102 protein-coding genes and 2 pseudogenes (2 of these 104 only partly in view) are annotated in these 115,343 nt (G+C 47.3%); 66 read left to right on the top strand and 38 right to left on the bottom strand.

Features of this window, described 5'->3' with window-relative positions:
• The 9 genes from M988_RS04675 to M988_RS04715 all read left to right on the top strand — a co-directional run.
• Nucleotides 1-78 carry the 3' end of an alpha/beta hydrolase gene (locus M988_RS04675; RefSeq protein WP_064573060.1) on the top strand. Its footprint begins 1,059 nt before the window's first position, so 78 of the gene's 1,137 nt are visible here — the last part of the coding sequence; its start codon lies off the left edge, out of view; it ends in the stop codon at nt 76-78.
• A 195-nt stretch (nt 79-273) separates the two neighbouring features.
• Nucleotides 274-1,458 carry an MFS transporter gene (locus M988_RS04680; protein ID WP_064573063.1) on the top strand — a complete coding sequence of 395 codons (1,185 nt, stop codon included), beginning with the start codon at nt 274-276 and terminating at the stop codon, nt 1,456-1,458.
• A 244-nt stretch (nt 1,459-1,702) separates the two neighbouring features.
• A complete protein-coding gene (gene cbpA, locus M988_RS04685) occupies nt 1,703-2,620 on the top strand; it encodes a curved DNA-binding protein (RefSeq protein WP_039188417.1) in 918 nt (305 codons plus the stop codon).
• The gene (cbpM, locus tag M988_RS04690; protein WP_008814432.1) at nt 2,620-2,925 is read left to right on the top strand and encodes a chaperone modulator CbpM; all 306 of its coding nucleotides are present in this window, start codon (nt 2,620-2,622) and stop codon (nt 2,923-2,925) included. Before cbpA ends, cbpM begins: the two co-directional genes overlap by 1 nt.
• 189 nt (nt 2,926-3,114) lie before the next feature.
• On the top strand, nt 3,115-3,387 hold the full coding sequence (locus M988_RS22280; protein ID WP_071887105.1) for a YtcA family lipoprotein: 273 nt from the start codon (nt 3,115-3,117) through the stop codon (nt 3,385-3,387).
• A 6-nt stretch (nt 3,388-3,393) separates the two neighbouring features.
• On the top strand, nt 3,394-4,422 hold the full coding sequence (gene mdtN / locus M988_RS04700) for a multidrug transporter subunit MdtN (RefSeq protein ID WP_008814431.1): 1,029 nt from the start codon (nt 3,394-3,396) through the stop codon (nt 4,420-4,422).
• Between the two features lie 9 nt (nt 4,423-4,431).
• Nucleotides 4,432-6,384, top strand: a complete 1,953-nt coding sequence (locus M988_RS04705; RefSeq protein WP_064573065.1) for an FUSC family protein — start codon at nt 4,432-4,434, stop codon at nt 6,382-6,384.
• 5 nt (nt 6,385-6,389) lie between these two features.
• Nucleotides 6,390-7,826, top strand: a complete 1,437-nt coding sequence (locus tag M988_RS04710) for an MdtP family multidrug efflux transporter outer membrane subunit (protein WP_008814429.1) — start codon at nt 6,390-6,392, stop codon at nt 7,824-7,826.
• A gap of 111 nt (nt 7,827-7,937) precedes the next feature.
• Nucleotides 7,938-8,258, top strand: a complete 321-nt coding sequence (locus tag M988_RS04715) for a YnfA family protein (RefSeq protein ID WP_367882867.1) — start codon at nt 7,938-7,940, stop codon at nt 8,256-8,258.
• Between the two features lie 70 nt (nt 8,259-8,328).
• On the opposite strand, the gene M988_RS04720 is transcribed toward M988_RS04715, so the two are convergent.
• From M988_RS04720 to exbB, 6 genes are all read right to left on the bottom strand, one after another.
• A complete protein-coding gene (locus M988_RS04720) occupies nt 8,329-10,593 on the bottom strand; it encodes a TonB-dependent receptor domain-containing protein (RefSeq protein ID WP_061059693.1) in 2,265 nt (754 codons plus the stop codon).
• A 56-nt stretch (nt 10,594-10,649) separates the two neighbouring features.
• On the bottom strand, nt 10,650-12,755 hold the full coding sequence (locus tag M988_RS04725; protein ID WP_156518153.1) for a S9 family peptidase: 2,106 nt from the start codon (nt 12,753-12,755) through the stop codon (nt 10,650-10,652).
• Nucleotides 12,756-12,853: 98 nt separating this feature from the next.
• On the bottom strand, nt 12,854-13,642 hold the full coding sequence (locus tag M988_RS04730) for a TonB family protein (protein ID WP_064573070.1): 789 nt from the start codon (nt 13,640-13,642) through the stop codon (nt 12,854-12,856).
• Entirely contained in the window at nt 13,639-14,532 is an 894-nt protein-coding gene (locus M988_RS04735) for a ChaN family lipoprotein (protein WP_064573072.1), read from the bottom strand. The genes M988_RS04730 and M988_RS04735 overlap by 4 nt, the downstream gene beginning before the upstream one ends.
• A gap of 54 nt (nt 14,533-14,586) precedes the next feature.
• Nucleotides 14,587-15,021 carry a TonB system transport protein ExbD gene (exbD, locus tag M988_RS04740; RefSeq protein ID WP_064573074.1) on the bottom strand — a complete coding sequence of 145 codons (435 nt, stop codon included), beginning with the start codon at nt 15,019-15,021 and terminating at the stop codon, nt 14,587-14,589.
• Between the two features lie 6 nt (nt 15,022-15,027).
• A complete protein-coding gene (gene exbB / locus M988_RS04745; protein ID WP_074388428.1) occupies nt 15,028-15,873 on the bottom strand; it encodes a tonB-system energizer ExbB in 846 nt (281 codons plus the stop codon).
• Nucleotides 15,874-16,254: 381 nt separating this feature from the next.
• Here exbB and yddG point away from each other — a divergent pair, with 381 nt between their 5' ends.
• Nucleotides 16,255-17,151, top strand: a complete 897-nt coding sequence (gene yddG / locus M988_RS04750) for an aromatic amino acid DMT transporter YddG (protein ID WP_008814421.1) — start codon at nt 16,255-16,257, stop codon at nt 17,149-17,151.
• Nucleotides 17,152-17,184: 33 nt separating this feature from the next.
• Here yddG and M988_RS04755 read toward each other — a convergent pair whose 3' ends face one another.
• From M988_RS04755 to M988_RS04810, 12 genes and pseudogenes are all read right to left on the bottom strand, one after another.
• Nucleotides 17,185-17,697 (bottom strand): 4-hydroxyphenylacetate 3-monooxygenase reductase subunit, encoded by a 513-nt coding sequence (locus M988_RS04755; RefSeq protein WP_004095473.1) that lies wholly within the window; start codon nt 17,695-17,697, stop codon nt 17,185-17,187.
• 20 nt (nt 17,698-17,717) lie between these two features.
• Nucleotides 17,718-19,280 (bottom strand): 4-hydroxyphenylacetate 3-monooxygenase, oxygenase component, encoded by a 1,563-nt coding sequence (gene hpaB, locus M988_RS04760; protein ID WP_004095476.1) that lies wholly within the window; start codon nt 19,278-19,280, stop codon nt 17,718-17,720.
• A 209-nt stretch (nt 19,281-19,489) separates the two neighbouring features.
• A complete protein-coding gene (gene hpaA / locus M988_RS04765) occupies nt 19,490-20,377 on the bottom strand; it encodes a 4-hydroxyphenylacetate catabolism regulatory protein HpaA (protein ID WP_064573076.1) in 888 nt (295 codons plus the stop codon).
• A gap of 76 nt (nt 20,378-20,453) precedes the next feature.
• A complete protein-coding gene (gene hpaX / locus M988_RS04770) occupies nt 20,454-21,830 on the bottom strand; it encodes a 4-hydroxyphenylacetate permease (RefSeq protein ID WP_004095486.1) in 1,377 nt (458 codons plus the stop codon).
• 23 nt (nt 21,831-21,853) lie between these two features.
• Nucleotides 21,854-22,670: pseudogene (hpaI, locus tag M988_RS04775) on the bottom strand (4-hydroxy-2-oxoheptanedioate aldolase).
• A 10-nt stretch (nt 22,671-22,680) separates the two neighbouring features.
• On the bottom strand, nt 22,681-23,484 hold the full coding sequence (gene hpaH / locus M988_RS04780) for a 2-oxo-hept-4-ene-1,7-dioate hydratase (protein WP_008814418.1): 804 nt from the start codon (nt 23,482-23,484) through the stop codon (nt 22,681-22,683).
• A gap of 25 nt (nt 23,485-23,509) precedes the next feature.
• The gene (locus M988_RS04785) at nt 23,510-24,988 is read right to left on the bottom strand and encodes an NAD-dependent succinate-semialdehyde dehydrogenase (protein ID WP_064573080.1); all 1,479 of its coding nucleotides are present in this window, start codon (nt 24,986-24,988) and stop codon (nt 23,510-23,512) included.
• Between the two features lie 87 nt (nt 24,989-25,075).
• A complete protein-coding gene (locus M988_RS04790; protein WP_008814416.1) occupies nt 25,076-25,459 on the bottom strand; it encodes a 5-carboxymethyl-2-hydroxymuconate Delta-isomerase in 384 nt (127 codons plus the stop codon).
• Nucleotides 25,460-25,468: 9 nt separating this feature from the next.
• Nucleotides 25,469-26,326, bottom strand: a complete 858-nt coding sequence (gene hpaD, locus M988_RS04795) for a 3,4-dihydroxyphenylacetate 2,3-dioxygenase (protein ID WP_008814415.1) — start codon at nt 26,324-26,326, stop codon at nt 25,469-25,471.
• 68 nt (nt 26,327-26,394) lie between these two features.
• On the bottom strand, nt 26,395-27,861 hold the full coding sequence (gene hpaE / locus M988_RS04800; protein ID WP_061059698.1) for a 5-carboxymethyl-2-hydroxymuconate semialdehyde dehydrogenase: 1,467 nt from the start codon (nt 27,859-27,861) through the stop codon (nt 26,395-26,397).
• Complete coding sequence (locus M988_RS04805; RefSeq protein ID WP_008814413.1) at nt 27,858-28,622, bottom strand: fumarylacetoacetate hydrolase family protein; 765 nt, start codon at nt 28,620-28,622, stop codon at nt 27,858-27,860. The genes hpaE and M988_RS04805 overlap by 4 nt, the downstream gene beginning before the upstream one ends.
• The gene (locus tag M988_RS04810) at nt 28,619-29,263 is read right to left on the bottom strand and encodes a fumarylacetoacetate hydrolase family protein (protein WP_064573082.1); all 645 of its coding nucleotides are present in this window, start codon (nt 29,261-29,263) and stop codon (nt 28,619-28,621) included. Before M988_RS04810 ends, M988_RS04805 begins: the two co-directional genes overlap by 4 nt.
• A 371-nt stretch (nt 29,264-29,634) precedes the next feature.
• Here M988_RS04810 and hpaR point away from each other — a divergent pair, with 371 nt between their 5' ends.
• The 5 genes from hpaR (at nt 29,635) to yjjG (ending at nt 33,722) form a co-directional block, all read left to right on the top strand.
• Nucleotides 29,635-30,105 (top strand): homoprotocatechuate degradation operon regulator HpaR, encoded by a 471-nt coding sequence (gene hpaR, locus M988_RS04815; protein ID WP_064573083.1) that lies wholly within the window; start codon nt 29,635-29,637, stop codon nt 30,103-30,105.
• Nucleotides 30,106-30,330: 225 nt separating this feature from the next.
• Nucleotides 30,331-30,969, top strand: a complete 639-nt coding sequence (locus M988_RS04820; RefSeq protein ID WP_064573085.1) for a hypothetical protein — start codon at nt 30,331-30,333, stop codon at nt 30,967-30,969.
• 448 nt (nt 30,970-31,417) lie between these two features.
• Nucleotides 31,418-31,630, top strand: coding sequence for a transcription antiterminator/RNA stability regulator CspE (gene cspE / locus M988_RS04825; RefSeq protein ID WP_004095506.1), 213 nt, complete (start codon nt 31,418-31,420; stop codon nt 31,628-31,630).
• Between the two features lie 307 nt (nt 31,631-31,937).
• Nucleotides 31,938-32,882: a kdo(2)-lipid IV(A) palmitoleoyltransferase gene (gene lpxP / locus M988_RS04830; RefSeq protein WP_048797551.1), complete on the top strand. Its 945-nt coding sequence runs from the start codon at nt 31,938-31,940 to the stop codon at nt 32,880-32,882.
• 165 nt (nt 32,883-33,047) lie between these two features.
• Nucleotides 33,048-33,722 carry a pyrimidine 5'-nucleotidase gene (gene yjjG, locus M988_RS04835; RefSeq protein ID WP_008814408.1) on the top strand — a complete coding sequence of 225 codons (675 nt, stop codon included), beginning with the start codon at nt 33,048-33,050 and terminating at the stop codon, nt 33,720-33,722.
• A 291-nt stretch (nt 33,723-34,013) separates the two neighbouring features.
• Here yjjG and M988_RS23235 read toward each other — a convergent pair whose 3' ends face one another.
• The 3 genes from M988_RS23235 to M988_RS04845 all read right to left on the bottom strand — a co-directional run bounded on the left by M988_RS23235 (nt 34,014) and on the right by M988_RS04845 (nt 35,191).
• On the bottom strand, nt 34,014-34,145 hold the full coding sequence (locus M988_RS23235; protein ID WP_255999972.1) for a hypothetical protein: 132 nt from the start codon (nt 34,143-34,145) through the stop codon (nt 34,014-34,016).
• A gap of 302 nt (nt 34,146-34,447) precedes the next feature.
• Nucleotides 34,448-34,873, bottom strand: coding sequence for a GNAT family N-acetyltransferase (locus M988_RS04840; protein ID WP_008814407.1), 426 nt, complete (start codon nt 34,871-34,873; stop codon nt 34,448-34,450).
• A 114-nt stretch (nt 34,874-34,987) separates the two neighbouring features.
• A complete protein-coding gene (locus tag M988_RS04845) occupies nt 34,988-35,191 on the bottom strand; it encodes a hypothetical protein (RefSeq protein ID WP_004095514.1) in 204 nt (67 codons plus the stop codon).
• A gap of 301 nt (nt 35,192-35,492) precedes the next feature.
• Between M988_RS04845 and M988_RS04850 the strand changes: the two genes are divergently transcribed.
• From M988_RS04850 to M988_RS04860, 3 genes are all read left to right on the top strand, one after another.
• Nucleotides 35,493-35,807, top strand: a complete 315-nt coding sequence (locus M988_RS04850) for a DUF2623 family protein (RefSeq protein ID WP_008814406.1) — start codon at nt 35,493-35,495, stop codon at nt 35,805-35,807.
• Between the two features lie 101 nt (nt 35,808-35,908).
• Nucleotides 35,909-36,337, top strand: coding sequence for a TOBE domain-containing protein (locus M988_RS04855; protein WP_039188449.1), 429 nt, complete (start codon nt 35,909-35,911; stop codon nt 36,335-36,337).
• 4 nt (nt 36,338-36,341) lie between these two features.
• Nucleotides 36,342-36,821: a GNAT family N-acetyltransferase gene (locus M988_RS04860; protein WP_008814404.1), complete on the top strand. Its 480-nt coding sequence runs from the start codon at nt 36,342-36,344 to the stop codon at nt 36,819-36,821.
• A gap of 65 nt (nt 36,822-36,886) precedes the next feature.
• Here the strand turns inward: M988_RS04860 and M988_RS04865 are convergent, their stop codons facing one another.
• Nucleotides 36,887-38,248, bottom strand: a complete 1,362-nt coding sequence (locus M988_RS04865) for an APC family permease (RefSeq protein ID WP_064573086.1) — start codon at nt 38,246-38,248, stop codon at nt 36,887-36,889.
• Between the two features lie 664 nt (nt 38,249-38,912).
• On the opposite strand from M988_RS04865, the gene M988_RS04870 reads away from it, so the two are divergent.
• A complete protein-coding gene (locus M988_RS04870) occupies nt 38,913-39,518 on the top strand; it encodes a DUF1003 domain-containing protein (RefSeq protein WP_248846491.1) in 606 nt (201 codons plus the stop codon).
• A gap of 86 nt (nt 39,519-39,604) precedes the next feature.
• Here the strand turns inward: M988_RS04870 and yegD are convergent, their stop codons facing one another.
• The gene (gene yegD, locus M988_RS04875) at nt 39,605-40,957 is read right to left on the bottom strand and encodes a molecular chaperone (RefSeq protein WP_064573088.1); all 1,353 of its coding nucleotides are present in this window, start codon (nt 40,955-40,957) and stop codon (nt 39,605-39,607) included.
• 195 nt (nt 40,958-41,152) lie between these two features.
• On the opposite strand from yegD, the gene alkA reads away from it, so the two are divergent.
• Both alkA and M988_RS04885 read left to right on the top strand, forming a co-directional pair.
• On the top strand, nt 41,153-42,586 hold the full coding sequence (gene alkA / locus M988_RS04880) for a DNA-3-methyladenine glycosylase 2 (protein WP_064573096.1): 1,434 nt from the start codon (nt 41,153-41,155) through the stop codon (nt 42,584-42,586).
• Nucleotides 42,586-43,068 carry a methylated-DNA--[protein]-cysteine S-methyltransferase gene (locus tag M988_RS04885; protein ID WP_064573100.1) on the top strand — a complete coding sequence of 161 codons (483 nt, stop codon included), beginning with the start codon at nt 42,586-42,588 and terminating at the stop codon, nt 43,066-43,068. The genes alkA and M988_RS04885 overlap by 1 nt, the downstream gene beginning before the upstream one ends.
• 10 nt (nt 43,069-43,078) lie before the next feature.
• Here M988_RS04885 and M988_RS04890 read toward each other — a convergent pair whose 3' ends face one another.
• From M988_RS04890 to M988_RS04900, 3 genes are all read right to left on the bottom strand, one after another.
• Nucleotides 43,079-46,066 carry a PAS domain S-box protein gene (locus M988_RS04890; protein ID WP_064573101.1) on the bottom strand — a complete coding sequence of 996 codons (2,988 nt, stop codon included), beginning with the start codon at nt 46,064-46,066 and terminating at the stop codon, nt 43,079-43,081.
• Between the two features lie 214 nt (nt 46,067-46,280).
• Nucleotides 46,281-47,717 carry a magnesium transporter gene (mgtE, locus tag M988_RS04895; RefSeq protein ID WP_008814397.1) on the bottom strand — a complete coding sequence of 479 codons (1,437 nt, stop codon included), beginning with the start codon at nt 47,715-47,717 and terminating at the stop codon, nt 46,281-46,283.
• A gap of 65 nt (nt 47,718-47,782) precedes the next feature.
• Nucleotides 47,783-48,025 (bottom strand): YfgG family protein, encoded by a 243-nt coding sequence (locus tag M988_RS04900; RefSeq protein ID WP_008814396.1) that lies wholly within the window; start codon nt 48,023-48,025, stop codon nt 47,783-47,785.
• Nucleotides 48,026-48,566: 541 nt separating this feature from the next.
• On the opposite strand from M988_RS04900, the gene M988_RS04905 reads away from it, so the two are divergent.
• From M988_RS04905 to proY, 3 genes are all read left to right on the top strand, one after another.
• Nucleotides 48,567-50,771 carry a sensor domain-containing phosphodiesterase gene (locus M988_RS04905; protein WP_064573102.1) on the top strand — a complete coding sequence of 735 codons (2,205 nt, stop codon included), beginning with the start codon at nt 48,567-48,569 and terminating at the stop codon, nt 50,769-50,771.
• A gap of 640 nt (nt 50,772-51,411) precedes the next feature.
• Nucleotides 51,412-52,731, top strand: a complete 1,320-nt coding sequence (gene brnQ / locus M988_RS04910; protein ID WP_064573105.1) for a branched-chain amino acid transport system II carrier protein — start codon at nt 51,412-51,414, stop codon at nt 52,729-52,731.
• 144 nt (nt 52,732-52,875) lie between these two features.
• A complete protein-coding gene (gene proY, locus M988_RS04915; RefSeq protein WP_039188460.1) occupies nt 52,876-54,270 on the top strand; it encodes a proline-specific permease ProY in 1,395 nt (464 codons plus the stop codon).
• A 62-nt stretch (nt 54,271-54,332) separates the two neighbouring features.
• On the opposite strand, the gene M988_RS04920 is transcribed toward proY, so the two are convergent.
• Nucleotides 54,333-54,617 (bottom strand): hypothetical protein, encoded by a 285-nt coding sequence (locus M988_RS04920; protein ID WP_008814392.1) that lies wholly within the window; start codon nt 54,615-54,617, stop codon nt 54,333-54,335.
• Between the two features lie 159 nt (nt 54,618-54,776).
• Complete coding sequence (locus M988_RS04925; RefSeq protein ID WP_004847716.1) at nt 54,777-56,027, bottom strand: mechanosensitive ion channel family protein; 1,251 nt, start codon at nt 56,025-56,027, stop codon at nt 54,777-54,779.
• Between the two features lie 405 nt (nt 56,028-56,432).
• On the opposite strand from M988_RS04925, the gene malZ reads away from it, so the two are divergent.
• Nucleotides 56,433-58,259: a maltodextrin glucosidase gene (malZ, locus tag M988_RS04930; RefSeq protein ID WP_064573107.1), complete on the top strand. Its 1,827-nt coding sequence runs from the start codon at nt 56,433-56,435 to the stop codon at nt 58,257-58,259.
• A gap of 79 nt (nt 58,260-58,338) precedes the next feature.
• Here malZ and M988_RS04935 read toward each other — a convergent pair whose 3' ends face one another.
• Together M988_RS04935 and M988_RS04940 are read right to left on the bottom strand one after the other, a co-directional pair.
• Complete coding sequence (locus tag M988_RS04935; protein ID WP_004847724.1) at nt 58,339-58,941, bottom strand: peroxiredoxin C; 603 nt, start codon at nt 58,939-58,941, stop codon at nt 58,339-58,341.
• A 222-nt stretch (nt 58,942-59,163) separates the two neighbouring features.
• The gene (locus M988_RS04940; protein ID WP_064573108.1) at nt 59,164-59,745 is read right to left on the bottom strand and encodes an ACP phosphodiesterase; all 582 of its coding nucleotides are present in this window, start codon (nt 59,743-59,745) and stop codon (nt 59,164-59,166) included.
• A 188-nt stretch (nt 59,746-59,933) separates the two neighbouring features.
• Between M988_RS04940 and queA the strand changes: the two genes are divergently transcribed.
• From queA to secF, 5 genes are all read left to right on the top strand, one after another.
• The gene (gene queA / locus M988_RS04945) at nt 59,934-61,007 is read left to right on the top strand and encodes a tRNA preQ1(34) S-adenosylmethionine ribosyltransferase-isomerase QueA (RefSeq protein ID WP_008814389.1); all 1,074 of its coding nucleotides are present in this window, start codon (nt 59,934-59,936) and stop codon (nt 61,005-61,007) included.
• Between the two features lie 154 nt (nt 61,008-61,161).
• Nucleotides 61,162-62,289, top strand: coding sequence for a tRNA guanosine(34) transglycosylase Tgt (gene tgt / locus M988_RS04950; RefSeq protein ID WP_008814318.1), 1,128 nt, complete (start codon nt 61,162-61,164; stop codon nt 62,287-62,289).
• A gap of 166 nt (nt 62,290-62,455) precedes the next feature.
• Entirely contained in the window at nt 62,456-62,788 is a 333-nt protein-coding gene (gene yajC, locus M988_RS04955; RefSeq protein WP_004096758.1) for a preprotein translocase subunit YajC, read from the top strand.
• 27 nt (nt 62,789-62,815) lie between these two features.
• A complete protein-coding gene (secD, locus tag M988_RS04960; protein WP_008814317.1) occupies nt 62,816-64,672 on the top strand; it encodes a protein translocase subunit SecD in 1,857 nt (618 codons plus the stop codon).
• A gap of 10 nt (nt 64,673-64,682) precedes the next feature.
• Nucleotides 64,683-65,654 (top strand): protein translocase subunit SecF, encoded by a 972-nt coding sequence (gene secF, locus M988_RS04965; protein ID WP_008814316.1) that lies wholly within the window; start codon nt 64,683-64,685, stop codon nt 65,652-65,654.
• Nucleotides 65,655-65,767: 113 nt separating this feature from the next.
• On the opposite strand, the gene M988_RS04970 is transcribed toward secF, so the two are convergent.
• Nucleotides 65,768-66,301, bottom strand: a complete 534-nt coding sequence (locus M988_RS04970; RefSeq protein WP_064573110.1) for a DUF3251 domain-containing protein — start codon at nt 66,299-66,301, stop codon at nt 65,768-65,770.
• Between the two features lie 315 nt (nt 66,302-66,616).
• Between M988_RS04970 and nrdR the strand changes: the two genes are divergently transcribed.
• From nrdR to pgpA, 6 genes are all read left to right on the top strand, one after another.
• Nucleotides 66,617-67,066, top strand: a complete 450-nt coding sequence (gene nrdR / locus M988_RS04975) for a transcriptional regulator NrdR (RefSeq protein ID WP_004096754.1) — start codon at nt 66,617-66,619, stop codon at nt 67,064-67,066.
• 41 nt (nt 67,067-67,107) lie between these two features.
• Nucleotides 67,108-68,229 carry a bifunctional diaminohydroxyphosphoribosylaminopyrimidine deaminase/5-amino-6-(5-phosphoribosylamino)uracil reductase RibD gene (gene ribD, locus M988_RS04980; protein ID WP_064573114.1) on the top strand — a complete coding sequence of 374 codons (1,122 nt, stop codon included), beginning with the start codon at nt 67,108-67,110 and terminating at the stop codon, nt 68,227-68,229.
• A gap of 172 nt (nt 68,230-68,401) precedes the next feature.
• A complete protein-coding gene (gene ribH, locus M988_RS04985) occupies nt 68,402-68,872 on the top strand; it encodes a 6,7-dimethyl-8-ribityllumazine synthase (protein WP_004096750.1) in 471 nt (156 codons plus the stop codon).
• A gap of 20 nt (nt 68,873-68,892) precedes the next feature.
• Nucleotides 68,893-69,312 carry a transcription antitermination factor NusB gene (gene nusB / locus M988_RS04990; RefSeq protein ID WP_004096748.1) on the top strand — a complete coding sequence of 140 codons (420 nt, stop codon included), beginning with the start codon at nt 68,893-68,895 and terminating at the stop codon, nt 69,310-69,312.
• 137 nt (nt 69,313-69,449) lie between these two features.
• Nucleotides 69,450-70,427, top strand: coding sequence for a thiamine-phosphate kinase (gene thiL / locus M988_RS04995; RefSeq protein ID WP_008814313.1), 978 nt, complete (start codon nt 69,450-69,452; stop codon nt 70,425-70,427).
• Complete coding sequence (gene pgpA, locus M988_RS05000) at nt 70,414-70,935, top strand: phosphatidylglycerophosphatase A (RefSeq protein WP_074388429.1); 522 nt, start codon at nt 70,414-70,416, stop codon at nt 70,933-70,935. Before thiL ends, pgpA begins: the two co-directional genes overlap by 14 nt.
• A gap of 91 nt (nt 70,936-71,026) precedes the next feature.
• Here the strand turns inward: pgpA and M988_RS05005 are convergent, their stop codons facing one another.
• Nucleotides 71,027-72,001: an aldo/keto reductase gene (locus M988_RS05005; RefSeq protein WP_064573116.1), complete on the bottom strand. Its 975-nt coding sequence runs from the start codon at nt 71,999-72,001 to the stop codon at nt 71,027-71,029.
• 366 nt (nt 72,002-72,367) lie between these two features.
• Between M988_RS05005 and tssB the strand changes: the two genes are divergently transcribed.
• The 27 genes and pseudogenes from tssB to M988_RS05130 all read left to right on the top strand — a co-directional run bounded on the left by tssB (nt 72,368) and on the right by M988_RS05130 (nt 105,821).
• A complete protein-coding gene (gene tssB / locus M988_RS05010) occupies nt 72,368-72,877 on the top strand; it encodes a type VI secretion system contractile sheath small subunit (RefSeq protein ID WP_008814310.1) in 510 nt (169 codons plus the stop codon).
• 56 nt (nt 72,878-72,933) lie between these two features.
• Nucleotides 72,934-74,417: pseudogene (gene tssC / locus M988_RS05015) on the top strand (type VI secretion system contractile sheath large subunit).
• Between the two features lie 3 nt (nt 74,418-74,420).
• Nucleotides 74,421-74,849: a type VI secretion system baseplate subunit TssE gene (tssE, locus tag M988_RS05020; RefSeq protein ID WP_008814307.1), complete on the top strand. Its 429-nt coding sequence runs from the start codon at nt 74,421-74,423 to the stop codon at nt 74,847-74,849.
• A 12-nt stretch (nt 74,850-74,861) separates the two neighbouring features.
• Nucleotides 74,862-76,637 carry a type VI secretion system baseplate subunit TssF gene (gene tssF / locus M988_RS05025; protein ID WP_008814306.1) on the top strand — a complete coding sequence of 592 codons (1,776 nt, stop codon included), beginning with the start codon at nt 74,862-74,864 and terminating at the stop codon, nt 76,635-76,637.
• Nucleotides 76,634-77,596, top strand: a complete 963-nt coding sequence (gene tssG, locus M988_RS05030) for a type VI secretion system baseplate subunit TssG (RefSeq protein ID WP_008814305.1) — start codon at nt 76,634-76,636, stop codon at nt 77,594-77,596. The genes tssF and tssG overlap by 4 nt, the downstream gene beginning before the upstream one ends.
• Nucleotides 77,597-77,618: 22 nt before the next feature.
• Complete coding sequence (gene tagH / locus M988_RS05035; protein WP_224451916.1) at nt 77,619-78,908, top strand: type VI secretion system-associated FHA domain protein TagH; 1,290 nt, start codon at nt 77,619-77,621, stop codon at nt 78,906-78,908.
• Nucleotides 78,905-79,414, top strand: coding sequence for a type VI secretion system lipoprotein TssJ (gene tssJ, locus M988_RS05040; RefSeq protein WP_008814303.1), 510 nt, complete (start codon nt 78,905-78,907; stop codon nt 79,412-79,414). Before tagH ends, tssJ begins: the two co-directional genes overlap by 4 nt.
• Before the next feature lie 2 nt (nt 79,415-79,416).
• Entirely contained in the window at nt 79,417-80,757 is a 1,341-nt protein-coding gene (gene tssK / locus M988_RS05045) for a type VI secretion system baseplate subunit TssK (protein ID WP_008814302.1), read from the top strand.
• Nucleotides 80,758-80,762: 5 nt separating this feature from the next.
• Nucleotides 80,763-81,587 carry a type IVB secretion system protein IcmH/DotU gene (gene icmH / locus M988_RS05050; RefSeq protein ID WP_064573119.1) on the top strand — a complete coding sequence of 275 codons (825 nt, stop codon included), beginning with the start codon at nt 80,763-80,765 and terminating at the stop codon, nt 81,585-81,587.
• Nucleotides 81,588-81,661: 74 nt separating this feature from the next.
• A complete protein-coding gene (gene tssH, locus M988_RS05055; RefSeq protein WP_064573123.1) occupies nt 81,662-84,262 on the top strand; it encodes a type VI secretion system ATPase TssH in 2,601 nt (866 codons plus the stop codon).
• Nucleotides 84,262-85,782: a sigma 54-interacting transcriptional regulator gene (locus M988_RS05060; RefSeq protein WP_064573124.1), complete on the top strand. Its 1,521-nt coding sequence runs from the start codon at nt 84,262-84,264 to the stop codon at nt 85,780-85,782. Before tssH ends, M988_RS05060 begins: the two co-directional genes overlap by 1 nt.
• A complete protein-coding gene (vasI, locus tag M988_RS05065) occupies nt 85,779-86,459 on the top strand; it encodes a type VI secretion system-associated protein VasI (protein ID WP_064573125.1) in 681 nt (226 codons plus the stop codon). Before M988_RS05060 ends, vasI begins: the two co-directional genes overlap by 4 nt.
• Nucleotides 86,460-86,510: 51 nt before the next feature.
• Entirely contained in the window at nt 86,511-87,956 is a 1,446-nt protein-coding gene (gene tssA / locus M988_RS05070; protein ID WP_064573126.1) for a type VI secretion system protein TssA, read from the top strand.
• A 6-nt stretch (nt 87,957-87,962) separates the two neighbouring features.
• Nucleotides 87,963-91,661 carry a type VI secretion system membrane subunit TssM gene (gene tssM / locus M988_RS05075; RefSeq protein ID WP_064573127.1) on the top strand — a complete coding sequence of 1,233 codons (3,699 nt, stop codon included), beginning with the start codon at nt 87,963-87,965 and terminating at the stop codon, nt 91,659-91,661.
• Between the two features lie 51 nt (nt 91,662-91,712).
• Nucleotides 91,713-93,077, top strand: coding sequence for a VasL domain-containing protein (locus M988_RS05080; RefSeq protein WP_064573129.1), 1,365 nt, complete (start codon nt 91,713-91,715; stop codon nt 93,075-93,077).
• A gap of 54 nt (nt 93,078-93,131) precedes the next feature.
• A complete protein-coding gene (locus M988_RS05085) occupies nt 93,132-93,542 on the top strand; it encodes a molecular chaperone (RefSeq protein WP_064573131.1) in 411 nt (136 codons plus the stop codon).
• Between the two features lie 11 nt (nt 93,543-93,553).
• The gene (gene tssI, locus M988_RS05090) at nt 93,554-95,608 is read left to right on the top strand and encodes a type VI secretion system tip protein TssI/VgrG (RefSeq protein WP_064573133.1); all 2,055 of its coding nucleotides are present in this window, start codon (nt 93,554-93,556) and stop codon (nt 95,606-95,608) included.
• 10 nt (nt 95,609-95,618) lie between these two features.
• Complete coding sequence (locus tag M988_RS05095) at nt 95,619-95,897, top strand: PAAR domain-containing protein (RefSeq protein WP_064573135.1); 279 nt, start codon at nt 95,619-95,621, stop codon at nt 95,895-95,897.
• A 7-nt stretch (nt 95,898-95,904) separates the two neighbouring features.
• Complete coding sequence (locus M988_RS05100; RefSeq protein WP_064573136.1) at nt 95,905-96,837, top strand: DUF4123 domain-containing protein; 933 nt, start codon at nt 95,905-95,907, stop codon at nt 96,835-96,837.
• Nucleotides 96,834-99,245, top strand: a complete 2,412-nt coding sequence (locus tag M988_RS05105; RefSeq protein WP_064573138.1) for a hypothetical protein — start codon at nt 96,834-96,836, stop codon at nt 99,243-99,245. Before M988_RS05100 ends, M988_RS05105 begins: the two co-directional genes overlap by 4 nt.
• Before the next feature lie 102 nt (nt 99,246-99,347).
• The gene (locus M988_RS05110) at nt 99,348-100,325 is read left to right on the top strand and encodes a hypothetical protein (protein WP_248846492.1); all 978 of its coding nucleotides are present in this window, start codon (nt 99,348-99,350) and stop codon (nt 100,323-100,325) included.
• A gap of 282 nt (nt 100,326-100,607) precedes the next feature.
• Nucleotides 100,608-100,754: a hypothetical protein gene (locus M988_RS22795; protein ID WP_156518154.1), complete on the top strand. Its 147-nt coding sequence runs from the start codon at nt 100,608-100,610 to the stop codon at nt 100,752-100,754.
• A 102-nt stretch (nt 100,755-100,856) separates the two neighbouring features.
• Complete coding sequence (locus M988_RS05115) at nt 100,857-101,843, top strand: hypothetical protein (RefSeq protein ID WP_248846493.1); 987 nt, start codon at nt 100,857-100,859, stop codon at nt 101,841-101,843.
• A gap of 282 nt (nt 101,844-102,125) precedes the next feature.
• On the top strand, nt 102,126-102,272 hold the full coding sequence (locus M988_RS22800; protein WP_156518155.1) for a hypothetical protein: 147 nt from the start codon (nt 102,126-102,128) through the stop codon (nt 102,270-102,272).
• Between the two features lie 102 nt (nt 102,273-102,374).
• A complete protein-coding gene (locus M988_RS05120; protein WP_248846494.1) occupies nt 102,375-103,352 on the top strand; it encodes a hypothetical protein in 978 nt (325 codons plus the stop codon).
• Nucleotides 103,353-103,716: 364 nt separating this feature from the next.
• Nucleotides 103,717-104,988, top strand: coding sequence for a RidA family protein (locus tag M988_RS05125; RefSeq protein ID WP_008814287.1), 1,272 nt, complete (start codon nt 103,717-103,719; stop codon nt 104,986-104,988).
• A 314-nt stretch (nt 104,989-105,302) separates the two neighbouring features.
• Nucleotides 105,303-105,821, top strand: coding sequence for an Hcp family type VI secretion system effector (locus M988_RS05130; protein ID WP_008814286.1), 519 nt, complete (start codon nt 105,303-105,305; stop codon nt 105,819-105,821).
• Between the two features lie 85 nt (nt 105,822-105,906).
• On the opposite strand, the gene dxs is transcribed toward M988_RS05130, so the two are convergent.
• The 3 genes from dxs to xseB form a co-directional block, all read right to left on the bottom strand.
• Nucleotides 105,907-107,772, bottom strand: a complete 1,866-nt coding sequence (dxs, locus tag M988_RS05135; RefSeq protein ID WP_008814285.1) for a 1-deoxy-D-xylulose-5-phosphate synthase — start codon at nt 107,770-107,772, stop codon at nt 105,907-105,909.
• Nucleotides 107,773-107,957: 185 nt separating this feature from the next.
• On the bottom strand, nt 107,958-108,863 hold the full coding sequence (gene ispA / locus M988_RS05140; RefSeq protein WP_039188484.1) for a (2E,6E)-farnesyl diphosphate synthase: 906 nt from the start codon (nt 108,861-108,863) through the stop codon (nt 107,958-107,960).
• Nucleotides 108,864-108,865: 2 nt separating this feature from the next.
• Nucleotides 108,866-109,123: an exodeoxyribonuclease VII small subunit gene (gene xseB, locus M988_RS05145; protein WP_008814283.1), complete on the bottom strand. Its 258-nt coding sequence runs from the start codon at nt 109,121-109,123 to the stop codon at nt 108,866-108,868.
• Nucleotides 109,124-109,370: 247 nt separating this feature from the next.
• On the opposite strand from xseB, the gene thiI reads away from it, so the two are divergent.
• Nucleotides 109,371-110,819, top strand: coding sequence for a tRNA uracil 4-sulfurtransferase ThiI (thiI, locus tag M988_RS05150; protein WP_004096669.1), 1,449 nt, complete (start codon nt 109,371-109,373; stop codon nt 110,817-110,819).
• A 7-nt stretch (nt 110,820-110,826) separates the two neighbouring features.
• Entirely contained in the window at nt 110,827-111,477 is a 651-nt protein-coding gene (locus M988_RS05155; RefSeq protein WP_082919411.1) for a YiiX family permuted papain-like enzyme, read from the top strand.
• Between the two features lie 2 nt (nt 111,478-111,479).
• Here M988_RS05155 and yajL read toward each other — a convergent pair whose 3' ends face one another.
• Both yajL and panE read right to left on the bottom strand, forming a co-directional pair.
• Complete coding sequence (gene yajL, locus M988_RS05160) at nt 111,480-112,070, bottom strand: protein deglycase YajL (RefSeq protein ID WP_064573150.1); 591 nt, start codon at nt 112,068-112,070, stop codon at nt 111,480-111,482.
• The gene (gene panE / locus M988_RS05165) at nt 112,033-112,944 is read right to left on the bottom strand and encodes a 2-dehydropantoate 2-reductase (protein WP_008814280.1); all 912 of its coding nucleotides are present in this window, start codon (nt 112,942-112,944) and stop codon (nt 112,033-112,035) included. The genes yajL and panE overlap by 38 nt, the downstream gene beginning before the upstream one ends.
• Before the next feature lie 187 nt (nt 112,945-113,131).
• Here panE and M988_RS05170 point away from each other — a divergent pair, with 187 nt between their 5' ends.
• Complete coding sequence (locus M988_RS05170; protein ID WP_004096658.1) at nt 113,132-113,623, top strand: YajQ family cyclic di-GMP-binding protein; 492 nt, start codon at nt 113,132-113,134, stop codon at nt 113,621-113,623.
• A 542-nt stretch (nt 113,624-114,165) separates the two neighbouring features.
• Here M988_RS05170 and M988_RS05175 read toward each other — a convergent pair.
• On the bottom strand, nt 114,166-115,343 hold the 3' portion of the coding sequence (locus M988_RS05175) for an MFS transporter (RefSeq protein ID WP_008814279.1). Its footprint extends 190 nt past the window's final position; only the last 1,178 of its 1,368 coding nucleotides appear in the window; its start codon lies off the right edge, out of view; the stop codon is at nt 114,166-114,168.

Raw genomic sequence — 115,343 nt, forward strand, 5'->3', positions numbered from 1 at the left:
GTCGATTTATACGACAACGCTGCTGGTAAGATCCCGTTCGCCAAATTTGAACAGTTTTTCAAAACTAACTTAAGATAAGTTATTGAATAATATCTCTTAGTAAAGCCATCGGTCATTCGCAGATGGCTTTTATTCTGACCTTTTGTCGCATGTTGCGATGCAAATCCATCACATTCTAAGCCATTATCAGCTTCGTTTTTGCTGTTATTCCATGAATATCGCCTGCCTCAGTTAAACAGAGGTTGTTGAGGGCAATATTCAGAGAAATTAATTATGTCTGCACTGAGTTTTAAAACATCGCACAATAAAATACACGCACACTGGAGCGGCGTTTTTGCCATGACGCTCTGCGTTTTTGTACTGATCGCGTCAGAGTTTATGCCGGTCAGCCTGTTGACGCCAATTGCTAGAGATTTACATGTCACGGAGGGACTCGCTGGTCAGGGGATTGCTATCTCTGGCGCACTCGCTGTGCTGACCAGTCTGATAATTTCTAACGTTGCAGGAAGCCTGAATCGTAAACATCTTCTGCTTGGATTGACGCTTCTGATGGCTGTTTCAGGAATGATTATTGCCTTGGCGTCCAACTATCAGGTCTACATGATAGGTCGAGCTTTGATTGGTATCGCCATTGGTGGATTTTGGTCAATGTCGGCAGCAACCGCTATCCGACTGGTTCCACAGCACCAGGTTCCCCGAGCACTGGCTATATTTAACGGTGGGAACGCACTGGCAACCGTAGTAGCAGCCCCTCTGGGGAGCTATCTAGGGGCAACTGTTGGCTGGCGTGGGGCCTTTTTATGTCTCGTTCCTTTTGCAATAGCTGCGTTCATTTGGCAATACATCGGTTTGCCAGAGATGAAAAGCGATAAGGCAAATAAGCCGAGCCGGTCTGTGCTTCGTCTGCTCAGACTTACTACGGTATCAACTGGCCTTCTAGCATGCGGATTATTCTTTATGGGGCAGTTTGCATTATTTACCTATGTACGACCGTTTCTGGAAACGGTGACTAAAGTCAATGCTTCTATCCTCTCCTTAATATTGCTTGCTATGGGCCTTGCTGGTTTTGCTGGCACACTATTAATTACGTTATTTCTCAACACAAGATTTTATCTGACGCTAATGATAATCCCTCTGGTTATGGCCTCGATTGCCGGAACGTTACTTTTAGTCGGGCAGAATCTCTGGGGGGTTACCGTACTTTTAAGCCTATGGGGGATGATTGCAACGGCAGCTCCAACGGGGTGGTGGACATGGATCGCACGAACACTTCCTGAGGATGCTGAAGCTGGGGGAGGGCTCATGGTGGCGGTTATTCAACTCTCGATCGCGCTGGGTTCAACAGCCGGAGGGTTGGTCTTTGATAGTTTGGGATGGCGAAGTTCTTTTGGACTGAGTAGTGTATTACTTCTTGGTGCGGTAGGTATGACGTTTATCACTTCTCGTCAAAACAGATAGTCATATCTGCGACATTTTAGTTGTTAATTAGAGTGTTTTTGCCATGGCTCTTGGTAGAGAGCCCAATGTACATACCAATATCAGGGATTAATTATCTCTATGTTATATGCAGTGTAGACTCTGAATCTTGCGAACCTAGCTTATTTCTAATGACTGTAGGTTTTTTCGGGGTTAACCTAAGCTTAATGATGATATTTATCTAAAGGTTCCCTTCAGTCTGATTTGATTTACGCGAGATAACGCTATGGAATTAAAGGATTATTACGCCATTATGGGCGTGAAACCGACAGACGATCTCAAGACAATCAAGACCGCCTATCGCCGATTGGCCCGTAAGTACCATCCCGATGTCAGTAAAGAGCCTGATGCCGAAGCCCGATTTAAAGAAGTGGCGGAAGCGTGGGAGGTTCTGAGTGACGAGCAGCGTCGAGCCGAGTATGACCAGTTGTGGCAGCACCGCAACGATCCTCAGTTCCAACAATTCCAGCAACGAGAGGGCCAAAGCTACAGCCCTGAAGATTTTGACGATATTTTCTCGTCGATCTTTGGCCAACATGGCCGTCAATCGCGGCAGCGTCCTGCTGCTCGTGGTCATGATTTGGAGATTGAAGTTGCGGTATTCCTCGAAGAAACGCTAGAGGAACATAAACGCACAATCAGCTATAACCTACCTGTATACAATGCTTTTGGCATGGTTGAACGGGAAATCCCTAAAACGCTGAATGTTAAAATTCCTGCCGGCGTTGGCAATGGCCAGCGTATTCGCTTGAAAGGGCAGGGGACGCCGGGTGAGAACGGTGGGCCAAATGGCGATCTGTGGCTGGTGATCCGTATTGCTCCGCATCCATTGTTTGATATCGTCAATCAGGATTTGGAAATTGTGGTTCCTCTCGCCCCTTGGGAGGCTGCTCTGGGCGCTAAAGTGGCCGTACCTACCTTGAAAGATAGCATTCTGCTAACGATTCCTGCGGGGAGTCAGGCTGGACAGCGGTTGCGTATCAAGGGTAAAGGCTTGGTCAGTAAAAACCATACAGGCGATCTGTATGCCGTCATCAAAATTGTGATGCCGCCAAAACCAGACAGCGCAAGTGCAGCTTTGTGGCAACAATTGGCGGACGCTCAGTCGTCCTTTGATCCACGCAAAGAGTGGGGGAAAGCATAATGGCTAATGTCACCGTCACTTTCACCATTACCGAGTTTTGCCTGCATACCGGAGTCTCGGAAGAAGAACTGAACGAGATTGTTGGACTAGGCGTAGTTGAACCGAGTGATTACGAATCAACAACATGGCTATTTGATGACCATGCCGTTACCGTTGTACAACGAGCTTTACGCCTGCGGCAAGAGCTGGCACTAGACTGGCCGGGTATCGCAGTTGCGCTAACGTTGTTGGAGGAGAATACCCAACTACGTCAGGAGAATCGACTGCTGCGGCAGAGACTGTCACGCTTCATTGCACATCCGTAGTAAAAGCATTGAAGATTAAGGGGGCGCATATTACCGCCCCTTAACGATTCTTGGCATTAAAACTTGCCAGTTTATAAAAGCATAAAAATATTCCCAATGGTTACTATAAATGAGCAAATGTGTAGCGGTGAAAGGATCAGTTCGTTAAACTTGCTTTCAAATACGGAATAAATGCTCAGGTAACATCCTTTGAATTGCTTTATAAAACTGATACGACCCGCACTGTTATTATCACCACTCTTAGCATCCGGTTGTTCATTATCACCCGTTATTCCCGTATTTGGTGCGGCGTTTCCTAGCTGGTTTTTTTGCTTATTGGTCGGTGCCTTTTTGCTGATCCCTTGCCATATATTCATTGTTCGTAAAGGCTGGCAGGCACGCTTCTCTCCTCTGGTATTCAGTTATCTGGCGCTATTATTCCTGTTTGCCGCAATCTTGTGGTTTCTATTCTTTGCTCACTAAATACCTATGACAAATTCCAGCTCAAGCTTATTACGGAAAAAATGGCCACTGTTGGCTCTTGTTCTCGCTGCTATTTTGGCGTTGATCGTGGTTATTTGGCAGTTACAAACATCGCCGGAAACCAATGATGCCTATGTGTATGCCGATACCATTGATGTCGTGCCGGAAGTGAGTGGGCGAATCGTGGAAATGCCGATTCGTGACAACCAGCGCGTGAAAAAAGGCGACTTGCTGTTTCGTATCGACCCGCGCCCTTATCAGGCCATGCTGGATGATGCTAAGGCTCGACTGACTACGCTAGATGCACAGATAGCACTGACTCAGCGAACCATCAAAGCGCAAGAATATAACGCGCAGTCGGTTACCGCCGCGGTAGAGCGTGCTAAAGCACTGGTGAAACAAACGACTTCGACGCGTGCCCGACTTGAACCGCTGGTGCCACAGGGTTTTGCTTCGCAAGAGGATCTCGATCAAGCGAGAACCGCAGAGAAAGCGGCGCGCGCTGAGCTGGAAGCGACGCTATTGCAGGCCAAACAGGCCTCCGCCGCAGTGACGGGCGTGGATGCGATGGTGGCACAGCGAGCGGGTATTTTGGCGCAGATCGCGCTGGCGGAACTGCATCTCGAATTTACTGAGGTTCGCGCACCTTTCAACGGGATCGTGGTGGCGCTGAAAACAACCATCGGCCAGTATGCGTCGGCGTTAAAACCGGTCTTTACGTTAATGGATGACGAGCACTGGTATGTGATCGCTAACTTCCGTGAAACTGACCTTAAAAATGTGCACTCTGGCGTTCCAGCCCGAGTGACTGTGATGACCAACCACGGTAAATCATTCAGCGGTGTTGTGGACTCTGTTGGCTCCGGCGTTTTGCCCGACGGCGGCAGCGTATTTGAAGGCCTTCCGGTGATTCAAAAAACGATTAACTGGGTTCATGTTTCACAACGCTTCCCTGTGAAAATCGCAGTGAAAGACCCCGATCCTAATGTGTTCCGCATGGGTGCCTCCGCCAGCGCCGTTTTGCAGCCGGAATAAGAACTCGGTATGTGGAATTTCTGGCAGTTTCTTACGAGAGAACTTAGCGCAGCTCCGGGGCGGGGAAACTATACCCTGCGCCTGACGCTTAGTTGTGCCGTGCTGATCACGCTGTTTATGGCTCTGCAGATCCCATTTTTAGCGGTTGCGCTGATTGTGGTGTTTTATGTCAGTCAGCCTAACGTGTTGATGATCAAACTGGTTAGCGTGGTGTTTTTTATTACGGTCAGCGTTGCGCTTGGCGGGGTCATTCTTATCATCAAGTGGACCTATGATTATCCGTTGATCCGCCTAGTGGCCTCGGTTTTTCTATTTTTCTGCTCGATGTACCTGATGCGGATTCTGGGCAAACTCGGGATGGCTTTTTTTGTTATGGGGTTGGTGGTGATCTACGCTCAGACCTTCCCATCGATGACGAGTCAGAGTGAAGTGCTGGTTCGTTTGCTGCTTTGGCTGTGGGTGGCAATTAATACCGCTATTTTGGTGACGCTCTTGGTGAATGCGTGTTTTCTACAGGCGTTTCCAGGCTACCAGTTTAAAAGTCGGCTCGCGCTGATGTTCCGTGAAGCCGGGTCACTGCTAGCGGGGAACCATGCGGATACAAAGCGACCGACGCTAAAAGATATTGCCGATCAGTTTACCCAACTGCAATCACTGTATAAACAGGCAAACCGTTCTAGCTCTGACATTGCGGCAAGGCCGCAGGCATGGCAATCGATGATGGGGGCTGCGGTGCGCTGCTATCATCTTGCGGTTCTTCTTCAGCCTATGAATAGCGCTTCTGAGAACCACGCACACGCCCAGCAATTATCTGCAATGCTCGGGGAACTGGCTTTGCATCTAGACGATGGCAAATTGCCTGATATTCAGCCTTTTCCACTCACTGACGATATGGCAAACGGCGCTATATTGCGGGAAATATCGACTATCGTTGGCAAACTGGCGCGCGGTGAAGAGGTTCCACTTCCCGCAGGAGAAGTTGAGAAAGAACCCTTATTGGCGCCAGATGCATGGAGTAATCCGACCTATTTACATTTTGCACTCAAGACGTTGCTAGCGACCCTCTTGTGCTATGTATTTTATACGGCGGCTGATTGGCAGGGGATTCATACCATCATGCTAAGCTGCGTTATCGTTGCTCAGCCGGGTCTAGGCGCAACGATGCAAAAAACGTGGCTACGTATCGGCGGTGCGTTAATTGCGACGCTGCTGGCGCTACTGTTACTCGTATTTATACAGCCCTATACGGATTCGATTATCGGTCTATTGGCGATGAGTCTGCCAGTGATGGCGCTTTCTGCTTGGATCGCCGCAGGTTCGGATCGTATCGCCTATGCAGGGATCCAAATCGGCTTTACCTTTTCACTGGCGTTCCTGAACTGGTTTGGCCCGCTGACTAATTTAACCGAACTACGCGATAGGGTGATTGGTATCCTGCTTGGTGTACTGGTCTCGTCAATTGTTCATCTTTATCTGTGGCCTGAGAGTGAAGCGCCGAAGCTCAAATCGAGTTTGGCTCGCCTCTATAATCAGGCTGCGAAGTATCTGGCGGCTAGGGGCGAGGAGGTCAAAATCCTTCCTCTATTTCATGCGTTGGCGACGACGGAGTCGCTTATCAATCGTGTTGCGGCCGAGCCCATAAATACCTATGCCTATCCGTATCCAGAAGTTAGACGGTGGCCGGTGAAGTCTTGTTTTAATCAGGTGCAAGAAGTGGTGCGTTTAAGTGAGGGCTACCGATTGTATGCTCCGCAAGGGGACGATTTCCTCCAGCGTTGTGCCGCTCGGTTGCAGGACTATGCCAACAGCATCGAGCAACCACAGGTAAAAATACCAAGCTCGTTTACGGCGACCGGAAGCGCAGGGAATCCGTTCGGCCCTCCATTGACGGCAGCGCTGGCGATGCTACCACATTGGCATTCTGCAACTTCCGACATTCAGCAACAGGCAAATCAGCAATGAGAAAAATGGAATCCGCGGCACGCTTTTGGCGTTATTCATCGATAGCTTTTGCACTGTTCCTGTTGTCTGGATGCGCTTTGATTCAGGACGATCCAGGTAAAGTGCCGATAGTAAACCCGCAACAGGCGCAGCTTTCACAGGTTATTCATTTGGCAAATAGCGACTGGCCAGCGGCTCGATGGTGGGAAGGCTATCATGATGCCCAGCTCAATATGTTGGTGAACCGTGCGTTACAAAATTCACCGACGATGCAGGCAGCGCGACTGAGGATTTCTCAGTCGCAGTCCACCGTTGAATTAGCCCAGTCGGCGATGGGCATACAGGCCACGGCGGTTGCGGCTCAGAATCGGATGCGGGTGACGAATAAAGAGTTTACTTGGCCTTATTCATACTCTCTGCCAATTGATAAGAACGGCCCTTGGTATACGTTAAATACAGTTGGTGTGGGCGCGACGCTAAATATTGATCTATGGGGAGCTGACAGGGCAAGGGTGGCTGCGGCTATCGGTGAGAAAAATGCCCGTTTGGCAGAGACTGCGGGTATTGAACTGGATATTGCCAGCAGCGTGGCACAGCTCTACTTTGCTATGCAGAGTACTTACCAGCAAATTGCTTTGCTCAATCAGCTGCAAGACATTGCCAGTCTTTCGGTTCAAGCACACGAACAACGAACCCACCGCGGTTTGGAAGACAGCGTTGCTATTGCTAACGCTCGCTCGGAATTATTGGCTGCTCAGCAACAGGTTATTGCGGCCAACGGGACGCTGACTCAATATCGAGAAACGTTGCGAGCGCTGATGGGGGCAGATGCCCATAGTATGCCTGACATTCATCCGGTAGAACTTCCAGCGGTGCAGCAAACGTTGCCAGACTCACTCTCTTTTGAATTACTGGCGCGTCGTCCAGATCTCCAAGCATTGAGCGGTTATGTGACTGCCTCTATGAGTCAGGTTGATGCCGCTAAAGCAGCGTTTTACCCACATTTTGATATTAAAGCATTCTGGGGGTATAACGCGCTTAACGTCGGCGATCTGTTCAAATCTTCATTCCAACAGATTAATTTGCTGCCCGGCTTGTATCTGCCGATCTTTGACGGCGGACGCTTAAATGCCAACTTAAAATCGGTACGTACCGCGAGCAACATTCTGATTAAACAGTACAACCAAGCGGTGCTGGATGCGGTGCGCGATGTGGCAATGAGTTCGAGCCAATTAAACGATCTCAACCAGCAGGTTGCGCTACAGAATCAAAAAGTGACGGAGGCAATGACCGTCACTCAAAGCGCCAGCGCCCATTATCAGCGTGGCCTACTCAGTCGTTATGCGGCGCAAGAAGCGCGTCGTAGCACCATTACTCAGCAACTGCTATTGCTTGATATGCGAGCACAGCAGCTCAGCACCGATATAACGTTGATTAAAGCTCTCGGTGGCGGATATCGTTAATTGAGCGGTGAGATGGAGAATCCATACCTAAGGTCGAGCTGATAATATGGATATGGCCTTATTTGTGAGTCCCCACGTTTTTGCTTTTAGTTAAAGGGTTCAGCCATGCTGATTTTTAAAGCACTCATCTTATTTAGTCTTACTGCGCTTGCTGAGATCGTCGGGTGCTACCTGCCTTATTTAGTGATCAAACAGAGCAAACCGCTTTGGCTCCTTATTCCTGCGGCGTTCAGCCTCATTATTTTTGCTTGGTTGCTCACGTTACATCCCACGGCAGCGGGGCGTACCTATGCGGCATACGGCGGCGTTTATATTGGCGTGGCATTAGTCTGGCTGCGATTTGTTGATGGTGTCGCACTGACGCGTTGGGATATTACTGGCGCCTGCGTGGCGTTAGTTGGGATGGCAATCATTGTTTTGCAGCCTTCTTAGCTGAATTTGCTTTTCGCCCATTGATAAAGGAACTCCGCCATGTCGAATCATCAACATGGCGGTGGGGTTTTTAGAAGCGAATCTCTCCACCAAAGATATAGGTTCTGCCGCGTGCGGTATTGGCCGCGGTGCTTTCATCACCTTGCATTGGCATCATATTGAGTTTATTTAACGCTTCGGAATAATTTTTGTTCATCAGGTTTTGTACGCTGAATTTAAGCATAAAATTACGATTAAACTCATAGGTGCTGTAGAGATCGATAATAGTTGGAATTTGCGGCATCTCTTCTTTCACAATAGCCCCCGTTTTCTCATCAAAATCGAAGTTGGGCGATAGACGACGCGTTTTCCCGGTGTATTTGATCACGCTGCCGACGGTTAAAGATTGGTCGAAGAAACGTAAACCGGTGTCTAGCGTCATATATTTTCGTGGCAACTCGGTAATATCCCCCGCACCAAAATAGGTACTGGCAATGGACGTTGGCTGGTCGGTGTGTTGCTGGCTGTATGCTAATCGAGCAAAAGCATATCCCGCATCGTAGTCCATCTCTAATTCAAAACCTTGGGCGCGAACCAGAGAGTCTGAGTTAACGTAAATGTACATGTTATCGCTATAGTCGCTAACGTCTTCCCAGTCGTTGGCGTTCACTTCCGTCATATTACATTTACGTCCATTCGTGCAGACTAAATAAGATTCGCTGAAAATGTAGTTCTTAATTTTACTGCGATATACCAATGCTTTTAGTCGTAGCGAATCTTCCTTCAGCAATAGGTCTTGGGTATTGATATTAAAACCGGCCTGATAGGTTTCTGCTCGCTCAGGTTTTAAGAACGGATTCATGGATGCGCCGCCGGAATTGGAGAAAAACATCTCCTGAATATTTGGGGCGCGCATCGATTTGCTATAGCTAACGAACGGCTGTAGCCAAGGCGTGACCTGAGCTGAAAGCAGCACTGACGGGTTGAAGCCGCTCTCTTTTTCGTCGACGTTGTATTCCCCTTGAGGTACGCAGGTCACGCGTGGATCGCAGGCCGGTTTGAAACCGCTGATCTTATTCTGAGTGTAGTTAAGATTTAAATTAGCCTGATAGATACCGCGCGTGATTTCTAGTCCGGTATATAGCGCTGAAATATCTTGATTGCCGGAAGGGGCAAACGGATTGTTTTCTATGGATTCTTGTGACGACTGGGGATCGCCTGCGTTTGATTTAATCAACTTATCATAGCGGGTACGCATCAGTTTTCCGCCTAGGCTAAAGGCGAGATCGTTATTACCTAGCGTGAAACGGCTGGTGTTATTGATATCGAGTGCATTGGAGCGGTTACGTGCCGAGGTACTGTAAAACGTATAAAGCGAGCCATCTTGGTATTGCTGTTCGCTGCGGCTGGTACTGGCAGTAACATTTAAATCAATTAATTCAGAGAACGGTGAGTAGTGATATTTAATATAGTAATCATCGCTGGTGATATCACGGCGTGAAAACTTATTCTGATAGGTACGAGCAGAAAGTTCGAAGCTTGTAAACTCGTTAGGCTTAATATCAACTTTATATAACTGGGATTTAGGGTTTTGCTTCATGAATTTGTCGTAGCCAAATTCTTCGCTATTAATTCCATCACCGTTATCAAAGTTGGAATAGACCGAGCTGCCGCTGATCGCTGCCATTGCACCAAAGCTTCCGGTATCGGTAAAGGCATTGGTTTTGCCTGCGGCGGCAATCATGCCACTGCGGCCAATGCCGTTACTGCCTACAGAGAATCGTGAGCGAACGCCAAAAGGATTACCGGTAAAGACGACATCATCGACGCCGATGGTACGCAGGTTTGCGCTTCCTGCTAACGCATTGACGCCAGAAGAACCACTGCTGTCTCCGCGTGTAACGTCAACACCCACCAAGAAGTTGGGATCAATGAGCACGCCAGCCATGCTGTTGGTTGAACCATGTATGGCAGTACCCGAGGTTGAAGTGCCGTAGAAGCTCTGTGTAATGCCATCGACCATGGTATTCACTCGGCCAAATCCGCTCATGCCGCGGATATTGACGCTTACCGAGCCCTGGCCCGGATCGATCTGGGTATAGGTGCCGGGCATACTGCGCAGCGTGGAGTCTAATGATTCCAGATTTTTGTCCGTGGCTCGTGAGCTGGTGGCTCCGGGTTTATCGAGTGCTTCTTGCTCACTGGTCATTTTCCCCGCGGAAACATTGAGTGGGGAAAATACCGCTGAGCCTTTTTTATCTCCGCTGGTTTCTTCGTTGGTTGATTGTGCATATGCGCCCGCGCTGAGCAATACCATGCCTGAGCCGATCAAGCCGGCTATTTTATTAAGTTTCATAAACACCCTTAGAAGTATCACAATGTACAAATCAATTTATTTTTATTTTGTTGCAGCTACTGCTGCCGATCCGCGGCCAAAATAAAGCTGTATTCCAGCGCGGTATTTTCCAAACGTTTAAGCCGTCCTGATTTTCCTCCGTGGCCAGCTTGCATATCTGTTAACAGCAATATTTTTCCTGAACCCAATTGATTAGCGCGCAGCTTGGCGACCCATTTAGCGGGTTCCCAATATTGCACCTGTGAATCATGTAAACCGGTAGTTACTAACAGGTTTGGGTAATGCATAGGTTTAATGTTGTCGTAGGGGCTGTAGGATTTCATTCGCTGGTAGTCAGCCAGAAGGTGTGGGTTTCCCCACTCTTCATATTCACCTAGCGTCAGCGGCAATGAGTCATCCAGCATGGTGGTAACCACATCGACAAAAGGCACTTGGGCAACCACGGCGTTAAACAGCTCGGGGTGTTGATTCATCACCGCGCCGACGAGTAGCCCTCCCGCGCTGTCGCCCATGGCGTATAGACGGCCGGGCTGACCAAAACCGCGAGCAACCAAGCCTTGGGTCGCATCGATAAAGTCGTTGAAACTATTTGGCTTATTCGCCAGCTTTCCTTGTTGATACCACTGTTGTCCCAACTCCCCGCCACCGCGTACGTGAACCATGGCGAACACAAAACCGCGGTCTAACAGGCTGAGACGATGAGCGCTAAAAGCGGGATCCATGCTCATGCCATAGGCACCATAGCCATATACCAACAGTGGGCTTTGTTTTGCTTTAAACATTTTCTGGTTATAAACCAATGACACTGGCACTTTCACGCCGTCGCGTGCGGTGATCCAGAGGCGCTCGCTGTGATAATCCGCCGGATGGCTATTTTTAACGTCCTGACGCTTGAGTAGCGTCCGTTGCCCACTGTTCAAATCCCATGCATAGGTGCTGGTTGGCGTGGTCATGGATGAGTAGCCGTAACGCAACTGATGGGTTTGCGGATCGGGGTTGTAGCCTAACCAAGCCATGTAACTGGCGTCGTCGAAATCCAGCGTTTGCTCGGCGTGGGTTTTCCAATTGATCTTACGAATCTGGCTCAACCCATCACGGCGTTCAGCAACCACCAGCCAGTTCTGAAACAGGGCAAAACCTTCGACCATGTTATCGTTCTGAGGCGCCACGAGTGGCAGCCACACATCGTGGTTGTTCTTGGCCTGATATAAACCAAAATTGGCATTTTCATGGTTGGATCGTAGATAAAACGTGGAGTTAAAGTGATCGAGGTAATACTCCACGCCTTGGCGACGGGCGGCAAACAGCACGGGCTGTGCGTCTGGATGATCGGCATCCAACAGATGTACTTCCGACGTTGTGTTTGAGCCGAGCGTTATTGCTAAATAGCGATCTGACGTTAGGCGCGACAGGGTGAGGTAAAACGCACCGTCATTTTCCTGATAGATCAAACGATCTTGCGCCAAAGGCGTTCCTATCCGATGTTGATACACCTGATAGGGCATTAGCGTTTGCGGATGATTGCGCACATAAAAAAGCGAGCTGCCGTCATTGGACCACAGCATGTTACCGGACGTATTTTCAATGACATCGGTTAGCCACGCTCCGTTGTGCAGATTTCGCAGCGACAGGCGATATTGGCGTCGCCCCTGAAAATCCTCGGCGACGGCCATCATATGATTATCTTGGCTAATGGCTATGCCACCCAAACGGTAATAAGCATGCCCCGCGGCACGCTGATTACCATCGAGCAACGTTTGCCAAATTAGCTTGCCGCCTAGGGGTTGGCGTTGGGTAAGCGCAAAATCTTTTCCGGCCAGATAGACATCCTGATAGCGATAGCCATTGCGTTGATAGGGAACGGAGCTATCTTCAGGCTTCATGCGAGAAACCATTTCCTGATACAGCGTTTCTCGCAGCGCTTGATAAGGCCGTAGGACGGCATCGGCATACTGATTTTCAGCCTGTAAATAGCGCAGTACTTTTGGCTCGCTACGGCTGTCATCGCGCAACCAAAAGTAGTTGTCTATGCGTCGGTCATTGTGTTCGGTAAGCACCTTCGGCACGACAGCAGCCACAGGCGGTTGAGGTTCGGCGGCGGTCTGCCAAGACAATATCGTTGCTAGCAGGGCTAGCAAAGCGTGATGCCATGATCTGAACATGGTTGATCCTTTTGGTTCTACGGGCGAAAAGGTGCCCTGCCGGAGTATTTCCAGCATCGAAAATGGAATAGGTTTTTGGCCGTGTGAGCAGCGCTAACTCATGGTTGTCTGAGCTCGTTCAAGTCGAAATTGATGGGCATGGTTACGCTATATCGCCCATCGCTTAATATCTCAGCCGGAGGCTTAGGCAGCGGTTGAGCACGCTCCAATACGGCTAGTGCTTCGCGATCTAACGAAATCGTCCCCGATGATGTATGGAGCTGATTACCTTGCACTCGCCCTGAGGCATTGACGGTAAACGTCACTATGGCTTGCCCGGTTCTGGCACGACGGCGTGCATCCGTGGGATATTTTTTATAACGATTCAGATGGCCTTTGACCAAGCTTTCCCATGTCACTTTTTCGCTGTTATGGCGGCTAGCATCGCTATTAAAGGGGGCTGCGATGCGTGACGATAGCGTGTTGGCCTGTGGCGCAGCATTGCTTGCCACCGCAGCCTGACTCGCGTCGCTGGTTTGGTCTTTTATCTTGCGCACCGGACGTGGTTTTTTCTTTTCACCCTCGGTCGATTTTTTCTGCTTAGCCACTTCGATTTTGGCATCTTTAGCCAGAACAAGCTTCGGCTGCTCCTTATCTTCTGCCTGCTGTTTCTCTTCGGCTGCCGCAGATTGCTGTTGCTGAGCGATACCGATAGGAAGCGGAAGTGGAGAGGCTGGCGCTTCAATGGCCTCTGACCACTGCAACATCACTGCTGGAGGTGGCTGGTAAGGCTGATAGGCATCGGCATTACGCCAGACTAGTGCCAGCAAAATCAGACCGTGTAGGGTCAGTGTAAAAACAAACCAGCGGCCCCATTTAGGTTGCGTACTGTAGAGAATATCCATCATAACCCCGCGAGTGAGTTAGCCTCTGGCAGTGGTACGTACCAAACGTAGTCGGCCTGGGCGAAGGTGATATTCATCCCCGTTTCTGCCAGCATCAAAACGACGGGGCGTGACGCAGGGGCTAAATCTTGCATGTGCAAAGGAACCCCCATCTGTTTTGCCGCATGATACCCACCGGCGATCAGCAGGGCAGGAGCCGGTGCTGCCAGTAACTGTTGTGCCATAAAACGGTCGCGCTGCTGCTGAATCGCTAACATGGCGTTGAGCTGTGTTTGATCGATTTTTCCATCATGCATGTTAGTGATGGTTTCTCGTATGGCGTTTTGGACGTCAGGTGCGGTCGAGATTTTTCCAACGGGAATACGTGGGTTTTTGTATAAATCCTGCACCCGATCACGGTTGATATTGGCGACCAAAAGCGGGTAGGGCGCGCGCAAGGCTTGCATTACAACACCGTGATACATCTCCCACGGCCAGCCTTGTTCCCAACTGAGTAAGTGTTGAATACGTCCTTCGCGTACCATGGGATCGTCTTTTAGCCATTGCTTTAGCTGATCCACACGCGGCTGTTGATTAGCCGTCAGCATTTCTAGGAGCACACTACCCTGTGGGCGCTGTTGGGGCAGGTTTTTCATCAGCCACATTTCAATCAGGTGGTGTTTCTCATTATCGTGTTTTTCACCCACGATGAGCCGTGGTGCGCTCGCTAACTGTGTGAGCAGTTGTTGGCTGGTGAGGCTATCTCCACTGCGTAAATCGATGATTTTGCCCGTGGTTTCAATCTCTTTCAGCGCCGATGGGCGTGAGGGAAGTGTCAATGTTGGTTGGCTGCATGCACTGAGTGCTAATGTGGCTAATATAATCAAAGACTTAAGGCTAAATTTTGTGCTCATTGTTTTGCCTAATGCGGCGAGTCATCACCGCTATTCTTGATAATTAAACGAAAATTAGGATGTTGCAGATTCCAGACTGACCAACCCTACCTTGAGATAACCCGCGTTACGCAGCGCATCCATGACAGACATCAGAGTGGCGTAGTCCACGGCCTGATCGGCCTGTAGGAAGATCGTGGTGTCTTTATCCGCCTTTGTCTGCTCATCGAGCTGCGCGCTGAGGTTATCGCTGGTGGTCAGCGTGTCACCAAGATAGAGCTGCTTATCCGCTTTAATCGTTAGGTATACCGGTTTATCTGGGCGTGGCTGCGGCTGAGCCGAAGAGGCCGGTAAATTAACGCGGATGTCCACGGTGGCCAGAGGTGCCGCCACCATAAAAATAATCAGTAGAACCAGCATCACATCGATGAAAGGTGTGACGTTGATATCGTGGAGTTCTGCGTTATCGTCAGAGCCGCCGTTGGCATAATCATTGATTTGCAGTGCCATAGGTTTTTACCCTTGATGCTGGTTGGCGGCGTTCAAATCCAGATCGCGGCTTAGCAGCAAGAGCACTTGCGCAGCGGCGTCTCCCACCTGTGCTCGGTGTTCGCCGATCAGACGGTTGAACAGGTTATAAATGACCACGGCAGGAATGGCGGCAATTAGACCCATTGCGGTGGCGAGCAATGCCTCGGCAATACCTGGGGCAACTACGGCTAGATTGGTTGTTTGTGAATGGGCAATACCGATAAAGCTATTCATAATGCCCCAAACAGTGCCAAAGAGACCGATAAACGGAGCTACGGCACCGATGGTGGCTAAATAGCCGTTGCCTTTCGCGAGTGAACGTCCATACGCCGCCACTCGGCGATCGAGGCGGAAATTAGCGCGGTCTTTAATTCCGTTGAGATCCAGCATCTGTGCAGAGAGCTGCTTTTCATCCTGTGCATCGTTGAGTAGAGCAGCACTGATGCTGTCTTTCTCGAAGGATTGAGATAACTCACAGGCGGTAGTTAATGAAAGTGAGGGAAATAACAGGCGATATTCTTGCTGTAATTTGCGTTTGGCGCGCAGTAAGACGATGCCTTTGGCAAATAGGATCGTCCAAGTAATGACGGATATCACCAATAAGCCAATCATGACACTTTTCACCACAATGTCAGCCTGTTGATACATGCCGAAAATAGAAAGGTCCAGCGATGAAATTTCCCCTGTTGAAACGTTGGGCGGCATGTTTTCAGCTGTATTAATAAGTGTATCTGCATATGCAAATCCGGCCGTTCCCGCACTCAATAAAATAGTTCCGGCGATTTTTTGCATTGCGCTTAGTTTGCTGTAAAAAGGATGTACCTGTGCCATAAAGTTTTCCGCAAATGCTATGCGGAGCCTCCGTTTTATTTTTTTCATTGGATTGAACTGCATTTGTTGCGGATAGAATGCTAGCAAAGAATGAGATCAAATGATACTCATTATCATTCTCATTTAATTAGTAAGGTAATGATTTTGTAAGTTAGGAATTTATTTAGGTTAATTCATTCGCGTGGGTGTACGGATGATAATGGGTGGCCATTTAAGTAAGGGATGAGTAATAACCATAATAATGGTGTTGGATTTATGGATAAGAATGCGTGAGAATGGAGGATTGTTGTAGCGGGACATGACGTATATAACTATTTCTTTATCAAGAAAAAATTGGCTATAAAGCAGAAGTTACTCTTTATTGAATACAGGGTGGAAAGCATGGACAGCACGAGAACCAAGGCAAATTTGTGTGGGATTTTGGCCATTTTGCTCTGGAGTACTATCGTCGGTTTGATCCGTAACGTTAGTGAAGGTGTGGGTGCCGTAGCGGGGGCTGCCCTGATTTATACCGCAGGCTCGGTGTTCCTTTTTCTTCTTCTGGGATCACCTAAACTACGAGCGTTTAAACCCGCCTATTTGTTTGCCGGTGGCGCCCTATTTGCCAGCTATGAAATATGTCTATCACTGGCTCTTGGCTATGCCACGACGCGCGCCCAATCTATTGAAGTTTCAGTTATTAACTATTTATGGCCGAGTTTTACCGTATTGCTTTCTTTCTTATGCAATGGAGGAAAGTTAAAACTTAGCCTACTGCTCGGGGTGCTACTTTCACTCTTAGGCGTGACTGTCGTGATCAGCGGTGGTTCGCTCACTTCACTTTCCGGTATGGCTGACAATATTATTGCTCATCCCGTTAGCTATATATTGGCGTTTGTTGGCGCTATTCTTTGGGCGGTATATTGTGTCGTGACGAACAAATATGCCAACGGTCAGAACGGCGCGGCGTTATTTTTTGCCCTAACGGCACTATGTTTGTGGATCAAGTGGTTATTCGGTGGTGCGCAGAGCTTTACTATTTCTTTGCACAGCGCGTTTTATATCGCGATGGCTGGTGCTGCAATGGGGTTTGGTTATGCCGCATGGAATATCGGCATGATTAAAGGGGATATTAATCTATTAGCGACGCTGTCTTATTTCACACCTATTCTTTCTGCGTTATTCGCTTCGTTGATTTTATCCTCGTTGCTGCCTGCAACGTTTTGGCTTGGTGTATGTGCAGTAACGGCTGGGGCACTTATCTGTTGGTTATCTACCAAAAAAAGAAAAGCGCAGTAGCTTGCACTCTGCGCTTTTCTTATTGGCAATAATTTACACCGCGACCGCTTCTAGCATGACCGGATGAAAGTGGCGCTTAAAGTAAATAAGCCCGTGCCCGGCTTCGCTGAGGGTAATTTGTTTAATTTGTACCAGATAGACCAGATGAGTGCCGATGGTTTGCACTTGCTCGATTTCCCCTTCCAAGCTGGCTAGCGTGCCACGCAGCATCGGTTGACCCAGAACGCCTTTAGTCCATATGTCCCAGCTAAAACGCTCTTCCATACTGGTTCCCGTCATGCCGGCAAAATGGCGCGCCATCAGCTCCTGTTCATGGTTAAGGACGTTAACGCACAGCTTACCGTTTTCTTGAAATACAGGGTTCATCGCGCTGTTGCTATTGATACAAACCATTAGCGACGGTGGCGTATCGGTTACCGAGCAGACGGCGGTTGCGGTGATACCACAGCGGCCAGCAGGGCCATCGGTGGTAACGATATTGACGGCAGCCGACAGGCTGGACATCGCATCGCGAAAACGCAGACGGTGTTCATTTTCTAAAGACATACAGGCCTCCCGCTACTGAACTATTTCAGCAGCTTGTCTAACATATTAATGTCGTTATTGTTGTGCAGGTGTGGAACTGTCCAGCCGTGCTGGTCGTATTCAGACAGGCAGCGATCGACCATGGCCATCATGCGATCCATGTTGCCGGAGGATTGCGCCTGACGTAGACATTGCAGACGGATTTCGTCTTGACTGCCAGAGTAGTTGATTTCGTATAGCTCATGGCGGCCACCAAATTCACTGCCGATGGCATCCCACATCAGTTTTAAAATTTTGATGCGTTCGACGTGATCCATACCGTTTGAGCCGCGAACATAGCGAGCAAGGTATTTGTCAATTTCGGGATTATTCAAATCACGGGCGCTAGAGGGCAGATATATCAGGCCACTGGTGACGTTGCGCTCAATAATATTTTTGATCTTGGCATAAGCCATCGGTGCCATCACGCGGTAAGTTTGCAGAGCAGCGTGATCTGGCAGATAGGCTCCGTTAACCCATGGTGTTGCTTCGGAGCACATCGAGTCACTCAGTGCCCAGAACATATTACGCCATGCGACCACTTCACCCAGATCGGCCTGAACGCCACGGAATTCAGAGGTTCCGGTACATTCCAAGCTTTTCTTCAGCAATGCGGTAATGAAATCAAGTTTAACCGCTAAACGCACGCAGGCCTGTAACGGGTACATACGGGCGAATCCGCCTTCCATTGTCCAGCGTCGGCAACGGTCGAAATCACGATAAATCAGCACGTTTTCCCATGGGATCAGCACCTTATCCATGACTAAAATCGCATCATTTTCATCAAAACGACTGGATAGCGGGTAGTCATACGGCGAGCCGGTGGCGCCTGCGACCATTTCATATGATGCACGAGAGATAAGTTTGACTCCGTCGGCGTCCATTGGGGCGACGAACATCAGCGCGAAGTCAGGATTTTCCCCCATCACCTGTGCCGAACCGAAACCAATCATGTTGTAGTGGGTCAGCGCTGAGTTGGTTGCAACCACTTTAGCACCGCTAACGATAATGCCTGCGTCGGTCTCTTTTTCCAGCTTGATATAAACATCTTTCACTTCATCAGCAGGCTTATGGCGATCAATCGGTGGATTAACGATGGCATGGTTGAAATAAAGACCGGTTTCTTGAATGCGCTTATACCAGTTGCGGGCGTTGTCCTCGAACTGACCATAAAACGCCGGGTTTGCACCTAGGGCGCTACCGAACGCGGCCTTGTAATCAGGCGTACGGCCCATCCAGCCATAGCTCAAACGTGACCATTCGGCGATGGCATCGCGCTGTTGACGTAAGTCATCGCTGCTTTTGGCGAAACGGAAGAACTTATGGGTATAACCGCCGCTGCCGGTATCAGTTCCCCAGCAGAGTTTATCCTGCATCTCAGGCTTATGCAGTGCATCGTAAAGCTGACCTACTGAGGCGGCGGCGTTGCGGAAAGCTGGATGAGTGGTGACATCTTTTACACGCTCGCCGTAGATATAGATCTCGCGACCATCTTGCAGGCTTTTCAGGTACTCTTCACCGGTTAACGGGCGCTTGTTGTCGGCACGAAAATCTTCTGGTTTCATGTTTACCTCGGAGTAAGGGCAGAGAACGATGGCTGCTCTGTATTAGGCATTCTATCGTTGTTTGTTAATTTATTGTTTTGTTTTTGTTTCTTAATTGAAGCGTTTATATCAGCTTTCGGGAAGATACTTTTGAGGTAATTGCTGGTACTTTTCGGACGAGGAGCAGGGTTTGTCTGAGGAATGTGATCCAGCACAAATTTTGAGCTGGATCAGTGGGAGACGGCAATCTGCTCAGCGCGATAGGCACTCGGTGAACTACCGACTAACCGATTAAAAAATCGGGCAAAATAGGCCGGATCTTTAAATCCGAGCTGATAGGCAATTTCGCTGACCGCGTAGTCGCTGAACAACAGCAGGCGTTTGGCCTCGCGCAGTTGTCGATCGAAAATGAGGCGCTTGGGGGGACGATTGGCAAAACGTCGACACATATCAGTGAGTCGGGATTCGGTTACGCCGAGCTTGTTGGCATATTCTGGCACTGACCAGTGCAGTCTAAAGTTATCGTCAATGAGCTGATTAAAACGCTGAAACACGCGCATTTCTCCACGCATTCCGCATGATGCCTGTTCATCCAGAGGGACGTTCCTGAGCAAAAGGGTAAAAACGGCTTGGGCTAAAAGTACCAGCGTATGTTCACGCCCACCTAAATCGTTGACCGATTCACGCGCAATCAAGGTCCAGTAGTGTTCAAGTGCCACCAGCTCCTGTGGTTTGTCAGACAGCGATAGGCAAATACCGGGCAGATCGAAAGCATCGCGCTTACCGGGATAGAGTACTTCCAGCAGCGGCCAGATTAACTCTTGCCGTACCGTGAGTACGTGACCATCGCTGTCAGGCTCAGTGAAGAACGCATGGGGCACCGAAGGTGGCGTGAGCACAAATAGCGGGGCCTGTACCGAATAGCGGTGATCGTCTAGCTGTAGCTCGATTTGGCCTGTATTCAGGAAGTGCATCTGAAAGAAGCTGTCGTGACGGTGTGGCTTCATATCACGACCAAAAAATGCCGCCATTCGGGCAAAAGACTGATAATGAACGTCGTCTGAGCCCTGTGTTTCGTCATAGTCTTTGCTGATATCGATATTGGTAATTTGGCTCATGGATTTCTCCTTTTACTCTTTGGCTTTTGCTCCCCCAATGCCTCAAGAACCTTTTCATTAGGGGAGCAACAGAAACCTACGGCGTCGCTCTTGGACGTGATCCTTTCATCGGGATCAGCCAGATAATAATGGCGCCGATCACGAGTAGCCCTGCGACAAAATAGAGTCCCGAATTAAAGTTTCCGGTTTGATCTTTCAGCCAACCAATCAGCAGCGGGCTCACTGCTGAGCCAACGTTGCCGGTGGCGTTAATCACGGCGATCCCCACGGCGCGGGCGCGGAAGCTGATCGATTGATCGGGCGTTGTCCAGAAGATTGCCATGGCGCTAAAAGAGCCGGTAGACGCCATTACGATCCCCAGTAGTTGGATCATGCTGTGATCGGTGGCAGACGCGAGCAGCCAGCCTACGGCTGCGAACAGGAACGGAAGCGCGGTATGGTGCTTGCGCTCCTGCATGCGGTCTGAGTGTTTGCTCCACCAAATCATTCCGGCGATGGTACAAAACTGTGGAATGGCTGCCAGCAGACCAATCGTGATATTGCTACTGGATTGGTTAAAGCTCTGCATGATCTGGGGTGTCCAAATGCTGATAGCGCTCAGCGTATTGGTGAGGCAGAAATAAGCCAGCGTATACATCAGGACGATAGGGGTAAAAACTTCGCGCCACATGCTGGGCTGCTGCAAGGCGCTATGGCTACGGGCTCCTTCTGGCTGTACTAACTGGAGATTATCGCTGTCCATCATTTCTTGTAGGCAGTCTTTATCTTCTTTGCTTAGCCACTTCGCTTTAGACGGTTTGTCATCCAAATAGAACCAAACGACGATACCGAGCAAAACGGAGGGAAAACCTTCCAATAAGAATAGCCACTGCCAGCCTTTTAAGCTCATGATGCCGTCGAGCGATAAAATATAGCCGGAAACCAGTGAACCGAGCGCAGTGGTGACAGGCATAGCAATCATAAATAACGCGTTAGCGCGTGCGCGAAAATAGGCAGGAAACCAGTAGGTGAGATACACCAGCACGCCAGGTAAAAAGCCCGCTTCGGTGATCCCCACAATCATGCGCAGAACATACAAACTGTGAGGGCCAGTAGCAAACATGGTTGCGGTAGAGGCGATCCCCCATAGCACCATAATTGTGGCTATCCAGCGCCGTGCGCCGACGATGCCCAGCATGATATTGCTAGGAATACCGAAAATTACATAAGTGGCGTAAAACAGGGTGGTTGCCAGCCCGAACATGGTGGAACTCAGTCCGAGATCTTTCCCCATCGTCAAACCGGCGAAGCCGATATTGATGCGGTCGAGGAATGAAAATACAAACAACACGAATAAAAATACGATCAGGCGGCGAAACAGTTTGTTGATAACGCTTTGCTGCTGTGCGGTCAGGTTTTTATGCCGATGAGCTGGGTTGGCCTCATGGGTTACCGCTGATGATGAATCGCTCATTTGTCTTTCCTCTCAGAATGAACTCAGTACACGCTAGCGGGAGCCGGAGGCTCATTACCTTTACCTGCGCCAAACCGTGCCGCTAATGCTTCTGCGGCGCGAGCGAGTAAGGTGGTGTCTACCCCCACGGCGACGAATAGCGCGCCGAGTTTGAGGTAATGTTCGGCCACATCAGGTGCCGCCATCAGAATTCCCGGCGCTTTGTTTGCGGATTTAATCTGCAAAATGGCATGTTCGATGGCGCTTTTGACTTCGGGATGCTGAGGATTTCCGGCAAACCCCATATCCGCGCTGAGATCGGCAGGGCCGATAAATACGCCGTCAACGCCTTCAACGTCCAAAATCTGCGGCAGGTTACGCAGGGCTTCACGGGTTTCGATTTGCACCAGAACGCACATTTGTTCGTTAGCCAACTGCAAATAATCGGGAACGCGATTCCAGCGTGAAGCTCGAGCTAGCGCGCTGCCTACGCCGCGAATTCCCTGTGGTGGATATCGTGTGGCGCGAACGGCGGCACGGGCTTCATCGGCATTTTGTACCATCGGCACCAACAGCGTTTGCGCACCAATATCAAGCAGTTGTTTGATCTGTACGGCATCATTCCAAGACGGACGCACTATCGGTTGGCTAGGGTAGGGCGCGATAGCTTGCTTGAAGTTGGGTCAACACGGTCTGTACGTTATTAGGGGCGTGCTCACCGTCAATTAATAGCCAGTCGAAACCGGCCCCTGCCAGTAATTCCGCGCTATAGCTGCTGCACAAACCAAGCCATAAACCAATCTGCGGGCGCCCTTCTTTGAGGGCTTGTTTAAAGCTGTTATGTAGGGAGGCTGAGGACATGACATTTTCCTTATACAAAGCGGCAGCTAATGCAGCCCATATTGCCGTAGTCAACGTGGAAGGTATCACCGCGACGCGCCGGAACAGGTCGAGTGAAGGAGCCCCCCAGAATGATTTGTCCTGCCTCAAGCTGAACATCGTGGGCGGCCAGTTTGTTTGCCAGCCAAGCCACGCCGTTGGCCGGATGATTAAGCACCGCAGCGGCGACGCCCGATTCTTCAATCACACCGTTGCGATACATCAGCGCGCTAATCCAACGGAGATCGAGTTCATCCGGCTTAATTGGGCGACCGCCAAGAATCACACCGGCGTTGGCGGCGTTATCTGAGATGGTGTCGAATACCTTGCGCGGACGCTGGGTTTCGGGGTCAATGTTGTGGCAACGTGCGTCAATCAACTCCAGTGCAGGGATGACGTAATCCGTTGCGTTGTAGACGTCAAACAGCGTGCAGTTGGGGCCTCGGAGCGGTTTTGCTAAAACGAATGCCAGCTCGACCTCAATACGTGGCACGATGAAGTTGTCGATGGGAATATCGCTACCGTCTTGGAAGAACATGTCATCGAGCAGAGCGCCATAGTCGGGTTCGCTAATCTGTGAGCTAGCCTGCATCGCTTTGGATGTTAGGCCGATCTTGTGACCCTTGAGTACACGCCCTTGGTCGATTTTCAGATCAACCCACTGACGCTGGATCGCATAGGCATCTTCAATTGTGATCTGCGGGTGATCGAGTGAAATTTGGCGGATCTGCTCACGGCTTTGCTCAGCCCGATGTAGGCGATGCGCGATCTGGCTGATTGTTGCTTTATCTAACATTGCGTTTTTTGCCGACATAGGCACCTCAGTTGTTCTCAATTCCGCCAAAGCAGAGATATTTCACTTCCAGATAATCCTCGATGCCGTAGCGTGAACCTTCACGCCCAAGCCCGGATTGCTTGATACCGCCAAACGGGGCGACTTCGTTAGAAATCAGCCCTTCGTTGATGCCGACCATTCCGCTTTCCAGTGCTTCAGCGACGCGATAGATGCGTCCGATGTCGCGCGAATAGAAATAGGCAGCGAGACCGGATTCGGTTTGATTCGCTAACCGAATCGCGTCGGCTTCATCATGAAATTTGAAGAGTGGGGCTACGGGGCCGAAGGTTTCTTCGTGTGCCACTCGCATGGATTCATTAACGTCGCGGAGTACCGTGGGTAGGTAAAAGAGTCCGCCCAACGGATGCTTTTTACCGCCGGTAAGGATGCGGGCACCGTGAGAAAGCGCATCAGTCACATGCGCCTGCACTTTGTCGATAGCCGCCTGATTAATCAGCGGCCCTTGCTGTGATGCGGGCTCACTGGCAGGGCCTACGCGAAGCTCATTTACCGCACGCGTCAGGCGCTGGGCGAATTCATCATAGATGCCGTCTTGCACCAGAATGCGATTGGCGCAAACGCAGGTTTGTCCACTGTTACGAAATTTTGCCGCGAGAGCGCCCTGTACGGCGGCGTCGAGATCGGCATCGTCAAATACGATAAACGGCGCGTTGCCACCGAGTTCCAATGACAGTTTTTTTACCGTCGCAGCGCTTTGTTCCATCAGTAACTTGCCGATACGGGTAGAACCGGTGAAGGACAATTTACGAACGATAGGGCTTTGGGTTAGCACGTTGCCAATGGCGGCGGCATCGGTGCCGGTGACGATATTAAGCACGCCAGCAGGTAGGCCTGCTTCGTGTGCTAGCACCGCCAGCGCGAGTGCTGATAACGGCGTTTCCGGTGCTGGCTTCAATACAACGGTACAGCCTGCCGCCAGCGCTGGGGCGACTTTGCGGGTAATCATCGCGTTGGGGAAGTTCCATGGTGTAATGGCAGCCACCACACCCACTGGCTGTTTAATCGTGCTGATTCGTCGGCCGGGCAACGGTGACGGAATTGTTTCGCCGTAAGTTCGCTTTCCCTCTTCGGCAAACCATTCGATAAAACTGGCACCGTAGGCGATTTCCCCCATCGCCTCGGCCTGTGGTTTTCCTTGCTCTAAGCTTAATAGCTCCGCAAGTTCGGCCTGATTTTGCATAATCAATTGGAACCAGCGTTGCAAAATCTGGCTACGTTGCTTAGCGGTGTGTTTACGCCATGCGGGCAGCGCTTCAGCCGCGGCCTGAATAGCCTGTTCGGTTTCAACGCCAGATAAATCGCTGACCTCGGCGATGGTGTCACCGTTGGCGGGATTGAGCACTGAAAAGGTGCGTCCATCGGCCGCGCTTTGCCAATGCCCGTTGATATAGGCCTGATGGCGCAATAATCCGCGCGATATGCCGGTGGTGAAAGGCGATGTCATGGTTGATCCTTTTTGCTTTTATCGTGCCTTCAAGCCCCGAACCTTCAGCCTATCAACGCAGTGGCAGAGTGGGGCGAGTGCTTTCAACTAAGACTTAAACAGCGCATGCACGTTGTTTTGTTTGTAATTTAGCTGTGGGTGCAGCTCTTCAATTTCGAACGACAGTGCTAGATAACGACTTTCCATCAGCGCGGCGAAGTGGGTTTTAATGAGCTCGAATAGCATTTCGCCAACCTGCTGGCGGCTTTCCAGACTGCGTCCGCTGCCGATTTTTAGCGTCATATGCACAAAGGCGTAATCATGCTTCCCATCCGCCATTTGCCAAGTGTCTAACCAGATTGCGCGACTGCGGATCCCGCCGATGGGGAAAATACCGGTATCGGCCAGTGCGGCGTTCACCTTGGCAAATAACGCCGGAAGATCGGCCTGTTGGCGGATATTGTCGGTACATTCAGCGTAGAAATGTGGCATAGCAGCTCCTTATGCCTGTTCCGGCAGAGGGAAAACGGCGTTGACCTGCCCCGTGCCTGAGCTGGCAAATAGGTCAGTAATGAATTCGACTTTGCCGTCGTATTTGTCCCAGCCCAGCATGCCAAGCAGCATCACGGTGTCATGCATATTGCCCTCGCCGTAACAGTAATCGGCGTACTCCGGCAGCATTTCGCAGAACTCTTTGAATTGGCCTTCGCGCCAGAGCTTGACCACGCGTTCATCCATTTGGTGGTCAAACTCGCGGGTATAGCTGTTCATGCCCTGTTCTGCGCGCTGATCGTCAATGAAACGGTGAGAGAGCGATCCGCTGGCGAAAACGGCCACGGTACCGTCGTATTGTTCAATGGCTTTGAGAATGGCTTGACCCAGTTTGCGGCTGTCTTCAAAGGCGTGAACGGTGCAAAACGCTGAGATAGAGATAACTTTGAAATGCTTATCGCTGTTCATATAGCGCATCGGTACCAGCGTGCCGTATTCAAGTTTCAGGCTTGGAATATTGTGAGCCTGAGCGCGAACGCCCATGGCACAGGCCTCTTTAGCGATCAGTTGCCCCAGTTCGGGGTTGCCGTCGTAGTCATAGGTCATGTCCCGAATAAAATGCGGCAATTCGTTGCTGGTATAGACGCCGCTGAAGTGATCCGCGCAGTTAATGTGGTAGGCGCTGTTGACCAACCAGTGGGTATCGAACACGATAATGGTATCTACGCCCATTTCACGGCAGCGCTTGCCGATTTCTTTATGGCCATCGATGGCTCCCTGACGGCAACCATGGTTTTTACCCGGTAGCTCTGATAGATACATGGATGGAACGTGCGTGATCTTGGCTGCTAAGGCTAACTTTCCCATACATCCTCGCTTGAATAATTTTATATAAGCTGGGGATTTCCCTGCGGGTTAACGCAGGGAAACAGGTACTACACACCCCATTTAGGGATGGGGTGATCGCCCATCGAAATACAGACGTTTTTCATTTCAGCAAATACTTCAAAGCTGTATTCGCCGCCTTCACGCCCAGTACCCGATGCTTTTACACCGCCGAAGGGTTGACGCAGGTCACGAACGTTTTGGGTGTTCACAAACACCATGCCGGCTTCGATACTGCGTGCTAAACGTAGTACTTTGCTGACGTCCTGAGTCCAGATGTAGGACGCCAAACCATATTCCACGTCGTTTGCTAAGCGCAGGCCTTCGGCTTCATCTTTGAAAGGCATCAGGCAGGCTACAGGGCCAAATATTTCCTCCTGCGCCACCCGCATGCGGTTGTCTACGTCGGCCAGTACGGTTGGGCGAAGGAAATTACCGTTTTTCAAATGTGCAGGCAGATCGCTAGGTTTATCAGGGCCACCGGCCAGCAGCGTTGCGCCTTCTTCAATACCTAAGCGGATGTAGCCGGACACTTTCTCCCAGTGCTGGCGACTGATAAGCGCACCGACTTGAGTGTTAGGGTCTTGCGGATCGCCAACACGCAGGCGGTTGGCGCGCTCGGCAAAACGTTTAACAAACTCGGGGTAGATGCTTTGTTGAATGAAGATACGTGAGCCGGCGGTGCAGCGTTCGCCGTTGATAGAGAAAATCGTGAAGAGCGCTGCGTCCAAAGCGCGTTCAATATCCGCATCTTCAAAAATCAGCACAGGAGATTTGCCGCCCAGCTCCATTGAATATTTTTTCAGCCCCGCGTTTTTCATGATGTTGCGGCCGGTTGCTGTGCCGCCGGTAAAGGAAACTGCGCGGACATCATGATGGCGAACCAGAGCGTCACCCGCTGTGGCGCCGTAGCCTTGTACTACGTTGAGCACGCCGGCAGGAATACCGGCTTCTAACGCGAGCTCCCCTAAACGATCGGCGGTGAGCGGCGAAAGCTCAGACATTTTCAGCACTGCGGTATTCCCGAGCGCTAAGCAAGGCGCAACTTTCCACGTTGCGGTCATGAAGGGCACGTTCCACGGTGAAACCAGCGCACACACACCGACGGGCTGTACCAACGTGTAGTTGAGCATTTTGTCGTCAACAGGATAGGTTTTGCCGTTCATCTGCTGACATACTTCGGAGAAGAACTCAAAGTTATGTGAAGCGCGTGGGATCAACACGTTTTTGGTCTGATGAATCGGCAAACCGGTGTCTGCGGTTTCCATAGCCGCAATATCTGGCACGTTTTCATCAATTAAATCGCCCAAGCGACGCATCAGACGGGCGCGCTCTTTCATTGGGAGATTGGCCCATTTGGGAAAAGCTTCTTTGGCTGCAGCGACGGCCTGATAAATTTCGACTTCTCCACCTGAGGCAACTTCGGCTAATACTTCACCGGTGGCTGGGTTGGTGGTTTCAAAATACTGCTTGCTGGTAACGTTTTTACCGTCGATCCAATGATTTACCTTTTTCATCTCAGGCTTTCCTCATAATCGGTTTGGCTGATAATGCGGTTGACCAGACGAGCTACGCCCTCAACCTCAACAATCACTTCGTCTCCCGGTACTACGTCTGACAGACCTTTGGGGGTTCCGGTGGCGATCATGTCGCCGGGTTGGAGTGTCATAAATTCGCTTAAATAGGCGATCAAAAACGGGATATCAAAAATCAGATCGGCAGTGGTACCCCGCTGGCGGAGCTCGCCGTTGACGTAGGTGCTTAGCGCTAAACGATGTGGATCGGGTATTTCTGATTTATCAATAATCCACGGGCCAATAGGCGTGAGGGTATCGCGGCTTTTTACCCGCAAATTGGGGCGATAGTAGTTCTCTAAATAGTCGCGAATGGCGTAGTCGTTGCAGACGGTATAACCCGCCACGTAGTCCATGGCTTCATCCGGCGTTACCTGATGCGCGGTTTTTCCGATAACCACCACCAGTTCGGATTCATAGTGCATGTATTCAACGTTATCTGGGCGTACCGAGATCTGCTGGTGGCCAGTTAATGAATTTGGCGCTTTGATGAAGATCAGCGGTTCTTCCGGTGCTTTAAACTCTAATTCAGCGGCGTGATCGGCATAGTTCAGGCCGAGCGCAAACAGGGTGCCTTCGGCAGGGGGGAGCCATTCCACTTGTTCGGCCGTGAGTGTGGTTCCGTCGGGTAAACAAACCCGCAGTTGTTCATCCACGGTGACATCAAATTTTTTCCCTTGATAGCGGATACGAGCGTGTTTCATGCTGTTTCTCCCGTCCTTTTGGGTTGTAAACGCACGCTGTTCTCCAGCGTAGGAAGACCGGCGGCTTTGATAATGATGTTATCGCCCGGTTTGATGCTGACGCGCTGCTGAGGTGTACCGAGTAGGATGACATCGCCAGGCTGTAGGGTGGCAAAATCGCTCAGGGCGCAGAGTAGCTCGGCGGCAGAACGATTCAGATCGGCGGTGCTCCAACGATTGGCTTCTTGACCGTTGATTTCAGTCACGATTTCAATGGAGTCTACGTTGGCAAGCGGCGCTAGCTCGCCTAACGGACAAAATCCATCACGGCATTTGGCTTTGATCGCGGGGCGATAGAATGAGGTTTCCGGCAGACTGACATCGTTCGCCAGAGCATATCCGGCGATGTAATTTGCTGCATTAGAAGCTGAGACTTTGCGCGCCGTTTTGCCAATCACCAAGGCAATGGTTGCGCCGCTACACACCTCTTCACCCTGAGGAAAAGGAATGGCATCACCGCTGCGGATCACGGTATTGCGCGGCTTGATAAACCAAACCGGCGTTTGAGGTGGTGTTTTATAGGGCGGTTGCAGAAATGCATCGTGCCAAGCTTCTGTCTGGCTACGGTGATTGAGCGCAACGGCAAAGACGGTGCCTTTCATAAGCGACTCCTTTGAAAACGGTCGAATTAGTGCGATAAATGGTTTTTATTAATATGTTAATGATCATGTTTTAATCCTTGTTTAACATTTAGGCAACTGAATCAACTTGAAGTGTGATCTTGGTAACAATGTTTTTACATATGAAGATATTATTTGTCTATTAATCAGTTTGTTATGATTCTTTATAAGAAATTAATCATCTGTGGTGTAACCTTTCATAAACATATGATGTTCGCTAAATAAAATTATTTAGTTATTAATAAGATTCAATTTAAACTCATGGTAAGTACATGTAGAATGCCGAAATGTACCTATAATCAAATTTATGGTTGCCACCTGATGTTGGCTGATTTTGTGAAGAGTGCTCCGTTATGCATGAATCTTTAACTATTGCTTTGCTGCAGGCTCGGGAAACGGCGATGGGTTTTTTCCGTCCGATTTTGAAAAGTCACAATTTAACTGAGCAGCAGTGGCGTATAATTCGCGTTTTGGCCGATGGTCAGTCAATTGATTTTCATGAGCTTTCATGTAAAACCTGTATATCGCGCCCTAGCTTGACGGGGATCTTAACGCGTAAGGAACGCGATAGACTGATTCTGCGACTAAAGCCGGTTAGCGATCAGCGTAAGCTGTATATTTCACTGACGCCTGATGGAAAGTTGTTATATGAAAAGGCGCGGTTGCAGGTCGAAGAGGGCTATCAAGCCATTGAACAGGCATTTTCGAGCGAGAAAATGACGCAGTTGACGCTGCTTTTAGATGAGCTGATTGCTTTGGGGGATTTGGCTTCAGTTTCAGAACATGATGAGTCACCGAGCAGAAGTCTTCAAATGGAAAAGTGATATATTGTTATACGAAATGTGCTTTATTTATTTCTGTGTATGAAAATAAGGCTATTTAATTTTAATTAGTTGTTTTTGGATGTTTTTATTTTTTACCAAATTGTGCGGTAGTTTATAATCATATATTATATATGACATGAGTTTAATGCTAAGCACAAATTGAAAAATATGATGATAGTATCGTTGTTAAATTAATAGGATCGCCATTTTAGATGTAGAAATCCTATGAAAATTAATAAAGCGCTTTCACCTGCGACAGCGATTCTAGCTATTATTGTTGCTACTTTTCCTCTACTTGCTATCTTAAAATTACCTCTTGCTCATGGGACTGTGGTTCAGGTCATTGAAGATGCACAGTCTGTCTGGCTGCTTTTTGGCGCGATTTTTACTTGGTGTTATATGAAGCCATTAACCCTTCCTTCGCGACAGAAGGTATTTTGGTGCTGGGCTACAGTATGGTGGATGGTTCTTTTGGGACGGGGTATTAGTTGGGGACGTGATTTTTTTCCAGAGGTAAATAAGATTTACTTTAGGACTATTTCAGTCGTTCTTATTGGTACGCTATTACTTATGCTTTTAATCCCTGCATTACGTAAAGACATTGCCATAAGGTTTAAATACCAAAGTATTCCTCTATGGACAGTATTACTGATGGTCGTAAGCTTCCTTATTTCTGATACGATTGAACATCATCGTTTATTATCTCCGCTTTTTATTAGGGATCGACAGTATCAGGATTTGTTAGAAGAACTCTATGAGCTCCCGTTTATGCTGTGCTTATTTAGTGTTGCTTATGGCATTATGCGGTCAGATAAAAAATTGCATCGCAAGGAACGTCTTGCGCTTATCGAGTCTTATCACTAAACGTTCTCGTATGAAGAAAGCCTTCAAAAAAGTAGAAGAGTAGGAAAAATGTGCGCCGAAGGTTTAGGCGCACTATGTTGATGAACTTTCATGTTGATGAACTTTCCTAAATTTTTCTGGCAATATAATTTCATAGAAAATTATTTTTTCTGATACGATATCCTTGCAATGCAAATGGTATTTTTTGCTTTGATTTTGTTACCTTTTTTTTATATATGGCAAATTATCATGATAGTGCTTGCGTAAAAGTACCAAACATGAGTTAATGCCTACGGTTTGTAATGCAGAACCAGTATGAAAGACATTTTAGTAAAGCAGTTCTTTGTTTAGCGATGTGTATCACTTCGCTCATGAATTTCCTTCTTTAGTGCTCCCGTACGTCCTCTGATAGAACAGACCTTTTTCGCCCGAGAGCGGCGACTCTACTTTAAATAAATTAGGAAATATCATGTCTGATAAAATGACTGGCTTAGTAAAATGGTTTGACGCTGGTAAAGGTTTCGGCTTCATCACTCCAGACAACGGCAGCAAAGACATTTTCGTTCACTTCTCTGCAATTCAGAGCACCGCATTCAAAACTCTGGACGAAGGCCAGCGTGTTGAGTTCACTGTTGAAAATGGCCAGAAAGGTCCTTCAGCAGCTAACGTTGTAGCTCTGTAATATTGCTAAGTGACCACCAGAGTTTGTGATTTTAGGAAATCCTAAATTGCTAAACCGGTAATCATTTAATTAGAACGGGTCCTGTATATTCAGGGCCCGTTTTATTTTGTCTGCTAATATCATTAAAAGTTATTATTTGTAAATTTAGTATCTTTCTGAAAAATAAGACAGATAAGATAAATCTGCTATGCGACACTGTCGCGATTTATTAAGTTTTAATTTCGCTGCAACTTAATCGAACACGGCGAGTCAAATACAATAATGTACCGCTATAGATAAATTTTTCTTTATGCGATACGCCATGGGTATGTGTAAAGAAAGAAGGTCTATCGTGAAACATTCTGCTTTTTCTAAAAGCTTGTTACATCCGCGTCATTGGTTTCTTTGGTTTGGATTAGGTATTTTATATTTATTGGTTCAATTGCCTTATCCGATCATTCGCCGTCTTGGCGGAGCTATGGGACGAATCTCTAAACGTTTTCTAAAACGCCGTGTCACCATTGCACGCCGTAATCTTGAATTGTGCTTTCCCGATCTCTCTCCAGAAGAATTAGACGCGCGTGTCACGGACAATTTTACCTCGCTAGGTATGGGATTGTTAGAAACGGGCATGGCGTGGTTCTGGTCTGATGAGCGTATCAAAAAGTGGTTTGACGTCAGTGGTATTGAAAACCTGAACGCAGCTCTGGAAGAGAAGCGGGGCGTGATGGTAATTGGCGTACACTTTATGTCTCTTGAGCTTGGCGGGCGCGTGATGGGCTTGTGTCGACCAATGATGGCCATGTATCGCAAGCACAACAACAAAGTTATGGAATACGTGCAGACTCGCGGTCGTTCTCGTTCTAATAAAGCAATGATTGACCGTCGCAATCTGCGCGGTATGGTTCATGCTTTGAAGGCCGGTGAAGCCGTTTGGTTTGCACCAGACCAAGACTTTGGGCCAAAAGGAAGTTCGTTCGCGCCGTTCTTCGCAGTAAAAAAAGCGGCGACGACCAACGGGACCTTTACTATTGCTAAATTAGCCAAGCCCGTTTTGCTGACTACCGTTCTGATCCGTAAACCAGACGGCAGTGGTTATCATTTGATTATTCAGCCTGGTCTAAAAGACTATCCTTACGATAATGAACAAGCGGCTGCGGAATTTATTAACGCGGTAATAGAAAAAGAAATTTTGCGGGCGCCAGAACAGTATCTTTGGTTACATCGTCGATTTAAAACGCGACCTATTGGGGATATTTCTCTCTACGCATAGTTTTCTTTTGCAACGCTAATAATAATTAAATCTTAAGCCCCGAATATTTTGTTAAGAAAATGTTCGGGGTTTACGCTATTCTAAGCGGCAGATTTTAATGTAAGACGAACTATTTGAACGTTTGGATAGGCTTTAAAGAGTGAAATGACGAGAGAGGCGAGCGTAATGAAATACAGTTGGGTTCTTTTTGATGCGGATGAGACATTGTTCCGGTTTGATGCTTTTGAAGGCTTAAAGCTGATGTTCTCTCGTTTTAACGTTGATTTTACCGATAGTGATTATGCTGAATATCAGTCAGTGAATCAGCCTCTATGGGTTGATTACCAGGACGGGCGCATCAACGCAGAGCAGTTACAGACAACTCGTTTCGAGCTGTGGTCTCAGCGTCTGGGCGTGACAGCCAATCACATCAATGAAGCGTTCCTACAAGCGATGGCTGATATTTGTGATGTGTTGCCTGGGGCAAGGGAGCTAATTAACGCGTTAAGCGGTAAGGCGAACTTAGGTATCATCACGAATGGTTTTACCCAATTGCAGACAATCCGCTTAGAGCGCACAGGAATGAAGGATGCCTTTTCGACGTTGGTGATTTCTGAGCAGGTAGGTATTGCAAAACCAGACGTTGGTATTTTTGAATATGCTTTCTCACTGATGAATAATCCGCCTAAAGAACGTATTTTGATGGTCGGGGACAATCCGCATTCTGATATTTTAGGTGGAATTAATGCAGGCATTGATACCTGCTGGGTGAACTCAGCGGGAAGTGATTTGCCCGAAGGAATTTCACCAAGTTATCAAGTAAGCTCACTGAGTGAACTGCAAAAAATTTTGTTGGCTTAAGTATCTGATGTAAAAAAAAACATCTCCTCGGACGGTAATGCTGTTCATTTAAGAGATCGAGATACACAGGGTTAGCACACCACTGGGCGGTTATGGAACACATCCATGTGTTCCACCCTAGGGGGCAACGCTAAAGCGTTGTTCAACTTTGCTCCCTGCAAAGTTGTCGGCGGCTTCGCCGCTACGACCCCATCGATGTACTTCCCCTAAAATCAGGCTTAATTGACAAGCATGACTCCTCAATTGGAGATGTTTTTGTTTGAAAAAAGTAAGAAAGAAATAGGAATTTATTTACCAATACATTTTGGTGAGTAGGATACAGGCGACAATACCTAATGCAGCGACACCCCAACAAAAGCGAAGCACTAGATTATCGATAGTGGATTTGTTGTCTGAAATATAACTTTTAACTGTGGTTGTCATTATTATCGCCTTGAAATATCAATGTGGATAAATCCTTTTTATACTTCAAAACGGTGTTTCATTGTGATCATTGTCACACTATCTAGAATAGGTCATACAAATGCTGTATTGACGCACAGAATTCAAAAGTTTTCGCACGTATGGCTAATTCTGAAAGGGGAAGTGTTCCCCTTTCTTAGACTAAAAATGAATATTGAGAAAATAAAACCAAAATCCAGCCAAATCTACCACGCCGCTCCTGCATCACTTCTCAGGCTGGTGCTTCTCTCTAAATGGTGATTAGAACGGAGGCAAAGTGAAAGTCAGCAGAACTGCTGAGCTGTACAGGTCCATGCGCTTGGGTGTTTATCAAATCCGATACGTGGGTAATATTCTTGAGCCAGTGGTGCTGCGAGGAGAATAATTTTGCAGTCAGGCTTTAGCTGACGACAAGTCATTTTTATTAATTCCTGACCAACTCCCCCTTTTTGTACAGACTCTGATACCGCGAGATCAGACAGATAGCAGCAATAGTGAAAATCAGTTACCGATCGAGCCACACCGATAAGACGCTCTCCTGCCCAAGCGGTTACGAGAATATCGGCATGTTCTAGCATCCCAGCCAAGCACTCATGATTATTCAATGGACGACGAGGGCCAAGCGTCGTTTCAGACAATAACTGTACAAATTGCTCAACGGTGATTGGTTTATTCACGTGGTAGCTTATTTTTTCAGGCATTGGCGACATCGCTTATTTTCCTATCGTCTCAAAGATAATGAAATTAATGAATTAGATATGGCCTACATCATTACATTATCTCTGAGATATTAGAATTATAAATAATGACTTATTCATCACATATTAGCGCTGGCGCTGTGATTTAGCCCATTGTGCTTTCTGCCAATCTTCGCAGCAGTCTTTATCGCAGAAATTGCCACTTTCGATTTTTTCGTGGCAGTTATAGCACATACCGGTAAACGGCATTTGCGTCTTTTGGCGATTAGCCAAGGCTAAATCACGCTCTAACTCTTCCAGTGCACTGGCATTATCAAATTCATCAGCCATTTTTATTCCTCTAATAAATAGTTGTTACAGAACTTTATAGTTACAGAACATGGTGGTTACAGAATCGCTATTCTGCGCTGCTCTTGAATCAAGCCGGCGATTATACTCGGTTGTGAGATGTTCGTCATAGCCCAGAATCGTTTCAGATTAAATATCGGACTACTCCTTGGCATACCTCGCGTAGGGTATACCTTTTGTTGATAAAATCGTTATATAATAATTTATATAACGAGCACTATTTGCTCAAGTATAGCGGGTTATCGAGGTTATCTCACAGGGTTGGTGGATCGTGGAGGATGATGTGAAAAACCATTTTGGTGAAGGCGTGATGGATGGTGTTCGGGCATACGAGCCGAAAACGGCTTCAGAGATGAATCAGCGCTGTTTTGACTATCGCCGCGGATTTGTGTGTGGTTTTGCGCATAGTTTCGGAAAAAGAGTTGATAATCGGTATATGGCCGCTTGCCGAGCTGGTGAACTGGCTCGTGATTATGGGCTTGAGCGAGACGCAATCGCCGATTTTTTCCATGGTAGCGAAGAGCGAGGGCTTCAGGATTATTACTATTCTGGGTATGAACGTTCACGGCGAGCTGATGAGGTATCGATTGATGCATAGACTATAGGGGTCACAGTCGCTGTGGATGCTCCTGTTGTTATGATAGGCATCTGTTACTATCGGAAATGGTTTCTACACGTCTAATTTTCAAGGAGAGTCGAATGTCTGTTTCTGCACGTAATCAACTAAGCGGTGTTATCTCAGCGGTAGCGGATGGGGCGGTGAACGATGAGGTGGAATTAACTCTCAACGGTGGTGCTAAAATTGTTGCTGTCGTGACTCATACCAGCAAACAAGCGATGGGATTGGCAAAAGGCAAAGAGGCCGTGGCTTTAATTAAAGCGCCGTGGGTGATCCTCGCTTCGGCTGACTGTGGTTTAGTATTCTCTGCCCGTAACCAGTTTGCTGGGGAAGTCAGCGCATTGCTTAAAGGTGCGGTGAATTCGACGGTGCACATCAAAACCGATCAAGGCATTACGCTGACGTCTGTGATTACCAATGAAAGCGCAGAAGAGATGGCATTGAGCAACGGAAGTCGTGTGATCGCGTTGATCAAAGCTTCAAGCGTCATGCTGGCAACTAAAGCTTAATGCTATGCGTCAAATTCGATTTCGACCTTTTGTCGAGGCGGATATTTTACCGCTACGGCACGTTTATGAATCCGCGGTTTCTGAGCTTACCGCCCGAGAATATACCCAAGAGCAGCGTACCGCGTGGATTCAGGCTAGTCAGGCGCCAGAGTGTTGGCGAGCAACGCTGGAGCGTATTCAGCCTACTGTGGTCATTATCGATGACGTGGTTAGTGCTTACTTCGATCTACAGCCAGACGGTTTAATCGATCAGTTTTATGTTGCGGCACCGTTTGCCCATCAGGGCATTGCGCGTCTGATGATGGCGAAGATCCTGCATCGCGCTCGGCAGCAACATTTGCCAGAAGTTTATGCTTATGTCAGCCTCACGGCCCAGCCGTTTTTTGTTCGCAACGGTTTTGAGGTCGTTTTTACCCAAAAAGTTGAGCTAGGCGGACAGGTTCTTGAGAATGCGCGGATGCGTAAAGTTTTGCTGCCTGAGTAAGTACTAACCTTCCGATGAAAAAAAAGCCCGCATTGCGGGCTTTTTCAGTTAATCAGGTAGAGTTTTTACTGAGCGATTTCTGCATCGTACTGTGGAGGCGGCTGACGGAAACGGCGGGTCAGGAAGGTCAAGTAGCCCAGACCAATAGCGCCCCAAATCAGGCCTAACGTCATGGAGCTTTCTTCCAAGTTCACCCACAGAACGCCTACGGTCGCAGCACCCAGAACCGGCAGGATCAGGTAGTTAATGGTGTCTTTCAGCGTACGATTACGTTTTTCACGAATGTAGAACTGAGAGATCACTGACAGGTTCACGAAAGTGAACGCGACCAGTGCACCAAAGTTAATCAGCGCCGTTGCAGTGACTAAGTCAAAGGAAACAGCAGACAGTGCAATTGCACCAACCAGCAGTACGTTGAACGCCGGAGTACGCCATTTAGGATGGATATACCCGAACAGGCGCTCAGGGAATACGCCATCACGACCCATAACATACATCAGACGAGAAACGCCAGCATGTGCTGCCATGCCTGAAGCCAGTACGGTCACACAGGAGAACACCAGAATAATAGACTGGAAGAACTTACCTGCAACGAACAGCATGATTTCTGGCTGTGATGCATCTGGGTTGGTGAAGCGTGAAATATCTGGGAAGTACAACTGTAAGAAGTACGACACCACGATAAAGATCACACCGCCAATCAGCGCAGTCAGGAAAATCGCTTTAGGGATAACGCGGCCTGCATCTGGCGTTTCTTCGGACAATGAGCTGATGCCGTCAAAGCCCAAGAACGAGAAGCAGAGTATCGTTGCCCCGGTTATCATTGGTATTACATGCGCATTTTCAGAGATGAACGGACGGCTGCTGATCAGCGTACCGGCACCTTCACCACCGTAAATACCGTGGATGACCAGACCCAAGAAAATAACCATGATAGAAACCTGAATCACCACAATGATGGAGTTCAAGTTTGCAACGAGGTTAATGCCTCGTAGGTTAAACAGCGTCATCAGCGTCACTAAACCACCAACGAAGATCCAAGACGGCACGCCTGGGAAAATCGCTTCTAGGTAAATTTTAGCCAGCAAAATGTTGATCATCGGCATAAACAGATAATCAAGCAGAGAAGACCAACCCACCATAAAACCAACGTGCGGGCTAATCGCCTTCTGCGCGTAGGTATAAGCTGAGCCAGCTGACGGGAAGCGTTTAACCAGCTTTCCGTAACTAACTGCAGTGAAAAGCACTGCAATCAGAGCAATAGCATAAGACGTTGCAACGTGGCCATCTGTCAGACCGCTGACGATACCAAAGGTATCAAAAATGGTCATCGGTTGCAGATACGCTAACCCCATCATGACGACTTGGACAAGCGTCAATGTTTTACGGAGTTCTACACGTTTTTGAGGTGCGGTATTAATCGCCATGACGCAGTCCTCCCATGCTCTCGACTTTTTGGTTCGATGTTGCGCAAAGCGGAGAGATCACAGGAAAACTTCGTGTGAAGATACTACTAATAATTGAATAATATTCGGACAGGGAAGGTGTAAAAGAGGTGCGAGCGGAGAAAGAAGCTCCTGCCCCATAGTCGCTGCTGCTGCAGCGCATGCCAGTGAATCCCGGCGCGAAAGCGAATGATTGCCCCATCTAAGTTTCCTCAGTAGTAGCGCGGCTAAATGTGCCGCTAAATAGCGATTATCATGTCCGGTTTATAAGCCGGCCTCAGTTATAAAACTCATTACCTGATGCAAAAAAATAACCGATGTCATTTTAAACATCGGCCATTTGCAGGGCGCGTATTTTGCCCCAAGGGGGGCAATCTGACAAGATGTGTAAGCCTACTTGAGGCATTTCTTTTTTGCTTTTCGTGCTATTTTTTCATTTTATTTATCTGTGGCAAAAAACATGCCTAAAAAGCTAACAAATTTACAACTTATTTAGGCCTCAAACATTCACGTAACTGCTAAAAAATAACCTTATTTCGTGACCTGAATCATGTATCGCAAATGAGAATAAATGCTTGGGTTATCCTTTGTTTGGCAAAATTTATAGGGAATCGCGTTTGACGAATTCGGGCGCTATTGCCAAAGTGTGAGTATCTTGACATTGGTTTGCTCTATTCGTGATGGCTACCAGTGCCTGCAACAGAGAAACGCCATGAACATTAACGACAACTCCTTACTACAAAAGCTACGTGAATCCCGCCGGTTACGCCGAGAAAGATTTCTTAATCAGAAGAAAGCCGCTAGCGCGGCATCTCCGACAGCCCCTACGTTAACCTTTGGCCAACGTATGGCAGACGGCGTCACCAGCACCATTGGCTCGTGGCGTTTTATCATTATCCAAAGTGTTCTGCTGGCTTGCTGGATGGCCGGTAATGCGTGGTTTGGGCATAACGCTTGGGATCCCTATCCGTTTATTCTGTTGAACTTATTACTCTCGTTTCAGGCCGCTTATACGGCTCCGGCCATTATGATGAGCCAAACGCGTCAGAGTGATATGGATCGGAAAAGAGCTGAGAATGATTTTGAAATTAACGTCAAAGCTGAACTGGAAATTGAGTTGTTGCACGAAAAAATAGATTTGTTGAAAGAGAAGGAGATTCAGGCGCTCACCGAAGCGATTCGTACGCTGACTGCACGTCTGGATGCTGCGGCTGCACAGTCAAATAGCACGCCACCGGCGGATAAAACCTGAGCCTATCATCACACGCTAACGCGTTGGCTAAGCGGCGTAGCGATATTTTACCGCTACGCCGTGCAGATTAAGTGCTTACTAACCGGCTAACGATACACGCGCTGAGCCCAACGCGCTAAGCCTGCCGTTACAGAACCAAAATCGTTACCGCCGACGATTGGGATGCCCGGTAACTGGCGTGCCAGTGCGTCTCGGATAATCGGTGAGCGAGCACTTCCTCCGGTCAGATAAATGACTTCAGGAGTGATATTGCTAACCGTTAATGCGCTGTTGACCTGTTCTTGGATACGCTCCAGCGGTTGAATAATCGCCTCTGCCAATTCGTGCGCATTCAGATGCTGTACCAAACCTTTCGCAATGAAGTCTAAAGTTGTGCTGATGCTCTCTTGTTGGGAAAGCGCAATTTTGCTTTCTTCAGCAGCACGCACTAAACGATAGCTCAAACGTTGCTGATAAACTTTCAGTAGCAGTTCAACCTTATTGGGCTCAGCCGCATCGCGGATTAAATCACGCAGCATACGGCCGTTAGCAGTGCTGTAGAAATCGCTTTGCGCAGGCACATCATTCGTGGCGACGGCGTTCCAATAAGGCAGTGCCGGCAGCGCTGTACCTTTCTCTGTGACTCCCCCTGCACCCAGCAATGGCATCATCTGTTTGAAGGCCAGCATGATATCCAGATCGTTTCCGCCTACGCGGCACCCGCTGTGGCCTAACAGGCTGTCGTGGCGGTCGCTAAGTTCCCGCCATTGTGGCCCCATTAACAGCACCGAGCAGTCGGTTGTCCCACCACCGATATCGACCACGAGCACTTTTTTCTCTTCACTGAGTGTGGCTTCAAAATCTAAGCCTGCGGCCACGGGTTCGAACTGGAATGTAACGTCTTGGAAACCTGCGCGATGTGCGGCACGGTCGAGAATACCCTGTGCCTGTGCGTTTGCCTCTTCGCCCCCAGTGCCTTGAAAATTGATTGGCCGTCCGATAACGGCCTGAGTAATAGGATGATTAAGCGAACTTTCGGCCTGACGTTTGATGTGGTACATCATGGCGCACACCAGATCTTCAAACATGGCGATCTGCTGGGGCTTAAGACCATTTGCGCCCAAAAATGATTTAGGTGATTTTACGAAGTAGACTTCTTCAGGATCTTCCACGTAAATTCCAAGAGCCTTTAAACCAAATTGGATGCTATCGCTGTTTACAGGAATATCTTCTTCGCGGTTAAAGTTTATTGCTCGGCGCAATAGCTGTTGGTTTTCATCACTGCCGGTTGGCACTTGCCAATGACGATGTAAGCATTCGCTCACTGCTTCACGAGTGGGCGCGCATAACATTGAGGGCAGATACGGAGAATCCTGCTCAAGAGGTAATAACTCAGGTTGGTCACCTCGCATCACTGCCACAGAGCAGTTTGCGGTACCATAATCGAATCCAATAAACATATGTTCTCCAACGTTCCCCATGCCATGAAGGGCGGCGACTTTACTCTATTGCGCCGTTTTCATCAAATAACTCTCCTCTCATCGCGATTTTACCTTACGGATGTAGCCGAACCGGTGGTGATATCAATGTCCGATTTCCGCGAGTCAGAACCGTCAATAAAGGATAAGCTGTAGACAGAAACGGCAGGAGGAAGTATGAACGGCAATCATGAAATCTGGTATGCGGCATTGAAAGCGCGTGATCCTAAGTTTGATGGGCGCATTTTTGTTGGCGTGTCATCAACCAAAATATATTGCCGTACGGTTTGCGGGGCTCGTACGCCAAAAGCGGAGAACTGCCACTTCTATCCCAGTGCCGCCGCAGCGGAGCGTGATGGATACCGCCCCTGTCTTAAATGCCGCCCAGAGCTGGCTCCAGGATTGTCGATAGTCGATCTTTCCAGCCGCTACATGCAGCTTGCGGTTCAACTGATTGAACAGGGTTTTTTAACCCAGCATAGTTGTGAAGAGTTAGCGACACGATTAGGGATTTCCGATCGCCAACTGCGCCGTGTATTTGCCGATCGTTTTGGCGCCTCGCCCATTGAGTACGCGCAGTCCTACCGTTTGTTGCAGGCTAAGCGGTTGTTAATGGACAGCCATTTGCCGCTGGCAGACGTTGCGCTCAGCGCGGGATTTGGCAGCCTACGCCGTTTTAACGAATTGTTTAGTGCGAGATATCGAATGACGCCAAGTTCTCTACGGGCAAATAACAAAGGGCAGGAAGACGGGTTAACGCTGTCGCTGAGCTATCGTCCTCCCTATGATTGGGAGTGGATGCTGGGTTTTCTCGCTGCGCGTAGCGTTTCAGGTGTAGATAGCGTTACTGCGAACGGTGACTATCAGCGCACTTTACGGATTGGCGATGCGGCCGGTTGGATAGTTTTGCATCCAGAGGCGTCGCGCTGCCGTGTAAAGGTACTGATTTCTGATTCTTTGGCACCACATGCGCCAGAGGTTCTGCGGCGGGTGCGTCAACTTTTGGATCTGGACGCCGACCCAGTGGCAATTTCTGCCGGACTAGGCAGTCTTGCCCAAAATACCGGATTACGGCTACCTGGCTGTGTAAATGCGTTCGAGCAGTCAGTTAGGGCGATTTTAGGGCAGGTGGTTAGCGTGAAAATGGCGGCAAAGTTTGCTTCTGCCGTCGCAGAACGTTGGGGGGAGACTGTAGATACCCCGTGGGATGAATTGAAGGTCATATTCCCAGATGCACATCAACTCGCTCGGGTAACCCCCGAGGCGTTGAAAACGATCGGAATTCCTCTTAAACGTGCTGCGAGCATTGTACATTTAGCAAAAGAAGTGAGTGAAGGTCGTTTATCGCTAGAGGATGTGCTGGATATTGAAGGAGGCATTGCGGCGATTACGGCAATTCCGGGCATTGGGAGTTGGACGGCAACTTATATCGCGATGCGAGCATGGAGCTGGCCAGATGCTTTTTTACAAGGGGATTATCTGATAAAGCAGCGCTTTCCCCAGATGACGCCGAGCAAAATCGTGCACTACGCCGAACATTGGCGGCCGTGGCGAGCCTATGCCACTTTACATTTATGGCATAACGATAGTTGGACAACGGAGACAATCTAATGAACTACGGTCATTTTGCAACGCCCCAAGGGGAGATGTTTGTGCTGTTCGACGAAGAGAGTGTGCACGGTATCTACTTTGACGGACAAAAGTATCTTCCTGATTTTAGTCTGCATCAGGTGCTAAATAATCATCCTTTGCTGGATGCTGTTAAGCCTCAGCTACTCGCCTATTTTTCTGGTCAGAGCGATTGTTTCGATTTTCCACTAGCAGTGAGAGGAACGCCATTTCAGCAGGCTGTTTGGCAGGCACTCCGTGAAATTCCTTGCGGTGAAACCTGTAGCTATATGGATGTTGCTATCAAAGTGGGGAATCCGAGAGGTGTACGCGCGGTGGCTCAGGCCATCGGGCATAACCCTTGGTCAGTCGTCATTCCGTGCCATCGCGTGATTGGTACATCGGGTAAATTAACTGGCTACGCCGGCGGAATAAATCGCAAAGTATGGCTGCTGGAACGCGAAGGTGTAAACATTCCGGCTTAGGCGATTGAGGCTAATTCATGCCGAAATAGCCATCCTCAAGGACTGCCGTAAGCGGTTTTACCTCTTGAATCATGTTACCAAACGCAAGATCGATTTTTATGCTGTCCAGTGTCAGCAACGTAGCCTGTATATCGGCAGGCCCTGCAATGGTTTGAGCTCCATGCCGCCACGCGTTGCCGTGAATGATAGATACCAAAACTTCATCCATTTGATTGCAATGTACGTTGGTAATTAGCGTGGGGGTAATCATTACGTATTCAATATTGACCGACTCTAGCCGCTCTATGGCGCTGAGGTTACGTCCAAAATCCTCGACAATAAGTCGACAACCAAGCTCAGACAGCTCCTTTAGCGCGGGCAGTGATTGCGCATAGTCTTCATTTACTGCGCTTTCAGGTACACGGATGAGCAATCGAGAAGTAGGGAGAGCCGACTGTTGCAGCATTTCAATTAACTGTGCGGTAAATTGAGCGTTACAGAGACTGCTGCTTGCCAGAGGCAACGCGACACTGACGCCTTTATATTTCAGCGCTTGAGAGGTGTGGTTTAACACTTTATGTAGTAGCCAACGATCGACATGTTCTCGTCGGTGGCTCTGGAAGCATGATTCCAGAAAAAGCTCGGGTAAAATATTGACGCCATTATTCTGATAAGGCATGAGCTCTAAATTATAAAAGGCAATAGCACGAGGTGTTTTAGGGGGCGCTATTCCCTGTGCCAAAATGTGTATTCGATCCTCAGCCAAGATGGCATCGATATCCTCACCGCTGAGTAGTCCTTTCTCATAGTTAATATGCAGCTTGTGTTTTGGCTCGTAGCACATGAGTTTGCCGCGACCGCTGTGTTTTGCTGTGTAGCAGGCAATATCGGCCTGATTCATCAAATCGGCAGCGATTGCGTTACCGGAATTAATCACCGTCATTCCAGCACTGGCACCCACGCGATGTAGCTTGCCTTCCCATTCGAAGAGATAGTCATTTATTTCATTGATAATGCGCGTGATGTGTTCTTTGGCTTTATGGATTTCACAATCAAGCAGGATAAAAGCAAACTCATCTCCGCCGAGGCGGGCGAGCATATCTGGTGGGCGGGTATGGGATAACATTGATTGGCTAATTTTTTGCAGCAGTGCGTCGCCGGCCGCATGACCCGCGCTATCGTTAACCGCTTTGAATCGATCCAGATCGAGAAACACCAGTGCGTGAGTGCGTTTTTCTTCAACGGCCTGACGTAGGGCTCGTTTTAGTGCCTGCTCGAAGCTTACGCGGTTAGGTAATCCGGTTAGTGGGTCATGCAGGGCACTGTAAGAGAGTTTACGCAGTAGCTCACGGGATTCGCTCACATCTTGGAAGACCAAAACGTAACCCATGAGGTTACGATGGATATCGGTGAGCTCTGAGACGCGACTCTGCACGTCAAAGTGAGCTCCTTGCCGATTTTTTAGAATCAATCGGTCTTCTGTGCGTTTTGCATGACTGACTTCATCAATACGTAGCGGATGAACGGTATCACCATCAACACCATCGTAGAGATGTACGATGTTATCAATGGGAAGCCCCAGTGCTTCCAGTTGTGTCCATCCCGTCATTTTCTCCGCTACTGGGTTCATGAAGGTGACGTGTTTATAGCTATCGGTGCTGATGACAGCATCGCCGATAGAGGTCAGCGTAATGTGCAGTCGCTCTTTCTCTTCATAAAGCTTATCGAGCAGTTGTTGTTTATATCTTTCGTTATTTTTTATCTCACTGATATCTTTTATCTGCGATACAAAATACAGCGGCTTTCCCTGAGGATCGCGGATCAACGAAACACTCAGCAGTGTCCAGATGCTCTCACCTGAACTGCGTAGATAGCGTTTTTCCATGCTGTAGCTATTGATCTCACCGTCAACTAACGCATTAAGTTGGCGCAAATCTGTCTCTAGGTCATCGCGATGAGTGATATCCTGAAACGTCATGTCGGTAAGCACATCAGCCGGATACCCCAGCATTTGGCAAAGCGCTGGGTTAACTTGTATCCAACGGCCATCGAGCCCGACTAAGGCGGTACCAATGGCAGAGAACTCAATGACGTTACGAAAACGAGTTTCGCTTTCCTCAATGTGATCGCGCTCTGAACGAAATGCATGCATCAATACTGCTACTGAGTTGACCGGTAGTAATACCAATAAGAGCGGGGTATACAGGAGAACATCGTTCACTGAGGGATATGCAGCACGAATATCAACAATGTGGTAAGCAATCATGATTGCCAATAAGATAATCACGCATAAGAAACTGGTGAAAGCCTGTAGCAGCGGCAGACGGATAGCGGCCCAGAGCATTGGAATGACGGCAAAAGTAAAGGGAAAAGGGAGATATTGCATGGCGTAAAAACATGAAATAAGCGCAATAGTAATAATCGTAATACATTCCACCATGGTCTGTTCGCGGAGGCTTTTTTGTAAGAAACCGTAGTAATACAACAGGCCTACCGGTGTTAGCGCCATCACGCTGATTGACTCGGACATAAACCAGACACCGAATACCTGATTAAAAGTGGCAAGCCCATGTAACGAGACAACAATCGCCGCTAAAGTTGCGCTGAGCAGCGGTGAGACAATGACACTGCAGATCACAAACTTGAACCAAGTATGTAGACCGTCGATCGGCGATTTATGATTGAGGAATTTACTTAAAAGCAGCGTGCATACCACAGCCTGAATTTGGTTGATTAGTGCTAATTGAACCGAGAATAAACTGATAGGGAAGAAGGTCCAATTCGCTGCCATAGTGGCTAGCTGTGCTGTAATCAGGAAAAGAGGCCATAGCCGTTTTTTATGATGGAACAAAAAGGCAATGGTGGCCGCAGTTGGAAACCATAGCGAAGCTAAATTGGTATCATGCTGAGTGAGAGTAATGCAAAAGCAGGCCAGAGAATAAATCAAGCCAGCAAAAACCGCGAGTGTGACAACGATATGGGGCTTTTTTTCAACTCTCACATCTAGACTAACATCCATACCCTAACCTTAGCGATGAGCGAGTAATACATTAATATTTTAATGTTTTTTACGCTGGCATTTGCACGAATGTTAGTCTAAATGCCACTATGTGCAACATTAATAGCCATAACAAATAGTTTATAGACTTACATTTGATGGGTGATTTGGTTATAACCCCAAAAAAAACCGTATTTTATGGGGCTAATGATAAATTAGGGCGGTTCTTAGCTAATTAAAGCAGGAATAAAGTGGCTAATCCAAGAAAGATAAAGAACCCACCGGTATCCGTTATTGCAGTGATAAGCACGCTGGAGCCCACGGCAGGATCGCGACCGAAACGGGTCATTGTCATTGGGATAACCACCCCCATCAGCGCCGCCATCAGGAGGTTTAGTATCATTGCTAGCGTCATAACGCCGCCCATCGCCGCATTATGATAGAGCAGATAGGTGACAAGCCCCATGAGCCCTCCCCAGACAATTCCGTTAATCAAGGCCACGCCGAGTTCGCGCAGTAATAAAAACGAGATATTACCTGCTTGAATATGTTGTAACGCTAAGGCTCGAACAATCATGGTGATGGTTTGATTACCGGTATTGCCACCAATTCCAGCCACAATCGGCATCAGCGCAGCCAGTGCGACGAGCTGAGAAATGGTGTGTTCAAATAACCCAATGACGCGTGATGCGATAAAGGCAGTACAAAGATTAAGCGCCAGCCATGCCCAACGTGTTTTTACCGCTTTAGTGACTGGGGCGAAGACATCTTCTTCGGCACTCAAGCCCCCCATACGACGTAAATCGGTATCGCTTTCCTCATAAACCACGTCAACGATATCTTCAATGGTGAGGCGTCCCATCAGCTTACCTTTGGCATCAACCACTGGGGCGCTGAGTAAGTCATCACGTTCGAAGGTTCGCGCTGCTTCTTCATCATTATCTTCCGGATCGAATGTTGCGGGATCTTTATCCATGACCTCACTGACGCGTTTTTCTGGCTTGTTCAGCAGCACGGTCGTTAAACAAAGTTCACCCAGTAGACGATTGGTTCTATCGGTGACAAAGAGCTTGTCTGTGTTAAGGGGAATAGCCCCGCGCATGCGTAAAAAACGTTGTACGGTAGCGAGTGAAACATCGGGACGTACGGTGATAATTTCGAAGTCCATAATAGCGCCAACGGTATGTTTACCGTAGCGAATGACTTCGCGAACCTGCGCACGTTGTTCCGGCTCCATCGATGTCAGTAGACGTCCCATCAGATTACGCGGGAGGTACTGTCCGAGATAAACCTGCTCATCGATATCAAGTGACCGTAATGCGGTTAGCAGTTCTTTGTCACTCATTTCATCGATAAGGCTGTCCCAAACGCTTTCAGAGGCTTCGACGAGTGTTTTACCACGCTTCTCTTTACCCACTAAACGCCAAAGCGCATGACGCTCATCCGCGGGGAGCGCTTCCAGTGTATCAGCCAGATCCGGCGCGGGCAGTTTATTAACGAGTGATTTTATTTCAGCGGTTTGGTCGAGGAGTTCTGGGTTGTGCAGTTGTTCTGGATCCTCAAGTTTGCCGAGGATACCTTCAGATAGCGATTTATTATTAAGCAGTAATTGCAGGATACGGAAACGGTCTTCTGCGCGTTGTTTAACATGATTTTTTGCAATGACGGGCATCAGAAAAGTAATTCCTTTTTCTTATTCATTATGAGGTTGTAGGCGTAAATTTGCCTGCTTAAAGCTTAGTCTTTAAGCGGTGTCTGCGCGTCTTTTTTCTGCGCAGGTTTTGCAGATTCAGTATCGAGTTGAAGTGGCTGAGATTTCTCAGTTGGTGCGATTTGCTGATTTTCCTTTTTATCCTGATGATGGGAAATCGCGCCAAAGGAAGCGTAGAGTAACCGACCAATCAAAATGATAAAGCTGATCAGCAGTACAATTTTGGTCATTTGGACGTTAGTACGTCGTTTTAGTTTATGAATATTCATCGTCGTCTAATCATCTCGTTTTAGAGATATCAGCCTCTGATTTAGGCATAGTCAGGCTGAGGCGTCAATCATAGATGTACTAAAGACAAAATCTTTCGAGCTATGAATGAGTTATCAATCTTTGGTGATTAATGATGGAAAGGGTAAGTTTCACCATCGTTAGCGTCTAGCATTTTATTAGCTTTTTAAATTTTGGTTTAACATTGGTTCAATATTTAATCTATTTAGTTAATAGAGAAAGAAAGATGCTTACAGGATAAATCTGGATTAAGCGCAAATTATAATTGAATTCAGTGTTTTTTGATCACCATCAAAAGGTAGAATACCACGTTACATAATATCTCAGGCCATTCTCAAAGCACCTTCATATGATGGGCTTGGATTGACGTCTGAACTCCTAGTGGGAGTTCAAAAGAGTGATTAGGATGCCACTTTTTATTAGCACTGTTTTTGCAACGAGCATTGTTGTTATTCATTCACTCAATGACCGTGTTAGAACATGTAGCAAGGAGTGACCTCGGAACCCATAAAAGTCTAGTCCATGAGCCAATTACAAAATCAAATACATCGCTTAAGTTATTGGTGGGGGCTCCCCCTACTTTTTGCAGCTATTTTATTACCTTTTAGTCTGATGGCATCCCCTTATCTTCTCGTTGGTGAGGGCGAGGTGTTTCTCCTATTCCTGCCGTTAGCGATCTCTGTCTCTTTATTAATGATTTTTAGCTGGCGCGTATTCCCCTCCCTTGCCATAGTTTCTTTCGTTCTCTATATCTACAAATTAGGACTTCTCCCCGGAGCATGGGTCGCGTTAGCGTTTACGCTTTCGCTAGGAATATGCTGGTATAGTTTTTTAAAGCATGTTGGAAATCGATGGTCATGTGGGTTCGGCCGCATGCAAACGATGCTGCCACGACTTTTTTGGATTGTCGTTGTTTTACCATTGGTTTTTCTTTTGTTGATACAGATTGCTGTTGCTCTGGGGGTGTTCATTCCTGTAGAGAGAATGGCTGCCTCTGCTCCCTTCTCAATAAGAACACTCATTAGTTACCAAGCATTAATATTGGCCTGCTTATCTGGTGTGCCAATGTGCTACTACCTGCTCCGTGTTGCCATCAAACCGCGCTTTATTCGCGTTATTGTCAGTCGTTGTCGTAAAGAGCTAGCCCAAGGCGTTAGCGCTTGGGAAATTCAGCTTTGGCTGGTTTTGTTGGTCATTATGCTGGTCATGTTATGTATCCCTGCTAACGATAGTACCAACATTTTTTTCACTGATTATACGGTGACGTTACTTTTGCCTTTGATGTTATTTGGGGCTATGCGCTATGGGTATCAATTAACTAGCCTTGTATGGTCAGCTTCGGTGATTACGCTACTGATTAATTATGATGGCTTTGTGCAGTGGGATAACTTAGCGCATAGTCTAGCGCTAATTATGTCGATGATGGTGATGTTTACACTTACCATTATTCTGATGGCCGCAGTAAATACACGCCAACGCAGGCTCTATATCAAAACGCAGCGCGCATCGATGATTGATCCTGTTATTCAACTGCCCAATTTGAGATGTTTGCATCATGACTTAAAACAGCATGAGCGCTCGGTGGTCTGTTTTTTACGCATCGCGAATCTGGATACGCTTTGCCGTACTTACGGGATGCAGTTACGGCTTGAGTATAAACAGCGTCTGGCCAGCATGATGAAAAAGGTGATGGCTAATAATGAAGGGGTATACCAGCTTCCGAGCTATGACCTCGTACTACGGCTAAATAATAAAAGTGCGGCTGAAACACTGAAGCGGCTTAACGATGCAATGAAAGCATTTCGTCTACTGTGGAATGGTCTGCCTTTGCGTTTACATTATGGCATTGGTTATTGCACCGTTCGTCAGCCACTAGAGCACATTTACACCATTATTGGCGAACTCAGTTCGATGGCAGAGCGTTCTCTTATCACTGGGAACGCAGAATCAACCCACCTTAATGCTCAGACATTGCAAGAGGGTATTCATAGTAAAGTTGCGATGCTTCACCACATCCAGAATGGCCTTGATAAAGATCGTTTTATGCTGATGGCTCAGCCTATTGAGGGATTTCGTGGCGATCGCTATTACGAAGTTTTGCTCAGGTTGCAGGACGAACACGGCAATATCATCATGCCAAACGACTTCTTCCCAGTGGTACAAGAGTTTGGGCTTAACTATGACGTTGATTTATGGGTACTTAATAATACGCTGGCATTTATCAATGAAAATCGTGAACGTCTGCCAGCGGTGTGTTTTGCGATCAATCTGACCCCATCAACGTTAGCTAGGCCGACTCTGGTGCAAGATATTGCTCGTATTCTGGCACAGTATCAGGTTGAGCCTTATCAAATAATCCTGGAAATCACCGAGAGTAATATTACACAGACCAAAGAACTGACTTCAAAAACGCTATCTCAATTACGCCAGATGGGATGTCGTATTGCCATTGATGATTTTGGTACTGGTTTTGCGAGCTACGATCGACTTAAACACATTGAAGCGGATATTTTGAAAATAGACGGAAGCTTTGTTCGTCAATTAATGGATAGTCCTATCGATCAGCAAATTGTATCGGCAATGTGTCAGATAGCACGCCTCAAAAAGCTTTTGGTTGTGGCTGAATATGTTGAAGATGAAGCACAAAAGTTTCAGTTGAAAGCACTGGGTGTTGATTATATTCAGGGTTATCTACTAGGAAAGCCACAACCTCTCTCTTCTCTCTGACTTTCTGCATATGACGACTAAATCTGCTTTTTATCACTGCTGGGCTTGTCCCGCAGTGAATAGGCGGGGTTAAGTAGTTAACTTGTTGATTAAATTACTTTTTAATTATTTGTTTTTGCTGTTTTTATATCAATAAACGTGAGTTTTATGCTTAAGGTCTCAGTAGTGTAAAATTCTTATGTATGTGTGTTTTTTAATCAATCATCCGCAGGGAACACCACATAATGGGGCAATTTATGTATGGTGATACTCTTAAAATACCAAATCATTAACTAGCTCACCAACTTTCTCTGGATGATGATTCCGCAAGTCAATTTAGCTCTTGTCTTTTACCTGCTAGAACGTGTTTACTTATCCGCGTAGTCGCCATATCTCGTCAGCTAATAACTTATACAGTAACTTTCTGTCCGGTGATGTAACCCAATCAAATGGCTTTGCACAGGGAAAGTCAGGGGGATTCAAACTCAGGCAGAGCGGCGTTTTATGTGTAGATGTGAATGATGTTGTTGGAAGGAAAGCCGACTACGAACTCGGTTGTCTTTTCTTCATTACCCCTACTTTCATCTGCAAGGCGATTTTTCCGCGGCTCACGATTCGCTTGAAACTCTTAAACTGTTATAAGGCAACACGACATCTCATTATGACTCATCGTTTAACGTCCAAAGATATCCTGGCATTAGGATTCATGACTTTCGCGCTGTTCGTTGGTGCAGGTAATATTATTTTTCCTCCGATGGTTGGGTTGCAATCTGGCCAGCACGTCTGGATTGCGGCTATCGGTTTTCTTATCACCGCGGTAGGTTTACCGGTGATGACGGTAGTGGCCTTGGCAAAAGTCGGCGGCGGTATTGATGCGCTGAGTACGCCAATTGGTCGTAAGGCTGGGTTACTGCTGGCGACGGTCTGCTATCTGGCAGTAGGGCCGTTGTTCGCCACGCCGCGTACGGCAACCGTTTCATTCGAGCTTGGTATCGCCCCTTTAACGGGCGATGGCGCTGCTCCGTTGCTGATTTATAGCGTGGTCTATTTCGCGCTGGTCATTGCCATATCGTTGTACCCAGGCAAACTGCTGGATACTGTCGGGCACATTCTGGCTCCGCTGAAAATCGTTGCGTTAGCTATTCTCGGGATTGCGGCGGTTTTATGGCCTGCGGGCGTACATGTGCCAGCCATTGAAATCTATCAGCAGGTTCCGTTCTCAAGTGGATTTGTTAACGGCTATCTGACCATGGACACGTTAGGTGCCATGGTGTTTGGTATTGTTATCGTTAATGCTGCGCGTTCCCGTGGTGTAAACGATAGCCGGTTGTTGACTCGCTATACGGTTTGGGCTGGTTTGATTGCGGGTATCGGTTTGACTTTGGTATATCTGAGCCTGTTTAAGCTCGGGTCAAGCAGCGGTGAATTGGTACCTGATGCACAGAATGGTGCGGTGATCCTGCATGCTTACGTTCAACATACCTTCGGTGGTATCGGAAGCTTGTTCTTAGCGGCTCTGATTTTCATTGCTTGTATGGTAACGGCCGTTGGCCTGACCTGTGCCTGCGCGGAGTTTTTTGCTCAGTACCTACCGTTTAGCTACCGCACGCTGGTCTTTATTTTGGGCCTATTCTCGATGGTTGTGTCGAATTTGGGTTTGAGTCATCTGATCCAGATTTCTATTCCGGTACTGACGGCGATCTATCCGCCATGTATTGTGCTGGTGGTCTTAAGCTTCACCGTACGCTGGTGGAATTCTGCTCCGCGTGTATTTTCACCGGTTATGATTGTGAGCTTAGTATTTGGCATATTAGATGCGTTGAAGGGCTCTGCATTGGCTAGCCATTTACCTGTTTGGACTGAACATTTGCCATTGGCAGGTCAAGGTTTGGCATGGTTGCCACCGTCACTGTTGGTATGCGTGGTTATGGCAATTATTGACCGCACGATGGGGCCGCGAAATGTCACGGTGCATAACTAAAATGATTTTTGATGGATCTGATTACATTTTTAGATAGTGTCTTCAGTGGTCTATGCATTTATAATCACAAATTATGAGTTTATTTGCAGCACGGGCGTATAGCGCCCGTGTTTTTTTTGACAGGTCTCCACGGGTAAATTTTGTATGCAACAACAACCCAACCAATTAAAGCGCGGACTGAATACGCGCCACATTCGTTTTATGGCGCTCGGTTCAGCTATCGGTACGGGGCTGTTTTATGGCTCCGCTGATGCGATTAAGATGGCTGGCCCAAGCGTGCTGCTGGCTTATCTCATTGGTGGTGTCGTCGCCTTTATCATCATGCGTGCGTTGGGCGAAATGTCGGTTAATAACCCGCAAGCCAGCTCGTTTTCTCGCTATGCGCAGGATTATCTCGGGCCAATGGCTGGTTATATAACTGGCTGGACATACTGCTTTGAAATCCTGATCGTCGCCATTGCCGATGTGACTGCATTCGGTATCTATATGAGCGTCTGGTTCCCTGCGGTACCGCATTGGATCTGGGTGCTCAGCGTGGTGCTGATCATCGGTGCGGTAAATCTGATGAGTGTGAAGGTCTTTGGAGAGCTTGAGTTTTGGTTCTCGTTCTTTAAGGTCGCCACGATTATCATCATGATTGTAGCGGGTATTGGCATTATCTTCTGGGGTATAGGTAACGGCGGCCAACCTACCGGCATTCATAATTTATGGACCAATGGTGGCTTCTTTAGTAACGGCTTTATCGGGATGATTTTCTCGCTCCAACTGGTGATGTTCGCTTATGGTGGGATTGAGATTATCGGTATCACTGCTGGTGAAGCAGAAAATCCAAAAGTGTCGATCCCAAAAGCCATCAACTCAGTTCCGCTGCGTATCCTTGTGTTCTATGTCGGAACGCTGTTTGTCATTATGTCGATCTACCCATGGAATCAGGTCGGGACACAAGGTAGCCCGTTTGTACTGACGTTCCAGCATATGGGGATCACGGTAGCTGCAGGTATTCTGAACTTCGTGGTGATCACCGCGTCCTTATCGGCTATTAATAGTGACGTGTTTGGTGTGGGGCGTATGTTGCACGGCATGGCACAGCAGGGACATGCGCCGAAAATCTTTTCGAAGGTTTCACGTCGTGGCATTCCGTGGGTCACTGTTCTGGTGATGGTTCTTGCACTGTTGATTGCAGTTTATCTGAACTACATCATGCCGGAAAATGTGTTCTTGGTTATTGCCTCATTGGCTACGTTCGCCACGGTTTGGGTATGGATTATGATCCTGTTCTCTCAGATTGCATTCCGACGCAGCCTGAGTCCAGAGCAGGTGCAGGCGCTAGAGTTTCCGCTACGTGGTGGGATCTTGACCTCAGCGATTGGCATTATTTTCTTGGTATTTATCATCGGTCTGATCGGCTATTTCCCTGATACCCGAGTTTCACTGTATGCAGGCATTGTATGGGTGATTGTTCTGTTGCTAGGGTACGGCTTTGTTAAGAAGTCGGCTAAAGTAGGCCATCAGGATAAGCAAAAACATATTGCTCGCTGATAGATGCTTGCATAAGCGAATCAAAAACGGAGCGTTTAGGCTCCGTTTTTGTTGGTGTTGAATTAACTCAAACGACTGATGTCCTCAGCTTCACTATGTTCCGCCGGTGCAATTATTTCGTGGCGATCTTCATCTCTCTCTTCTCGACGCGACTCGCGAACGCTGAGTATCAGTGCTTCACGAACATCGTGTAAATCACTGGTCAGTTGAGAATAGTTTTGTGCATTTTGGCTGGCGATTTTGCTGATATCGACATCCGCAGAGTGCAGGCTGGTAATCAGGATCAGCGCAGACAAAAATGGCATCAGGTGTGCTCGTAATTTGCCAAAGCAGAGTTTACTGAACAAATTCCCCTCCGTTGATACTAATAAATGGAGTGTCATAAATATCAGATTTCTATTGAAAGGAAAGTGTGAGGAAATCATTCGCCATGCTTGTCATGGTTCCCTTACCTTCAGACACATTTATGTGGGGAAATGTCAGTTGAAGGTAAGGGTAAAACAGTCTTAGTCAGCCTGTGTATGGCCGATAGCACGCATATCATTGCCCGTAGGAGTCTGGTGCACACGTAAACCAAATTCAGACACGATGGCAAACGTATGATCGAAGATATCGGCCTGAATGCTTTCGTACTGTGCCCAGACCGTGGTATTGGTGAAGGCATAGATTTCAAGCGGCAGGCCATCTGCCGTTGGCGCGAGCTGGCGCACCATTAGGGTCATATCTTTGCGGATTTGTGGATGCGCATTCAGATAGGCGACTAAATAGGCGCGAAAAGTGCCAAGGTTTGTCATGCGTCGTCCGTTTAGTGGAGAACTCAGGTCAGCTTGCAGTTCGCTGTTGTAGGTTTTTAGCTCCTGCGTTTTTGCATCGATATAAGGCGCGAGTAGCGCGCTTTTCATTAAGCGTTGATGCTCTTCTTCTGACATGAAATGTACGCTGGTGGTATCAATATTCAGGCTGCGCTTGATACGGCGGCCACCAGACTCAGACATACCGCGCCAGTTGATGAAGGAATCAGAAACTAGCGCGTAGGTCGGGATCATGGTGATGGTGTTGTCAAAGTTACGCACTTTGACCGTGGTCAGCCCCACGTCCACGACGGTGCCGTTAGCGCCATATTTAGCCATTTCCAGCCAGTCGCCCAGCTTGAGCATGTTGTTGGCTGAAAGCTGAATTCCTGCCACTAGCCCTAAAATGGGATCTTTAAACACCAACATCAAAACCGCGGCCATGGCACCCAAGCCGCTTATCAGCAGCAGTGGAGATTGCCCTATCAGCAATGAAATCATCAAAATACCGATGATGATGGCGGCAACGAGTTTGATGCTTTGGAAAATCCCTCGTAGCGGTAGCTGATCGGCAACCGACATATTGCTCGCCAGATCCAGTAAGGTATCAAGCAGAGAAAACAGTGCGAGTAGGGCATACAACATAACCCACATCTGGGCACAGATGATGAGTGCATCACCGGCATCGGTGCCAGGATGAAGCCAGAATACGGCCTGAATATTGACGATAACACCTTGTAAGGTAAAGGCTAATCGGTGGAAGAGCTTATGCTGGGTAATCACTTTCAGCCAGAGTATTTTGCTATGCTGACCGCGTTTTTCTAAGCGTGAAAGAAGTACCCGATGCAAAAGTAGATGGATGATGACCGCGGTCACCATGATGAGGCCGATAACAATAATCAGCGAAGTCACATGAGTGAATTCGATACCATACTGTTCTAGCCATCGTCTCAGTGTGTTATGCATTGAGATTACCTTTTCTTTCAAATATTTTGATGCAATATGCCGACATAGGCTAACCGTTCAGGGTTTACAGTCAACCCAAAAGCAAAGTTAATCACGTATCAACTCGCCATAGGTCAAGTGGCATGTGTGTTGGCTGCGTTTGTTCGCTCTAGTCACAGAGTGATCTATGCTCTTAGGGACTCACTCACTTGCCGCGTAACTCGACAATGCCTCGCTCCTTAGGAGCCTGCGTGGTGCGCTGTTAAAAAAGCGAAAGCCTTATTGCCCTGCAGCTCGAATTATTTACAGTAAGATAATAGGGGCTATCCTCCCCCGAACTCATCCCTACAAAAAGTGTTTACAGATGAGTGCAGCAAAACTTCAGCATGGCATGCTCCATTCCAATGATTATTGGGGGACTATTTTATGTTATTTGCTTGGCACTTACCCGTACCACCCTACGTACATCATCATGACGATCGTCTTGAGATCGGTTTATGGTTACAAGGCGATGATCTGCCGCATCAGGTCATGCTGAGGTGTGAGCCTGATAACGAAGAATGGCTGCTGGTGATGCAGACACAAAAGCAGGGGGATTATACCCGCTATCAGGCAGACCTTACGCTGTTGGCCGGTGAGTCAGTACGTCGGTACTGTTTTAAACTGTTGTGGGAAAATCGTCAGCAATGGTTTGGCCCTCAGGGGTTTAGCATTATTCCGCCAGCCCAGATGGCTCAGTTTGCATTAGAGAACCCAACGCTGTCACCGGCGTGGGTGGCCGATCAGGTTTTTTATCAAATATTTCCCGATAGATTTTCCTCTAGCGGGCTTGAGCATACGGTAAAAGATGGCAGCTATTTTCATCATGCGGTGCAACGTGATGTGATCCGTAAAGCGTGGGATGAACCTTTAACCGATGAAAATGCGTCTTCTACGTTCTATGGTGGTGATTTAGACGGTATCGCCGAGCGCTTGCCTTACCTAAAGGCGCTAGGCATTACCGCGTTGTATTTGAACCCTATTTTTACCGCGCCGAGCAACCATAAGTACGACACCGAAGACTACTATCAGGTTGATCCTTATCTAGGCGGAAATGCGGCGCTGATCAGATTGCGGGAGAAAACCCATGAGTTAGGTATACGCTTGATCCTTGATGGGGTATTTAATCATACCGGTGATACTCATCCGTGGTTTGATCGCTACCAGCAACAAACCGAAGGTGCTTATTACGATCCTGCATCGCCTCACCGCACTCGATTCACCTTTACTGCCGATGGGCGGGTGCTTGATTGGAAAGGAAACACCACATTACCTAAACTGGATTTCTCTAGTCAGTCGGTGGTCGATAGCGTATATCAGGCCGATGACAGCGTGCTACGCCATTGGCTGCGTGAGCCTTATCATATTGATGGCTGGCGTCTGGACGTGGTGCACATGTTGGGTGAAGGCGGCTCGGCACGAGGGAATTTGCACCATCTCGAAGGCATGTATCGTGCAGTAAAGAGTGAAAATCCGCAGGCATACGTGTTTGGAGAACACTTTGGTGATGCACGCCGCTGGCTACAAGCCGGAGTAGAAGATGCCGCAATGAATTACATGGGCTTTGCTCTGCCAGTGCGAGCGTTTTTGACCAATGTTGATGTGGCATATCAGCCTATCCAGCTTAGCGCGGCACAGTGTGCCGAATGGATGGATAGCTACCGTGCTGGATTATCACATACCCAACAGCTCGCCATGTTTAATCAGCTTGATAGCCACGACACAGCGCGTTTTATCACTCTATTGGCAGATAATCCACAACGTATGCCAATGGCCTTGGTATGGCTTTTTACTTGGATTGGTGTGCCTTGTTTGTATTATGGCGACGAGATTGGGCTAGATGGCGAAAATGACCCGTTTTGCCGCAAAACATTTCCGTGGGATGAGAGTCGATGGAATAGCGATTTATTGGCGTTAACTCAACGGATGGCAACGTTAAGACATCGATCTACGGCATTACGTCGTGGAGGGTGCCATATCGTACATGCTCGCGATGATATGCTGGTCTTTATCCGCCAATATGAGAACGAAACGGTACTGATTGCTCTGCAACGCAACGGTCGCGGACGTTGTATTTTGCCCAATTCACCGTTTATTCCAGCAGGACGTTGGCGTTGTATTGAGGGTGATGGCAAGCTGGCATGCGAGAACGGCTATATCGAGCTGATGATGTCGGCAGAGAGTGCAGGAGTGTGGCGTTGGTTTAGAGAATAACCATTTTGACAACGCGGGTTTGATGTACAGCCAATAAAAAAGCGGCCATTTGGCCGCTTTTATCATGTGACAAACTGAATTACAGTTTAGCCGCGTTTTCAGACAGGTATTTAGCAACGCCGTCTGGAGATGCGCCCATACCTTCTTGGCCTTTTTCCCACTGAGCTGGGCAAACATCACCATGCTCTTCGTGGAACTGCAGCGCGTCAACCATACGCAGCATTTCGTCGATGTTACGGCCCAGTGGCAGGTCGTTAACGACCTGATGGCGGACAACACCTTCTTTGTCGATCAGGAAAGAACCACGCAGAGCAACGCCAGCTTCTGGGTGCTCAATGCCGTATGCCTGCATGATTTCGTGCTTGATGTCAGCAACCAGTGGGTACTGAACTTCACCGATGCCGCCATTGTCGACAGGGGTTTTACGCCATGCGTTATGAACGAATTCAGAGTCCATAGAAACGCCAACAACTTCAACGCCACGGGATTTGAACTCTTTGTAACGGTGATCGAACGCGATCAGTTCAGAAGGACATACGAAAGTAAAGTCCATTGGCCAGAAGAACACGACTGCTGGCTTACCTTTAGTAAATTCTTTGAAGTTGAAGTTTTCAACGATTTCACCGTTGCCCAGAACGGCAGCGGCGGTAAAGTCTGGGGCTTGACGAGTAACCAGGACCATATTAACTCCTGTTAATTGTATGTTGGATGGATGATTAAATTCTTAGGTCGGGAGTCACTATACGTATTAAACGTTGGTGAATAAAGCGTAAAGCGCCGATTGATAAGATAGCTTTTACCTATCAATAATGCAAAAGGGTAAAAGTAAAGATTGGTATATAACATAGCGCTTTTGTAAAAAAGGGCAATAGCTAAACGCGCTAAGTGTTAACAATGTCAGTGTTTATAGGGTCTTTGCTTTGGCTTGAGCGATCATTTGCGGATAAAACTGCCAGAATGTTTGTTCAAGTTGCAGGTAATTATCTTCAATATCGACAAAAGATCCGGCCAGAGCGCCGAGTTTTGGCCGTCGATTAGCCATACCTTGTAACACTTTGGCAATAAACGGGAGCTCAGCATAGCGTTCTAGCCAGCGTTCTTGCCACATAAAAGCATTAAGATTTTGAAAGCGCTCGGGAGACTGCGGCAACATGGGGACGATTTCGGATCGAGCGTGGTTTACGAAAGCGTTTAGAGATATTTCCGGCTCTAACTCTTGCCAATGTAGTGCCAGGAAATGATCCCAAACCACATCGAGCGTAATAGGCGCGACGCGACGAAACTCTTGGCGAAAACAGCGTTTGGCTTCTAAGACCTGAGGGAGTCTATCGGTCATAACATCGACTCTACGATGCATAAAAATGCCATCAATGATGGGGGCAGAGTAGATGCCCTGTGGATTACCACGGACAAAGTCGGCTAAAAGATTGCCATACAGTGAGCTATGGGCCAATGAGGCAAGGTGAAGGTGTGCTAGAAAGTTCATGGGATGAGTATAGATGAGAATAACGCAGTTTAATCCATTCAATAACTAAGGTTATTTAATCTTATTTATTCTGGCTTATATCATACTGAACCGCTTAACAGTTGCAGCAGAGCGTTTGCAGCTCTAGACTAAGCGGCCTGTTTTTTGCGTGCTCCCTGCGTCCGCTATATATAGAGTGAATAATAACCATGCGTGTTTCTGATTTTTCGTTCGAACTCCCCGATAACCTTATTGCCCGCTATCCACAAGCGGAGCGCAGCGCTTGCCGTTTGTTATCGCTGGATGGGCCAACGGGAAAATTAGAGCATGGCGTGTTTACCGACGTTTTGAACAAAATAGACGCGGGAGATCTGCTGATCTTCAATAATACTCGAGTTATCCCGGCGCGTTTATTCGGTCGCAAAGCCAGTGGCGGAAAACTGGAAGTGTTGGTGGAACGTCTTTTAGATGATACTCGCGTATTAGCGCACGTTCGTGCATCCAAGTCCCCTAAGCCGGGCGCAGAGCTGCTGCTTGGCGATAATGAGGATATTCGTGTCACGATGGTTGCACGCCATGACACGCTATTTGAGCTGCGTTTTGAAGATGGCCGCGATGTACTGACTATTTTGAATGCTGCAGGGCATATGCCTTTGCCGCCTTATATTGATCGTCCAGATGAAGACGCAGACCGCGAGCTTTATCAAACCGTATATAGTTCACGTCCTGGCGCAGTTGCGGCGCCAACCGCTGGGCTGCATTTTGATGAACCTCTATTGGAAAAACTGCGCGCTAAAGGCGTGGAGATGGCATTTGTGACTCTGCATGTTGGCGCCGGAACATTCCAGCCAGTACGTGTGGACACTATAGAAAATCACACCATGCATTCTGAATATGCAGAGGTTCCGCAAGATGTGGTTGACGCCGTATTAGCGTGTAAGGCGCGGGGTAACCGCGTTATCGCCGTCGGAACCACGTCGGTTCGGTCGATTGAGAGTGCAGCCGCTGCGGCAAAAGACCAGCTTATTGCGCCATTTTTTGACGATACGCAAATCTTTATCTATCCGGGCTACCACTATCAGGTGATTGATGCTCTGATAACCAACTTCCATTTGCCTGAATCCACGCTGATTATGTTGGTATCTGCATTTGCGGGTTATAAAAATACCATGCATGCATATCACGAAGCGGTGGCAAAGGAATACCGCTTCTTTAGCTATGGGGATGCGATGTTTATCACCCACAGCGAATTAGCGGAGCAAGAGAAAGTGTCAGCCGAATAATTTCGTGGCCCGTACTGTTGCGCTGAAATGCGACGTACGGGCCAATTTTTGCCCACTTAGACTTTGGCTTCCCGTTCTAACGGGTATGTCGAATAGGGCGTCTTTCCATTAGGAATACAACATCAGACTGTTTTTCTGATGCTGGAGGTTTTGAGTGAAGTATGAATTAGATACAACCGACGGCCGTGCTCGTCGTGGCCGCCTGATTTTTGATCGCGGCGTGGTGGAAACCCCTGCGTTTATGCCTGTCGGTACTTACGGTACCGTCAAAGGGATGACGCCTGAAGAAGTGAAAGAAACGGGCGCACAAATTCTGCTGGGCAACACTTTCCATCTATGGCTGCGTCCTGGGCAGGAAATCATGAAGTTGCATGGCGACCTGCATGATTTTATGCAGTGGAAGGGGCCTATCCTAACGGATTCCGGCGGCTTTCAGGTATTTAGCTTGGGCAAAATGCGCAAGATTAAAGAAGAGGGTGTGCATTTTCGTCATCCGATCAACGGTTCTCCGATTTTCCTAAGTCCTGAAAAATCAATGGAAATTCAGTACGATCTGGGTTCTGATATTGTGATGATTTTCGACGAGTGTACGCCGTACCCTGCAGATTGGGATTATGCCAAGAGCTCGATGGAGATGTCTCTGCGCTGGGCGAAGCGTAGCCGCCAACGCTTTGATGAATTGGGTAATAAAAACGCCTTGTTCGGTATTATCCAAGGCGGCGTTTACGAAGATTTACGAGATGTCTCGTTAAAAGGGCTGGTAGAGATCGGCTTTGATGGTTACGCTGTGGGCGGCTTGGCCGTCGGCGAACCAAAGGAAGACATGCACCGTATTCTTGAGCATGTATGTCCACAGATTCCGGAAGATAAACCGCGTTACCTAATGGGTGTCGGTAAACCGGAAGATTTAGTGGAAGGTGTTCGTCGTGGTATCGACATGTTCGACTGCGTGATGCCGACCCGAAATGCGCGTAACGGTCATCTGTTTGTGACCAACGGTATTGTAAAAATCCGTAACGCTCAATATAAAGATGATACGACGACGTTGGATGCTGAGTGTGATTGCTACACTTGCCGTAATTATAGCCGTGCGTATCTACATCATCTTGATCGTTGTAACGAAATTCTTGGTGCGCGCTTAAACACTATCCATAACCTGCGCTATTATCAGCGTTTGATGGCTGGTTTACGCCAAGCTATTGAAGACGGTAAGTTGGAAGAGTTCGTCGCTGATTTCTATGGACGTCAGGGTAAACCTGTACCGCCCGTCGGCGCCAAATAGAATTTGGCCGGTTAGGAGTCATCTTTAACCGGCTTACTCTTTGTCGTCCAAGTTGTTGATAGCAAACCAGCGCTTCTACAACTAGACATCTTTAGAGTATAGAATGGCTTGTTTCTGGCTGTTTGTTGTTGCTTTCAATCTGTAGTTAATAATGAGGGATATTTAGATGAGTTTATTCATTTCCGACGCTGTGGCATCTGCTGGAGCACCGGCTCAGGGCAGCCCGTACTCTTTAGTGATCATGCTGGTAGTATTCGGCCTGATTTTCTATTTCATGATCCTGCGTCCACAGCAGAAACGCGCTAAGGAACATAAAAAACTGATGGATGCCATCAGCAAGGGTGATGAAGTTCTGACTAACGGTGGATTGATCGGTCGCGTAACGAAAGTTGCAGAGACGGGTTATATTGCCATCGCTCTGAACGATACCACTGAAGTTATCATCAAACGTGATTTCGTGACCGCTGTTCTGCCGAAAGGTACGATGAAGGCGCTGTAATTTTTGATTTTCCCTAAGGGAACTGCCGTGTTAAACCGTTATCCTTTGTGGAAGTACATCATGCTGATCTTGGTGATTGCCATTGGTCTGCTTTACGCACTTCCTAACCTTTATGGCGAGGATCCGGCTGTTCAGATCACTGGCGCGCGCGGTGTCGCCGCCAGTGAAACAACACTGGTCCAAGTCCGTGATGAGCTTGAAAAACAGCACATCGCCAGCAAATCTATTGCGCTGGAAAATGGTGCCATCTTGGCACGCTTCAAAGATACTGACGTTCAGCTCCGTGCACGTGAAGTGCTGATGGATATGCTGGGCGACAAATACGTTATCGCGTTGAACCTTGCACCTGCTACGCCAAGATGGTTAGAAGCCATTGGTGCAGAACCGATGAAGTTAGGTCTGGATCTGCGCGGTGGTGTGCACTTCCTGATGCAGGTTGATATGGAGACTGCTCTGAGCAAATTGCAAGAGCAGAGTATGGATATGCTGCGCAGCGATTTGCGTGAAAAGGGCATTCCTTATTCAACGATCCGTAAAACTGACGGTTCTACCAACGGCGTTATCATTACATTCCGTGATGCTGAGACTCGTGATAAAGCGAGCAGCTATCTGTCGCCTCGTTACCTTAATAATCTAGTATTTAGCAAGGTTGGTGATAATGGTCTGAAAGCGGTGATGACCGATCAGCGTCTGCAAGAAGCCCGTGAATATGCTGTTCAGCAGAACATTAATATCCTGCGTAACCGTGTAAACCAGTTGGGCGTTGCCGAGCCGCTCGTTCAGCGTCAAGGTGCAGACCGAATTGTGGTTGAGCTGCCGGGTATTCAAGATACGGCACGAGCGAAAGAGATTCTGGGGGCTACCGCAACCTTGGAATTCCGTTTGGTGAACTCGAATGCTGACAGCACCGCTGCTGCCAATGGGCGCGTACCAGGCGATTCTGAAGTGAAATACACACGTGATGGACGTCCTATCGTGATGTATAAGCGCGTTATCCTGACCGGCGATCACATTACCGACTCGACCTCGAGCCAAGACGAATTTAACCGCCCTCAGGTTAATATCTCGCTTGATGGCGCAGGCGGCAGCGCGATGTCTAATTTCACGAAGGATAACATCGGCAAGCCGATGGCGACCCTATTCGTTGAATACAAAGACAGTGGTAAGAAAGACGCGAGCGGTAAATCAATTCTAGCTAAGCAAGAAGAAGTGATTAACGTGGCGACTATCCAGTCTCGTTTGGGTAATAGCTTCCGTATTACCGGTATCGACAACCCGAATGAAGCTCGCCAACTCTCTTTACTGTTGCGTGCTGGCGCGTTGATTGCACCAATTCAGATTGTTGAAGAACGCACTATTGGTCCGACGCTGGGTGCTCAGAATATCACTCAGGGTCTGGAAGCATGCTTGGCGGGTTTGATTATCTCGATCCTGTTCATGGTGTTCTTCTATAAGAAATTTGGTCTGATAGCGACCTCTGCGTTGCTGGCTAACCTGGTGCTCATCGTTGGGATTATGTCCCTGCTGCCGGGAGCGACTCTCACCATGCCTGGTATTGCGGGGATTGTGTTAACCCTTGCAGTAGCAGTGGATGCCAACGTACTGATAAACGAACGTATTAAGGAAGAGCTTAGTAACGGACGTTCAGTACAACAGGCTATCAATGAAGGTTATCAAGGCGCATTCAGCTCCATTTTTGATGCTAACGTTACGACGCTTATCAAGGTCATCATCCTGTATGCCGTTGGCACCGGGGCAATTAAAGGCTTTGCGATCACGACCGGTATTGGTGTGGCGACGTCAATGTTTACCGCAATTATCGGTACTCGTGCCATCGTAAACCTGTTGTACGGCGGCAAGCGCATCAACAAGCTGTCTATCTGAGGAGTGCGTTGTGGCACAGGAATATAGTGTTGAACAATTAAATTACGGCCGTAGAGTCTATGACTTTATGCGCTGGGACTACTGGGCTTTCGGTATTTCTGGTTTTCTGTTGCTCCTTTCTATCATCATTATTGGTGTGAATAAGTTCAACTTAGGGCTGGATTTTACTGGTGGTACCGTCATTGAAGTTTCGCTGGAAAAACCAGCTGATATGGACATGATGCGTGATGCACTGAAGAAAGCAGGTTTCGTTGATCCTCTGTTGCAGAATTTTGGTAGCAGTCGTGACATTGTTGTACGTATGCCTCCAGCGACAAGTGAAGCTAGTGGGGAAGCGTTAGGTAGCAAAGTCATTAGCGTGATTAACGAGGCGACCAGTCAGAATGCAACGGTAAAGCGTATTGAGTTTGTAGGCCCGAGCGTTGGCGAAGATCTGGCACAACATGGCGCTATGGCGCTGTTGGTCGCGCTAATCGCTATTTTAATTTACGTTGGCGTTCGCTTCGAATGGCGTTTGGCTGCTGGTGTGGTCATTTCATTATTGCATGATGTGATCATCACCTTGGGCGTATTGTCGCTATTTCATATTGAGATCGATTTAACTATCGTCGCGTCGCTGATGTCGGTTATCGGTTACTCACTTAACGACAGTATTGTGGTATCTGACCGTATCCGTGAGAATTTCCGTAAGATCCGTCGTGGAACCCCTTACGAAATCTTCAACGTGTCGTTGACACAAACGTTGCATCGAACACTGATCACTTCCGGCACCACGTTGATGGTGATCCTGATGCTGTATTTGTTTGGTGGACCGATGCTGAAAGGCTTCTCGTTGACCATGCTGATCGGTGTTTCTATCGGTACAATTTCGTCTATCTATGTTGCATCTGCGCTGGCTCTGAAACTGGGCATGAAGCGTGAACATATGCTACAGCAGAAGGTCGAGAAAGAAGGGGCGGATCAGCCGTCAATTTTGCCGTAATCTGATGTTGTGTGATCGTCTTTGCCGTAATCTGATGTTGTGTGATCGTCGGCTATAATGCAAAAACCCCGCTGCGGCGGGGTTTTTTTATGGCATAAGCACTAAACGAAAATCTATTGGCGCTCAATACCACTTAAGCGAATGAAGCCCAGATTTTCTGGCGCGATATCGCTTAAGCGAACTTCCATGCTGGTAACGTTAGTCGGTGTTGCAGGGCTTTTAAAGCTGATACTTTGTGACAGCGTGCTGCTTTGGTCTGGCTCTAACGTTGCTTGATTCAGCGAGCCCCACTCCAAAGAGCCGGTGAAACTTGGCAGAATTGAGCCGTTGGCGGTTTTTATTTGCAACACGGCTTTGCTGCCATCGGCTTCGGGTTCCAGATGGCTTATCAACAAGCGCAGTTGACCGATGCTGGTGATCCCTACGGCGTCGCTGTTGGCGGCTGGGATCAGGTAAATGCTCTGCTCGTTATTTTCATTCATGGCTTTCTGACGCTCCAGATACTCGGCTTCAGTGCTAAGTTTCTGAACTTTTTGTGTCAGCTCCTGAACTTCCGACTGAAGAGCCTCAGTTTTTGGATCAGAAGCGCATGCCGTTAGCATCAATGCCAAAGGGGCAAGCACGAATAAAGGGCGGTATATAGACATAGATCGCTCGATTTATTATGGACATAGATAAAAGATTAATCGCCTTTGACCTGAATGTCACATGCTAATTGCTACTAGATCGATATGACTAAGTATAGTGTGATGGCGGCGATGTGCGGGGAAGTTTGTCTGCATGCCATTTCATCCCGCGAAATTAGGATGGGAGCCGCGAGCAAATTATCTTCAGATTTTGCATAAATGCCCTGTTTTCGCGAAGAATGAGGCTGAGAGCGCATTATTGCCAAACTGACATCCCTTTGTTGTTATGCCACTTCGGGGTACACTAACGTTATCTCAGGCCTTTCAGGAAGAGCTATGCATTGCCCATTTTGTTCCGCCGTTGATACCAAAGTCATTGATTCCCGTTTGGTCGGGGATGGTACGCAAGTGCGTCGTCGTCGCCAATGTCTGGTTTGTAATGAACGATTCACCACTTTTGAGGTTGCCGAACTCGTCATGCCCCGCGTTATCAAAAGTAACGATGTTCGCGAGCCATTCAATGAAGATAAGTTACGCAGTGGTATCCTAAAAGCATTAGAAAAACGCCCTGTAAACTCAGACGATGTTGAAATGGCCATTAGCCATATCAAATCTCAGCTTCGCGCAACCGGTGAACGAGAAGTTCCTACCAAGATGGTGGGAAATCTGGTGATGGATGCGTTGAAAAAGCTCGATAAAGTGGCGTATATCCGCTTTGCCTCCGTCTATCGTAGTTTTGAAGATATTCGCGAGTTTGGCGAAGAAATTGCCAAATTGCAGGACTAAGCACTGGCTTAGATTAGTAAGTTAATCTCCGGACGAAACCTATGCATAACCAGCCGCGTGGCGATGAGTTTTACATGGCGCGAGCCTTTGAGTTAGCACGCCGCGGGCGTTTTACCACAACGCCTAATCCAAATGTTGGCTGCGTTATTGTTCTTAACGATGAAATTGTCGGTGAGGGTTATCATCTACGCGCGGGTGAGCCCCACGCTGAGGTTCATGCATTGCGCATGGCTGGTGATAAGGCCCGTGGTGCGACTGCCTATGTCACGCTTGAGCCGTGCAGCCACCATGGTCGCACCCCGCCTTGTGCCGATGCGTTAGTTGCAGCCGGTGTTAGCCGTGTTGTTGCCGCTATGCAGGATCCCAATCCGAACGTGGCGGGGCGTGGGCTGTTTAAGCTCCAGCAAGCGGGGATTGATGTCAGCCATGGCCTGATGATGAATGAGGCCGAAGCCGTCAATCGTGGTTTCCTCAAGCGCATGCGTACAGGATTCCCCTTTGTGCAGCTCAAAATGGCGGCATCTCTGGATGGCAGAACGGCGATGGCATCGGGCGAGAGTCAGTGGATCACTTCTGCCGCATCGCGTCAGGATGTGCAGCGCTACCGAGCTCAAAGCTCAGCCATATTAAGCTCTAGTGCTACCGTATTAGCCGATGACCCTTCATTGACGGTGCGTTGGGATGAATTAGACGTGACTACCCAACAGGCTTATCCGCGTGAAAATCTTCGCCAGCCACTGCGCGTTATCATTGATAGCCAAAATCGTATAACGACTGAGCACAAACTTATCTCTCAGGCAGGTGAAACCCTGCTAGCTCGTATTCATCCCGATGATCTGCATTGGCCTGAAAACGTTAAACAGTTGGCGATCCCGCAGTATGGACAAGGGATAGATCTGGTTGTTTTGATGATGCAACTTGGCAAACTGCAGATCAATTCGGTGTGGGTGGAAGCGGGGGCATCTCTTGCTGGAGCGCTTTTGCAGGCTGGTTTAGTCGACGAGTTGATTATCTATCTTGCCCCTAAGCTCTTAGGGGATGCAGCGCGCGGTTTGTGTGTTTTGCCGGGGCTGGAACAGCTGGCTGACGCTCCCCAGTTTGTTTTTAGCGAAGTCATGCCCGTAGGACCGGATTTACGTATTGTGCTGCGTAATGCGTATTAACCTGCTCTTCGGGTATTGTTTTTACTGATTTATTTTTGTTTCAGTTCGTCTCTAGCTCAAGTAAGCAAAATGCACCTGAGCAGGTGACGAAAGAATGTGATAGAATCCGCCCCCCTATTAGCTCTTCTAGAAGGGATAGGGGTATTGAACATCAAGATTTTAAGGAAACTGCATGAAAACGATTGAAGGCGTTGTCGCTGCTCCGCAAGCTCGTATTGCTATCGCTATTGCGCGTTTTAACAATTTCATTAACGACAGCTTGCTGGAGGGTGCCATTGACGCCCTGAAGCGTATTGGCCAGGTTTCTGATGACAATATCACTGTAGTCTGGGTTCCGGGTGCTTATGAACTGCCATTAGCCGTTCGTGCACTGACCGACACCAATCGCTATGATGCGGTTGTCGCTTTGGGAACCGTTATCCGTGGTGGCACTGCCCACTTTGAATTTGTTGCGGGTGAATGCAGCTCCGGTCTAGCAAGCGTTGCGATGAACAGCGTTGTGCCGGTCGCATTTGGCGTACTGACTACCGAAAGTATCGAACAAGCCATTGAACGTGCAGGGACTAAAGCGGGTAACAAAGGTGCAGAAGCTGCCCTGACCGCTCTCGAAATGATCAATGTTCTTAAAGCAATTAAAGCCTGATTTTTAGTAAGGGGAATTCCGTGAAACCTGCTGCTCGCCGCCGCGCCCGTGAATGTGCTGTTCAGGCACTTTATTCTTGGCAGATATCCAAAAACGACATTGCTGATGTTGAATATCAGTTCTTGTCAGAGCAGGACGTCAAAGATGTCGATATTAGCTACTTCCGTGAGCTGTTGTCTGGCGTCGCCACTAACGCAGAGTATCTGGATGGCCTGATGGCTCCAGTATTGTCGCGTCAGTTGGAAGAATTGGGTCAGGTTGAGAGAGCGGTTCTGCGTATTTCTCTGTTTGAACTGAGCAAGCGCGAAGACGTCCCTTACAAAGTGGCAATCAACGAAGGTATTGAGCTGGCAAAAACTTTTGGTGCAGAAGATAGCCATAAGTTCGTCAACGGTGTGCTGGACAAAGTTGCCCCGACTATTCGTAAATCTAAAAGATAAAATTGCTGTTCAGGTTCACCTGACGGAAGCCCTCGGGCCATCTCGTTTATTCAAAAGGCCGGTTTTCCGGCCTTTTTGTTGGGTAAAATCAGGTGAATAGATAATGGCGATAATTTAAACCAATCAGGAAATGCGTTATGGCATGCGGCGAATTCGATGTTATTGCCCGCTACTTTAACCGTCATCGGACGGCTCGGCGAGATGTGCAGCAGGGCATTGGTGATGATTGTGCTTTGCTCTCGATCTCTGAGAAACAGCTGATTGCAATCAGTACAGATACTTTAGTCTCTGGTATTCACTTTTTGCCAGATATCGATCCAGCCGATTTAGGCTACAAATCTCTGGCGGTGAACCTCAGCGATTTAGCAGCAATGGGCGCGGATCCTGCTTGGGTTTCGCTGGCGCTGACGCTGCCTGAAATCAACGAGCCTTGGCTTGAGCGTTTTAGCGATAGCCTGTTTGAGCAGCTCGATTACTACGGCATGCAGTTGATTGGCGGTGATACTACACGCGGGCCGTTGAGCATTACGTTCACCATTAATGGTTTGGTGCCTGCGGGCCGTGCTTTGCTGCGTAGCGGTGCGCGTATTGGCGACTGGATCTACGTTACAGGTACGCTGGGAGATAGCGCTGCAGGGTTAGCGATTTTGCAAAATCGTCTAACGGTGGCTGATGAAGATGAACGTAACATGTTGATTCAGCGTCATCTTCGTCCACATCCTCGCGTGTTGCAAGGTCAAGCACTGCGTGATTTAGCGAGCTCGGCGATTGATATTTCTGATGGTGTGATTTCAGACCTAGGTCATATTCTCAAAGCGAGCGACTGTGGTGCTAATCTCTATTTAGACGACCTGCCACTGTCAGCGTGTTTGACCAATAATACGACGCCAGATCAGGCGTTGCAGTGGGCGCTTTCCGGTGGTGAAGATTATGAGCTCTGTTTTACTGTTCCAGAGATGCATCGCGGAGCATTAGACGTCGCACTGGGCTTACTGGGGGCTGACTTCACCTGCATTGGACAAATTGCACCGGCCGCTGACGGCATACGCTTCTGGCGCGGAAACGATCAGGTTGAGTTGGACTTTCAGGGGTTTGATCATTTTGGCAAAGATTAGCAAATACGATAGCAAGGCGGCAAAAGCACGCCTGCGCATGAGCAATCCTTGGCATCTTTTAGCAACGGGATTTGGCAGTGGGCTAAGCCCGATCATTCCAGGCACAATGGGATCTCTCGCGTCGATCCCATTCTGGTTGCTGCTGATCCAGCTACCGTGGCAGCTTTATTCGCTGATAGTGATGTTTAGCATCTGCATTGGGGTTTATATCTGCCATCGTACGGCCAAGGATATGAAAACTCACGACCATGGCAGTATCGTGTGGGATGAGTTTGTTGGCATGTGGATTACGTTGATGGCTTTGCCAGTGAATAGTTGGCAGTGGGTATTGGGTGGTTTTCTGGTTTTCCGCGTGCTAGATATGTGGAAACCATGGCCAATCCGTTGGTTTGATCGCAATGTTCACGGCGGTATGGGCATCATGGTGGATGATATCGTGGCGGGCGTTCTCTCTGCGTTGATTATCTATGTGATTGGCCATCACTGGCCAATAGCGCTATTTGGTTGAAAATATTGAAGAGGTTATCGTGAGTGAGTTAGATGCTTTTCGCGATAACCCTGTTCGGCACTTTCTAGAACCGTTGAGTCATTAGTATGCGTTATTCAAATCCGGTTTGTTCATGAGGCTGGTAAGCCATTTCTAACTCTGCAATCTCTTCGGATTTGAGCTCAATATCCAATGCAGCAATCGCATCTTCCAACTGAGAAGCGCGCGATGCACCAATAATCGGCGCGGTGACGACCGGCTTACTCAGCAGCCATGCGAGTGCAATCTGCGCCATTGATACGCCATGGTCGGCGGCAATGGCGCTAACTCTTTCAGCAATTTGACTATCGGCTTCATCAGTTGCATCGTAGAGCTTTTTACCAACCTCATCTGAAACCAAGCGTGCAGTGGTTTCTCCCCAAGGTCTGGCAAGACGCCCCCGAGCCAGCGGGCTCCACGGGATAACGGCAATATTTTCCTTCTCGCATAACGGATGCATTTCTCTTTCTTCTTCACGCTGAATTAAATTGTACTGATCCTGCATTGAGACAAATCGTGCCCAACCGTTTTGCTCTGATACCGCTAACGCTTTGGCAAACTGATGTGCATGCATCGATGACGCGCCGATATAGCTGACTTTTCCAGCTTCAACCACGTCATTTAAGGCTTCCAGCGTCTGCTCAATAGGCGTGTCGTAATCCCACCGATGGATTTGCAGCAGATCGATATAGTCTAAATTTAGGCGCTGTAGGCTGTCATCGACAGATTTCAGGATAGATTGACGTGATAACCCACCTTCTAGGTTGCTCAGAGGGAAATAGACTTTGGTTGCCACCACAATTTTGTCGCGCGACATAAATTTCTTGATTGCTTTGCCAAGAATTTCTTCACTGCTGCCGTCCGAGTAGCTATTTGCTGTGTCAAAAAAATTGATGCCAGCCTCATAGGCCTGTTGCAGCATAGGCAGACTGCTCTCTTCTGGTAAGGTCCACGCATGATTGCCGCGGCTGGGTTCTCCATAGGTCATACAGCCTAAACATAAGCGAGATACGTAGAGTTCAGTGCTGCCAAACTGGATATATTTCAAAATACCTCCTATGAAGCCATTGTTGATGAATCTTTATTTTCTTTCTAATAAAATTTCCAATAACTTATGTAATGATTATGGAATATTTCTAAAAAATATCAAATATCGAAAGTTGCTGAGATTATTGATGCTCAAAAGTTTAGAGTGAACTCATTCATAAAAACGATATTGAGAGTGATGGTTGGGCGTTCTTGTATATTAAATATATATTTATTCAGTACGATTTAATTGTTTTGAATAAATTATTAAATTATACGAAATTATCATGAGCATTTAAAAATGATATAACACTGAGTCTGTAGATGGTTAATGTATCTGCGGTAGGGATTTTTCTTAAGATTCATAATGGACTAAGTGGAACGCTATATGAACAAAAAATCAGAAGGGAGCGTAGCCCCGAAGGAAAGAATCAATATAAAGTATGTTCCTTCAACGGGGGAGCAGCATGATGAGGTTGAATTACCATTAAATCTACTCGTTATTGGGGATTTGAAGGGAACCACTGAAGAGCTTTCCATCGAGGAACGCCCCGCTGTATCTATTGATAAATACAATTTCTCTTCAGTGATGAGAGAGGCTGGGTTGAAGCTAGATATGGATGTTCCAAACAGATTAGATGAAAACTCTAAAGAAAATATGCGTGTACGATTAGAGTTTGAATCGATGGTGGATTTCACTCCCGATCAAGTTGCTCATCACGTGCCTGAATTAAATAAGCTATTAGAATTAAGAGAAGCATTGGTCGCCTTAAAAGGGCCATTAGGAAATATACCAGCATTCCGCTCACGCCTACAGTCATTGCTCTCTGATGAGTCAATTCGTGAACAGTTACTAAGTGAGCTGAATATGACCCTTCCATCTGGGGCGGATAAATAATTAATTTCGGTTATTTATCAACATAATCTTTTGAGTATAAAACAGGAATTAACTCAATGTCCTTAGAAACAGAAATCGAAACATCCGGTACGGAAGAGCGTGCGTTTGCACCTTCTTTACTGAATGAGATAATGGCACAAACAAGGTTGGCTCCAGGTGATGATGCCTACGACATTGCTAAGCAGGGCGTATCGGCATTTATCAGCAATATTCTAGAAAATGGAACTAATAACGAGCCGATTAATAAGTTATTAGTCGACAGAATGATTGCGGAGCTTGATAAAAAACTCAGTTCACAGATGGATGAAATTCTTCATGATTCTCGATTAAGGATTTAGAGTCTTCATGGCGTTCATTAAAACTTCTCGTTGATCGTACTGATTTTAAAGAAAACATTAAAATTCATATTCTCCATGCGACTAAAAGTGAGCTATTGGACGATTTTGAATACTCACCTGAGATTTCTCAGTCTGGATTCTACAAACATGTATATGCCAGTGGCTATGGGCAGTTCGGTGGTGAGCCAATAGCGGCTGTGGTTGGAAGCTATGCCTTTAACCAGAGCTCAGCGGATATGAAATTGCTGCAATATGTCAGCTCTGTGGGGGCGATGGCACATGCTCCTTTCCTCTCTTCCGTAGCGCCATCATTCTTTGGCTTGAATAGTTTTACTGAGCTATCGGCAATCAAAGAACTCAAGGCTGTTTTTGAAGGCCCTGCATATGTGAAATGGCGGGCTCTGAGAGAGACTGAAGACTCTCGTTATATTGGACTAACGGCTCCTCGCTTCTTGCTGCGTTTACCGTATGATCGTAACGATAATCCTGTAAAAACCTTCAATTATGAAGAGGATGTGAACGCCGATCATGAGCATTACCTATGGGGAAATACGGCTTATTTATTGGCTACTAATTTAACCGACAGTTTTGCTAAATATCGCTGGTGTCCAAATATCATAGGCCCTCAGAGCGGCGGTGGGGTTAGCGATCTCCCTGTTCATGTCTATGATTCTATGGGGCAGCTCCAGTCAAAAATCCCTACAGAAGTTTTAATTACCGATCGTCGAGAGTATGAACTCGCCGAGGAAGGCTTTATTACTTTAACGATGCGTAAAGGGAGTGATAACGCGGCATTTTTCTCTGCAAACTCGGTGCAAAAATGCAAAGTATTCCCGCCGACTCGCGAAGGGAAAACGGCAGAAACTAATTATAAATTAGGAACTCAGCTCCCTTATATGTTCATTGTGAACCGACTGGCTCATTACATTAAGGTATTGCAGCGTGAACAGTTAGGGGCATGGAAAGAGCGTCAGGATTTGCAGCGCGAGTTAAACCAATGGATACGTCAGTTTGTTGCCGATCAAGAGAATCCTCCTTCCGAGGTGCGTAGCCGTCGTCCTTTGCGTGGTGCTACGATTGAGGTCTCTGATGTTGACGGTGATCCTGGATGGTATCAGGTGTCTATGTCTGTTCGTCCGCACTTTAAATATATGGGCGCGAGTTTTGAACTATCACTTGTTGGTCGTTTAGATAAGGACTAGTGCATGTCAGCCCTCACGCCGTGGCGAAGGACTCGGGCGTGCAGTTTATTTGGGCGTATTGATGAGGAGGTATCAGCAAAGCCATTCGATAAAACGAGTGATTTGCTGGTATCTCTAAAGCAAAACCTAAATGCTGTGCTGAATTCACGCCCTGGATGTTGCCAAAGTAGCCCTACACTAGGGGTTATAGATTTTAATGATGCAACGGGAACCTCTGTTGATATATCAGCGTCGGTTTGTTTGGCGATTCAGCAATGTATTGAAAATTTTGACCCTAGGATAAAGTCCGTTGATGTGGCGACATTTAACAATGAAAACGATCCGTTAACGCTTTTTTTTCAGGTCAAAGCACATATACATTTCGAGGATATCGACAGCGTTGTTAATTTTAATATTCAGCTTGATGATAACTCACGCTATCAACTTCGTTAAATTAATTTAAATATGAAATTAGAAGATTATTTTAGAGATGAGTTGTCATATTTACGTCAGCAAGGTGAAGTGTTTTCTCAAGCTTGGCCCCAACTGACTCGCTTTCTTTCTGAGCAGAGTACCGATCCAGACGTAGAACGGTTACTGGAGGGGTTTGCTTTTCTATCTGGTAGCTTGCGTGCAAAAATTGAAGATGAATTTCCCGAGCTGACCCATGGATTGCTCAATATGCTATGGCCTAATTATTTGCGCTCAGTGCCTAGCATGACTATTGTGCAATATACCCCTAAGCTACAGGCAATCAGTGAAGCTGCATATATTCCTGAAAACGTTCTATTGGGTTCTAAATCTGTAGACAATATTTCTTGTCAGTTTTCAACCTGTCGTGGCGCATGGATTTTGCCACTAGAGCTGCATGAAATATTTTCTAATAATAGCAATGAAAATGGCACACTGACTCTAGCGCTCAAAACGTTTGGAGCTTTGCCGCTACGTCAAGTTCAGCTTGATAAGCTGAGAATCTATCTTGGTAATAACCACCATAGCGCCACTCAACTATACCTGTGGTTACAACAACATCTTCATCATACTTCTGTACATCTAGATGGTGTGGAGTTTGATATTCCACATTTAGATGTTTTGCCAATAGGATTTGAAAATACGGATGCATTGCTGCCGTATCCGAAGAATATCTATCCAGGATATCGGATATTGCAAGAGTATTTTTGTTTTCCTGAAGGATTATTCTTTCTTGATTTTAGCGGCTTTGATTCTTTACCTCAAAACACGCCTATCGAAAAAATTGATATTTCGTTCCACTTTGATAAGCCACTACCTTTAGACATCAAAATTCACTCTGATAGCATAAAGCTACACTGTGTTCCTGCGGTCAACCTTTTCCCATATCACAGTGAACCATTACAACTGGATGGGCGCAGTGTTAGTTATCCACTTAGAGTGAGCCATTCATCACCTGAGCTTTACGAGATTTTTTCGGTTCAAAAAGTTGAAGGCTGGTTGACTAAGCACGGGCATGAACAACGAGATAAAACTCGCCCAGCAAGAATATACCATCCGTTTGAGAGCTTCCGTCATCAAATCGAATATGAGCAGGATCGTTCCGCTCGTTATTACCATCTCAGTGTGCGTAATGCATTAAAAATGGATGGTTTCGAACATGACATAACATTTGTTCGTGGCGATGAATCTCTGGTAACAGATAATGAAGAGACAATCTCCACGAGGCTGCTCTGCACTAACCGACTCATTCCAACTAAGTTGGATATTGGTGACGTTAATGTGGGGTATAGCGACACGCCACCTTTTGTGACGTTCCAAAATATCACTCATCCAACAATGCCTTTAAGGCCAATTATGGATGGAAGTTTACAGTGGACGCTCGTTTCAAATTTATCTCTCAACTACTTGTCACTACTCGATAAAGACGCGTTATTACAAATTATCAGAAACTATGATTTCCCTGCGATGAATGATCAGCAGGCCTCTAGGGTTTCGCAGAAACGATTTGCAGGTATTGAACGTTTAGAAACATCTCCGGTAGATCGCTTGATAAAAGGGAGGCCGGTTAGAGGTATTCAATCCACTCTCTATATGCGTCAGTCTGCATTTTCCTGTGAAGGTGATATGTATTTATTTGGCAGCGTTTTGGCACGCTTTTTTGCATTATTTGCCAGTGTTAACGCCTTCCATGAACTGACCGTAGTCAATACGGATACACAGGCCAACTACCGTTGGCCACTTCAACTCGGCTGTCGGCCATTGATATGACTGAATTAACAAATATTCGAGATTATGATTTTTATCAGCTCGTCGAGTTGCTTTATCAAATTGAGGGGCAACATGTTGAGATGCGGCCTGCTCGTGCTCCTAAAGATGAATTTATTCGTTTCTCGTCTAATGCTTCCTTGGGGTTTCCCTCAAGCGATGTGGTTTCTCTAGAGAAAATAGAAAGTACGTATGCGTTAGAAGTGGCTTTTCTAGGGTTGCATGGCAGCCAATCGCCAATGCCCGGATATTATTTGGAACGCCTTGCTTGGGAATATGCTCAGAAAGATGGAAATCTTTACCATTTTCTGGACTTCTTTAATCATCGTTTTTTGATGTTGTTGCATCTTGCATGGCGAAAATATCGATACCACGTTCGTTATCGAGCCGATGGTCAAGATGGGTTCTCGCAAATGATGTTCTCTTTGGTTGGGTTGGGTAGCTCTGCACTTAGGGACGTTATCCCCGTTAACCACAGCAAAATGCTTGCCTATGCCGGGCTACTTGCTGCTCCTGGTCGTTCCCCTGCGGTGGTGGCAGGTCTGATCTCCCATTGCTTTGATCTTGCAACTGTTGATGTAACAAGCTGGGAATATCGTCGAGTCGCAATCGCTCCCCATCAACAAAACAGGCTTGGTGGAGTCAATTCCGATTTACGTGGAAATTTCGTTATTGGTGATTATGCACCCGATGTATGCGGAAAATTTACTTTATGTATTAATGAGCTATCTCATGATCATTTTCTGAGATTTTTACCTAATGGGGATCTCTATCAGCCATTAGTTACGTTTGTAGCCTTCATTCTTCGCGATCAATTTGCTTGGGATTTACAGCTTGGTTTGGCCGATAAGCAATTTGAGCCCACTTGCTTAGGCAATGATAAAGGCTGTTTGTTGGGGTGGACAACCTTTCTTGGCCAACCTCCCGAAGTCCCTCTCGTAACCATCGGTGTTCAGGAATAACAATATGGACAGGAGCCATGATATGGATACATTTTCGCCTTCTTCCGCAAAACTGACGCTTTATATTAAAGACGTAAAAACATTACGCGCAAGCGTTGAGCGAATGCATAGTTTTACGACTGACGGCGGCAGCTTTGGCTCAGAACCAAGTGGCATTGGCAATCACTGGCAATTACAAGATTCAGCAATGAAAGTGAGGGCGCTGAATGCCTATATAGTGTGGAACGACGGGCAGTTTTGTCTACAAGACCTTATTGGTAACTGCTTAATCAATAATTCAGTTCACGGTTGCCCACCCGAAAAGTTAATTGCGCTCGCTCAGGGAGACACAATTACTATCGGTGATTTAATTCTTACTGCGCATTTGCAACTGACTGCACATTCTCAATCTGCTCCTGATTATTTGCAATTACAAAATATCCTCAGCACCGAGGCAACAAACAATGTGAATCGAGTCATTGATGAACCTACATCAGTGAGCGCATCTCAACATCATTCTTATCTCCCATCACAAGAATCTGCCATGCATCCTTATGAACCAAGCACATTAGGTCTGAGCCGAAATTCGGTTGCAGACAATTCGGCAACGAGCTTGCTAGACAATCCTTTTCCTCATCGTGTGGAGCCGCCACTGACTTCGCAAGAAGAGCACATGATGGATGACGAGTATCTTGATGTCCCAGCGCCATATGCGCCATCCGCATCTGCGCTCGACAGCAATGCTGATATTTTCGAAAACGTGGCATTAACTCCCGTACTGCGTGGTCTTGGCGAGTTTCTTCCTTTTCGAAATAGCCAAGTTGCCAACGAATTTCTGGAAGAGGCGGGGAGGACTTTGCAGGCCGTGGTTAAAGGGCTACTCGCGCTAAACCAAACTCAACAAGTTGCCAATAAACAGCTGCAACCTATTGAAGATAATCCTCTACGACTGGGGTTGAGTTTTCAAGAGACGGTAGCGGTTCTTTATGGTGAACAGAAGAGTCAGGTTCATTTAACGCCTTCATCTGCGGTTACAGAAAGTTTGACTCATATGAGATTGCATTATCAGGCGTCATCTCAGGCAACAGATGCGGCACTTTCAGCTGTCATACAGAGCTTTTCTCCAGACGTATTGATCACTCGTTTTCAGCGTTATCGCCGCGATCATATGGTTAATCCGAGCGACCCAAATTGGATTTGGAATATGTATCAACACTATTTCAACGAGCTGCTTTCTGGGCGGCAGATCGGCGTTGAGAAACTGTTTCATGAAGTTTATGAGCAAGTGTATGACAAAACCCTCCGCCAACTTCAGGAGGAGGAAGCTAGATGAGTGCATGGCGTAAATATCTCATTGTAAGCATTACCGTAATTCTACTCGGAGGATGTAGCAAAGGCCCTTGGTTCGGAAAAGAGGTGCCTGATGCAACCAAGCTTCCCTCTACGCTGGGATTAACTTTATTGGCTGATAAGGACATTAATCCCAATGGTGAAAACGTGGCATCACCGCTGGCTTTTCAGGTGATCCTTATGTCTGAAGACTCAAAGCTGTTGGCCGCGGATTATGACCAATTAACGGCGAAAGAAATGAAAGATGTTTTGGGGAAAAATTACATCGACCATCAGGATTTTACTCTATTGCCAGGGCAGTACAAATATATCCAACCAACAGAATTAGACAGCAAAGTACGCTATGTCGGTATTGCTGCATATTACAGTCAGCCGAATGGCGCGCAATGGAAAAAGGTACTCAAGCTGGCGCCTATAGGCCACAACTATCAAGTATTGGTGCACCTGCATAAAGCTGATGTGGATATGCGCAAGGAGAGCGAGGATTAATTATGTTGACGCGAAATAGAATTGTTTGGAGTGAAGGCTTATTTATTAAACCACAACATTTTCAGCAGCAGCAGCGCCATATCGACTACTTATTACAGAGTCGTTTCGCTGCTTTAGGGGAGCATTTTTTTGGTGTTACCGAGCTGAAGATTAATGATGATCACCTGAGTTTTGGTCGAATCACATTAAGTGGTGCTTCCGGCATTATGCCTGATGGCAGCGTTTTCAGCCTGCCTTATGAAGATGTTATGCCTCAGCCGTTAGAAATTAGCGATGCTAGTTTTGTTGGCCAAAAGGTGTATCTCGCTCAGGCGCTGGCAAATGATCACGTGACTGAAATTAATTTCCACGATCAATCCGGACCAAATCGCTCTCGTTTTCAATCATATAAGGAAGATGTTCGCGATCTTTACTCCACTAGCGCAGACATTACAGAGTTGCCGTTGGCAAAAGTGAATCTACGTCTGATGTTGGAACATGAAGACCGCAGTACCTATGCGGCATTGCCGATTGCGCGAATTGCTGATAAGCGCCCCGATGGCAGTATTCTGCTGGATCATGAGTTTATTCCAAGCTGTCTGTCTATTAGCTCAACGCCGCGGCTGAAAAGTTTTCTATCTGAAATTAGTGGCTTAGTGAATGAACGAGCTAAAAATTTGGCAGAAAGAATTGGTTCACCCAATCAGCAAGGTGTGGCGGACGTCGCTGAGTTTATGCTGCTGCAAATGCTTAACCGAGTTCAACCACAGCTTCAGCATTTAACCCATCGGGCGACCTTGCATCCTGAGCCGTTGTTTCATGAATTAATTGGCCTGTGCGGCGAAATTATGACATTTACCGATGCCTCTCGTTTGCCGATTGATACTCCAGTTTATCGGCATGATGACTTACAGCACAGCTTTGCGCCGCTGATGTTAGCTCTACGCCAAGCTTTGAGCACGGTGCTTTCTCCTCGAGCTGTGTCGTTGCAGTTACGAGAACAACGCTTTGGGGTTTTTGTGGCAGTCGTTGGGCAAGTCGAATTACTTCAAGAGGCCGAGTTTGTGTTGGCTATTCGCGCCAATATGCCATTGGAGGTGCTCAGCAAGCAGTTCATCCAGCAGAGCAAAGTAGCGACGCCGGAAAAAATCATGCAGCTGGTGGGATCACATACTCAAGGTATTCCTCTGCGTTTGCTGACATCAACGCCAAGGCAGTTGCCTTATCACAGTGGTTACCTTTATTTCTCTCTCGATCGTCAAAGCCCGCATTGGCCTGAGTTGGCTAAAAACAGCGGCTTTGCATTCCACATCGGCGGCAAGTTCCCGAATCTTGACATGCAATTCTGGGCGATCAGGAGATAACACAAATGGATGCAATAGAAGATACAGCGGAACGCGCTACCGAAACTAAAGGTGGTATTGATTTCAAAAGTGGGTTGGGCGGGGCAGGTGAGGTGATGCATGCCGTGAGCGATGATGCGCTGTCCTGCATGATGCATAAAAACCCTTTAATTGAAGCATCGTCACCGCTGTTAGGGTTTATCAATCGCATCAAGTCGTTGAATGAGCCACCAGTAATAGAACCACTGATTGCTCAGATCGAACAGGAAATAAAAGGCATTTTACAACGGCTTGAAATTGAAAATTACGAGCCAGGTATTTTGCTGTCTTGGAGTTATTTCTTCTGCACCTTTATCGATGAAATGGTGATGGCCAGACCGTGGGGGGTTGAGGGGTGGGCTCAGCATACGTTGTTGGTGAGATTCCATAGCGAAACTTGGGGGGGAGAGAAATGTTTTCAACTGATCGACCGCCTGCTGCTTGAACCGGCCCGTTATCGCGATTTGCTGGCGTTTATACATTTATGTCTGTGTTTAGGTTTTCAAGGCCGCTATCGGATGACGATGCAATATCAAGAAGATCGCGAAAAAATCTTGAGGAACATACATCAGAAATTACAGGCCTTAAACAAGGTTGATTCGACAAAACGCCAAGAAATGCTTAATGCGACGGTGATGCACTATGGCAAAGCGAACAATGAGTCCCGTTATCGTTTAAATCGGTATTTGTCTGGTAAGAAAGTGTTATGGGGCATTGCGCTAGCTGTTTTGCTGGGGTACGGGATGTTTGATTGGAGCCTGCATAGTCAGACACAAAATATCATCACTCAGCTCAATGCTCTGTTGCCATAAATAAAAGTCACCAAGGATGCGGCGAAGGGAAAGTAGCCCCCATTTTCGCTGAGTCTAGGACAAGGAGAAACCCTATGATTCGAATCGATCTTCCCGCTTTAGTAGAGCGTTTACACCCTGTTGCCCGCAACGCGTTGGAAAATGCTGCGGCTTGGAGTTTAGGCCAGCAGGCGACAGAAATCACCGTTGGGCATTTCTTGAATCACTTGCTCGAAACACCGCTATGTGATGTAAGGATGATTTTTAGTCAGCTAGATGTGGATATAGATTCGCTGAAGCAGACTCTGTTAAACCAACCATTAGATCGTTCAGCTTATCCGCAAAGTTATCCTAGCTTTTCTCCTCTATTGGTGGAGTGGTTGCAAGACAGTTGGCTACTCGCATCCGTTGAGTTACAGCATGAAAATCTACGCAGCGGTGTTCTCTTACTGGGCTTACTACATCATCGCCATAGATATTTATCTGCGGAGGTTTGCTATCGATTAGAGGGATTAAACCGAGAGCAATTAACGAAAGACTTTGCCCAACTAACTCAGGACTCGGCGGAAACGCCCGTGGTCAAAGAGTCAAATTCTCAGAATACATCACATCAACAAGCAGGGGGCGCTGAAGGTTCTCTTCTGTCTCGCTTTACGCAGAATATCACTGAGCAAGCGCGTGTTGGAAAACTGGATCCCGTTTTGTGCCGCGACGATGAAATTGATTTGATGATCGATATCTTGTGCCGGCGTAGAAAGAATAATCCAATCGTCGTCGGAGAGGCCGGAGTTGGTAAAAGCGCACTGATAGAAGGTCTTGCGCTGCGTATGATTGCTGGATTAGTGCCTGAAAAAATTCGCGGTAGCGAACTTCTTAGCCTTGACTTGGGGGCTATGCAAGCAGGAGCTTCAGTAAAAGGTGAGTTTGAAAAACGCTTTAAAGGACTAATGCAGGAAGTTCTCGAGGCAGAATATTCAATTATTTTGTTTATCGATGAAGCACATACATTGATCGGTGCAGGTAATCAGCAAGGCGGCCTAGATGTTTCCAACTTATTAAAGCCCGCGTTAGCACGTGGTGAGTTGAAAACTATTGCGGCGACAACATGGCATGAATATAAAAAATATATAGAAAAGGATGCCGCACTATCGCGTCGTTTTCAGGTTGTTCAGGTAAAAGAGCCGTCAATAGAACAGGCAACGATTATTTTACGTGGCTTACAGTCTCGCTATGAGCAGGCACACAATGTTCTTATAAATGAAGATGCAATTCAGGCTGCCGCTCAGCTGAGCGCGCGCTATCTTTCAGGCCGCCAATTACCGGATAAAGCGATAGATGTGCTTGATACGGCCTGTGCTCGCTGTGCCATTAACCTGACAACGCCACCTCGTGCGATTAGCTCATTACACACTCGTTTAAGCGAATACCAGCTTGAAATTACGCAGATAGAGCGTGAGCAACGGATTGGCTTAAATGATCATGCCAGCCGTTTAAGCGATCTCTATCAGCTACAGCAAACATCTAAAAATGAGCTCGATGAACAACATCAGGTTTGGCAACAACAGCAAAAACACGTCGTTGAAATTATCAGCTTGCGCCAACGCATTCTGGCCGAGGGAAGCACTCCTGAGATAGCTGAAAATCTGGTTCAACTTGAAAATGAACTTTCCGAACTACAGAAGCAAGGAGTTATCGTTACTCCTCATGTCGACCGTTTGCTCGTTGCTTCTGTTATTGCTGAGTGGACAGGAGTGCCCCTCAATCAAATTTCTCGTAGCGAATTGAAAGTGATTACGGAATTGCCGGAATATTTGCGCGGTGATATCAAAGGGCAAAATCTTGCGCTTAGCCATCTACATCGTCATCTGCTTACGGCTCGCGCGGATTTACGTAAAACTGGACGTCCTCTGGGAGCCTTTCTATTAGTTGGGCCTAGCGGTGTGGGTAAAACAGAAACCGTATTACGCATCGCCGATCTGTTATTCGGGGGGCGAGCTTGGCTTACTAGTATCAATATGTCTGAGTTTCAAGAGAAACATACCGTATCTCGCCTGATTGGTTCCCCTCCTGGCTACGTTGGCTATGGAGAAGGCGGAATACTGACCGAAGCTATTCGTCAAAAGCCTTATTCAGTTGTGTTGCTTGATGAAGTTGAAAAAGCGCATCCTGATGTACTAAATCTGTTCTATCAAGCCTTTGATAAAGGTGAATTAGCCGATGGTGAAGGGCGGATTATTGATTGCAAAAATGTAGTTTTTTTCCTGACGTCAAACTTGGGATACCAAACTATTGTTGATCATAGTGATCGCCCTGAGGAAATTCAGGATGCACTCTATCCTGAGTTGGCTGCGTTCTTTAAACCCGCATTATTAGCGCGTATGGAAGTCATTCCTTATTTGCCGCTATCACCAGACGTTTTACGTGAAATTGTTGCAGGCAAATTAGCCCATCTTGATAAGACATTATCTGAGCGGTTCAATGCGCAGATTGTTATTGATGATGAGGTGCATGAAGAGATTATGCGTCGCGCTCACCGTAAAGAAAATGGGGCGCGTATGTTGGAGTCGGTTATCGATGGTGTGTTGTTGCCGCCAGTTTCTCTTATCTTGTTACAGCGAATGGCGGCAGGAGAATCAATCACCAAGATCCATTTTAGCGCTGAGGATGGAGAGTTTGGCGTTGAGGTAGATAGCTGATGATCAATCCAGCACAACAGGCCACGTTGGCGTTGTTGTCATGTGAAACGCTGGAAACTCTGGGGCAAGCTTTTTGCGAATGCATTCAGCAATGGGCCCCGGAGGCTTATCTTCTGAATGGCGTCATTCCCGTCAGTGGACAGGAATTAACATGCTATATAAATGGCAGGGATTCGGCTGCGCTGAAGTTGAGGTTTGATGATTTCAGCCATCCGTTTTCTCAGGTAATGCGCACAGGAAAAGCGAGTATTTGGTCAACGCTCAATTATGGTGTGCGCATTGAGCATCAGGCGTTTCGGCAGCTCGTCCAGAGTATGGGCAAAGAGTGTGGCCTGTTCGTGCAACCTTTATTTGATGCCGAGCAACGCCTCTATGGCCTATTTGCCATTTTTGATAGCACCGCGATGCTCAATGCTTTGCAACAAACTGAACATCCGTTTATTTATTTGCTGCAAGTGTATCAAGCACAGATTAAGCATTTGAAAAAAGAAGCCGACATAATGGCTAAAAATCATGTGCGAAATAGAGATAACGATGTTTTAGCTCTGTCGAGGAATGATGCTACTGCTGTATTGCCGCGTGTCCTTGTGGGTAATAGTTCTTATATTTGCCAATTGCGAAAAAAAATTCAGGTTGCTATTACACACGATATTCCAGTTGCGATTGAAGGGGAAAGTGGGAGTGGTAAAAGCGAGATAGCGCAATTAATACATACCTATTCACAGCCGCCAGGCTCTTTGGTTACTGTGGATTGCAATAGTCTAGATTTACAGCAGCAAGGGGAGCACTTGTTTGGTCACACTAATGTGGCTGAAAGCGCGTTGATGCAGGCGAATAAGGGAACACTGCTGCTTGAGAATATCGATAAGCTTGCCTCTTGCTGGTATGGAAAATTACAGCATGCGTTAGATTGCGGTGAAATAATGCCATGCCAGAACTTGGAGCAGGGTTCCAGTCGTTTTAGACTCTTAGTCACTAGCTGTCAGCCGTTGTCTACAATAGCTTCATCTATACCTACTTTTCTCCCTGTATATCAACGTATTAATCATTATCCGCTCAAATTACAACCCCTGCGTTATTGGCGGGAGGATTTGGTTGTGCTTAGTCAGCACCTTCTTCGCAAACTGTGCCTGCAACATCAAAAACCATCATTCGTTATTTCTGATGAGCTACAGCTTCAACTCCACTCTTATCATTTTCCCGGCAATGTTTCAGAGCTGAAAAGGCTTCTGGAACTCTTGTTGTTGGAATCGTCTAGAGCGGGAAATTCGGAAGGTCATGTAGAAAATAATGCAGCACTCATGGAGCTGTTGGCGCTCAATTTTAGTATTGGCTCTGTCACTGAACCTGATTACACCCAATCGGGCAGCTTGAAAGAGGTGGTTTCTGTTTTCGAAAAAGCGGTGATAAATCATCGTCTGCTTAGGCAGTGTTTTAATAAAGAGAGGGTCGCTATGAGTTTGGCAATCTCCCGCCGTTCATTGGATATGAAATGTAAGAAATTAGGGTTAGCCCGATGAAAAACAAACTAAGCATAGGCGTAGTGGCGATTTCATTGATCTCTATGGGGAGTTGGGCTGCAGGAAAACCGCAGAAACCCGAGATCAGTATGGCTTTATCGCCCGATATACAACTGGCACTAAGTGCATGTCGCGATCAGCCATCTCCTTTACCTCGATTGCAGTGTTATGACCAAGCGTGGCACCCAGAAATTAGGGCCATGAGTAAAGATAAAGCCGATGAAACATGGCGACAGATTATGGCTCAGGAGCAACAAAGAACGTCAGATGATCCACCGTTGATGCTGCGCGAACTTAAAAATACGAGCGGACAGCCAGTATTAATGATAACGACTCCGAGCTTAGAACATAGCTTTACGCGCGCAATTTTAGCCGTGAGCTGCGTAGAGAATATTACTCGTATGCAAATTGTGTTTTATCAGCCACAGGGGAGCGGGGAAAGCGCTTTGACACTACGAACCGATCGCAATGACATCAACTCGCGTTGGTTTTGGCGCTCAAGTGGCTACCGCCTTGAATCTAGTCGCGGGCTAAGTGGTATAGCAGAAATTCAGCAACTGATAGGCGGAACGACACTCACCATTTTAACGGGAAAGGAAACGCTTAATGGCTTGAGTTTTCGACTCAATAATCTTCAGACAACGTTACAGCCATTACGCAAAGCGTGTCACTGGTGATAACAAAACACTGGCGGGATAAGTCGGTAGATACAGGGATATGTAATTAATATGAGTACATTAGAAAATGTTGTTTTGATGGATCATCCTTGGCGTCAGCGAATTTTGACCTCATTGCCTGCGGTAAATATGGCGGCTCGGGTGTCTGATGATTTGCCATTATGGGAAGCTATCGACAGTGAAATTGCCAAATTAGGCTCGCTGTCTCATGAGCAGGTAGATATTCCCAATCTCCAGAAAGGCTGTCTCAGCCTGCTAGAAACTGAATGCAAAGATATGCGTATTGTTGTGCACTTATTACGCACTTTGCAGCATGGTGCACAGCCGTCAAATATCGCTCTTGCGTGTACGCTGATCGTGGATTTCGTCAGCCATTATTGGTCTGTGGCATGGCCTCAGGATGCGAAGTTACGCCAGCGTCTGTTGCTACAAGTGATCAAGCGATTCGGTAGTAGTACCAGCTATTTTTGCCAACAGGCTGATGAGAATTCACGTGAGTTGGTGCGTAGCGGTTTATTACAGTTGCAGGCGTTCTTGAGCCCCCTTGATCCGCTCTTAGCGAATGAAGTTTCTGTACTCATACCTCAGTTTGAGCGAGAGAGAGAGGCAACGTCTCTAGCCCTTTCTTCAACGCCTGTTACAACCAAAACAGTGGTATCACAGGACAACGCGGATATTCCCACAGTTATGCCTAAAGTGGAGGTCCAACATGAGTCGGACCGAGTTTGGCGCCAAACACTGCTTAAAGTCGCTGAGTTGTTATGTGAGAGCCATCCTGATGATCCGATAGGCTATAGCCTGAGACGACATGCCATCTGGTACACATTGCAGACAGCTCCTTTAAGTAAAGATGGGCGACTGACACAGTTGGCTGCTGTATCTCGTGAACGCGTCGCAGACTATCGTTCGGCACTACAGAGCGCGGCTCTCCCTTTATGGCAACAAATTGAAACCAGTATCACCTTAGCGCCTTATTGGTTTGACGGGCATTTTCTTTCGGCACAAATTGCGCGTCACCTCGGTTTTAACAATGTAGCCGATGCCATCCGTGAAGCTGTGCTGCGTCTACTAGATAAAATTCCTGCGTTGCGACAAATGACATTCAGTGACGGCTCTCCGTTTGTTAGCGATGACACACAACAGTGGTTAGCTGAACGTCAACAAAGTAGCCGCTTTTCTAGCGGCTCTTATGAGCTGGTATGGGACAAATATAGAGAGCAAGGGCTTAATGCTGCGCTGCAACAGTTAGAACAACAACAGATGGATGTACAGGAACCTCGAGAACAGTTTTATAACCAATTAACAATAGCTCAGTTGCTGATGCAAGCAGGTTTAACAACGCTGGCGAATCAGCATTTTGATAACTTGTGGCGTAATAGTCAGGGGGTGACTCTCGCGGATTGGGAGCCTTCTTTGCTTACTATACTGGCTCAAAATTCTCTATCGGCGGGGATATCGGCTGAGCGTCCTGTTCCTGTATTAGCGGGTGAGGAGTAAGCCATCATGACTATTCTATCTCTTATATCTACTGTCGTTTCTAATGTGTTAACCCCTATTCGCTACATTCGTAATTTAACGCGTTTTAGGCTGCCATTCTCCCTACCTCGCTTATCTTTCTCACTCGTTGTGCTGTGGATCTTATGGATCATCGGTTTATTTAGCATCTGGTGGTGGGGACCTCTTTGGCATATTGGTGATTTAGCACCCCTGAGTACGCCAAGCCGACGGGTTGTTGCCACATTGCTTATGCTGCTCTTAGCTTTGAGCGTGGTGAGTATCTATCTGTATACACAGGTGGCTAAAAGCGTTGTCGGCGCGGTTCAAGATAAAAATGAGCCGTACAAAAATAGTCTTGAGCAGCAAAAAGAGTATTTAAATGGCTGGTTAGCCCATTATCAGCAAAGAAGCCATCGGCGTAATGCTATGTATGAGCGGCCTTGGTACATCGTGCTGGGACAAAGTTTAAGTGGTAAAACCAGCTTAATCCAAAAATCCAATCAGATCATTCCCATTGGCATTGCAGATAAACAATATGTAGCAAATAAAGATCGCTCTGCATTCAAAATGCTCCAGCTCTGGTTGACTCAGCAGGCTGTCATCATCGATCCGCCGAGAGAGTTTTTCAGCCCTACTGATGAGGAAACAGAAAAAGATGAGAGCGAGGCTGACATCTCTCGTGGCCGTGCTTTACATCTTCATTTACAAGATTGGCTTATGGAGGTTCGTCAGCGCCAACCGCTAAACGGCGTCATTTTGACCGTTAATATTCAGGAAATCATGGAAATGACATCTGAAGGGCGACGCGAGTGGTCGCAGAGATGGCAAACCCATATTTTAGAAATGAGCGATCGATTTGCTTGTCGAATTCCTGTTTATTTAGTGTTCACTAAATTAGATGTTTTAACCGGGTTTGAGACGATTTATCCCTTATTAGAGCGTTCTTTACTTGATGAGACTCTGGGGATCACATTTGCGGCAAATACTGAGTCTGACGAAGAATGGCGGGGCGAACTTTCTAAGTTTTGGAGTGAATGGCAGGAGAACTTTAATGAGTTGATGCCTGAGCACATGGTGCATCGTACGTCGCTCGATCTCCGTTCTGCATTGTTCAATTTTGTTGGACAAATTGCGGGATTACGCTCAGTCGTAGAGGAGGTAATTAGTGGTTTAAAACGCCACTATAATCGCGATCCAGGGCGCCAAATGCTCATTCGCGGCTGCTATTTCACTTCAAGTCTGCAACAAAATCGGCGCAGTGATTTCTTCAGCGATACGATTTGCCGCCATTACAAACTGTATGTCAGTAATAAAAATGTGTGGGCGAATAATGATAATCAGCGCGGTTATTTTATCCAGAAACTATTTAATCAGGTTCTCTTTTCGGAGCCAAATCTTGCCGGTGAAAACTACGAGCACGTCAGAGTACGGCGTCACAATCTGACATTGATTGCCGTGATTTCTGGCGGCTTCGCGGTGCTCCTGCTCAGTGGTTGGTATTACTACTATTTGCAAAATTATCACGCTGGCGAAATGGCGCTGCGTAAGGTTAGCGAGTTCCAGAGACTGGGCGAACCAGCCCACAATCAGCCGTTAGGGGCTGACTGGCTGCCGCATATGAATATCATTCGCGATGCAACCATGTCTTACGGTGATTACCGTGAGAAAAACCAATTTTTGTCTGATATGGGGCTGTATCAGGGGGCAAAAATAGGTCAACTGGTTGAGAAGACATATTTGCGCTTGCTGGAATCGCGCTTCTTACCTGTGCTTATGAAGGATTTGCAGCAGCATTTGGACGGTGCACCGGCAAACAGTGAAGAGAAGCTCGCCATACTCCGCATCATGCGCATGATTGATGACAAAAGCGGACGTAACATCCCGCTGGTTGAAGAGTATATGCGTGCGCGCTGGCAAACGGCATTTACGGGACAGCGCGACGTTCAAGAACGTCTGATGATGCACCTTGATTACGCTTTACAGCATACAGACTGGGCGTTGGATCGCAGTCGTTCAGATGCTGAAGCTATCAAATCCTATGAACCGTTCTCCGCTTCAATTCGTGCTGCGCAAATTGAGCTAAGTAAGCTGCCGCTATATCAGCGTGTATATCAAAACTTAGTGATTAAAGCGAAAGAGCAGCTTCCACAGGATATGGATTTGCGTACTGAAATTGGTGCCCAGTTTGATTCAGTTTTTGTGTTTGATAATGAAGCTCTGCTCAAAGTGCCTCAATTCTGGACTCGCTATGGGTTAAGCCATTTCTTTGTTAAGCAAACCGACAAGCTCGTCTCGATCACTGCGCTCGACGCATGGGTATTGGGGTTAACCGACAATGTAGATTATAGCGATGCGGATAAAGCTGAAATTGAACGCCAAATTACGGATCGGTACGTTGGGGATTACACCAGCACTTGGCGTAATGCGGTTAACAACCTGAGCATCAAGCCATTTGATGATGTTGAACAAGCTTCAACGGCTTTGGACGCGGTGCTCAATAATGGACAGCCATTGTGGAGAACGTTGGTTTTACTGGGTGACAACACGCAACCTCATTTAGTAACCGCGCTATCTAGCGACGTGAAAACGCCGGTTGTTGTGGCGGCTAAACAAGGGAAAAACCAGAAAACAGTCGCAGACAAGGTGCTTAACTCGGCACAAAAAGAGTCGCTTGAACAACTGGCAGAACAACCTGAATACGTGCTGCTCAGTCGTATAGGTCGTCCGTTCTCAGAACAAAATGCATTAGTTGAGAGTGGTGATGATCAGAATGGTCAGGTTCAACAGGCTTATAAAGCGTTGAATGATATGAGCAATGAACTGCACCGGATCAGCAATGCGCCTGAGCCGGGCAAAGCAGCGCTCCTGCTGGTGCAGATGAGATTGCAGCAAAATAATGCCGATGCATTCTTTACGGCCCAACAGCTGTCTAAAAACTTGTCGGATCCGCTAGGGCGCTGGGTTGAACAACTGGCTGATAATAGCTGGAAGGCCGTGACTGCTTTGGCATTGCAATCACTGGAAGCTGAATGGTCGAAAACGGTAGTGACGCCGTTTATGAACCAAATGGCCGATCGTTATCCATTTAATCCGGAGGCAAGCAAAGAAGTTGCGCTTAGCGATATGGAGCGGTTCTTTGGACCAAATGGAACGTTGGACAGTTTCTACAAAAACAACCTGAAAGTGTTTATTGACGGTAATGGTTCTTTGGATAGCGAAGGCAATAGCCTGATCCGTCCTGAAATACTAACGGCGTTGGAACAGGCAGAGAAAATCCGCTCAACATTTTTTACCGCGCAAAATGGATTTGGTATCCAGTTTGCGATTTCTCCGGTTGATCTCAGCGCCAACAAGCGTCGGGCTGTCCTCAATCTAGATGGGCAACTGGTGGATTACACACAAGGTAATAGCCATACGGCACATTTGGTATGGCCAAACACTATGCGTGCGGGTAATGAAAGTAAATTGACCTTAGTGCCTGATGTTAGCGGCGGCTCCCCACGCAGTGTGGGTTATGTGGGGCCTTGGGCGATGTTCCGGCTTTGGGATAAAGGTGAGCTCACCAACGTACAAGACAATAGCTTTGATATGCGTTTTGCCGTTGATAACGGAACAATGATCTACCGCGTATATGTGGATGAATCAAATAATCCGTTTGCGGGTGGCTTATTCAGTCAGTTTACGCTGACCGACCAACTTTACTGATCAGGAGAGCATCAGTGCTGCTGGTCATGAAGCAGCACTGATTTGAAACGTATGGCTAATTTAGATTATCAGCAAGTTGCCACCGGCAAAGATCCTCGTGATTTTGACGAGTTCGAGCGTATCCGGGGCGAGATTAATAAGATGACCCACCCCTTGCATCCTCCGGTTGATTGGCCGCTGGTGCAGCAACTGGGCGTTGCGTTGTTTACTAAAAATGGCGTCGACTTACAAAGCGTAGTTTATTACTCAATGGCACGTACCCGTTTGAATGGATGGAATGGGTTTGCTGAAGGCTGCGAGCTGATGGCTGTTTTGATTGTGGTTCAGTGGGATATGTTTTGGCCAATGCCAACGGCAGCTCGAGCACGTAATGAAATACTGGATTGGTTCGCTGCAAGGGTTGGCGCTTTGGTACGACAGCTAACACGCTCGCCGGAAACCATGAGAGATGTTTTCCGTGCGGAATATGCGCTTAAACGCGTGAGTGACAAGCTGCAGTTGCATAAAGAAATCAATCCCATGCTGATCAACAGCCTGCTTTATTTCTTACAAGAGTGTGTAAAAGAGAGCAAAGCCGCGGCAACGTCAATGCAATCAGGGGAACCCCCGGTGGTTCTTCCTCTGGTGTATCTACCGCAGCAAGGTGATATCGCAAATGCGCCGTTTTCATCCCCTTCGGCAATGCAAAAAACCTCAGATACCCAGCAGGTTTTTACATCCATTCAGTCAATCAATACACAGAAGAAACGTTTTCCCTGGCTGCCCGTATTATCCGGCGCGGTTACCGGCTGTCTATTGACGCTCGCAGCCGTCTTTGGTTATCACGCTTGGCAGCCAGAAGACCCAGTTGCTCAGTTTTTATTAGCCGCTCAACCCTCGCCTGCGCTGATGTCTCTTAATCAGGCGCTGGTGCATGACGCTGATCTACAGCAGCAAGAACAGAAGGTTCTTAGGCTCTATCAAGAAAAACTTACGTCGATTGTAAACGCATCTCCAATTGAGCCATTGCAAAGAGGGCAGTCAATCAGCCAGTTGCTGCAAAGGGTTTATCCACAAAATAGCGTATCGACGCAATGGCAACAGCAATTGGAAAGCCTATCGGCGGCGGGGAAAGGTTCTGATTACGCGAAAACTCAGCAGGCGGTGCAGTCTCTGCTCGATGAATTACTTGAATCAGAGAAATTGCATCGCGGCTACATGACGATATCTAGCCTGAAAACGGGTCTGTACAACATTCAAAGCCAATTAAATGCGGCGCCGCCGGTGACGCATTTACTTACGCAATTAGAGCAGCAGAAACAACAAGGGATTAAGCCTTCTCCTGCTTTATTACACCAAATTGACGATCAGCTACGCGGCTTACAGGCGCGCTATCTGTTATTGCAAGCCGAAAAAGGAGATGGAACGCCAAACTAAACGTTACACAGAGCATGAGTACTTATATCTAGTGATAAAGACGAGGATGGGTCAATGAACAAGATAAAAGTGATAACACTGAGTTTGTTATTAGTATCGCTGGTGGGGGGATGTCAGGCAAAAAGTAGCGCCATACCTTCAGTTCAAGAGCAAATGAACGGTCTAGCCGATCTCATTGGTAGCGCCGCATTTTTACGCGATCGCTGCGGAGTGAGCGATATTCCAGCCAATAAGTCACTGAGCATGATTGCGGTGATGACGGGAATGGAAATGGGGTGGGATACGCGGGAATACTACCCTGATGGTAAATCCGACGACATGTATAACGCCACATTGGACCAAATGGGGCAAAAAGTTGAGCAAAGTTTGATGGCTGATAATCCAGATGTTGCTGGTACATGCCAATCGTTGGCTGGAAATCAGCATATTGCTGGGTTCGTAGCTCAAGCTAAAGCTCGAGGATAAGGAGGTCCATTATGGCCGACAACACGGGATTGCAGTTCACCTTTACGACGCAATCGCTGCCAGAAAAAACCTTTAGCGTAGTGAGCTTTGCGCTTAACGAGGGACTGTCTCAGATTTACTCTCTGGATGTTGAGCTGGCGAGCATAACCGCTGAGATTGCATTTAGCCGCGTGCTGGATGAATCTGGTGAATTGCAAATCTGGTACAACGGTGAGATAAAGCGACGGGTTAATGGGATTATTACTCGTTTCTCACATAGCGACACCGGTAACGAGCGTACTCGCTACAGCGTGACGTTACGGCCCCAGATGTGGCTACTTTCGCTTGACCAATCTTCACGTATTTTTCAGCAGCAGACGCCCCAGCAAATCATCACTACGCTGCTGCAAAAAGCCAATATCATCTCTTTCAACTTCCAATTGCGCTACGAACATCCGACGCGTGAGTATTGCGTGCAGTACCGTGAGTCTACGCTGGCCTTTATCGAGCGGTTGGCTGCGGAAGAAGGGATCTCGTGGTATTTCCATTTCGATAATGACAAGCAAGAAATCGTCTTTGTAGATGATTGTACCTTCTTGCCGATGGGAGAAACGCTGCCCTATAACCCGCATCAGCGGGGGCTGAGCGAAGGGGCTAGTATTCAACGATTTAGCTACGAAGAAAATGTGCGGCCTGCGCAGGTGCTGTTGAAAGATCACACCTTCAAAAATCCCGCTTGGGAAATGCTCTATCAGCAACACAGCAAATCTGACCATCAACGTAGCGAGATTCAGCACTACGACTATCCTGGCCGCTACAAAACGGATTTCAACGGGCAGGCCTATAGTGGCTATCGGCTTGATGCGCTGCGTCAGGATGCCATGCAGGCGCGTGGACGTTCAGATAGCCCTTCGTTGATGGGGGGGCAGTGCATCATCATGCAACAGCACCCGAACGAAGCGTTTAACCAACGTTGGCAGATTGTGTCGTTGCTGTGTGAGGGGCAACAGCCTGAATCGCAGAAGGAAGAAGCTGGTGTTAGTGGCACCTATCTGGAAAGTCAGATCGTCGTTATCCCCGATCGGCAAACTTGGCGCCCCATGCCAAACCCTCGTCCACGCGTTGATGGACCGCAAATTGCGGTAGTAGTTGGGCCTGAAAACGAGGAGATCTATTGCGACGAGGTGGGGCGAGTCAAAGTGCAGTTCCCGTGGGATTTGGAAGGGAAAGGCAACGAAACTAGCTCTTGTTGGATCCGCGTGGCGCAAAGTTGGGCAGGCAGTCGCTACGGTGCGATGTCGGTGCCACGTATTGGTCATGAAGTCATCGTCGATTTTCTTGAGGGGGATCCTGACCAACCGATTATTACCGGTCGTACCTACCACGTTGTCAACGTGCCGCCTCATGCACTACCGGTGCATAAAACACGCACCGTATTACGTACAGATACCCATAAAGGTGCGGGTTACAACGAGCTGTCGTTTGAGGATGAGCAAGATAAACAGCTGATCTACCTACATGCGCAAAAAGATCTGCAAACCGAAGTCAAAAACAACCAATACATCATGGTTGAACAAGACTGCTCGAAAATCATTAAACACGATCAGACCGAAGAGATCGGCAACGATAAAACCAGCGATGTCACTCATGATCACATTGAGCGTATTCATCACGATCAGATGATCAACGTGATGCATAACCAGCAGATCCAAGTTGATAACCAATATCTGTTCCACGTGTTAAATCAGCGCAAGGACCAAATGGGTGCGGATTTTACCGAGGAAATCGCGGGGGATCATCATCACACGGTAGCGGGTACCTACGAACTGCTAGCGAACAAGAAAGTGCTGATCAACACCAACGATTTGGTGTTGCAAGGTGCTCAAAGCGTGGTGTTGCAGGGGCCCGGAGGAAAAATTGTGATCGACAGCAGCGGCATCACACTGTCGTCGCCAATAGTCAATATCAAGGCGCTTACGCGGATTACCAGCGGTGGGGGGAATTCAATGTCGGCGCTGAGTGCAACGGCGATGAACGGCGATCCGCTATCAGAAATTTGTCCAATTTGCCTACAGTCACTGGAATAAGGAGAAGGATATGGGAGTACCTGTTGCATTAAAAGGGCACCAGCATGTTTGCCCATTACCTAAACATGTGGGGGGACCTATCAAGGAAGGTCATCCCGGGCTAACGGTGAACGGCATTCCGGTGGCGTTGGTTGGGCATCAATGTGAATGCAAAACCGGCGGGCCGGACATTATCGCCGTAGGCAACCCATTGTTAACGGTCAATGGCATCCCTGTGGCGGTTATGGGATCACAGACCATACACGGAGGCGTTGTAATTCAGGGCGATCCGGGGCTTATCATCGGCTAAGGACAGCATGGTGGAAAAGAAATATTGGTACTTAAACGAGCAGGATCATCAGGTTCTGCAAGCAGGGCGCGAGCAAACGCTTATCTGGAATGCGTTGCGTTCAGTGATGGCGATTAAAGATATGCCTCCGATCCCGCTTGGCGCGTCTGGGGAAGCATGGCTAACCCAAACGGTTGAGCAGGCTCGTCGTTATGACGTGATGAACTCTTACCATTTGCCGTTATGGCTAGAGATAGCGCATCGCGGTGGGGAAAACTTCTGGCAGCTTGAGGATGTGCAGGCCGTTTTGAACGCTGGTGCAATCAACGATGTGCGGATTAATACGTTGCTGCAAATGGCCGATTTAGAACAACGGCCAGTGGTAGAGACGCCCGCGCAACCGGTAGATTTCACGCAGCATGCGGTTTATCGCTGGTGTGAGGCAGGTTTACCGCTGTGGGCTCTTGTGGACGGTGCGTTTGATGCCGCGCCTCAGGGCTTTGCCTGCGGGCTGGACGTAGCACACTACTCGCTGTTCAACTCCGCCGATAGAGCACTGGAAAGCCATGGGCCGTGGCTGATTGCGGCGTGGATGAAACCACGCATGGTGCAATATCTGTTGTCGCGTCCGGCGTATGCCATCAACACGCTGTGGCTGGTGGCCGACGGCGAAGTTGAGGATATCGTAACCCACTTGCAAGGGTTGCTGTATGTCCGTCAGGGGGAAGGAGAAGGCGGTAGCCGCTTTCGTTTTCACGATCCGAGAGTATTTGCGACGTGGATTAATTCGTTAGCCCCCGAGCGGCTAGATGATTTCTTCGGTCCGGTACAGCGCTGGTTCAGCCCTGACCCCAATCCGCTGTGGTCTGCACAGCAGCTCCATGGCTACAGCCAAATGGACAACCAATTGGAACGTCGGATTATTGCGACGTATCCACCCTGCACAGGAGGTGATGCATGAGCGATCATGAATGTCGTGGTGATTGCCAGTGTAAAAAGGTGGTGATCCCGGTGATTTTTGTACCGGATATCATGGGCACGCGTCTGTTTAACCTATCGGAAGGTGACGTGGTATGGGATCCGATGGCGGGGATGGGCAGCTACCATACGCCGTTGGGCACCGCCGCCACCGATCTCAGTGGCATGATGAGCGATCCGTCAGGCAAGGTGACGTCGTCGCCGATGGTGCAAAAGCTATTGGATTTGCAAAAAAAACTCACCGCGCTGCATGGTGGGCTGATGGCATTGTATAAAACCAGTCAAAAAATCATGAAAGCACTGGGGATGGACAGCCTAGCGAAACGTTTGGAGCGTAATGCCACCGATGCAACCAGCAAGCTTAAAGAACAGCTGGCAGATGTGAACACCAAAATTGCCCACATCGAAAAAGAGATTAATAACGTTTTTGATGTCATGGGTAAAGCGGAAGATATTCTGCGTATCGGGCGTAATGTTTGGGGAGCGATCTCAGTATTAGAGTGGATGTTTTGCAATGCGTCTAAGCGCCGTGAACTGCTGGTAGGTCAACAAATTGGTCGTGATGATACGCTGTTGAAGATCGATCAAGATGCAACGAAAGGCAGTGCTGACACCGCGTACTTTAGCACCATGACATCGGTGCGGGTGCAGGACATCAATATGCGGTTTAAGCAGGGCTGGGGCGAGGTGTGCTGGAGCCAATACGGTGAGTTTTTGATGACGTTGCAACGCCATTTGGATGCACGATTCAACATTAAAGACGTGAGTGCTGCGGGGCAGTCCGGCAATATTCCCAAACCCACGCTGCCGACCGGTAAGGCGCTGAAGGATTTATTGGCAGCAATAGAATCGTTATTGGATTTTGGCAGTAAACCCGCCACGCCAGCGGCAGCGAGCCCTGCAGCGTCAACGGCAGCGGCGAGTCCGGCTGCGCCCGCAGCTACAGATGGAGACAAAAGCAAGGACAAAAGCAAAGAAAAAGATACGCCGGTTCCGTGGGGAGCTGATGCCAATTTTGCCAAGGTGATGGGGGGGTATGCATTTCCATTGCACGTAGTGGGGTATAACTGGATGCAGGGCTGTGCTGATGCGGCTCAACGCCTGACCACGCGTATCACTCAGATTATGGGTGAATATCAAACCGCAGGAACAAATGGCACTGATGGCACATGGCTGACCAAAAAACCGGTGGATCAAGTGATACTGGTTTCGCACGGTGCGGGTGGATTTGTGGTGCGGGCAATGTTGGCGGGGATGTCACCAGAGACGACGGGGAGCTCGGGGTCGTCTGGCGGATCTAGTTCTGCATCTGGCCAAGGAAGTTCTGGGGGAGGGGATTTTGATAATCACGATCCTAAACAGAATCCGGCAGGTGCAAGCGCGGACGAAAATGCATCGGGTGGAAATTTTGCTGGTATTCAGAAGACAACACCTTTTGATAAATCACTGCTGCTCAAGGCGGTGCATGTTGGGTTACCCACTAACGGTATGCCAGATATTTATTGCTGGTTCCGTGCAGGTATGCAAACGCCTGTTTCGGTGGACTGGAGCAAACCCGATGAGGCAATGAAAAATAAAACGTTAGCCTATATCAGTAACCAAGTGCTAGGGGCAGATGCAGCCGAAATCACCATGGTGCTGAGCTATAGCCAAAGTACTTTGGAGTGTTTGCCGAACAACAGCTATGCCAAAGGATGGTTATGCTACCAGCCGCCCTCTTTTTCTTTAGTGGAAGGAGAGAAAGCACCTGCTTCGGTGGCTATGGCTATTGAAGGGGATATTTATGCGGAATATCAAGCTCAGACTCATTGGTACAAATTGATTGATAAAGAGCTTCTTTGTAAGAAGACGTCTATGGTTAAGGACAATTGGAATGCAGTTCAGAGCCTCATAAGTAACGCTTCTGCATTTCATCAATCTATAAGTGGGAAGGGGCTAGAGGATACCCAACAGTTTAGTAGTCAAACAAGTAAGCCAACAACGCGTGACAAAGTCATTTGGCAGGCGCAGGGCATTACGCCCTTACCTCCGGCTGAGGACTGGGTCAAGTTCGGCTCTTCAATCGCTAGCTCAAACGGGTTACTGGCAGGTATCGATTCTTTGCTAGGAACGCATATATTCAGTTCGTTGGCCGATGAGGGAAAAGGTACGCTGTATCTGACATCGTCAAGGGCAGGTGGAGCTGTGCTACCCACCGAGTTTGTATTACAACCGGGCAGCGACGTGGGCGATGGTGTGCTACCTATTTCGGCAGCCGTCGGTGCAACACCGGTTAAAGAATGCAGTGAATATCACGACAGCCTGTATCAAGACGAAAAAATCCGAGCGGCGTTGTATATAACGCTGCAAACCGCCGCTTGGGAATATAATTCTAAACTTCCTAAAAAATAATTAAAGGGATTTATTATGCGCCGCTTATCGTGGTTATTACTTAGCACTTTGGTGCTGTCTGCTACTGGTTGTGGGCCACACTCACTTCATAAGGATGTTGCCATGAGTACTCAACTTAACACTCAAAAACACTGTTTTGGTCGTTATGAAATTGAATTGCCAAATTTTATGTATATGAAAAGTGGGAACTATTCATTTGAAAATTTTGATATTGAAATTACGAAGGCGGTTCGTAGCGACTATCCCGCGATAGAAAAGGATTGGGCTAACTATATTAATGGAAAAATAGCTATGGACGGTAAATATAATGTTGGTAGCCGGATTGTACATAAGAGTATGGACTCTAACCCTAGAGTAATACTTGAATACTCTAATACAGAAAAAAACCCTGATATTGGCATGAGTTCCTTATACCGTTTTCATCCATATTATCTGAAGTCCTTTCCTGAACGCAAAGAGTGGATATTGACAACGGGAAGGACAATTGAAATTCCTCGACCACAGCCTGCTGATAAACTTGATAGGGAATTGCAAAATCAGATGAGTGCTCAAATGCGTGACGTAGCCAAAATTGCTTACCATAAGTATCCTCATTATGAGCAAGGTTACTGCCTAGATGACGAATATCAATATTATCCAGGAAGGTTAGAAAAAAGAGATGACTACACCATCATCTGGCGTGGCACCACGGGAAGTGCCGATACGCATAGTCGCATTACGCTTAATTTAGAAAGCTTGAATAAGGATGAGCAGTCGGTCTTGGATAGCCGTATTTCTAAGGGAAAATTATTGAGAACGTTCTTCTCTAGCACCACGGTTGTGGTGGGTGGCATTAAAGGTGAATTGTATGTCAGTCACGCTAAACTTAACCCAACGGCGCGTGAGTTCCAGTGGTTACCCAGTGGTACGGAGTTAGGCAACCGTTTAAAACCACTGATTATGATCGATGGCCGAATCGATACCCACGATTTCCCTGCCGAATATCGCGATAAAATCAGCGGTGAAGAGATGATCCTGTGGATATTGGAAAGCATAAAAATGCGTACCGGTGGTGACGAAGATATTTTGTCCCATCGATAATTGATATCTTGAATATTAACGCCATACGTATAAACGTGTGGCGTTATGTCATATGATCATTTTCCAATCGTTTATATTGTTTCAATCAAATAAAAAGTTAGTCTTTATTACCTCATTCACTAATGAGTTTGTTGCTGAGTCAGGATAGAATCATGTTTAGTGGGGGAATATATAGAAAAATACGGCTCAGTGATATGTCAATGAATATTAGTTAAGTGATATACATGGTATTGCCGGAGTGAATAAATATTTCAATCTAATGACTCTCGCTGAAGTCGTTGGTTGGCACAGAACGCAACGCCGATTGAAAAATGCAGTGAATATCACGACAACCTGTATCAAGACGAAAAAATCCGTGCGGCGTTGTATAAAGAACTGCAAACAGCTGCCTGGAGTTACAATGCTAACCCTCCTGCTCCTAAAAAATAATCAAAGGGATTTACTATGCGCCGTTTATCGTGGTTATTACTTGGTTCTTTGGTGCTGTCAGCTACTGGCTGCGGGCCACACTCACTTCATAAGGATGTTGCCATGAGTACTCAACTCCCCACCCAAAAACACTGTTTTGGTCGTTATGAAATTGAATTACCTAATTTTATTTATATGAAAAGCGGAGCTTATTCATTTGAAAATTTTGATATTGAAATTACAAAGGCGGTTCGTAGTGACTATTCCTCGATAGAAAAAGATTGGAGGGCATATATTAATGGGAAAATTGCCCCAGACGCGAAAGTAGATGGAATATGGAAAGGTAGTAAGTTAATTATAGAAGATATGCAGCGTAACCCTCGGGTAATGGTTGAGTATCTAAACACTTCTGCAAGCCCAGATACTGATTTAAGCTCAATGTATGTTTTCAAACCCTATTATTTGCTTAGTGTCAAGGATAGACGTGAGTGGATACTCGCAACGGGAACTTGGATTAATGCTCCTCGAACCATGGGGGAAGGAAATGCGCAATCTGAAGTGAAAAGTAAAATAAATGCGCAAGCTGGTGATATAGCCAAAATTGCCTACCACAAATACCCACACTATGAGCAAGGCTACTGTTTAAATGACGAATATCAATATTATCCAGGAAGATTGGAAAAACGCGATGATTACAATATTAGCTTTTCAGGAATCGTTGGAGAAAAGTATACATTTAGTTTTATAAATATTAGCGTGCAGAGCTTGAATAAAGACGAGCAGTCCGTTTTGGATAGCCGTACTTCGAAAGGTAAGCTATTGAGAACCTTCTTCCCAAGCACCACCGTTGTGGTAGGGGGGATTAAGGGGGAGCTCTATATCAGCCATGATAAACTCAACCCGACTGGGCGAGAGTTCCAGTGGTTACCCAGTGGTACTGAGTTAGGTGATCGTCTAAAACCGTTGATTATGATTGATGGCGAAATCGATACGCGAGATTTCCCTGCCGAATATCGCGATAAAATCAGCGGTGAAGAGATGATCCTGTGGATATTGGAAAGCATAAAAATGCGTACCGGTGGTGACGAAGATATTTTGTCTCATCGATAATTGATATCTTGAATATTAACGCCATACGTATAAACGTGTGGCGTTATGTCATATGATCATTTTCCAATCGTTTATATTCTTTCAATCAAATAAAAAGTTAGTCTTTATTACCTCATTCACTAATGAGTTTGTTGCTGAGTCAGGATAGAATCATGTTTAGTGGGGGAATATATAGAGAAATACGGCTCAGTGATATGTCAATGAATATTAGTTAAGTGATATACATGGTATTGCCGGAGTGAATAAATATTTCAATCTAATGACTCTCGCTGAAGTCGTTGGTTGGCACAGAACGCAACGCCGGTTAAAGAATGCAGTGAATATCACGATAGCCTGTATCAAGACGAAAAAATCCGTGCGGCGCTGTATAAACAACTGCAAACAGCTGCTTGGAGTTACAATGCTAACCCTCCTGCTCCTAAAAAATAATCAAAGGGATTTATTATGCGCCGTTTATCGTGGTTATTACTTGGCACTTTGGTGCTGTCTACTACTGGCTGTGGGCCACACTCACTTCATAAGGATGTTGCCATGAGTACTCAACTCCCCACTCAAAAACACTGTTTTGGCCGTTATGAAATTGAATTACCCAATTTTATTTATATGAAAAGTGGGAGTTATTCGTTTGAAAATTTTGATATTGAGATTGTTACGGCATTAAAAGCTGAGCGCCCAACGATAGAAAAAGATTGGGTGAACTATATCAATGGTAAGGTTGCGAAGGATATTGCAATGTCTCCGGGCAGTAAAATCATTCATCAGAATATGGAAAACAACCCAAGAATGATGTTGGAGTATATAGAGACATCAAAGGAAATAAATGAGAGGTTGAATTCTATTTATATGCTCCAATCTTATTTCCTAAAATCCTTTCCTGAAAGAAAGGAGTGGATTCTAGCAACAGGTAGTTCTATTGAGATTCCTCGTCCACAACCATCGGATAAGCTTGATGCTGAAATACTGAAGCAAGTTAATGCCCAATCTCGTGATATTGCAAAAATTGCCTATCATAAGTACCCTCACTATGAACAAGGCTACTGCCTAGATAACGAATATCAATATTATCCTGGACGGTTGGAAAAGCGCGATAATTATAGTATTGAACTTGCCGGAATTATTAATGATAAATACACATCTAGTTATATTACGATTGACGTTAAAAGTCTAAATAAAGATGAGCAGTCCGTTTTGGATAGCCGTACTTCGAAAGGTAAGCTATTGAGAACCTTCTTCCCAAGCACCACCGTTGTGGTAGGGGGGATTAAGGGGGAGCTCTATATCAGCCATGATAAACTCAACCCGACTGGGCGAGAGTTCCAGTGGTTACCCAGTGGTACTGAGTTAGGTGATCGTCTAAAACCGTTGATTATGATTGATGGAGAAATCGATACGCGAGATTTCCCTGCCGAATATCGCGATAAAATCAGCGGTGAAGAGATGATCCTGTGGATATTGGAAAGCATAAAAATGCGTACCGGTGGTGACGAAGATATTTTGTCTCATCGATAATTGATATCTTGAATATTAACGCCATACGTATAAACGTGTGGCGACACTAATTAAATAGAAATTATCATATATGTATTTTTAATGTTTTAACTAAGGCTGCTATTTTGTAGGTTGTGAATGAGTTTACCGAAGAATAATTATATTAATGACTGTATCGCTATAGCGAAATTGATAGCTATTGAATTTTACGATGTTACTAAATGCCACACGTTTAAGCGTGTGGCATTTTTTTTGCATAAACAATCGAATTCATGAAACCAACATGTTTGTAGTACGGATAGACATCTTAGCTGTCGGTAATGAAGTGTCGCACGTGCTTGTTACGTGGTTCACTAAACCCTAACTTTATAAGGCGAGTACTGTTATGAGTGGTTATAACGAGGTTTTATCAAGAAATACGGAAAATGCACCGAAAAATACAGGGATATATTCACAAACTGTCGCTTTTTCTCATTATAATAATTTCTCGGCCCAGCTACCTATCGATCCAAAATCGGGGAAAATGGTTTTTGGTGGTGCAAAAGAGCAGGCTGAACAGTGCTTTAAAAATATCAAGGCAATTACTGAAAGCATCAATCATGATATGAGTGATGTTGTTAGAATTACTATTTTTGTCAAAAATATTAAAGATGTGGATGCGGTAAGCTTAGTTTATAAATCATTTTTCCCAACCTATGTCCCTGCTCTGACGGTTGTTGCGGTCAATGCTTTGCCTATGAATGCTTTAGTACAGGTTGAGGCTCTGCTTTCAAACGGCGAAGGTACAATTCCCAATGCACCGCAGTCTGGTGACCTAATTAAACTTACCAATAACACGATAAATGCGCCAATAAGCTCTTTATCTAACCAAACGGTCTCCTTTTCTCATTATAATAATCTCTCAGCGCAATTACCTATCAATCCGATAACGGGTAGAGTGGTTGAGGGGGGAATAAAAGAGCAGACTAAACAATGCCTAAAGAATATTAAGGCCATCATAGAAAGTATTGACGTTCCATTTGACGATATTGTGAAGGTTAATGTTTTCCTAAAAAATCTCTCAGACATTGATGCTGTGAATGACGTCTATACTACATTTTTCCCAGATTCCGCCATTGCTAGGACCATAGCTTATGTTCCTGCACGCACGGTAATTGCTGCATCAGCTTTGCCTATGGACGCGCTGGTTCAGATTGAAGCCGTGGTGTCACACGGAGATGGAACCCCACCTCAGGCTGTTGAAGACAGACACGGGCTTATCATCGAACCGCATAATACGGTGAATGCGCCTAAATGCGCTCTATCTACACAGACTGTCGCTTTTTCTCATTACAATCATCTCTCGGCTCAATTACCGATAGATCCGAAATCCAATAAATTGGTCGCGGGTGGCATAAAAGAGCAGACAGTACAGTGCCTTAAAAATATTAAGGCAATTATAGAAAGCGTTGAGCATGTCATGGGAGATGTCGTTAAAGTAAATATCTTCCTCAAAAATATTGCAGATATAGATGCAGTAGACGAAGTTTGCGCAACGTTCTTTCCCGGCGGTATTCCTGCTCGACGGATCGTAGGGGTTTCCGCGCTGCCTAAGGATGCATTGATCCAAATCGATGTCGTAGCAGCCAATGCTGAAGGGACGCCGCCACAAGCATAGTGTTTTCTACCGCTGATTCTTATTGATGGCGAAATCGTCGCGAATAAAATCAGCGGTGAAAGAAACATAGAGTCTGTGTTCTGTAGTTAATTATTCTAACTATCTTTTGTTTTAAGTGATGAATGACTGAGATAGAAAATTTTTTCTAAGTTGTGTTTGCGCTATTTATATTTCCTTACATTTACCAAGGTAATTGGCAGCTATTTTCTAAACTGGGCTGATAGCATCAAAAACAGAAAAAAGGGAGCGCCTCTCTTTATTCTATCAAGGATTATTCATCCCAATAGTTAGTTAGACTTTATAAGGATATTGCAATGCCAACTCCATGTTATATTGCCATTCAAGGCAAAACTCAGGGTAACATTACTTCTGGTGCGTTCACCTCTGATTCTGTAGGTAACATCTACGTGCAGGGCCATGAAGATCAGATGTTGGTGCAGGAATTTGAACACATTGTGACAGTGCCTACCGATCCACAGTCTGGTCAGCCTTCAGGCCAGCGTGTTCATAAGCCATTTCGTTTCACCGTTGCATTGAACAAAGCCGTACCTTTGCTGTACAACGCATTGGCATCCGGTGAAATGTTGCCGAAAGTTGAGCTGAAGTGGTACCGCACCTCGATTGAAGGTAAACAGGAACACTTCTTCTCAACTATTTTGGATGATGCGACTATCGTTGATATCGATTGCCACATGCCGCATTGCCAAGATGCTGTGAAAGCAGAATTTACCCAGTTAGTTAAAGTATCTTTGGCTTACCGTAAAATTACTTGGGAACACACTGTTTCAGGGACTTCAGGTGCTGATGACTGGCGTGTGCCAAGCGAGTCTTAATTTCGATTCGCGAAAGCTCATTTTGTGCGATGAGATAAAAAGAACAAAGCTACCGAAAGGTAGCTTTGTTTATTGGGTAACGCGGTTAGTTTTGCAGCCAGTTCTGGATTTGATCAACGATGCCTTGGGCATCAAGCTGAATTTCGTGCAATGCTTCTTCCTGCGTCCCCTGAGGGATAAAACGATCTGGCAACCCCAGATTGAGGACTGGCACCATTTTGCGTTTGGACATCAGGAGTTCGTTAACGCCGCTGCCTGCGCCACCGATAATTGCATTTTCTTCCAGAGTCACTAGCGCATCGTGAGTGGCGGCAAGTTCTAAGATCAAGGCTTCGTCCAGCGGTTTCACAAAGCGCATATCGGCTACGGTAGCATTTAATTGCTCCGCGGCCGTTAAGGCATCTGGCATCAGCGTCCCAAAGTTTAGAATCGCAATTTTCTCGCCTTTACGGCGTACGACGCCTTTACCGATCGGTAAGCTGGCGAGAGGCTCTAACGTCGCGCCGGTGCCTGAACCACGAGGATAACGCACCGCCGTTGGTCCGGCCTGATACTGATGACCGGTATGCAGCATTTGGCGGCATTCGTTTTCATCGCTTGGTGTCATGATGACTAAGTTAGGAATGCATCGCAGGAACGAAATATCAAAAGCGCCCTGATGCGTTTGTCCATCTGCACCAACAATGCCCGCCCGATCTATTGCAAACATGACCGGCAGTTTTTGCATGGCTACGTCGTGAATGACCTGATCGTAAGCACGTTGTAAGAAGGTTGAGTAAATTGCCACCACCGGCTTATAGCCGCCAATTGCTAATCCGGCGGCAAATGTCACCGCATGTTGTTCTGCAATTGCGACATCAAAATATTGTTGCGGATATTCTTTGGAGAAACGCACCATGCCAGAGCCTTCACGCATGGCTGGCGTAACGGCCATCAGTTTGTTGTCATCAAGCGCGGTTTCACACAACCAGTCACCAAAAATTTTGGAGTACGTTGGTAATCCACCGGAGCTTTTCGGCAAAGTGCCGCTGGCAGGATCGAATTTAGGAACCGCATGCCAACTGATCGGATCTTTTTCGGCTGGCGCATAGCCTTTGCCTTTTTTCGTCATAATGTGCAGTAACTGAGGGCCTTTCAGGTCGCGCATATTTTTTAGCGTCGCGGCTAGGGCCTGCACATCATGTCCATCAACGGGGCCAATATAGTTAAAGCCCAGCTCTTCAAATAAGGTCCCTGGAACGACCATCCCTTTCAGATGCTCTTCGGTGCGTTTCACCAACTCTTTAATCGGCGGCAGGCCAGACAGAACCTTTTTTCCACCTTCACGCAGGCTGGAATAAAGTTTGCCGGAAAGCAACTGCGCTAAGTGATTATTCAACGCGCCCACATTTTCAGAGATCGACATTTCATTGTCATTTAAGACAACAAGCATGTCGGCTTTGATATCACCCGCATGGTTCATGGCTTCAAACGCCATACCTGCCGTGATAGCTCCGTCGCCAATAACACATACGGTACGGCGATTTTTCCCTTCTCGTTCAGCAGCCACGGCCATACCCAAGCCAGCACTGATGGAAGTGGAAGAGTGACCTACGCTCAGCACATCGTATTCGCTTTCATCGCGCCACGGGAACGGATGTAAACCGCCTTTTTGGCGGATAGTTGCAATACGGTCACGGCGCCCCGTCAGAATTTTGTGTGGGTATGCTTGATGGCCGACATCCCAAATCAACGAGTCAAACGGGGTGTTATAAACATAGTGCAGCGCAACGGTTAGTTCGACGGTCCCAAGACCGGAAGCAAAGTGTCCGCTGGAGCGGCTAACGCTATTGAGCAGATACTGACGAAGTTCGTCACACAGCTTTGGCAGGCTTTCTTTCGGTAGCAGGCGTAGATCGTTAGGATCGTCAACCAGCGCGAGTGTCGGGTATTTGGCTATATCAAAACTCATTAGCGGCTCATGTCTGAAATTCGTTCTGCGATATATGCCCAGCATACTTGAAGCTACATCGGTGTTAGCAACACATTTACCCGATATTCTGACCTAAGTCAGTTCAAAGGGGGTTACTTGTTTGCTGCTTTGACGCAACTCCAACTATTTTGGGCATAGAATGAATGCGTGGTTTTTTATTTGTCTTAATTATCGCGCTCAATGATAAAACTGGCTAAGGATTTTAACGCCAGAGTGTCAATGCTGTGGTGTTGCTCAAGCTCTTCAAGTACCTGTATTGCATCTTGATACAGATCTAGAGCTTTATTTTGGGCTTGTTTTAGACCGAGCAGAGCAGGGTAGGTGCTCTTTTCTAGCTCTTGATCTGAACCTTGCGGTTTGCCCGTTTTTTCACTGTCGCCGATAACGTCTAGGATATCGTCTTGAACTTGAAATGCGAGACCAATCGCCGCTGCGTAGCGGTCTAACAGAGGTAGCGCAGCGCGGCCAGTATCACCCGCAGCCAGAGCGCCCATACGGATCGCGCAGCGGATCAGTGCGCCGGTTTTATGGTTGTGAATTCGCTCAAGCGACTGTAAGTCTACGTGTTTGCCTTCGGCTTCCAAATCTAGCGCTTGGCCGCCGCACATCCCCGCAACGCCACTGGCTTGAGCTAATTCACTCAGCATTGCTAGTCGATCGCTGACCGCGACGTCGGGCATTGGGCTGTCGGCTAGAATGGAAAAGGCGAGCGTTTGTAATGCGTCACCGGCTAAAATAGCATGTGCCTCGCCAAATTTGATGTGGCTAGTGGGCTGACCCCGACGCAGATTGTCATCGTCCATGGCGGGCAAATCGTCGTGCATCAGGGAATAAGCATGAATACATTCAACGGCCGCAGCAGGTGCATCCAGATTATCTAATGATAGACCAAACATCTCTCCGGTGGCATACACCAGATAAGGACGTAGGCGTTTGCCACCGAGCAAAGCACCGTAGCGCATAGCGGCAACGAGTTGTCCATCAGCAAAGGGCAGAGGCTCTATATACTGAATAAGCGCTGCATCGGCGCGCTGATGATAGGTTTTGAGTAACTGTTCAAAAACAACCATGTTTAACTTTTATCCACACTGACGTGATCCGTGTTAAAAGGGGATAAAGGGGCATCCTTATCGTCATTAAGTAGGATCTGCACGCGTTGTTCTGCCTGTTGCAACGTTTGCTGACCAAGGCGAGCTAGCTGCACGCCACGCTCGAATTCATTCAGCGCGTCTTCTAATGGCAGCTCGCCAGATTCTAAATGAGTAACAATCTGTTCCAGTTCGCTCAGTGCCTGCTCAAAGCTGGGCGCCGCGGGTGCTTTTTTTGCCATAGTATTCTTTTCTTTTATATGTTCTGTAATCAACAGTGATTCAGCGATGGAGTTCCAGAATTTTTCGCCACGTTACCGGACTCTGCAGGACTTGGCAAATTACGGATTTTCAACTCATGAGATGAGGTTCAGTGCGCCAGCTTACAACTTAGTGCTATACTGCGCGCCTTGTACATTACGTCCTCAATTTAGGGTACGTAGTGTAAGCCCTTTTAACGTAAATCACGACGAAATAGCCACGGCCGCCATGAAGTTTATCATTAAATTATTCCCAGAAATCACCATCAAAAGCCAATCAGTGCGTTTGCGCTTTATCAAGATCCTAACAGGGAACATTCGCAACGTTCTGAAAAAGCAGATTGATGAAGTGGCTATCGTACGCCATTGGGATCATATCGAAGTTCGTGCTAAAGATGAAAGCCGTACCGAGCAGGTACGTGATGCTTTAACGCGAATCCCGGGGATCCATCACATTTTAGAAGTTGATGATTGCCCATACACCGATATGCACAACATCTTCGAGCAAACGCTCGAAATGTACCGTGACAAGCTGGAGGGGAAAACCTTCTGCGTCCGAGTTAAGCGTCGTGGTAAGCATGAATTTACCTCTATCGAAGTCGAACGTTATGTCGGTGGCGGGTTAAATCAGCATATTGAAAGCGCCAAAGTTAAGTTATCTCATCCTCAAGTTACCGTACATTTGGAGATCGAAGACGATCGCCTGCTGTTGATTAAAGGGCGCTATGAAGGCTTGGGCGGTTATCCTATCGGCACGCAGGAAGATGTTCTGTCGCTCATTTCCGGTGGTTTTGACTCGGGTGTTTCTAGCTATATGCTGATGCGCCGTGGGTGCCGTGTGCATTACTGCTTCTTTAATTTGGGTGGTTCCGCTCATGAAATCGGTGTGAAACAGGTTGCTCATTATCTGTGGAATCGCTTTGGTAGCTCTCATCGCGTGCGTTTTGTCGCTATTGATTTCGCTCCCGTTGTTGGTGAGATTCTTGAGAAAGTGGATGATGGCCAAATGGGTGTTATCCTCAAGCGAATGATGATGCGAGCAGCGTCCAAAGTGGCTGAGCGCTATGGTGTTCAGGCACTGGTTACCGGTGAAGCACTGGGACAGGTCTCTAGCCAGACACTGACTAACCTGCGTCTGATTGACGGCGTTACTGACACACTGATTCTGCGTCCGCTGATTTCTCATGATAAAGAACATATCATTGATATGGCTAGGGAAATTGGTACTGAAGACTTTGCGAAAACCATGCCTGAGTTCTGCGGTGTGATTTCGAAAAGCCCAACCGTAAAAGCAGTGAAGTCTAAGATTGAAGCCGAAGAGGAAAACTTTGATTTTGACATCCTCGAACGCGTGGTCGCTGAAGCGCAAAACATGGATATCCGTGAAATTGCTGAGCAGACTAGCGAACAGGTAATTGAAGTTGAAACCGTTGAGGCTTTAACCGGTGATGAAGTGGTGTTGGATATCCGTTCGAATGACGAACAGGAAGATAAGCCGCTTAAAATTGAAGGGTTAGAAGTCAAAAGCTTACCATTCTACAAACTCGCTACCCAATTTGGCGATCTCGATCAGAGCCGAAGCTATGTGTTGTACTGCGACAGAGGTGTGATGAGCCGCTTGCAGGCGCTGTATCTTAAAGAGCAGGGCTATAACAATGTGAAGGTGTATCGACCATAGGAACCATATGGAAATGAGGTCTGAGCCTAAAAGGATTACGGGCAAAAGTATTATCAGTCTGGCTATTGTGGTGTGCTTGTTGCTGCTCTTCATGCAGCCGCGAGCAAGCCTAGCATGGCAACCGCAGCCCGGTGATATTATATTCCAAACGTCGCCATCGTCGCAGAGTTTGGCGATTCATAAGGCCACACATTCCATATGGAGTCATGTTGGAATTGTCTTATTGAAGAATAATCATCCCATGGTTTTTGAAGCGTCGGGCGACGTGAGATACACCCCTTTGCAGAAATGGATCGATCACGGGGTGGGAAAATCTTATGTGGCTAAACGCCTAAAACAGCCCCTGTCGACTGCGCAGGTGCAGGCGTTAAATCAGCAGGCAGGTTATTTTATCGGTAAGCCATATGACATCTTGTTTGGTTGGTCAGACACAGATATTTATTGTTCTGAACTGGTTTGGAAGATGTATTTCCGCGCGGCTGGATTGAAAATTGGAACCGTGCAGAGGATAGAGGATTTTGATCTCTCTTCCCCTGCAGTGAAGAAAATTATCAAGGCTCGTTATGGCGATAAATTACCGCTCAATGAGCAGGTTATTTCTCCGGTGGCGATGTTTGATTCACCGTTACTGGAAACCGTGGCGTCGGTAGGATACTGAGCCTATTCGTTGTATGCCCAAATCCCCGATGCAGGAACTAACTGAGCTGCCACTTCGGCAGCTTTTTCTTTGCCTAGCAGCACATCAATAATTTTTAACGCAAAATCGATACTAGTACCGGGGCCTTGGCTGGTGAGTAAATTGACGCGCTCATCGTAATAGGCGCGTTTATCGATCCATTGATTCTCTGGGATTTTATCTTTCAGAGTCGGAAAACAGGTCATATTGCCGACGCTGAACAGTTTATGGTGCGCTAGTACCAGTGCCGGAGCGGCACAGATGGCGGCAACCAATTTGCCTTCCAAGTGCATTTGGCGCACTTTCTCCACTACCAGTTCACTGTCTCGGAAACACTCCGCGCCTTTAATTCCGCCCGGTAAAACAATAACGTCATAAGACTCATCGGCGACCTGCACTAACGGTTTATCTGCGAGCAGTTTGACTCCGCGCGAACAGGTTATCATCAGATCGCCATTTCCCGCGGCGCTTGCGGTGGTAACTTTAATGCCGGCACGAACCAGCAGATCGATAGTGGTCACTGCTTCGGTTTCTTCGCTACCAGGAGCCAGACACACCAGAGCCGATGCGCTCATAGGTTTGTTCCTTTCGTTTAATAGTTTCAAATACATGGCTATTTTCGGTGAGACTAATACCATGCTTACGCGCCATTTTCAGCAAATAGCCCGTAATATAATCAATTTCGGTATGACGCTGTGCCAGAACATCTTGGTACATTGATGAATAATTGTCGGCGGTCATACATATGACATTGGTGACGTAGTGCAGCAAGCTGTCTGACGAGGTACTGTATCCTTCGGCTTCCATCACGTAGGCGATCTCTTTGACGAGGGCTACGACATGCGGCATATATTTTTGCAGGTCACCGTTACGGCAGTTGTAGATCACTGTCAGCGGATTGATTACACAGTTGACGGCTAACTTTTTCCAGATGGCGGGCATAATGTTGTCGTGCCACGCCACATCGGGAAGTGCATGATGCAGAACCTCTGCAATATTGCTTTGACCAATGGCCGCAGAGTTAGTTGGGCCAATATGTGTGGCGCCTGCTGCGACATGGATAATGGTATTACCATCATGTCTCGCTGCGTGAGTGGTTACTCCTTGGAAAAGGGGCTGCTCAACATAGGGGAGCTCGTCTTGGCTTCCCATCCCGTTATGTAGCAAGATGATGCGACAGTATGGGGAGATTTTAGGCAAAAGGGGCGCTAGAGCATTGTATACCTGCCACGCTTTGAGCGTGACCAGCAGAATTTGACTCTCTGCCAAATGCATGGGGTCGTTAGCCGCAAGATTTTTATTATATGACTTTCCATCCAGTTGGATAATGTTCACAGGGCAATAGGGCTGCGGTACGCGTAGCCAACCCTGAACATCATGCCCATCCTGTTCCAATGCTGATAGCCATAGCTGCCCTAGCGCTCCGCAACCAAGAACTGTTATTTTCATTTGGCCTCCTTCCCGATACATCGGGCAATTTGCGCGCAAAGCAGAAATATTCAATCTTATCAGTATAAACTTTTATGACGCAGATCGCAGTGGGAAGCATCTGTTATGGTGTAAGGACTGCGGCTAGAGTTGCATCGACGTAGGAAGCCGCTATTATGCTCGGCATTCAACCGAGAGGAGATTTAGCATGCCTTCATTCGATATCGTTTCAGAAATTGATATTCAAGAAGTCCGTAACGCCGTAGAGAACGCTTCACGTGAGCTGGGAACCCGTTGGGATTTTCGCAACGTCGAAGCCAGCTTTGAGCTGATTGAAAAAAACGAAAGCATTAAGATTTCCAGTGTTTCAGATTTTCAGGTGAATCAGCTGGTCGATATTATGCGTGAAAAACTGGCGAAGCGTGGCATCGACGGTGCAGCGCTGGAAGTTCCAGAGCAAATCGAACACAGCGGGAAAACTTACAGTATCGAAGCCAAGCTGAAAAAAGGTATTGATACTACGATGGCGAAGAAAGTTATCAAGCTTATCAAAGACAGCAAGCTGAAAGTGCAAACCCAGATTCAGGGCGAGCAGGTGCGCGTTACAGGTAAATCACGTGATGACCTACAAGGTGTAATGGCATTAATCCGTGGCGCCGATCTGGGGCAACCATTCCAGTTTAATAATTTCAGAGATTAATACGGTTTTCACGGGAGAGGGGGCTGCACGCGCCCCCTTCAAACCTTGTGCTTGTTATCCGAGACGCCATTCCCGCTCCGGTTTGGTATCGCCCATCCAGGGCGCCCCAAACTCCGCCGATACATCCCTGTATCGGCGGCTCTCCCTACCAAGACTTAAACAATTAAAAAGACACAAAAAAAACAATATTGCTGTGTTTTTTTCGTGTTGAATGAAATGCGTGATAGAACCGCCATCAGGGAAGATGGCGGTAGGTTGAGGGCGTACAGGATGTGCGCTCCGAGACCGGTCGGCCAAACGACGCGGTAAAAAGTGCGAGAGTCGAGAGGTTGCGCGCAGGCAACCTTTCGTCGGACGCCTACGCCAGTGGCATCATGGAGAAACTAATGCTAACGGGCGGACGAAAACCTTCACCGTTCTAGTATAGAAATAATCTGGTTGGAAGGCGGCGATTGAGCCGCCTTGCTCGGACGCCTGCACCCTGTACATTCTGGTTTCGGTGTATTAGGCGCACGAAATTGCCCATAAAAAATTACAAACACCTAATGCTGCCCCGCCACAAACAACTCTATCTCTCCACGGCTTGTGATCTTAGAGTCAATTTTCACATACGCTGTTTGTTCTTCAGGGATCAGCACCACGTCAGCTACGCCGTGATGTTGCTTAATCGCCTGTTCTAGCTGTGGTGTGGCCGGAATTCCTGCTGGAATAACAATGCGAAGGCTGCTGACATAAGGCGGTTCTTGCATCGTGAGGCTAACGGCAAGCCAAATAACCGCAAGTACTGCGCAGCCGGTAAAAACGGTAGCGGCACCGTCGTGCGCATACAAGAAACCGCCGAGACTTCCGCCGATAGCTACACCAATGAATTGGCTGGTGGAATAGATCCCCATCGCGGTACCTTTGTAGCCAACGGGTGATTCTTTGCTGATAAGCGAAGGCAGAAGCGCTTCCATTACGTTGAAAGCAATAAAAAAGACCTGTACGCCAAAAATAATGCCCCATAGGTGCAAACCGGCGTACCAGAGAATGACTTCAGCTGCGAGCATTAAAATAACGCATACCTGAAACACCTGTTTCATACGACGCTGTTTTTCTGCGTAAATAATGAAGGGAACGACGCAGGCGAATGCGATCAGCATGGTCACCAAATAGACTTTCCATTGGTTGTCACGCGCCAGCCCTGCCTGTTCCATCAGCGGAGGAAGAGCAACAAAGCTGGACATCAACAAGATATGCACACACATAATGCCGAAGTTGAGTTTGAGCAAACGACTGTTAGCCAATACTTTGCTAAAACTGCCTTTCACCATGCTGGATTCGCGATTCAGTACGTGATGATGAGGAGTCGGAATAAAGAGTAGTGTAATAACCACGCCGCCGAGCGCCAGCAAGGCAATCATCCAGAATAGGCCGGAGAGACCAATAGCATGGGTAATAATTGGGCCAGCAACCATGGCGATTGCAAACGTAATGCCGAAGCTCACGCCAATAAAAGCCATCGCTTTGGTTCGGTTTTGTTCACGAGTCAGGTCTGATAACAGCGCCATAACGGCGGCGGCGATGGCACCAGAACCTTGCAGCGCTCGGCCAAGTATCACGCCCCAAATGGAATCTGTCATGGCAGCGATGGCACTGCCCAAAGCAAAGATCAGTAGACCGCCAACGATTAAGGGTTTACGCCCAATGCGATCTGAAAACAGGCCAAAAGGGATTTGGA

Origin of the sequence: Hafnia paralvei ATCC 29927 (assembly GCF_001655005.1) — a bacterium.
Lineage (GTDB): Bacteria > Pseudomonadota > Gammaproteobacteria > Enterobacterales > Enterobacteriaceae > Hafnia > Hafnia paralvei.

Coding starts and splice junctions, on each gene's coding strand:
- M988_RS04680 (WP_064573063.1), top strand. CDS start 274: ATGTCTGCACTGAGTTTTAAAACATCGCACAATAAAATACACGCACAC.
- cbpA (WP_039188417.1), top strand. CDS start 1,703: ATGGAATTAAAGGATTATTACGCCATTATGGGCGTGAAACCGACAGAC.
- cbpM (WP_008814432.1), top strand. CDS start 2,620: ATGGCTAATGTCACCGTCACTTTCACCATTACCGAGTTTTGCCTGCAT.
- mdtN (WP_008814431.1), top strand. CDS start 3,394: ATGACAAATTCCAGCTCAAGCTTATTACGGAAAAAATGGCCACTGTTG.
- M988_RS04705 (WP_064573065.1), top strand. CDS start 4,432: ATGTGGAATTTCTGGCAGTTTCTTACGAGAGAACTTAGCGCAGCTCCG.
- M988_RS04710 (WP_008814429.1), top strand. CDS start 6,390: ATGGAATCCGCGGCACGCTTTTGGCGTTATTCATCGATAGCTTTTGCA.
- M988_RS04720 (WP_061059693.1), bottom strand. CDS start 10,593: ATGAAACTTAATAAAATAGCCGGCTTGATCGGCTCAGGCATGGTATTG.
- M988_RS04725 (WP_156518153.1), bottom strand. CDS start 12,755: ATGTTCAGATCATGGCATCACGCTTTGCTAGCCCTGCTAGCAACGATA.
- M988_RS04730 (WP_064573070.1), bottom strand. CDS start 13,642: ATGATGGATATTCTCTACAGTACGCAACCTAAATGGGGCCGCTGGTTT.
- M988_RS04735 (WP_064573072.1), bottom strand. CDS start 14,532: ATGAGCACAAAATTTAGCCTTAAGTCTTTGATTATATTAGCCACATTA.
- exbD (WP_064573074.1), bottom strand. CDS start 15,021: ATGGCACTGCAAATCAATGATTATGCCAACGGCGGCTCTGACGATAAC.
- exbB (WP_074388428.1), bottom strand. CDS start 15,873: ATGGCACAGGTACATCCTTTTTACAGCAAACTAAGCGCAATGCAAAAA.
- yddG (WP_008814421.1), top strand. CDS start 16,255: ATGGACAGCACGAGAACCAAGGCAAATTTGTGTGGGATTTTGGCCATT.
- M988_RS04755 (WP_004095473.1), bottom strand. CDS start 17,697: ATGTCTTTAGAAAATGAACACCGTCTGCGTTTTCGCGATGCGATGTCC.
- hpaB (WP_004095476.1), bottom strand. CDS start 19,280: ATGAAACCAGAAGATTTTCGTGCCGACAACAAGCGCCCGTTAACCGGT.
- hpaA (WP_064573076.1), bottom strand. CDS start 20,377: ATGAGCCAAATTACCAATATCGATATCAGCAAAGACTATGACGAAACA.
- hpaX (WP_004095486.1), bottom strand. CDS start 21,830: ATGAGCGATTCATCATCAGCGGTAACCCATGAGGCCAACCCAGCTCAT.
- hpaH (WP_008814418.1), bottom strand. CDS start 23,484: ATGTTAGATAAAGCAACAATCAGCCAGATCGCGCATCGCCTACATCGG.
- M988_RS04785 (WP_064573080.1), bottom strand. CDS start 24,988: ATGACATCGCCTTTCACCACCGGCATATCGCGCGGATTATTGCGCCAT.
- M988_RS04790 (WP_008814416.1), bottom strand. CDS start 25,459: ATGCCACATTTCTACGCTGAATGTACCGACAATATCCGCCAACAGGCC.
- hpaD (WP_008814415.1), bottom strand. CDS start 26,326: ATGGGAAAGTTAGCCTTAGCAGCCAAGATCACGCACGTTCCATCCATG.
- hpaE (WP_061059698.1), bottom strand. CDS start 27,861: ATGAAAAAGGTAAATCATTGGATCGACGGTAAAAACGTTACCAGCAAG.
- M988_RS04805 (WP_008814413.1), bottom strand. CDS start 28,622: ATGAAACACGCTCGTATCCGCTATCAAGGGAAAAAATTTGATGTCACC.
- M988_RS04810 (WP_064573082.1), bottom strand. CDS start 29,263: ATGAAAGGCACCGTCTTTGCCGTTGCGCTCAATCACCGTAGCCAGACA.
- hpaR (WP_064573083.1), top strand. CDS start 29,635: ATGCATGAATCTTTAACTATTGCTTTGCTGCAGGCTCGGGAAACGGCG.
- M988_RS04820 (WP_064573085.1), top strand. CDS start 30,331: ATGAAAATTAATAAAGCGCTTTCACCTGCGACAGCGATTCTAGCTATT.
- cspE (WP_004095506.1), top strand. CDS start 31,418: ATGTCTGATAAAATGACTGGCTTAGTAAAATGGTTTGACGCTGGTAAA.
- lpxP (WP_048797551.1), top strand. CDS start 31,938: ATGTGTAAAGAAAGAAGGTCTATCGTGAAACATTCTGCTTTTTCTAAA.
- yjjG (WP_008814408.1), top strand. CDS start 33,048: ATGAAATACAGTTGGGTTCTTTTTGATGCGGATGAGACATTGTTCCGG.
- M988_RS23235 (WP_255999972.1), bottom strand. CDS start 34,145: ATGACAACCACAGTTAAAAGTTATATTTCAGACAACAAATCCACTATC.
- M988_RS04840 (WP_008814407.1), bottom strand. CDS start 34,873: ATGTCGCCAATGCCTGAAAAAATAAGCTACCACGTGAATAAACCAATC.
- M988_RS04845 (WP_004095514.1), bottom strand. CDS start 35,191: ATGGCTGATGAATTTGATAATGCCAGTGCACTGGAAGAGTTAGAGCGT.
- M988_RS04855 (WP_039188449.1), top strand. CDS start 35,909: ATGTCTGTTTCTGCACGTAATCAACTAAGCGGTGTTATCTCAGCGGTA.
- M988_RS04860 (WP_008814404.1), top strand. CDS start 36,342: ATGCGTCAAATTCGATTTCGACCTTTTGTCGAGGCGGATATTTTACCG.
- M988_RS04865 (WP_064573086.1), bottom strand. CDS start 38,248: ATGGCGATTAATACCGCACCTCAAAAACGTGTAGAACTCCGTAAAACA.
- yegD (WP_064573088.1), bottom strand. CDS start 40,957: ATGTTTATTGGATTCGATTATGGTACCGCAAACTGCTCTGTGGCAGTG.
- alkA (WP_064573096.1), top strand. CDS start 41,153: ATGAACGGCAATCATGAAATCTGGTATGCGGCATTGAAAGCGCGTGAT.
- M988_RS04885 (WP_064573100.1), top strand. CDS start 42,586: ATGAACTACGGTCATTTTGCAACGCCCCAAGGGGAGATGTTTGTGCTG.
- M988_RS04890 (WP_064573101.1), bottom strand. CDS start 46,066: ATGGATGTTAGTCTAGATGTGAGAGTTGAAAAAAAGCCCCATATCGTT.
- mgtE (WP_008814397.1), bottom strand. CDS start 47,717: ATGCCCGTCATTGCAAAAAATCATGTTAAACAACGCGCAGAAGACCGT.
- M988_RS04900 (WP_008814396.1), bottom strand. CDS start 48,025: ATGAATATTCATAAACTAAAACGACGTACTAACGTCCAAATGACCAAA.
- M988_RS04905 (WP_064573102.1), top strand. CDS start 48,567: ATGAGCCAATTACAAAATCAAATACATCGCTTAAGTTATTGGTGGGGG.
- brnQ (WP_064573105.1), top strand. CDS start 51,412: ATGACTCATCGTTTAACGTCCAAAGATATCCTGGCATTAGGATTCATG.
- proY (WP_039188460.1), top strand. CDS start 52,876: ATGCAACAACAACCCAACCAATTAAAGCGCGGACTGAATACGCGCCAC.
- M988_RS04925 (WP_004847716.1), bottom strand. CDS start 56,027: ATGCATAACACACTGAGACGATGGCTAGAACAGTATGGTATCGAATTC.
- malZ (WP_064573107.1), top strand. CDS start 56,433: ATGTTATTTGCTTGGCACTTACCCGTACCACCCTACGTACATCATCAT.
- M988_RS04935 (WP_004847724.1), bottom strand. CDS start 58,941: ATGGTCCTGGTTACTCGTCAAGCCCCAGACTTTACCGCCGCTGCCGTT.
- M988_RS04940 (WP_064573108.1), bottom strand. CDS start 59,745: ATGAACTTTCTAGCACACCTTCACCTTGCCTCATTGGCCCATAGCTCA.
- queA (WP_008814389.1), top strand. CDS start 59,934: ATGCGTGTTTCTGATTTTTCGTTCGAACTCCCCGATAACCTTATTGCC.
- yajC (WP_004096758.1), top strand. CDS start 62,456: ATGAGTTTATTCATTTCCGACGCTGTGGCATCTGCTGGAGCACCGGCT.
- M988_RS04970 (WP_064573110.1), bottom strand. CDS start 66,301: ATGTCTATATACCGCCCTTTATTCGTGCTTGCCCCTTTGGCATTGATG.
- nrdR (WP_004096754.1), top strand. CDS start 66,617: ATGCATTGCCCATTTTGTTCCGCCGTTGATACCAAAGTCATTGATTCC.
- ribD (WP_064573114.1), top strand. CDS start 67,108: ATGCATAACCAGCCGCGTGGCGATGAGTTTTACATGGCGCGAGCCTTT.
- ribH (WP_004096750.1), top strand. CDS start 68,402: ATGAAAACGATTGAAGGCGTTGTCGCTGCTCCGCAAGCTCGTATTGCT.
- thiL (WP_008814313.1), top strand. CDS start 69,450: ATGGCATGCGGCGAATTCGATGTTATTGCCCGCTACTTTAACCGTCAT.
- tssB (WP_008814310.1), top strand. CDS start 72,368: ATGAACAAAAAATCAGAAGGGAGCGTAGCCCCGAAGGAAAGAATCAAT.
- tssE (WP_008814307.1), top strand. CDS start 74,421: ATGTCAGCCCTCACGCCGTGGCGAAGGACTCGGGCGTGCAGTTTATTT.
- tssF (WP_008814306.1), top strand. CDS start 74,862: ATGAAATTAGAAGATTATTTTAGAGATGAGTTGTCATATTTACGTCAG.
- tssG (WP_008814305.1), top strand. CDS start 76,634: ATGACTGAATTAACAAATATTCGAGATTATGATTTTTATCAGCTCGTC.
- tagH (WP_224451916.1), top strand. CDS start 77,619: ATGGATACATTTTCGCCTTCTTCCGCAAAACTGACGCTTTATATTAAA.
- tssJ (WP_008814303.1), top strand. CDS start 78,905: ATGAGTGCATGGCGTAAATATCTCATTGTAAGCATTACCGTAATTCTA.
- tssK (WP_008814302.1), top strand. CDS start 79,417: ATGTTGACGCGAAATAGAATTGTTTGGAGTGAAGGCTTATTTATTAAA.
- icmH (WP_064573119.1), top strand. CDS start 80,763: ATGGATGCAATAGAAGATACAGCGGAACGCGCTACCGAAACTAAAGGT.
- tssH (WP_064573123.1), top strand. CDS start 81,662: ATGATTCGAATCGATCTTCCCGCTTTAGTAGAGCGTTTACACCCTGTT.
- M988_RS05060 (WP_064573124.1), top strand. CDS start 84,262: ATGATCAATCCAGCACAACAGGCCACGTTGGCGTTGTTGTCATGTGAA.
- vasI (WP_064573125.1), top strand. CDS start 85,779: ATGAAAAACAAACTAAGCATAGGCGTAGTGGCGATTTCATTGATCTCT.
- tssA (WP_064573126.1), top strand. CDS start 86,511: ATGAGTACATTAGAAAATGTTGTTTTGATGGATCATCCTTGGCGTCAG.
- tssM (WP_064573127.1), top strand. CDS start 87,963: ATGACTATTCTATCTCTTATATCTACTGTCGTTTCTAATGTGTTAACC.
- M988_RS05080 (WP_064573129.1), top strand. CDS start 91,713: ATGGCTAATTTAGATTATCAGCAAGTTGCCACCGGCAAAGATCCTCGT.
- M988_RS05085 (WP_064573131.1), top strand. CDS start 93,132: ATGAACAAGATAAAAGTGATAACACTGAGTTTGTTATTAGTATCGCTG.
- tssI (WP_064573133.1), top strand. CDS start 93,554: ATGGCCGACAACACGGGATTGCAGTTCACCTTTACGACGCAATCGCTG.
- M988_RS05095 (WP_064573135.1), top strand. CDS start 95,619: ATGGGAGTACCTGTTGCATTAAAAGGGCACCAGCATGTTTGCCCATTA.
- M988_RS05100 (WP_064573136.1), top strand. CDS start 95,905: ATGGTGGAAAAGAAATATTGGTACTTAAACGAGCAGGATCATCAGGTT.
- M988_RS05105 (WP_064573138.1), top strand. CDS start 96,834: ATGAGCGATCATGAATGTCGTGGTGATTGCCAGTGTAAAAAGGTGGTG.
- M988_RS05110 (WP_248846492.1), top strand. CDS start 99,348: ATGAGTACTCAACTTAACACTCAAAAACACTGTTTTGGTCGTTATGAA.
- M988_RS05115 (WP_248846493.1), top strand. CDS start 100,857: ATGAGTACTCAACTCCCCACCCAAAAACACTGTTTTGGTCGTTATGAA.
- M988_RS05120 (WP_248846494.1), top strand. CDS start 102,375: ATGAGTACTCAACTCCCCACTCAAAAACACTGTTTTGGCCGTTATGAA.
- M988_RS05125 (WP_008814287.1), top strand. CDS start 103,717: ATGAGTGGTTATAACGAGGTTTTATCAAGAAATACGGAAAATGCACCG.
- M988_RS05130 (WP_008814286.1), top strand. CDS start 105,303: ATGCCAACTCCATGTTATATTGCCATTCAAGGCAAAACTCAGGGTAAC.
- dxs (WP_008814285.1), bottom strand. CDS start 107,772: ATGAGTTTTGATATAGCCAAATACCCGACACTCGCGCTGGTTGACGAT.
- ispA (WP_039188484.1), bottom strand. CDS start 108,863: ATGGTTGTTTTTGAACAGTTACTCAAAACCTATCATCAGCGCGCCGAT.
- xseB (WP_008814283.1), bottom strand. CDS start 109,123: ATGGCAAAAAAAGCACCCGCGGCGCCCAGCTTTGAGCAGGCACTGAGC.
- thiI (WP_004096669.1), top strand. CDS start 109,371: ATGAAGTTTATCATTAAATTATTCCCAGAAATCACCATCAAAAGCCAA.
- M988_RS05155 (WP_082919411.1), top strand. CDS start 110,827: ATGGAAATGAGGTCTGAGCCTAAAAGGATTACGGGCAAAAGTATTATC.
- yajL (WP_064573150.1), bottom strand. CDS start 112,070: ATGAGCGCATCGGCTCTGGTGTGTCTGGCTCCTGGTAGCGAAGAAACC.
- panE (WP_008814280.1), bottom strand. CDS start 112,944: ATGAAAATAACAGTTCTTGGTTGCGGAGCGCTAGGGCAGCTATGGCTA.
- M988_RS05170 (WP_004096658.1), top strand. CDS start 113,132: ATGCCTTCATTCGATATCGTTTCAGAAATTGATATTCAAGAAGTCCGT.